General features: G+C 60.4%; 99 protein-coding genes and 2 tRNA genes (1 of these 101 running past the window's edge). 68 read left to right on the forward strand and 33 right to left on the reverse strand.

Annotated elements, in window-relative coordinates; all coding sequences use genetic code 11:
- The first annotated feature begins 29 nt into the window (after positions 1-29).
- A complete protein-coding gene (locus ACYQ01_RS18685) occupies positions 30-524 on the forward strand; it encodes a hypothetical protein (RefSeq protein WP_459935332.1) in 495 nt (164 codons plus the stop codon).
- Between the two features lie 84 nt (positions 525-608).
- Here the strand turns inward: ACYQ01_RS18685 and ACYQ01_RS18690 are convergent, their stop codons facing one another.
- Positions 609-2,018, reverse strand: a complete 1,410-nt coding sequence (locus tag ACYQ01_RS18690) for a bifunctional folylpolyglutamate synthase/dihydrofolate synthase (RefSeq protein ID WP_459935333.1) — start codon at positions 2,016-2,018, stop codon at positions 609-611.
- A 128-nt stretch (positions 2,019-2,146) separates the two neighbouring features.
- Here ACYQ01_RS18690 and ACYQ01_RS18695 point away from each other — a divergent pair, with 128 nt between their 5' ends.
- Complete coding sequence (locus tag ACYQ01_RS18695) at positions 2,147-2,809, forward strand: TetR/AcrR family transcriptional regulator (RefSeq protein WP_459935334.1); 663 nt, start codon at positions 2,147-2,149, stop codon at positions 2,807-2,809.
- Complete coding sequence (locus ACYQ01_RS18700) at positions 2,799-4,436, forward strand: phytoene desaturase family protein (RefSeq protein ID WP_459935335.1); 1,638 nt, start codon at positions 2,799-2,801, stop codon at positions 4,434-4,436. The genes ACYQ01_RS18695 and ACYQ01_RS18700 overlap by 11 nt, the downstream gene beginning before the upstream one ends.
- Positions 4,437-4,630: 194 nt before the next feature.
- Here the strand turns inward: ACYQ01_RS18700 and ACYQ01_RS18705 are convergent, their stop codons facing one another.
- The gene (locus ACYQ01_RS18705; RefSeq protein ID WP_459935336.1) at positions 4,631-6,835 is read right to left on the reverse strand and encodes a molybdopterin-dependent oxidoreductase; all 2,205 of its coding nucleotides are present in this window, start codon (positions 6,833-6,835) and stop codon (positions 4,631-4,633) included.
- Positions 6,836-7,259: 424 nt separating this feature from the next.
- On the opposite strand from ACYQ01_RS18705, the gene ACYQ01_RS18710 reads away from it, so the two are divergent.
- The 3 genes from ACYQ01_RS18710 (at position 7,260) to ACYQ01_RS18720 (ending at position 9,006) form a co-directional block, all read left to right on the forward strand.
- Positions 7,260-7,772, forward strand: coding sequence for a 4Fe-4S dicluster domain-containing protein (locus tag ACYQ01_RS18710; RefSeq protein WP_459935337.1), 513 nt, complete (start codon positions 7,260-7,262; stop codon positions 7,770-7,772).
- A 219-nt stretch (positions 7,773-7,991) separates the two neighbouring features.
- On the forward strand, positions 7,992-8,480 hold the full coding sequence (locus ACYQ01_RS18715; RefSeq protein WP_459935338.1) for a hypothetical protein: 489 nt from the start codon (positions 7,992-7,994) through the stop codon (positions 8,478-8,480).
- A 4-nt stretch (positions 8,481-8,484) separates the two neighbouring features.
- Positions 8,485-9,006: a hypothetical protein gene (locus ACYQ01_RS18720; protein ID WP_459935339.1), complete on the forward strand. Its 522-nt coding sequence runs from the start codon at positions 8,485-8,487 to the stop codon at positions 9,004-9,006.
- Positions 9,007-9,122: 116 nt separating this feature from the next.
- Here ACYQ01_RS18720 and htpG read toward each other — a convergent pair whose 3' ends face one another.
- Complete coding sequence (htpG, locus tag ACYQ01_RS18725; protein ID WP_459935340.1) at positions 9,123-11,042, reverse strand: molecular chaperone HtpG; 1,920 nt, start codon at positions 11,040-11,042, stop codon at positions 9,123-9,125.
- 227 nt (positions 11,043-11,269) lie between these two features.
- The gene (locus tag ACYQ01_RS18730; RefSeq protein ID WP_459935341.1) at positions 11,270-11,482 is read right to left on the reverse strand and encodes an FmdB family zinc ribbon protein; all 213 of its coding nucleotides are present in this window, start codon (positions 11,480-11,482) and stop codon (positions 11,270-11,272) included.
- Between the two features lie 160 nt (positions 11,483-11,642).
- Between ACYQ01_RS18730 and ACYQ01_RS18735 the strand changes: the two genes are divergently transcribed.
- The 5 genes from ACYQ01_RS18735 (at position 11,643) to cysC (ending at position 15,191) form a co-directional block, all read left to right on the forward strand.
- Positions 11,643-12,056, forward strand: a complete 414-nt coding sequence (locus ACYQ01_RS18735; RefSeq protein WP_459935342.1) for an Hsp20/alpha crystallin family protein — start codon at positions 11,643-11,645, stop codon at positions 12,054-12,056.
- A gap of 172 nt (positions 12,057-12,228) precedes the next feature.
- Positions 12,229-12,594 carry an Hsp20/alpha crystallin family protein gene (locus ACYQ01_RS18740; protein WP_459935343.1) on the forward strand — a complete coding sequence of 122 codons (366 nt, stop codon included), beginning with the start codon at positions 12,229-12,231 and terminating at the stop codon, positions 12,592-12,594.
- 372 nt (positions 12,595-12,966) lie between these two features.
- Complete coding sequence (folD, locus tag ACYQ01_RS18745; protein ID WP_459935344.1) at positions 12,967-13,833, forward strand: bifunctional methylenetetrahydrofolate dehydrogenase/methenyltetrahydrofolate cyclohydrolase FolD; 867 nt, start codon at positions 12,967-12,969, stop codon at positions 13,831-13,833.
- 174 nt (positions 13,834-14,007) lie between these two features.
- Positions 14,008-14,502 carry a YbhB/YbcL family Raf kinase inhibitor-like protein gene (locus ACYQ01_RS18750; protein WP_459935345.1) on the forward strand — a complete coding sequence of 165 codons (495 nt, stop codon included), beginning with the start codon at positions 14,008-14,010 and terminating at the stop codon, positions 14,500-14,502.
- Positions 14,503-14,630: 128 nt separating this feature from the next.
- Positions 14,631-15,191, forward strand: a complete 561-nt coding sequence (gene cysC / locus ACYQ01_RS18755) for an adenylyl-sulfate kinase (RefSeq protein WP_459935346.1) — start codon at positions 14,631-14,633, stop codon at positions 15,189-15,191.
- Positions 15,192-15,388: 197 nt separating this feature from the next.
- On the opposite strand, the gene ACYQ01_RS18760 is transcribed toward cysC, so the two are convergent.
- A complete protein-coding gene (locus ACYQ01_RS18760) occupies positions 15,389-16,198 on the reverse strand; it encodes a tetratricopeptide repeat protein (RefSeq protein WP_459935347.1) in 810 nt (269 codons plus the stop codon).
- Between the two features lie 152 nt (positions 16,199-16,350).
- Between ACYQ01_RS18760 and ACYQ01_RS18765 the strand changes: the two genes are divergently transcribed.
- From ACYQ01_RS18765 to smpB, 4 genes are read left to right on the forward strand one after another with little or no spacing between them, the layout of a single operon-like run.
- Positions 16,351-17,103, forward strand: a complete 753-nt coding sequence (locus ACYQ01_RS18765; RefSeq protein ID WP_459935348.1) for a PTS system mannose/fructose/sorbose family transporter subunit IID — start codon at positions 16,351-16,353, stop codon at positions 17,101-17,103.
- A 25-nt stretch (positions 17,104-17,128) separates the two neighbouring features.
- Entirely contained in the window at positions 17,129-17,434 is a 306-nt protein-coding gene (locus ACYQ01_RS18770; protein ID WP_459935349.1) for an HPr family phosphocarrier protein, read from the forward strand.
- Between the two features lie 7 nt (positions 17,435-17,441).
- The gene (ptsP, locus tag ACYQ01_RS18775; protein WP_459935350.1) at positions 17,442-19,229 is read left to right on the forward strand and encodes a phosphoenolpyruvate--protein phosphotransferase; all 1,788 of its coding nucleotides are present in this window, start codon (positions 17,442-17,444) and stop codon (positions 19,227-19,229) included.
- Positions 19,226-19,693, forward strand: coding sequence for an SsrA-binding protein SmpB (gene smpB, locus ACYQ01_RS18780; protein ID WP_459935351.1), 468 nt, complete (start codon positions 19,226-19,228; stop codon positions 19,691-19,693). Before ptsP ends, smpB begins: the two co-directional genes overlap by 4 nt.
- Positions 19,694-19,749: 56 nt before the next feature.
- On the opposite strand, the gene ACYQ01_RS18785 is transcribed toward smpB, so the two are convergent.
- From ACYQ01_RS18785 to ACYQ01_RS18795, 3 genes are all read right to left on the reverse strand, one after another.
- A complete protein-coding gene (locus tag ACYQ01_RS18785; protein ID WP_459935352.1) occupies positions 19,750-20,187 on the reverse strand; it encodes a YqhG/Tai3 family protein in 438 nt (145 codons plus the stop codon).
- A gap of 618 nt (positions 20,188-20,805) precedes the next feature.
- Complete coding sequence (locus tag ACYQ01_RS18790; RefSeq protein ID WP_459935353.1) at positions 20,806-21,546, reverse strand: hypothetical protein; 741 nt, start codon at positions 21,544-21,546, stop codon at positions 20,806-20,808.
- A gap of 24 nt (positions 21,547-21,570) precedes the next feature.
- The gene (locus tag ACYQ01_RS18795; RefSeq protein ID WP_459935354.1) at positions 21,571-22,239 is read right to left on the reverse strand and encodes a hypothetical protein; all 669 of its coding nucleotides are present in this window, start codon (positions 22,237-22,239) and stop codon (positions 21,571-21,573) included.
- 304 nt (positions 22,240-22,543) lie between these two features.
- Here ACYQ01_RS18795 and ACYQ01_RS18800 point away from each other — a divergent pair, with 304 nt between their 5' ends.
- From ACYQ01_RS18800 to ACYQ01_RS18815, 4 genes are all read left to right on the forward strand, one after another.
- Positions 22,544-23,932 (forward strand): FAD-binding oxidoreductase, encoded by a 1,389-nt coding sequence (locus tag ACYQ01_RS18800; protein ID WP_459935355.1) that lies wholly within the window; start codon positions 22,544-22,546, stop codon positions 23,930-23,932.
- Positions 23,932-25,128 (forward strand): (Fe-S)-binding protein, encoded by a 1,197-nt coding sequence (locus tag ACYQ01_RS18805; RefSeq protein ID WP_459935356.1) that lies wholly within the window; start codon positions 23,932-23,934, stop codon positions 25,126-25,128. The genes ACYQ01_RS18800 and ACYQ01_RS18805 overlap by 1 nt, the downstream gene beginning before the upstream one ends.
- A gap of 62 nt (positions 25,129-25,190) precedes the next feature.
- The gene (secA, locus tag ACYQ01_RS18810; protein WP_459935357.1) at positions 25,191-27,695 is read left to right on the forward strand and encodes a preprotein translocase subunit SecA; all 2,505 of its coding nucleotides are present in this window, start codon (positions 25,191-25,193) and stop codon (positions 27,693-27,695) included.
- 333 nt (positions 27,696-28,028) lie between these two features.
- Positions 28,029-28,379 (forward strand): hypothetical protein, encoded by a 351-nt coding sequence (locus ACYQ01_RS18815; protein WP_459935358.1) that lies wholly within the window; start codon positions 28,029-28,031, stop codon positions 28,377-28,379.
- A 283-nt stretch (positions 28,380-28,662) separates the two neighbouring features.
- Here ACYQ01_RS18815 and ACYQ01_RS18820 read toward each other — a convergent pair whose 3' ends face one another.
- The gene (locus ACYQ01_RS18820) at positions 28,663-29,559 is read right to left on the reverse strand and encodes an isocitrate lyase/PEP mutase family protein (protein ID WP_459935359.1); all 897 of its coding nucleotides are present in this window, start codon (positions 29,557-29,559) and stop codon (positions 28,663-28,665) included.
- A 450-nt stretch (positions 29,560-30,009) separates the two neighbouring features.
- Between ACYQ01_RS18820 and budA the strand changes: the two genes are divergently transcribed.
- Positions 30,010-30,798: an acetolactate decarboxylase gene (gene budA, locus ACYQ01_RS18825; RefSeq protein ID WP_459935360.1), complete on the forward strand. Its 789-nt coding sequence runs from the start codon at positions 30,010-30,012 to the stop codon at positions 30,796-30,798.
- Positions 30,799-30,944: 146 nt separating this feature from the next.
- Here budA and ACYQ01_RS18830 read toward each other — a convergent pair whose 3' ends face one another.
- Together ACYQ01_RS18830 and ACYQ01_RS18835 are read right to left on the reverse strand one after the other, a co-directional pair.
- The gene (locus ACYQ01_RS18830; RefSeq protein ID WP_459935361.1) at positions 30,945-31,421 is read right to left on the reverse strand and encodes a hypothetical protein; all 477 of its coding nucleotides are present in this window, start codon (positions 31,419-31,421) and stop codon (positions 30,945-30,947) included.
- Position 31,422: 1 nt separating this feature from the next.
- Positions 31,423-31,872 carry a hypothetical protein gene (locus ACYQ01_RS18835; RefSeq protein WP_459935362.1) on the reverse strand — a complete coding sequence of 150 codons (450 nt, stop codon included), beginning with the start codon at positions 31,870-31,872 and terminating at the stop codon, positions 31,423-31,425.
- Positions 31,873-32,137: 265 nt separating this feature from the next.
- On the opposite strand from ACYQ01_RS18835, the gene ACYQ01_RS18840 reads away from it, so the two are divergent.
- From ACYQ01_RS18840 to ACYQ01_RS18850, 3 genes are all read left to right on the forward strand, one after another.
- Positions 32,138-32,977: an MBL fold metallo-hydrolase gene (locus ACYQ01_RS18840; protein WP_459935363.1), complete on the forward strand. Its 840-nt coding sequence runs from the start codon at positions 32,138-32,140 to the stop codon at positions 32,975-32,977.
- Positions 32,978-33,155: 178 nt separating this feature from the next.
- On the forward strand, positions 33,156-34,148 hold the full coding sequence (locus ACYQ01_RS18845; RefSeq protein WP_459935364.1) for a methyltransferase: 993 nt from the start codon (positions 33,156-33,158) through the stop codon (positions 34,146-34,148).
- 281 nt (positions 34,149-34,429) lie between these two features.
- Positions 34,430-36,610, forward strand: a complete 2,181-nt coding sequence (locus tag ACYQ01_RS18850) for a glutamine synthetase III family protein (protein WP_459935365.1) — start codon at positions 34,430-34,432, stop codon at positions 36,608-36,610.
- A gap of 121 nt (positions 36,611-36,731) precedes the next feature.
- On the opposite strand, the gene ACYQ01_RS18855 is transcribed toward ACYQ01_RS18850, so the two are convergent.
- Positions 36,732-38,549 (reverse strand): methyl-accepting chemotaxis protein, encoded by a 1,818-nt coding sequence (locus tag ACYQ01_RS18855; RefSeq protein WP_459935366.1) that lies wholly within the window; start codon positions 38,547-38,549, stop codon positions 36,732-36,734.
- 287 nt (positions 38,550-38,836) lie between these two features.
- On the reverse strand, positions 38,837-39,862 hold the full coding sequence (locus ACYQ01_RS18860; RefSeq protein WP_459935367.1) for a DMT family transporter: 1,026 nt from the start codon (positions 39,860-39,862) through the stop codon (positions 38,837-38,839).
- Between the two features lie 278 nt (positions 39,863-40,140).
- On the opposite strand from ACYQ01_RS18860, the gene ACYQ01_RS18865 reads away from it, so the two are divergent.
- Positions 40,141-42,042: a potassium transporter Kup gene (locus tag ACYQ01_RS18865; RefSeq protein WP_459935368.1), complete on the forward strand. Its 1,902-nt coding sequence runs from the start codon at positions 40,141-40,143 to the stop codon at positions 42,040-42,042.
- A gap of 143 nt (positions 42,043-42,185) precedes the next feature.
- On the opposite strand, the gene ACYQ01_RS18870 is transcribed toward ACYQ01_RS18865, so the two are convergent.
- From ACYQ01_RS18870 to ACYQ01_RS18880, 3 genes are read right to left on the reverse strand one after another with little or no spacing between them, the layout of a single operon-like run.
- Complete coding sequence (locus ACYQ01_RS18870) at positions 42,186-45,311, reverse strand: multidrug efflux RND transporter permease subunit (protein ID WP_459935369.1); 3,126 nt, start codon at positions 45,309-45,311, stop codon at positions 42,186-42,188.
- A complete protein-coding gene (locus ACYQ01_RS18875; protein ID WP_459935370.1) occupies positions 45,308-48,394 on the reverse strand; it encodes a multidrug efflux RND transporter permease subunit in 3,087 nt (1,028 codons plus the stop codon). Before ACYQ01_RS18875 ends, ACYQ01_RS18870 begins: the two co-directional genes overlap by 4 nt.
- Entirely contained in the window at positions 48,391-49,635 is a 1,245-nt protein-coding gene (locus ACYQ01_RS18880) for an MdtA/MuxA family multidrug efflux RND transporter periplasmic adaptor subunit (RefSeq protein ID WP_459935371.1), read from the reverse strand. The genes ACYQ01_RS18875 and ACYQ01_RS18880 overlap by 4 nt, the downstream gene beginning before the upstream one ends.
- A 450-nt stretch (positions 49,636-50,085) precedes the next feature.
- Between ACYQ01_RS18880 and ACYQ01_RS18885 the strand changes: the two genes are divergently transcribed.
- The 3 genes from ACYQ01_RS18885 to ACYQ01_RS18895 all read left to right on the forward strand — a co-directional run bounded on the left by ACYQ01_RS18885 (position 50,086) and on the right by ACYQ01_RS18895 (position 52,422).
- Entirely contained in the window at positions 50,086-50,622 is a 537-nt protein-coding gene (locus ACYQ01_RS18885) for an acyl-CoA thioesterase (protein ID WP_459935372.1), read from the forward strand.
- Positions 50,619-51,215, forward strand: coding sequence for a peptidylprolyl isomerase (locus ACYQ01_RS18890; RefSeq protein WP_459935373.1), 597 nt, complete (start codon positions 50,619-50,621; stop codon positions 51,213-51,215). Before ACYQ01_RS18885 ends, ACYQ01_RS18890 begins: the two co-directional genes overlap by 4 nt.
- A 514-nt stretch (positions 51,216-51,729) precedes the next feature.
- Positions 51,730-52,422 carry a flagellar brake protein gene (locus ACYQ01_RS18895; RefSeq protein WP_459935374.1) on the forward strand — a complete coding sequence of 231 codons (693 nt, stop codon included), beginning with the start codon at positions 51,730-51,732 and terminating at the stop codon, positions 52,420-52,422.
- A 61-nt stretch (positions 52,423-52,483) separates the two neighbouring features.
- Here ACYQ01_RS18895 and ACYQ01_RS18900 read toward each other — a convergent pair whose 3' ends face one another.
- Positions 52,484-53,230: a tetratricopeptide repeat protein gene (locus ACYQ01_RS18900; protein ID WP_459935375.1), complete on the reverse strand. Its 747-nt coding sequence runs from the start codon at positions 53,228-53,230 to the stop codon at positions 52,484-52,486.
- Between the two features lie 447 nt (positions 53,231-53,677).
- On the opposite strand from ACYQ01_RS18900, the gene ACYQ01_RS18905 reads away from it, so the two are divergent.
- The 6 genes from ACYQ01_RS18905 to ACYQ01_RS18930 all read left to right on the forward strand — a co-directional run bounded on the left by ACYQ01_RS18905 (position 53,678) and on the right by ACYQ01_RS18930 (position 63,253).
- Complete coding sequence (locus tag ACYQ01_RS18905) at positions 53,678-55,120, forward strand: putative sulfate exporter family transporter (protein WP_459935376.1); 1,443 nt, start codon at positions 53,678-53,680, stop codon at positions 55,118-55,120.
- Between the two features lie 18 nt (positions 55,121-55,138).
- Positions 55,139-55,315: a hypothetical protein gene (locus tag ACYQ01_RS18910; RefSeq protein WP_459935377.1), complete on the forward strand. Its 177-nt coding sequence runs from the start codon at positions 55,139-55,141 to the stop codon at positions 55,313-55,315.
- Positions 55,316-55,417: 102 nt separating this feature from the next.
- Positions 55,418-55,648: a hypothetical protein gene (locus tag ACYQ01_RS18915; RefSeq protein WP_459935378.1), complete on the forward strand. Its 231-nt coding sequence runs from the start codon at positions 55,418-55,420 to the stop codon at positions 55,646-55,648.
- Between the two features lie 129 nt (positions 55,649-55,777).
- A complete protein-coding gene (locus tag ACYQ01_RS18920) occupies positions 55,778-58,180 on the forward strand; it encodes a c-type heme family protein (RefSeq protein WP_459935379.1) in 2,403 nt (800 codons plus the stop codon).
- On the forward strand, positions 58,173-59,585 hold the full coding sequence (locus ACYQ01_RS18925; RefSeq protein WP_459935380.1) for a sigma-54-dependent transcriptional regulator: 1,413 nt from the start codon (positions 58,173-58,175) through the stop codon (positions 59,583-59,585). Before ACYQ01_RS18920 ends, ACYQ01_RS18925 begins: the two co-directional genes overlap by 8 nt.
- A gap of 323 nt (positions 59,586-59,908) precedes the next feature.
- On the forward strand, positions 59,909-63,253 hold the full coding sequence (locus ACYQ01_RS18930) for an ATP-binding protein (RefSeq protein WP_459935381.1): 3,345 nt from the start codon (positions 59,909-59,911) through the stop codon (positions 63,251-63,253).
- Positions 63,254-63,463: 210 nt separating this feature from the next.
- Here the strand turns inward: ACYQ01_RS18930 and ACYQ01_RS18935 are convergent, their stop codons facing one another.
- Positions 63,464-64,798: a sigma-54 interaction domain-containing protein gene (locus ACYQ01_RS18935; protein WP_459935382.1), complete on the reverse strand. Its 1,335-nt coding sequence runs from the start codon at positions 64,796-64,798 to the stop codon at positions 63,464-63,466.
- 701 nt (positions 64,799-65,499) lie between these two features.
- On the opposite strand from ACYQ01_RS18935, the gene nuoE reads away from it, so the two are divergent.
- The 22 genes from nuoE to ACYQ01_RS19045 all read left to right on the forward strand — a co-directional run bounded on the left by nuoE (position 65,500) and on the right by ACYQ01_RS19045 (position 91,634).
- A complete protein-coding gene (nuoE, locus tag ACYQ01_RS18940; RefSeq protein ID WP_459935383.1) occupies positions 65,500-65,970 on the forward strand; it encodes an NADH-quinone oxidoreductase subunit NuoE in 471 nt (156 codons plus the stop codon).
- A gap of 22 nt (positions 65,971-65,992) precedes the next feature.
- Positions 65,993-67,903, forward strand: a complete 1,911-nt coding sequence (gene nuoF / locus ACYQ01_RS18945; protein ID WP_459935384.1) for an NADH-quinone oxidoreductase subunit NuoF — start codon at positions 65,993-65,995, stop codon at positions 67,901-67,903.
- Positions 67,904-67,925: 22 nt separating this feature from the next.
- Positions 67,926-69,920, forward strand: coding sequence for a molybdopterin-dependent oxidoreductase (locus tag ACYQ01_RS18950; RefSeq protein ID WP_459935385.1), 1,995 nt, complete (start codon positions 67,926-67,928; stop codon positions 69,918-69,920).
- 3 nt (positions 69,921-69,923) lie between these two features.
- On the forward strand, positions 69,924-70,463 hold the full coding sequence (locus ACYQ01_RS18955; RefSeq protein WP_459935386.1) for an NADH-quinone oxidoreductase subunit B family protein: 540 nt from the start codon (positions 69,924-69,926) through the stop codon (positions 70,461-70,463).
- 13 nt (positions 70,464-70,476) lie between these two features.
- Positions 70,477-71,913, forward strand: coding sequence for a Ni/Fe hydrogenase subunit alpha (locus tag ACYQ01_RS18960; RefSeq protein WP_459935387.1), 1,437 nt, complete (start codon positions 70,477-70,479; stop codon positions 71,911-71,913).
- 81 nt (positions 71,914-71,994) lie between these two features.
- Entirely contained in the window at positions 71,995-72,456 is a 462-nt protein-coding gene (locus ACYQ01_RS18965) for a hypothetical protein (protein ID WP_459935388.1), read from the forward strand.
- 641 nt (positions 72,457-73,097) lie between these two features.
- Positions 73,098-74,348 carry an L-lactate MFS transporter gene (locus ACYQ01_RS18970; RefSeq protein ID WP_459935389.1) on the forward strand — a complete coding sequence of 417 codons (1,251 nt, stop codon included), beginning with the start codon at positions 73,098-73,100 and terminating at the stop codon, positions 74,346-74,348.
- Between the two features lie 39 nt (positions 74,349-74,387).
- The gene (locus ACYQ01_RS18975) at positions 74,388-75,107 is read left to right on the forward strand and encodes a CoA transferase subunit A (protein WP_459935390.1); all 720 of its coding nucleotides are present in this window, start codon (positions 74,388-74,390) and stop codon (positions 75,105-75,107) included.
- Positions 75,108-75,147: 40 nt separating this feature from the next.
- A complete protein-coding gene (locus ACYQ01_RS18980; protein WP_459935391.1) occupies positions 75,148-75,810 on the forward strand; it encodes a 3-oxoacid CoA-transferase subunit B in 663 nt (220 codons plus the stop codon).
- 154 nt (positions 75,811-75,964) lie between these two features.
- Positions 75,965-77,104 (forward strand): acyl-CoA dehydrogenase, encoded by a 1,140-nt coding sequence (locus tag ACYQ01_RS18985; protein WP_459935392.1) that lies wholly within the window; start codon positions 75,965-75,967, stop codon positions 77,102-77,104.
- 17 nt (positions 77,105-77,121) lie between these two features.
- On the forward strand, positions 77,122-77,904 hold the full coding sequence (locus ACYQ01_RS18990; protein ID WP_459935393.1) for an electron transfer flavoprotein subunit beta/FixA family protein: 783 nt from the start codon (positions 77,122-77,124) through the stop codon (positions 77,902-77,904).
- A gap of 21 nt (positions 77,905-77,925) precedes the next feature.
- Positions 77,926-78,861: an electron transfer flavoprotein subunit alpha/FixB family protein gene (locus ACYQ01_RS18995; protein WP_459935394.1), complete on the forward strand. Its 936-nt coding sequence runs from the start codon at positions 77,926-77,928 to the stop codon at positions 78,859-78,861.
- Positions 78,862-78,893: 32 nt separating this feature from the next.
- A complete protein-coding gene (locus ACYQ01_RS19000; RefSeq protein ID WP_459935395.1) occupies positions 78,894-80,180 on the forward strand; it encodes an FAD-dependent oxidoreductase in 1,287 nt (428 codons plus the stop codon).
- Entirely contained in the window at positions 80,177-80,464 is a 288-nt protein-coding gene (locus ACYQ01_RS19005) for a ferredoxin family protein (protein WP_459935396.1), read from the forward strand. Before ACYQ01_RS19000 ends, ACYQ01_RS19005 begins: the two co-directional genes overlap by 4 nt.
- A 245-nt stretch (positions 80,465-80,709) precedes the next feature.
- Positions 80,710-81,567 (forward strand): 3-hydroxybutyryl-CoA dehydrogenase, encoded by an 858-nt coding sequence (locus ACYQ01_RS19010; RefSeq protein WP_459935397.1) that lies wholly within the window; start codon positions 80,710-80,712, stop codon positions 81,565-81,567.
- Positions 81,568-81,643: 76 nt separating this feature from the next.
- The gene (locus ACYQ01_RS19015) at positions 81,644-82,429 is read left to right on the forward strand and encodes a short-chain-enoyl-CoA hydratase (protein ID WP_459935398.1); all 786 of its coding nucleotides are present in this window, start codon (positions 81,644-81,646) and stop codon (positions 82,427-82,429) included.
- 423 nt (positions 82,430-82,852) lie between these two features.
- Entirely contained in the window at positions 82,853-83,422 is a 570-nt protein-coding gene (gene coaD, locus ACYQ01_RS19020) for a pantetheine-phosphate adenylyltransferase (RefSeq protein ID WP_459935399.1), read from the forward strand.
- A 519-nt stretch (positions 83,423-83,941) separates the two neighbouring features.
- Positions 83,942-86,941: a PhnD/SsuA/transferrin family substrate-binding protein gene (locus ACYQ01_RS19025; protein WP_459935448.1), complete on the forward strand. Its 3,000-nt coding sequence runs from the start codon at positions 83,942-83,944 to the stop codon at positions 86,939-86,941.
- Positions 86,928-87,344 (forward strand): response regulator, encoded by a 417-nt coding sequence (locus tag ACYQ01_RS19030; RefSeq protein WP_459935400.1) that lies wholly within the window; start codon positions 86,928-86,930, stop codon positions 87,342-87,344. Before ACYQ01_RS19025 ends, ACYQ01_RS19030 begins: the two co-directional genes overlap by 14 nt.
- 33 nt (positions 87,345-87,377) lie before the next feature.
- Positions 87,378-88,487, forward strand: a complete 1,110-nt coding sequence (locus ACYQ01_RS19035) for an HD domain-containing phosphohydrolase (RefSeq protein WP_459935401.1) — start codon at positions 87,378-87,380, stop codon at positions 88,485-88,487.
- A 758-nt stretch (positions 88,488-89,245) separates the two neighbouring features.
- Positions 89,246-90,367 (forward strand): cyclopropane fatty acyl phospholipid synthase, encoded by a 1,122-nt coding sequence (gene cfa, locus ACYQ01_RS19040; protein ID WP_459935402.1) that lies wholly within the window; start codon positions 89,246-89,248, stop codon positions 90,365-90,367.
- Between the two features lie 187 nt (positions 90,368-90,554).
- On the forward strand, positions 90,555-91,634 hold the full coding sequence (locus tag ACYQ01_RS19045; RefSeq protein WP_459935403.1) for a tartrate dehydrogenase: 1,080 nt from the start codon (positions 90,555-90,557) through the stop codon (positions 91,632-91,634).
- A 149-nt stretch (positions 91,635-91,783) separates the two neighbouring features.
- Here ACYQ01_RS19045 and ACYQ01_RS19050 read toward each other — a convergent pair whose 3' ends face one another.
- A complete protein-coding gene (locus tag ACYQ01_RS19050) occupies positions 91,784-92,395 on the reverse strand; it encodes a phage adaptor protein (RefSeq protein WP_459935404.1) in 612 nt (203 codons plus the stop codon).
- 154 nt (positions 92,396-92,549) lie between these two features.
- Here ACYQ01_RS19050 and ACYQ01_RS19055 point away from each other — a divergent pair, with 154 nt between their 5' ends.
- From ACYQ01_RS19055 to ACYQ01_RS19095, 9 genes are all read left to right on the forward strand, one after another.
- Positions 92,550-93,296 carry an NYN domain-containing protein gene (locus tag ACYQ01_RS19055; RefSeq protein ID WP_459935405.1) on the forward strand — a complete coding sequence of 249 codons (747 nt, stop codon included), beginning with the start codon at positions 92,550-92,552 and terminating at the stop codon, positions 93,294-93,296.
- 183 nt (positions 93,297-93,479) lie between these two features.
- Entirely contained in the window at positions 93,480-94,373 is an 894-nt protein-coding gene (locus tag ACYQ01_RS19060; RefSeq protein ID WP_459935406.1) for a hypothetical protein, read from the forward strand.
- Between the two features lie 149 nt (positions 94,374-94,522).
- Positions 94,523-95,629: a radical SAM protein gene (locus ACYQ01_RS19065; protein WP_459935407.1), complete on the forward strand. Its 1,107-nt coding sequence runs from the start codon at positions 94,523-94,525 to the stop codon at positions 95,627-95,629.
- Positions 95,626-96,351 carry a nucleotidyltransferase family protein gene (locus tag ACYQ01_RS19070; RefSeq protein WP_459935408.1) on the forward strand — a complete coding sequence of 242 codons (726 nt, stop codon included), beginning with the start codon at positions 95,626-95,628 and terminating at the stop codon, positions 96,349-96,351. The genes ACYQ01_RS19065 and ACYQ01_RS19070 overlap by 4 nt, the downstream gene beginning before the upstream one ends.
- Positions 96,351-97,043 (forward strand): GNAT family N-acetyltransferase, encoded by a 693-nt coding sequence (locus tag ACYQ01_RS19075; RefSeq protein ID WP_459935409.1) that lies wholly within the window; start codon positions 96,351-96,353, stop codon positions 97,041-97,043. Before ACYQ01_RS19070 ends, ACYQ01_RS19075 begins: the two co-directional genes overlap by 1 nt.
- Positions 97,040-98,626, forward strand: coding sequence for a GHMP family kinase ATP-binding protein (locus tag ACYQ01_RS19080; RefSeq protein ID WP_459935410.1), 1,587 nt, complete (start codon positions 97,040-97,042; stop codon positions 98,624-98,626). Before ACYQ01_RS19075 ends, ACYQ01_RS19080 begins: the two co-directional genes overlap by 4 nt.
- Positions 98,627-98,887: 261 nt before the next feature.
- Positions 98,888-98,963: transfer RNA gene (locus tag ACYQ01_RS19085), tRNA-Lys, on the forward strand.
- A gap of 10 nt (positions 98,964-98,973) precedes the next feature.
- Positions 98,974-99,049: transfer RNA gene (locus tag ACYQ01_RS19090), tRNA-Glu, on the forward strand.
- A 320-nt stretch (positions 99,050-99,369) separates the two neighbouring features.
- A complete protein-coding gene (locus tag ACYQ01_RS19095) occupies positions 99,370-100,353 on the forward strand; it encodes a DUF4268 domain-containing protein (protein ID WP_459935411.1) in 984 nt (327 codons plus the stop codon).
- Positions 100,354-100,468: 115 nt separating this feature from the next.
- Here the strand turns inward: ACYQ01_RS19095 and ACYQ01_RS19100 are convergent, their stop codons facing one another.
- The 3 genes from ACYQ01_RS19100 to ACYQ01_RS19110 all read right to left on the reverse strand — a co-directional run bounded on the left by ACYQ01_RS19100 (position 100,469) and on the right by ACYQ01_RS19110 (position 103,210).
- Positions 100,469-101,563 carry a tyrosine-type recombinase/integrase gene (locus tag ACYQ01_RS19100; protein WP_459935412.1) on the reverse strand — a complete coding sequence of 365 codons (1,095 nt, stop codon included), beginning with the start codon at positions 101,561-101,563 and terminating at the stop codon, positions 100,469-100,471.
- Between the two features lie 487 nt (positions 101,564-102,050).
- Complete coding sequence (locus tag ACYQ01_RS19105; RefSeq protein WP_459935413.1) at positions 102,051-102,608, reverse strand: tyrosine-type recombinase/integrase; 558 nt, start codon at positions 102,606-102,608, stop codon at positions 102,051-102,053.
- 236 nt (positions 102,609-102,844) lie between these two features.
- Entirely contained in the window at positions 102,845-103,210 is a 366-nt protein-coding gene (locus tag ACYQ01_RS19110) for a hypothetical protein (protein ID WP_459935414.1), read from the reverse strand.
- Positions 103,211-103,287: 77 nt separating this feature from the next.
- On the opposite strand from ACYQ01_RS19110, the gene ACYQ01_RS19115 reads away from it, so the two are divergent.
- Complete coding sequence (locus tag ACYQ01_RS19115; RefSeq protein WP_459931911.1) at positions 103,288-103,608, forward strand: transposase; 321 nt, start codon at positions 103,288-103,290, stop codon at positions 103,606-103,608.
- Complete coding sequence (locus ACYQ01_RS19120; RefSeq protein WP_459931910.1) at positions 103,605-104,495, forward strand: transposase; 891 nt, start codon at positions 103,605-103,607, stop codon at positions 104,493-104,495. Before ACYQ01_RS19115 ends, ACYQ01_RS19120 begins: the two co-directional genes overlap by 4 nt.
- 499 nt (positions 104,496-104,994) lie before the next feature.
- On the opposite strand, the gene ACYQ01_RS19125 is transcribed toward ACYQ01_RS19120, so the two are convergent.
- Positions 104,995-105,393 carry a hypothetical protein gene (locus ACYQ01_RS19125; RefSeq protein ID WP_459935415.1) on the reverse strand — a complete coding sequence of 133 codons (399 nt, stop codon included), beginning with the start codon at positions 105,391-105,393 and terminating at the stop codon, positions 104,995-104,997.
- A gap of 242 nt (positions 105,394-105,635) precedes the next feature.
- Complete coding sequence (locus ACYQ01_RS19130; RefSeq protein WP_459935416.1) at positions 105,636-105,863, reverse strand: hypothetical protein; 228 nt, start codon at positions 105,861-105,863, stop codon at positions 105,636-105,638.
- 359 nt (positions 105,864-106,222) lie between these two features.
- Between ACYQ01_RS19130 and ACYQ01_RS19135 the strand changes: the two genes are divergently transcribed.
- Positions 106,223-106,621: a very short patch repair endonuclease gene (locus ACYQ01_RS19135; protein WP_459935417.1), complete on the forward strand. Its 399-nt coding sequence runs from the start codon at positions 106,223-106,225 to the stop codon at positions 106,619-106,621.
- Positions 106,618-107,823, forward strand: a complete 1,206-nt coding sequence (locus tag ACYQ01_RS19140) for a DNA cytosine methyltransferase (RefSeq protein WP_459935418.1) — start codon at positions 106,618-106,620, stop codon at positions 107,821-107,823. The genes ACYQ01_RS19135 and ACYQ01_RS19140 overlap by 4 nt, the downstream gene beginning before the upstream one ends.
- Here the strand turns inward: ACYQ01_RS19140 and ACYQ01_RS19145 are convergent.
- The 9 genes from ACYQ01_RS19145 to ACYQ01_RS19185 form a co-directional block, all read right to left on the reverse strand.
- On the reverse strand, positions 107,816-108,583 hold the full coding sequence (locus tag ACYQ01_RS19145) for a hypothetical protein (RefSeq protein ID WP_459935419.1): 768 nt from the start codon (positions 108,581-108,583) through the stop codon (positions 107,816-107,818). The genes ACYQ01_RS19140 and ACYQ01_RS19145 overlap by 8 nt on opposite strands.
- Positions 108,584-109,010: 427 nt before the next feature.
- A complete protein-coding gene (locus ACYQ01_RS19150; RefSeq protein ID WP_459935420.1) occupies positions 109,011-109,973 on the reverse strand; it encodes a tyrosine-type recombinase/integrase in 963 nt (320 codons plus the stop codon).
- On the reverse strand, positions 109,927-110,301 hold the full coding sequence (locus ACYQ01_RS19155; protein WP_459935421.1) for a hypothetical protein: 375 nt from the start codon (positions 110,299-110,301) through the stop codon (positions 109,927-109,929). The genes ACYQ01_RS19150 and ACYQ01_RS19155 overlap by 47 nt, the downstream gene beginning before the upstream one ends.
- A 175-nt stretch (positions 110,302-110,476) precedes the next feature.
- Entirely contained in the window at positions 110,477-111,037 is a 561-nt protein-coding gene (locus ACYQ01_RS19160; RefSeq protein ID WP_459935422.1) for a tyrosine-type recombinase/integrase, read from the reverse strand.
- A gap of 873 nt (positions 111,038-111,910) precedes the next feature.
- Positions 111,911-113,011 (reverse strand): replication initiation protein, encoded by a 1,101-nt coding sequence (locus ACYQ01_RS19165; protein WP_459935423.1) that lies wholly within the window; start codon positions 113,009-113,011, stop codon positions 111,911-111,913.
- 273 nt (positions 113,012-113,284) lie between these two features.
- Positions 113,285-113,692 carry a hypothetical protein gene (locus ACYQ01_RS19170; protein ID WP_243311679.1) on the reverse strand — a complete coding sequence of 136 codons (408 nt, stop codon included), beginning with the start codon at positions 113,690-113,692 and terminating at the stop codon, positions 113,285-113,287.
- Positions 113,693-113,865: 173 nt separating this feature from the next.
- Complete coding sequence (locus ACYQ01_RS19175; protein ID WP_459935424.1) at positions 113,866-114,789, reverse strand: hypothetical protein; 924 nt, start codon at positions 114,787-114,789, stop codon at positions 113,866-113,868.
- Between the two features lie 68 nt (positions 114,790-114,857).
- Positions 114,858-115,217, reverse strand: a complete 360-nt coding sequence (locus tag ACYQ01_RS19180; protein ID WP_459935425.1) for a hypothetical protein — start codon at positions 115,215-115,217, stop codon at positions 114,858-114,860.
- A 59-nt stretch (positions 115,218-115,276) separates the two neighbouring features.
- On the reverse strand, positions 115,277-115,343 hold the final stretch of the coding sequence (locus tag ACYQ01_RS19185; protein WP_459935426.1) for a hypothetical protein. 1,148 nt of this gene lie beyond the right edge of the window; 67 of the gene's 1,215 nt are visible here — the last part of the coding sequence; its start codon lies off the right edge, out of view; it ends in the stop codon at positions 115,277-115,279.

Below are 115,343 nucleotides of genomic sequence, written 5' to 3' on the forward strand. Positions count from 1 at the left end.
GCCCGTCCGTCAAGCGAAGGAGCTTTCTGATGTCCATTTCCCGCGTGTTCCGGCTGGTCGCCCTGGCGCTGGCCCTTCTGCTCGTGGTTCCCGCCGGTCTTCTGGCCAACGAAGTCCAGAGCCAGGGGCCCACCGGAAAACCCATTCCGCCCAAGCCGTCGGGCAAGGTCACCATGTCTTTCGCCGAGGCGGCTTTCGTGCTGGGAGCCAGCGGCGGCAAGGGACAACTCCAGTTCCGGGGCAAGAAATACGCCTTTCGGGTGGGCGGATTCTCGGCCGGAAGCCTGGGTGTGAGCCTGGTCGATGCCGAAGGCCAGGTGTTCTATCTGAAACGGCCCCAGGACCTCGCCGGGGCCTACGCCGCCGCCGAGGCCAGCTATTCGGCGGGACGCGGCGACGGCGTGCTGTGGCTGAAAAACACCAAGGGCGTGGTGCTCAAGCTCAAGTCCACCACCAAGGGCGTGGCGCTCACCCTGGGCGGCAACGGCCTGGTGATCGAGATGGGAGCCGAAAAGAAGAAGTAAGGGGGCGTCGGCGCAATGCGTGCGCGCGTCTTTCCTGGAGGACAGCGCGCTTCCGCCAACTCCGTGCACCCCAGAGGCGGGATTTCAGGCCGGTGAGGCCAGCCCGAAAAGGCGCCCGCCCGCCCCGTCGCCCGGGTCGAGTCCGGGACGCAACCACTCGGGCCGCAGGGCGTAGACTTCCGCCAACAGGTACAACGAGCCGCACACCAGCACGGGGCCGGGCTCGTCCCGCACCATCTCCAGGGCCTGGGCGACGCTCGCGGCGGGCTCGGCGCGCGGTCCCATCTCCTGGGCCAACCGGGCCGCCTCGGCCGCTCGGCCCGGCGCGTCGAGTTGGGGCACCACCACGCGCCCCTGGCAAAGCGCCCTGGCCAGGGGCAGGATGGCCGGAACGTCCTTGTCGCCCAGGCAGGCGAACACCATGACTCGGGGACGGATCGCGGCCTGGTCCAAAGCACTGGCCAAGGCGCGCAGTCCCGGCTGGTTGTGCGCGCCGTCGAGCAGACAGTCGAGCGTCTGGCCCTTACGCGACACCCACTGCATGCGTCCGGGGAGAAAGGCTTCCCGGGCCGCCTGTCGCATGGCCGCCTCCGAAAGGGCCAGGCCGCGCCTCTGGGCCAGCAGCCAGGCCCCGGCCAGGGCCAGGCGCAGGTTGGCCCGCTGATGCGGCCCGGGCAGAGCGGGAACTTCCGGCCAGTCGGCCCCGTGGACGCGAGCGACCACATCGGCCCGGAGCAGTTCGACACCCAATTCCCCGGCGCGTCGGGTCAGGACGGCTTCCACCTCGGGCTCCTCTTGGGCCGTGGTGACGACCGGCGTTCCGGCTCGCATGGCCCCGGCCTTGTCCCGGGCGATATCGGCCGGCGTGGGACCGAGCAGGGCCATGTGGTCAAGCCCCACCGAGGCGACCAAGGTCACGTGGTGAACCAGCGCGGTGGTGGCGTCATGCGCTCCTCCCAGTCCCGCCTCGAACACCGTGGCCCGGCAGCCGTGACGACGAAACATCCAGGCCGCCATCACGGTCACCAACTCGAAATAGGTCAGGGCGAAGTCGGCCCCGATGCCCCGGCAGGCCTGAAGGACGGCCCTGGCCGCTTCCAGCCAGTCGTCGCGGTCCAGCATGGCCCCGTTCACCAGAACGCGCTCGCGCACGTCCACAAAATGCGGCGAGGTGAAAAGTCCGGTCCTCACCCCCGAGGCCGCGAGCGTGGCGGCCAAGAACGTGGACGTGGAGCCCTTGCCGTTGGTGCCCACCACCTGGGCCGAAGTCCACGCCGGGCGGTCGAGTCCCAGGGCCGCCAGCGCCGCGACCATGCGATCCAGCCGCATGTCCATGTGGAACAGGCCCAGGCTCTCCAGATAGGCGGAAAAATCGGCGTAGGAGTCGAGACGAGGAAGGTTCAGGGGGGCCTCCTGCCTGGTTTTGGGCGCGCGCCGGGATGCCCACGGGATTGCGGTTGTCCTGCGCCCGTTTCCGATGACAACGCCCGACACTAGGGCCTCCCACGGTCGGGCGCAAGGGCGGCTCGCGGGTCGAAACGCCGACGCCGCTTTCCGCTTGACCGAAGCGTCCGGCGCGAATACTTAACAGTGTTAAGAAAACGAAACACCCAGGGACGCCCATGCCCACGTTGCGCGAACGCCGCAAAACCGAGCTGCGTGAAAAGATCCTCCAGGCCGCCGAACTGCTGTTCGGACAACGGGGCTACGCAGGGTTTTCCATGCGCGACCTCGCGGAGACCATCGGCTACTCGCCCACCACCCTGTACCTCCATTTCAAGGACAAGGACGCCCTGCTCGCCGAGGTGTGCCGACGCAGCTTCGCCGAACTGAAAGCCGCCGCCGGGCGTCACCGCGCATCCGGCCAGGACCCCACGGCGGCCCTGCGCTCGGCCATGATCGGCTACGTGCGCTTCGGACGCCGGTTTCCCGGACAGTACACGGCGGCCTTTCACCCGCGCCAAGGCCCGCAGGCCCCGCGCCGGCCCGACGACGACCGACCGGAGCCCCCCGGGGAGGCCCCCGGCATGCGGGCCTTCGCCGGTTTTCGCTCTCTGGTGGCCGCCCACCTCGAAGCCCGCCACATCGCCCGCGACCCCGAGGAGGCGACCCAATGCGTGTGGGCCGCCCTGCACGGCATGACCACCCTGTTCATCACCCACCCCCATTTTCCCTGGCAAGACCAGGACAAACTGGCCGAGTCCCTGGCCGACATGCTCTTGGCGGGCCTGGAATCCCCGACCCGATCCACACCAACCGATCCCGGAGGAAAGCATGAACCGTAGAACGTTTCTTTCCCTTTCGGCGCTGGCCGCCGCGGCAGGCCTGGTGAACTGGCGATTCGCCCAGGCGGCCCCGCCCGCGCTCAAACCGGGCCAGTACCACGCCGTGGTGATCGGAGCGGGACTCGGGGGGCTAAGCTGCGCCGCGCTTCTGGCCCGTCACGGCTTCAAGACCCTGGTGCTCGAACAGCACGACATTCCCGGCGGGTACGCCACCTCGTTCACTCGAGCCGTGGGGAGCGACATCTACCCCTGCGAGGTGTCGCTGCACTCCTCCTGCCTGACCACGCCAAGCTCCAAGGCCCTGTTGGAACAGCTTGGCGTGTGGGGCAAGTTCACCCCGGTGGCGCACGCCCACTCCTGGGTGTCGCACTTTCCCGACTTCACCCTGGAATTGCCGGCCAAGATCGGCCTCTCCGGCTTCAAGGACATGCTTCTCAAGCGCTTTCCCGCCCAGGCCAAGGGCCTGGAACGCTACTTCGCCCTGTGGAGCGCGGTCATGGAGGAATCGACCGGGCTCGACAGCCCGAGCATGGGCGACAAGGCCCTCTTTCCCGTCAAATTCAAGGCCCTGTGGTCCATCCGGAACAAGACCCTGGCCCAGGTCATGGACCCCCTGATAACCGATCCGCAGCTCAAGGCCGTGCTCGCCCAAAGCTGGGCCTACTACGGGCTGCCGCCCTCCAAACTGTCCGCCTACTACTATCTCATGCCCACGGGCGAATACATCGAATACGGCGGCGACTACATCAAAGGCACCTCCCAGGCCCTGAGCGACGCCCTGGCCGACAGCATCACCGCCGCCGGAGGGGAAGTGCTCACCCAAACCCCGGTCAGCGCCATCCTGATGGAAAACGGTCGCGCCGTGGGCGTCAAGACCGTGGATGGCACGATCTACCGGGCGGACGCCGTGGTCTGCAACGCGGCCGCTCCCCAACTCTTCGCCTCGCTCATGCCCCAGGGGTCGATGCCGAAACAGGAGCTCGACCGGGTGGCCGGATACCAAAACAGCCTTTCCAGCTTCGTGGTCTGGCTGGGCCTCACCCAAGACATCTCCAAGACCTTTCCCTACGGCCACGCCTCCTACTCCGTCGGCACGGACTGCGAAGCCGCCTACGACGCCATGCTGGCCTGCGACTACGCCGCCTGCGGCTTCGGCCTCATGGCCTACGACAACATCGTTCCCGGTTTCTCGCCCAAGGGACGCTTCTCGCTCTCCATCATCTCCATGAGCGGCTACGAACCCTGGCGGCGCTTCGAAGCCGACTACCTGGCCGGAAACAAGGCCGCATACCACAAGGAAAAGCAACGCCAGACCGACCTGCTCATCCGAATGGCCGAAAAACGCGCCATCCCCGGACTGACGAACATGATCGCAATGCGCGACTCGGCCACGCCCCTGACCAATCTGCGCTTCACCCGCAACCCCGGCGGGGCCATCTACGGCTACGACCAGACCGTGAACAACTCGTTCATGAACCGCATGCCCAATGACACCGGCGTGCCGGGACTCACCCTGGCCAGCGCCTGGGGCAACCCCGGCGGCGGCTACGGCGGCGTGCTCCTCGGCGGCAAGCAGGCCTTCAAGGATGTGGCCGAATCCCTGACCAGGGGCGGCGGGAAGAGTTGAAGAGTGAAAAGCGGGGGCTGCTCGCCCCCGCCCCCCCCCCAGGGGGAATAATTCCCCCTGGACCCCCCGATGGCCTGCGGGAAAGGAATCGACCGCGCGCAACGTTGTACTGGCGTGAAAAGAGGCAGGGCCTGTTTCCGAAAGGAAACAGGCCCTGCGCTTGCCCTGAAACTTCTTGTCGACCAGGCCGAACTTCAGCCCTGCCGCTCCCCGCGCGCGGGGGTTCGGGGGCGGGCTCCGCCCCCGGCCGCCGGAGGCATCTTTTCTCTTTTCTTCCCCTTCTTCCCCGGTTTCACATCCTCTTCCACCACCTCGACCTTGCGCACCACCACGAAGTGCTCTTGCAGGTTGAGCCCGCCCCCGGCTTTGCACCAGGTGTCCAGGCCGCCGGGCATGCACTCGCCGTCGGCCAGGCCCCGGCCGCGGGCGCGGGTTTCCGGGGGCAGATCGTGGCCGAATCCATGGAGAAGAAACACGGCCTCGGGGTGAATGAAGGGAGTCACCTTTACCTTGAGGCGTCCGACGGGTTTGTCCGGCGCGGACTGGGGGGCGACTTCCGCGTGGTCGCCGTCGAGAAGGCCGAGCGCTTCGGCTCGCGAGTCGTGAATCCAGAGCACGTTTTCGGGCATCTGCTCGAAGAGGTAGGGATTGTTGACCGTATGACCCTGGGTGTGAAGCACCGAGCGTCCGAAGGCCACGCGGAAGCAGCCTTCGGGCGGCGCGACCGGGGCCTTGTAGGGCGGCAAGGGAGGTTGTCCGCCTTTTTCCCAGAGAGGATTGACCAGTTCGATCCTGCCCGAAGGAGTCTTGAACACGGGATCGCGGTACAGGGGGCCCGGTCCCAGGGAGACGAACCCCTTGGCGTCGAAGTCTTCGAGGCGCACGCCGGTTCCGTCGAGCTGTCGGTTCCAGAGGTCCTCGGCGCAGGGAAAGACCAGTTGGTCGACTCCCAGACGTTGAGCCAGACCGGAGACGATCTCCCATTCGGCTTTCGTGTCGAAGCGCGGGGCCACGGCCCGGCGGCGCATGACGAACTGGGGATTGAGTCCGCCCTTGGCGCCCAGGGGACTCTCGCGCTCCAGATAGGTGGAAAGGGGCAGCACCACGTCGGAGTACCAGGCCGTATCCGACCAGGAAAAAGTGACGCTGACCAACAGATCCAAGGCGTCGAGCCGGGCCTTGACGGCCCGCTGATCGGGAAAGCCCATGAGCGGATCGTGACGCCAGGCCACATAGGCCTTGATGGGATAGGGCCGACCGGTGAGCGCGGCGTCCAGGGCCTTGTGCAGCAGGCCGGAGCCTTCCGCGATATGGGGATAGAGATCGCCCACGCCGTCCACCCGAGGGTCCTTGGGTTTGTCGAACAGCCCGGCGAAACTCTTCAGGGTCTTGCGGCCCATGTGGGAAGGATCGTTGGACAGGGGCAGCCCGCCCTTGGCCCCCACGGCCCCGAGCAGGGCGTTGATGAGGTAGGCGGTGCGGCTGACATAGAACGAATCGTCGAAGCGCGAGGTCATCCAGCCCGGATGCCAGATCACGGCCGGCGCGGCTTCGGCCAGTTCGCGCACCAGGGCGCGCAGGGAGCGGGCCGGGATGCCGGTCTGGGCCTCGGCCCACTCGGGGGTGTAGGGCGCCGTCAGGTCGAAGAGGGACTCGTAGCCGTTGATGAGGCGCTTGGCGCTCTCCTGGTCGTGCTGCCCGGTGACGAGCATCTCGCGGATGACAGCCAAGTTGAAGGCGTAGTCCGTGCCCGGTCGGATGAGCAGAAAGGTGTCGGCCTTGCAGGCGGTGATCTGGGCGCGGATGTCGATGACCGTGAGTTTGCCTCCCCGGTCCAGGCAGTCGAGCAGGTCGTTGGCCTCCTTGACGCCAAGGGCTTCGAGGACGTTTCGGGTCTGAAGCACCACATGCCGGGCGTTCGCGTAGTCGTAGACCAGGGATTTGCGGCCAAACCCGAAAAGCGACAGGGCGGCGTGCTGCACGTTGGATGCGCAAGAGGGGTCGTGGCTCATGAAATTGGGAGAACCCAGACCGCGCAGCAGGGCGCGATGAATGTCCGAAAAGGGTCCGCCCCGGTCCGAAAGCATGACGGCCTTGGCTCCGTGGGCGTCCATGACGGCGCGCAGCTTTCCGGCCACGTGGTCGAAGGCCTCGTCCCAGGAGGCGCGTCGCCATTGCCCCTGCCCGCGCTGCCCCGTGCGGATGAGGGGATGCTGAGGCCGTTCGTCGTCTTCGTACAGGGCCACTCCGGCGGCTCCGCGCGGACAAAGGGCCCCTTTCACGCCCGCGGCGTGGGGATTGCCGCGAAGGCGCACGAGGCGGCCGTCCTCGACCTCGACCTCGGTCGGACACCTGACGGAACACATGCCGCAAATGCTGAAAACCCTTTCTCTGGCCACGTACGCTCCTTGGCTTGCCGCCGGGGCTCTTCCGGCGGGTGTCCCTCGATATCCTCAAGGATATAGCCGCAGGCCGTCATGCTGGCAAGCGTGTTCCGTTGGAGTTGTTTTGCCCGCGACTCTTGCCCGCTGGAAAGAAGAGTCGCGTTGCAGTCGCCCTGTATTGGGCCCAACGCGCGCAAGCGGGGAAAAGCCGGGACGCCGCTCCAGGCGTTTGTCCGGCCGGCGCCTGGCCGAAGCATTCCGCGGCTGGGGCACGGGGGCAAGCCCGGGCTTGAAAAGAGCGGAATCGACTGTTAGACCTTTTTGCGTCCGGTTCGAACCGGATTTTCGGTTCCGGTCTTTTTCGCCCTCCATGGTCGCGGTCCGGATCCAGGCGGAAGCCCGCCCGCCGACACTTCGCCTCGCCCCCCTGGAGGTCCGCATGAGCAAGTACGTCATCACCCTCGACGCCAAACGCTGCATCGCCTGCCATTCCTGCGAGGTGCACTGCAAGGCCAAGAACCGCACCCCGGCCGGAGTCAAACTCGGCAGGCTGGTGAGCGTGGGCCCCGTGACCCTGGGCGGCAAGCCGGTGATGCTCACGCTGTACCGACCGTGCTTTCATTGCGAAACGCCCCGTTGCGTGGACGCCTGCCCCACCAAGGCCATGATCCGGCGCGAAGAGGACGGCATCGTCTACGTGGACCAGGACCTGTGCGTGGGCTGCAAACTCTGCATCAAGGCCTGCCCGTGGCAGGTTCCCCAATGGGACCCCGCCATACGCAAGGTTCTCAAATGCGATTTCTGCCGCGACCTGGTGGACCAGGGCGAAGTTCCGGCCTGCGTGGCCGGCTGCACCACCCACGCCCTGTCTTTCGGGCCGCCCGACCAGGTTTGCGACACCCGCCACGATCCCTACGGCCTGGCCCTGCCCCACGGACCGGGCCCGCTGTAGCGGCCGGCCCAAACGGTCCGCAGGGGGGAAACGCCTCCCCCCGCGGGGAGCGCCTCCGCCACGCACCGCGCGCGCACCGCCCAGCGCGACGGCCCCACCCGATTTTCGCACGGTCCGCGGCTCGTCGCGCCACATGAAGGCTTGCTTTTTTTCGCCAGGCGGCTACACCGCTTGAGCGTCCCGCCTGGACGTCACACCACTTGCCCCAAGGAGTTTTCCATGGCCAAGAAAATTCTGCTCGCCGCCCTTCTGGTCGCTGTAGCGTTCGCCTCTCCCGCCTGGTCGAAAAAGGAGAAAACCCCCACCCCGCTCAGTTCGTCTTCGGAATCGAGCGCGCCCCAAAGCATATCCAACTTCGGCACCCGCTGGCTGGACATGAGCGCGAAGGAACGCATGGCCTTCATCGAAGGCATGGCGTCGGCCTTCCGGGTCATTTGCCAAAACGTCATCTTCCAGGGCGACAACAAGCCCAAGAACGCCCAGGAAGCCCAGCAGCGCTTCCGCGACTGCATGCTCCCCATGATGCCCTACCGCCCGACGGAAATCGTGGACGCCATGACGGCCCTCTACCAGGACAAGGCCAACAACATTCTTTCCTGGGACCTTGTGTACGGCATCGCGCTGGTCAAGATCAAAGGCGATCCCTATGAGGACAACCTGGCCAAGCTTCGCCAAGACGTGAACAAAGTACTCAAGAGCTCCAAATAGTCTCGTGAACGATGCGAGCGGCCTGCAGGTCGGCCAAACCCTCTGGGTCAAGCCCGAAGGGGAAGGGCCGGCTCCGGTGCTGGTGGGCGCTTCGTTCGACGTGTTCTGCTTTTACGGGGGCCTAAGCGCCGCCGAGGTCGAAGGGTTCGCCCGGGGCGGGGTTCTCTGCGGGGTCTACGTGGAGAACGCCATCCCGGTGTTGGCCCTGGATATTGAAGAGTTCGGCCTTTTGGTGGTGGCTTTCAACATCTTTGCCGAGCCCGAAGACAAACGCCGCGCCTTTTTCGAGTCCGACCCCCTGGCGGGATCGTGCGGGCTCATTCTCTGCGACCATCCCCAATCCGTGGTACGGGCCATCCGCACCATCCGCCCCGGCCCTGCCGCCATCTCGGAAATCAAACGCGCCTGCTTCGACCAACTCACCCTCTATCCCAATATTACGCAGTGCTTCGCCGCCATGACGAAGCTCTTCGATTCGCTCAGCCCGGACGAGATTCGCAATCGGGTGGTGATGGCGAGGGGGTGAGGGGGCGCCCCCCTCAGAAGAAACCGCCCGCCCGCAACACTCTCGTTGCGGGCGGGCGGTTGTTTTTCGTTTTCTCGTCGTCTTGACTTTAGCAAGTCAGGCGATCCATCCCTCCCCTACTCGTGCTTCCCCTTCAGTCCGGCGTACCAGCCGCTGGCTTGCTCCAGAATGGAGTTCAGGCGGTTCACCATCTTGTGGGGGTCGGAGAGGTAGCCTTCCAGCAAGAGCGCCGACTCGTACAGCTGCTCCGCCACCTGCGCGATGAACGGATCCTTGGGGTCGGCGGCGCGGATGGCCAGGAGGTTGCGGACCAGCGGATGGTCGGGGTTGATCTCCATGGCCTTGGGCGGGGGCGAGGCGTCCTTCTGCATCAGGCGGATGATCTTCTGCATCTGCGAGCTCATCTCGCCGTCGGCAGACACCAGGCACGACGGACTCTGGCGCAGTCGTTTCGAACGCCGCACCTCGGTCACCTTGTCGCCCAGGGCCGCCTTGATGTCCTTGAGCAGGCCTTCCAGCTCGCCTTCCTGCTCGGTGTTCAAGGGCGGCTCGTCCACGCGCTTCTCGTCGGGCTTGTCCTCGAAGGCGTCAAGCTCGTCGGCCTTGGCCTGCTCGGCCGAGGTGAACTCCATGTCCTTGTACTTGCCCAGATTCTCCAGGGCGAACTCGTCGATGGGCTCGTAGAGGTAGAGCACCTCCAGCCCCTTGCGCTTGAAGATTTCCGTGTGGGCGCTCATCTCCAGGGCGTCGCGGCTGGGGCCGGAGAGGTAGTAGATACGCTTTTGTCCCTCGCGGGCGCGGCTTACGTAGTCTTCCAGACTGGTCAGCTTGCCCTCGCCCTCAAGCGACGAGGAGTCGAAGCGCAAGAGGTCGGCCACGGCCTCGCGGTTGGCGTAGTCGGAGTAGCCCAGCTTGAAGATCTTGCCGTGTTCGTTCCACACCTTGGCGTAGCCGTCCGGGTCGGTCTTGGCCATCTTGCCCAGGCGGGAGAGAATCTCCTTGACCACGGCGTGGCCGATGCGACGCAGCACCGCGTTCTGTTGCAGGGTCTCGCGCGAGAGGTTGAGGGGCAGGTCCTCGGTGTCCACCACGCCCCGGCAGAAGCGCAGGTATTCGGGCAGCAACTCCTCGCAGTCGCGGGAGATGAGCACCCGGCGCACGTAGAGGTCCAGGTTTTTCTCCAGCTTCTGCACCCCGAACATGATGTCGTGGGACTTGGACGGCACGAAAACCAGGGCCGAAAACTGCACGGGCGCGTCCACGTTCATATGCACGGTGAGCGCCGGGGCCTCGGGATCGTGGGTGAGAAAGGTGAAGAATTCCTTGTACTGCTCCGGCGTGACCGAGGTCTTGGGCTCGCGCCAGATCGCCCCCACGGTGTTGACCTGTTCGCCGTCCACCAGGATGGGGAAGGACACGAAGTGCGAATGGCGGTTGATCACGTCGCGCACCATGCCCGCGTCGGCGAACTCGGCGTCGTCGTCCTTGAGGTGCACGACGATGGACGTGCCCCGGGGGGCGTCTTCCTCGCACAGGCGCATCTCGAAACCGCCCAGGCCGTCGGAGGTCCAGGTCCAGGCCGGCTCTTCGGGCTGGGCCGACTTGGTGGTGATGACCACCTGCTTGGCCACCATGAACACGGAATAGAAGCCCACGCCGAACCGGCCGATGATGGAGCTGGCCTGGGACGCGTCCTCGCCCAGGGCTTTGAGAAAGTCCTCGGACCCGGAGTGGGCGATGGAGCCGATGTTCTCCACCAGTTCGGCCTCGGTCATGCCGATGCCGGTATCGGTGAGGGTGAGGAGCTTTTTGTCCTTGTCCAGGGTGATGCGAATCTCAAGGGGAAGGTCGGGATTGGACACGGCCTGGCCCCGGTTCTGCTCGAAGCGCAATTTCTCCAACGCGTCCGAGGCGTTGGAGATGAGTTCGCGCAAGAATATCTCGCGGTTGGTGTAGACCGAATGGGTGATGATATCGAGCAGCTTGACGATGTCGGCCTTGAATTGGCCTTTCTTCACGCTTGCGCTTTCCGACATGGATGATCCTCTTTTTCCTCTGATGTCGTTTCGGCCGGCGGCCCGTGGTTCCGGCCGGACCGGCCGCGTCTTGCGCCTCGTGGCGAGGCGAAACCGTTGCATCCCTCGCGAAAGGGAGTATATTTCCGTCCACCTCCGTCCCGGATTTCCCGGCGTTCCAAACGACGGAGAAAGACGACTTCACAAACGGGAAATCGGGCGTGCGCCCCGCGGACTTAAAAAGCCCGCTACCGCCCGGACCCGCACTTGCAGCCGCCGGTCATGGGCGGCGACTCGCTTGAGCGGGCGAACCCCCCGGGCACGCACGTGCTCGAGGCGGAAACAAGGCGTGTCACGTCCTTTCCGGCGCAGGACGGACACGGAGGCGGCGGGTCGTTTCGACCGGCCAATTCCTCGAAAACGGCGCCACATTCCGTACAGCGATATTCGAAGATAGGCATGTTCTCCCCCGGTCATGCTGGATCGGTCTTAGACCATAAACACGCCCCCTTGCTTGTCAAGGCGTCGCAATTTTCACACTTTGTTCGCGCGTGAGCCCGTTGACGAACCGGAGCGGCTGATTATTGTAAACTTCGAACACACCCGCAGGAGGTTAGCGTCATGGTTATAGACTTCAGTCCCTTGTTCGGGCAATCGTCCCCGTTCGACAGGTTTCTGGAGGCCTACTGGCCCCCCATGTCGATATCCCAGCGGCCCTACGCCTATCCGCCGCTCAACATCGCCGAGGACGACACCCACATTCGCGTCCGCCTGGAAATTCCCGGCATGGACATCTCTGAAGTGGAGTTGACCCTGACCGACTCGTCGCTTTCCATACGAGGCGAGCGCAAGGGGGCCAAGGGCAAATACTACCGGCAGGAGCGCCCCACCGGGGTCTTCCAGAGGGTGGTGAACATCCAGGCCCCCATCGAGCGCGACCAGGTAACGGCCAAGATGAAGGACGGATTTCTGGAAATCGACATTCCCAAGTCCGAGGCGTCAAGGCCCAAGAAAATCGACATCAGTATCGCCTAGCAGCCTGGTGGAAAATGCTCGCTGGCCGCGTTGCTCCCAACAAACGCAACCCCTCAGCGGATGCGAACCACGCTTTGGGATTGACTTTTTTTCGCGCCTTGCCAGCAAGCGTTTTGAACGGGCTGCAAGAATCGACTTTTCAACGGCCAGCTAGACGTGAGGAGCGCACACAATGACCGACATCACCAAGACTCAGGAAAAAGCCCTGCCCCGCTTCAAGCCCGCCACGGACATCGTGGAGGCCGAAGACGGCTTTTACATCTATATGGATATGCCCGGAGTTTCCAAGGAAAACCTGATCATCGATCTCAACGAGGACGAGATCAAGGTGTCCGGCAGGACCGATTTTCCGACCCGCGAGGGCGAAAAGCTTGTGCACGTGGAGTTCGGAGACGGCGAATACTACCGAGGGTTCACCGTATCGCACGTGGTGGACAAGGCGCGCATCAAGGCCACCCTGAAAAACGGGGTGCTGGAACTCCACCTGCCCAAGGCCGAAAAGGCCGTGCCCCGCAAGATCGACATTCAGGTGGGCTGACGAGTCCCCAGACGCCGACCGGACGTGACGGCCGGCGCGCACCGCCCGCCGGAGCAGGGGGGGAGGACTTGAATCCCTACGGGCTTGCGTGTACAGCCCGCTTGGCGCAAGTCGCCAAGCTCTCGAGGATTATTGATGAAAGGCCGAAGGAGCGTTCCTTCGGCCTTTCTCCTCTTTCCCGGGACCCGACGTTTCGAGCGACGCCCTCAGGCCCGGGCCGGCCGGTTCTTCGCGGGGAAAGCGGCGTGAAAGCCACCGCGAAACGGCAAGCGTTTGCCAACGCGCAACGAATGCCCTATGAAAAAAGCGTGGGACACTGAACGGAATCCGCCGGGCGTGCTCCCGACACCCTGTCCGCAAAAGGATTTCCTTATGACCATTCTCGACGGAAAGGCCACAGCAGCCGCTATACGCCAGTCCCTGCGGGAGGAAGCGGCCGGCCTCGCCGCCGCCCACGGACGCCCCCCCCATCTGGCCGTGGTCCTGGTGGGCGAGGATCCCGGCTCCCAGGTATACGTGCGCAACAAGGAAAAGGCCTGCGCCGAGGCGGGGTTTCTCTCCACGACCCACCGCCTGGCCGCGGACACGCCCCAGGCCGACCTGGAAGCCCTGGTCCGCTCGCTCAACGCCCGCCCCAGCCTGGATGGCATTCTTGTCCAGGCCCCCCTGCCCCGTCACCTGGACCTTCTGGCCGTGCAAAGCCTGGTGGACCCGGAAAAGGACGTGGACGGCTTCCACCCCCAGAACGTGGGACGCTTGGCCATCGGACTGCCGGGCCTTCGCCCCTGTACCCCGGCGGGGGTCATGGTGCTGCTCCAACGCCACGGCATTTCGTGCGAGGGCAAGAAGGCCGTGGTGCTGGGCCGGTCGAACATCGTGGGCAAGCCCATGGCGCTCATGCTGGCCGAAGCGACCCCCCAGGCCAACGCCACGGTGACCATCTGCCACTCGCGAACCCGCGACCTGGCCGCCGAGTGCCGGCAAGCCGACATCCTGGTGGCGGCCATCGGCAAGCCCCGCATGATCACGCGCGACATGGTCAAGCCCGGAGCGGTGGTGGTGGACGTGGGCATGAACCGCACCCCGGACGGCCTGTGCGGCGACGTGGACTTCGACAACGTCAAGGAAGTGGCCGAGGCCATCTCCCCCGCGCCGGGCGGTGTCGGCCCCATGACCATCGCCATGTTGCTCGGCAATACCCTCAAGGCCTACAAACGCCGCCTCGGCCTGCCCGGCTGAGACCCGACGGAAAAAACAGCCATGCGCTTCGTCGCCCTCCCCGGAATCCGGCCGTCCCTGGCGGCCCCTCGTCCGGCCGGAACAGGGAAGCGCCCTCCGGTCCGCCCCGGAGCGGCAGCGGGTGCGACCGGGAATCTCCTTTCAGGACCATGGCGTCTCCTCCTGACCGGCTTGGTGCTCGCCCTGCTGTGGACGCACACGGCCCGGGCCGGCGGGTTTTCCATGGCCAGTCCGGCCCTGCACGGCGACAAGCTGAATCATCAATACGCCTGCGAGGCCGAGGACCGCTCCCCTCCGCTCCAGTTCGCCGGCATTCCGGCCAAATCCAAATCCATGGCCGTGCTCATGACGGACCAGGGCTCGTCCAGAGGCGACGCCACCTTGTGGATCGTCTACAATCTGGCCCCCAAGACCACGCTCCTGGCCGAAAATCAGCCCCATGCCCGCGCCCTGAAAGGCGGAGGGACCCAACTCAAAAACGTCGACGGCAAGTTCGGCTACAAGGGACCGTGTCCCGTGACCGGAGCAACCAAACGTTTCGTAATCGAGGCGTTCGCGCTCGACACCCTGCTTGAGCTGCCAGACAACGCCACCCGGCGCGACTTTCTGTTGGCCGTCGAAGGACACATCCTGGCCCGAGCCAAAATCGGCGGCCGGTACAGAAAGTAGCGGTGGAGCCAAGACAAAATCACGCCGGGCGTGGTTGCGAGCCGTAGCGCGGCCGCCAAGCCTCACGCTCCGTATTGCACTCCGAAAACCAGCAACGTGGCCATGCCGCCATGCTCCTTGAGGCCCCCATGTCCACAAAAGAGACCCGCTCCCGCCTGATAGGCCAAAAACCCTGCTGCATCTGGTTCACCGGACTTTCCGGCGCGGGCAAATCGACCCTGGCCCAGGCCCTGGAAACCCACCTGCACGCCCGGGGCAAGCTCACCATGCTGCTGGACGGCGACGCCATCCGCCACACGGTCAGCTCGGACCTGGGGTTCAGCGAGGAAGATCGGTCGGAAAACATCAGACGCACCGCGCACATCGCCAGCCTGTTCGTGGAGGCGGGAGTGATCGTGCTGGTGGCGTTCATTTCGCCCATGGCCCAGGACCGGGCACAGGCGCGGGATTTGTTCGCCCCGGGCGAATTCTTCGAAATCTTCGTGGACGCGCCCCTGAGCGTCTGCCAGGAACGCGACGTGAAGGGGCTCTACGCCAAGGTCCGACAAGGCGCGCTCAAGCAGTTCACCGGCATCGACAGTCCCTACCAACCGCCCGCCACGCCCGAAGCCCATGTTCGCACCAACACCCTCACGGTCGACGAGTGCATAGCGGAAATCATGGCGGGACTTGGCCCGCGCATCGGCTAGCAGCCCGCCCAAAAAGTCGATTCTTGCAGCCTGTTCAAAGAACTTGCTGGCAAGGCGCAAGAAAAAGTCAAGCCCGAAGCGGAGTTGGCATCCGTTGAGGGGTTGAGCGTTTCGCAGCAACGCAGCCAGCAAGAATGTTTTAACAGGCTGCCAAAGCCCTCCCGCGAACGCGTCGGAAGGGGCTTCGCGCCCCGAACTCAGCCCATGACCTTCTTTTCGGTGAGGTCGAGAATCTCCTTGGCTTCGGCCAGGGAGGAGTCCCGGTCGTAGGCGGAGCGAGCCGCGTCGTAGGCCTTGTCCCACTGTCCCATCTGATAGAGCACCTTGGCCAGGGAAACGTAGGTCTTGGGGTGGGCTCCGAAACAGCGCAATGCCTCGCGCAGCACGGTTTCGGCCTTGCCGTATTCCCCGATGCGCTTGGCGGATTCCACGGCCAGCGAGTAGGCCAAGGCGTCCTTGGGATTTTTTTCCATGGCTTGTTCGGCGTAGGGAATCACGAACTGGTGCAAACCGGCCTGGGAAAGCACTTGCCCGGCCTTGGAAAAAATGCCCGGCTCGTCGGAATATTTTTCGCAGATCGTGTTGAGCAACCTCCTGGCCGTGGCCGGATTGTCCTCCTTCAAGGCCTGACGGGCCTTGCCGAAGGCGTCGTCGATTTCGCGCTGCTTGGCCTGGACCAGCTCCGCGCTGGCGGCCTTGTCCTGATTGATGAGCATCAGGGAGAGCTTGGCCAGGGCCTGGGCCAGACGTTTTTCGGTCCCGCGCTTGTAAATCAGATTGGCCTTGATCAGCTCCTTGATTTCGTTGACGAGCATGAGCTCGCGCAACATGTCCGCCAAGAGCACCTCCACCTCGAAGCGAACCCGGCCCACGATGACCGTACTCTCGGACAATCCCTCGAAAGCCTGACTGGCAAAGGACAAGGCCTTGGAGGCCTGTTGGCGTTTGGCGTTCGCTACCGCCCGGGCGATGTCTTCCTTGACTGTCTTGGCGCTTATATGGCTCATGTGACGCTCCCAATGCATTCCTTAATTTTGATAACATACGAAGGCGACGGCAGTTTTTCAAGGGATCGGGGACATTTGACAAGACCTTGTGTTTTGGCGTGCAATTTGTCAGAAGAAACAGTGCGGCTTGACCGCCAGACCCCGGCCCCATCATGAGTAATCCAGGAAGAATCACCGCGTCCATCCTGGCCGCCACCTTCATCCGCACCTATTTTGTGGGCGCCGCCTTCAACACCCGCGGGTTGCAAAACATCGGCCTGGCCCTGGCCATGGAGCCGGGGCTCGTGGCCCTGTATCCCGACGAAATCGAACGCCGCACGGCCTGGGCCCGCCACCTCAAGCTCTACAACACCCACCCCTTCTGGACCCCCTTTCTCGTGGGCGTGTTCCTTTCCCTGGAAACGCGCATCAGCCGGGGCGAAATGCCCGCCGCCGTGCTCGAACAAGTCAAGAGCACGGTGGGATTCACCCTCTCGGCCGTGGGGGATTCCTTTTTCGGCGGCAGTCTCTGGGTGTTCTGGGCCCTATCCACGGCCTGCCTGCTCACGGCCGGGCTGCCGATGGCCGCCTTTCTGCTGGGACTTACGCTGTTTCTGTCGCTCAATTTCTTCAAGGCGGCCACGTTCCTCATGGGATACCGTCACGGATTCGGCTTCCTGGGGACCATAAAACGCTGGGACATGATCAACTGGGGACGCCGGCTCAAGGTCTTGAACGCCGCCCTGCTCGTGGTGTTGTGGGCCCTGGTCTGGCCGCGCGGCCTCGACATCCTGGGCTGGACCGGCGGCGTGGCCGCCGTGGCCGCGATCTCCCTGGCTACAGGGCGCTTCCGATTCAACCGCGAAATCTTGCTGGCCGCAGCCCTGGCCGCCGGTTTGTTTTTTCTGTGGATTCATATATCCTAGGGTGGTTTGACTCTTGGTGAACGATATGATCGATACGACGCAACAGACCGCCGCCGACCATACGCAGGATTTTCAGGTCCGGCTGGTCTGCGTGCTCAACGAGCAAGGCCTCCACGCCCGCCCCGCCGCGCGTCTGGCCCAGGCCGCCCAGCAGTTCGCTTCCGAGGTGACCATCGTCATGGGCCAACAGCACGTGGACGCCAAGTCAATATTGGACATCCTCACCCTCGCCGCCGGCCAGGGAACCAATCTCGAGCTGAGGGCCTCCGGCGAGGACGCGGCCCTGGCCTTGGATCAACTGGCCGAAATGTTCAAAAACAGGTTCCAATAGGCCGCTCATGGCGCTCGCGACTCTCACAGGCATTCCGATTTCCGCTGGCATTTCCATCGGGAAGGCCTTCTTTTTCAACCGGTCCAGCCTGGGCCAGGTCCCCCGGCAAACCCTGGCCCCCGCCCTGGTGGAAAGCGAAGCCCAGCGCTTGAGCGACGCCTTCGAACAGGCCAGGAAGGAACTGGTCTCCATTCGGGAGCGCATGCCTTCCGAGCTCAAGGACCACGCGCTCATTCTCGATTCGCACATCATGATCATGAGCGATCCCAAGCTGATGGGAACCGCTCTCAAACACGTGCGCACCCTGCATATCAACGCCGAATGGGCTCTGGAAAAAGCCCTGGGCGAGTTGGCCGCCGTGTTCCAGGCCCTGGACGACCCCTATTTTCGCGAACGATTGCAGGACGTACGCCTGGTGGCCGAACGGGTGCAGTCGCGTCTTTTGGGCCAGAAGGTGGATTTCAAGGCCATTGAGAGCCGGGCCGTGCTCATGGCCTACGACCTGACCCCGGCCGACACCGTGGAGCTCAACACCGACAAGGTCATGAGCTTCGTCACGGTCATGGGCGGCAAGACCTCGCACGCGGGCATCCTGGCCAAGACGCTCAACATTCCCGCCGTCGTGGGGGTGGCCGGACTCGAAGAGAACGTGCAGGACGGCAATCTGGTCATCGTCGACGCGGTGAAGGGCAAGATCCTCGTGGAACCCGACGAGGAGGAGCTGTCCCGCTACGGAGACCTGAAGTACCAGTTCGAGTCCTACCGGGCCTCCATCAACACCAACTGCCACCTGCCCGCCGAGACCCTGGACGGATACCGTCTCAAGGTGAAGGCCAACATCGAACTCTACGAAGAAGTGGCCCAGGTCATGGAAAACGGGGGCGAAGGCATCGGGCTGTTCCGCACCGAATACGCCTACATGAACCGCCCCACCCTGCCCGACGAGGAGGAGCTGTTCGTCCACTACCGCGACTTGGCCGACATCCTCTCGCCCAGGCGGGTGATCCTGCGCACGCTGGACCTGGGAGCGGACAAATTCACCAGCCACTTCGGAAACTTCGAAGAGCCCAATCCGGCCATGGGGCTTCGGGCCATTCGATTCTGCCTCAAGCACCAGGAGTTGTTCCGCACCCAGTTGCGGGCCATTTTGCGGGCCTCGGTGGTGGGCAACATCTCGGTCATGTTCCCCATGATCTCCGGGCTCAAGGAGTTGCGCCAGGCTTCGGCGCTGTTGCGCGAGTGCCAGCAGGAACTGCGGCGCGACGGCCTGCCCTACAACCCCGAGACGCCGGTGGGCATCATGGTGGAGCTGCCCTCGGCGGTCATGATGGCCGAAGTGCTGGCCCGCGAGTCGGACTTCTTTTCCATCGGCACCAACGACCTCATTCAATATTCCCTGGGCATCGACCGCACCAACCGCCACGTGTCGTACCTGTACCAGCCGCTGCATCCCTCGGTGGTGCGCTCCATCAAGCACGTGGTGGACGCCGCCCACCAGGCCGGCATCGAGTGCAACCTGTGCGGGGAAATGGCGTCGGATCCGTTTTGCGTGCCCATCCTCATGGGCATGCAGATGGACGCCATCAGCATGAACCCCCAGAACATTCCCGGGGTGAAGCACATCATCCGACAGACCACCATGGACGAATGCAAGCGGCTTCTGCGCCATGTGCTGGACAGCCCGACCGTGGGGCGAACCAACCAGCTCGTGCGCGACACCATATTCCGCAAGTTCCCGGATCAGTTGAGCTTCTTTTTCTCCCTGCTCGACACCGAAGAGGGCGTAAGCTCGTGAGCGCCAAGTCTGGCGAGGGTGTCAAAATCATCGCCGTCAACCGCAAGGCCCGGCACTTCTACGAGCTGCTTGAGCTTCTGGAGGCCGGCATCTCGCTCACCGGGTCCGAGGTGAAGAGCCTGCGCGCCGGCAAAGTGAACTTCAAGGACGGTTACGTGCGCCTGCGCGGCGGACAGGCCACCCTGTGCGGCGTGCACATAAGCCCCTACGAGAACGCGGGCTACGCCCAACACGAGCCGGAACGTGAGCGTCCGCTGCTTCTGCACGCCCACCAGATCGACCAGTGGCAGGCCAAGGTGGACCAGAAGGGACTCACTGTGGTGCCGGTCAGGCTCTACCTGAAGCGCGGCAAGGTGAAGCTGGAGATCGCCCTGGCCAGGGGCAAGAACGTGCACGACCGCCGCGACGCCCTGAAGGAGCGCGACCTCAAGCGCGAGGCGGAACGGGCGCTCATGGAGCGGTAAGGCTGAGGTTGCTTGCCGCACTCTTTGAAAATTCTGCGCAGGCAAAGCGGCATACATTATTCAAAAAAATATTTTGTCCCAGAGACCTTTATTATACGCCAGCCGTCCTTTTCTTTTCTGACAAAGACAAGAAGATGGTGTTGCTGGTTCTCTGACCATTTAAACGAGATCGGAACAATGCTTGTTTCATCGTTGATTTTCATTTCTTTGTGAACAACCATCACGTCAAGCCATTCGTCCCAACAGTCCTGTGACTTTGTAAAATAATCTGCATGAAAATAATCCCTATTATACATGATACGTAGCACACTCACTACGCACTCATCGGCATAACTAGACAGATCGCTATCAATTGATATCTTTGCAAAGCCATGAATATACCACTGATAAAATTCCTTTACATGATCTTCAGCGAAGTTTGATTTGCACTGTGTGTTCCCAGGCATAATAACAATGACAAGCAAACAAAACAATATGAAACGTATTGTCGCCACTTCAGTTCTCCTTGAAATAACTCAGGCCTCAGGATAGGCATCGATGCATTTGAATATTCTGAGTTTGCCTTTAATTTTTTTCAAGACAACAACAATGACCCCGTCAGGGTAACGATGCCCAACTTTATCCACATGGACTATGGTTACTACGGTCGCTAAAGTGTCAGGGCCAAGAGTTTCTACCGGAGCAACCAATATGCTTACACCGTTCATGTCCACGGGGGTGTCACTGAGTTTGAGAAAATAATCCGTCCCGTCAAATCCAGGCCGTTCTGGAATTATCCGTATTCCTTCTAAAGTCTCTTGTGAAACATAACGGCATATATCCTTGCTTTTTTTTCGCGTTCATCCTGTTTTGCTGCGAAATATACCATGTATAAAATTCAGTAATAAATTGCACTGGGTCTTGCTCTGCACAATAGACAGGATGAGACGACAAGAATAGCAATATAAAGAGACAAAAGATTACTCTGCCAAACAATTTTTGCATTATTATCCCCTCGCCAGTTCGATCAATAACTTGACATTCCTTGCCCAAGCGAATTTAGAATTGTGCCGGAGTGTGAAAGGCACCCTTCCACGCTCCGGCAGCAAATATACATAAAACAAATTACATGTTCAAAGCTTACGATAAATTACATAGGGTGTCTCTTTGTCTCTAAATTCTTGGCTGCCGTAAAAATCTTTTTGCTCGAAATCAGATATCCATTTCTCCCCATTGAACATCGCAGTGTGCCCATCTTGATGCCTCGGAGATTGCTGAATAACAACCACATCCCCAGCTTGGTACGGCGTACCCGAAGGCACGGGCTTGAAGCCAGCGTCTTCTAACACAGGGCCAAAGCCATATGCGCTGCCTCCCGCAGAGTTTAAACCGCGATTCAGACGCATTCCACCACCCGCTTCGATGGCTTGTCTTACGTATGTTGCACATTTCCCTTTACTCGCAGGTTGAACACTCTTGTTCAAATGCTGTATTGCCGCCTCTCTGTCCCATTTTTGCCCAGGGACTCCTCCCGCATCTGTCGCGACCTTGGCCTTGCCCGCTCCCGCGCCCCCGGTTGCGGCTGCGGAGGGTTTCGCCTGCATCTGCGCCAGGTTGGCCCAGGCCACGCCGTCCAGCGGGTCGCCGTCAGCCAGGCTGGACGTGTAGTTGCTTTTCATGGTGCTTTTCCAGTCCCGCGTGAGCGCGTCGTCAGCAAGGGAAGGAGGTGTTGTTGTCTGGGCGGAGTCCCGAGAATTCGAGTCCTGTTGGCCAGACAAGACCTGAAGCCAGGATGTCGTTGAGGTGTTGAAAGGCTGCCCCTGAGCGCCGCTTGCATCAGCGCCCAGGAACTGTTTGTTTTGCGAATCGAACATGCAATATCTCCTCTACGGCCCCGGCTAGTCGTCCAGGGCCGCGTGGTTGGCGGTGAGCTCCACGAAGCGGAGCACGTCGGCGTCGTCGGACTCTCCGGCGCGCATGCGGTCCAGGACGGCGGCGAGCTCCTCGGCGGCGATGTCGTCCTCCGGGAATTCCGACGGGGCGTCGTGACGTTCTTGCGCCTTGGCGCGGCGCTTCTCGCGGTGGCGGTCCTTCTCGTGTTCCTCGGCGATCTCGCGCACTTCGCTATAGAGGGCCATGAAGGCGTGGGGGTTTTGTTTAAGCTCCCGCTCCACCAGGCGACGCATGGTGGGCGGCAGGCCGCGCAGAAAGTGGGCGATGATGTGCAGGGTCCGTTCCGCGAGGGGATCGTACTGGCGCAACAAGCCCAGCTTGCGGCCGCGAGCCTTTTGGCGTTTGCGGCCCTGCTCCCTGGCCAGGACGGGACGAAAGCGTTGTTGCAGGTACTGGCCCACCTCATGGGCGACCTGCCAGCGCAGGCGCAAGGCGGAGTCTTCGGGCATGGGGCCGAAGTTCAGCTCCAGCGGGTCGCCGTGATGCCGCCCATGAAAATGCTCCATGAGGAGCGGTTCTGAAAACAACGGCCGCGCCACATCCTCGAACGAAGGAAATTCCAAGAACTCTTCGGGGGCATGGTGCGGCGTGAAGCCAAGAGAATACAGCGGCATTGTTTTGCCTCCTTGTCTTTGATCCCGGCTCGCCGGGAAGAGAGGGAGGCATTGTATTCAGGCGCGAGGCGAGCGCCCCCCCTATAGGGCTTGGGAAGAATCTGAAAAATAGTTGCGTTACCCGCCAAACCCCGAACGCCCTGGTTTGCTCCTCGGAATCAATGAGATATCACGGCGCTCCACTAAATCTCCCTCCCCCCACCTTGCCTAACCCCGAACCAGGCCTTATAGCTCTCACGCCCAGCCTCACGGGGTCGGATCGGCCGTTTTCGGCTCCCGCCGCCGGCCGCGCAGGCCAACCACCATGACCCGAGATACCGCCCTCACCTCCGCGCAACTTCGCACGCTCAAGCGCCTTTTTCCGGGAGACGCGTTGTCCGTCGCCCCCGAGGAGCTGCTCGTGTTCGGAACGGACGCCAGCCGCCGACAAGGCCGGGCTTCGGCCGTGGTCCGGCCCGAATCCACCGAACAGGCGGCCGAACTGCTGGCCTTCGCCCACGCCGAGCGCATTCCTATCTATCCCCGGGGGCGCGGCACCAGCCGAGTGGGCGGGTGCGTGCCCGTGACCCCCGGCATCGTGGTCTCCATGGCCAGGATGCGCGCCATCGAGGACATTTCCGAAAGCGATTTCGTGGCCGTGGTTCAGCCCGGGGTGGCCACCGGCGACCTGCAACAGGCCTGCCGGAACAAGGGGCTTTTTTACCCGCCCGATCCGGCCAGCGCGGGGTTTTCGAGCATTGGCGGCAACTTGGCCACCAACGCAGGCGGCATGCTGGCGGTCAAGTACGGCGTGACCCGCGATTACGTCCTGGGCCTGGAAGTCGTTCTGCCCGGCGGAGAGATCGTGCGCCCGGGCTCGCGTTGTCACAAGGACGTGGCCGGGCTCGACTTCACCCGACTCTTCGTGGGCAGCGAGGGCACGCTCGGCCTCATCACCCGGGCCACGCTCAAGGTGCTGCCCCTGCCCGAGGCCCAAGCTTCGCTGCTGGTCCTGTTCGCCGACGAAAAATACGCCCTGGACGCCGTTGGCGCGGTGTTTCAAGCCCGGGTGTTGCCCGTGGCCCTGGAATTTCTGCCCGGAGAAGCCCTGAAGGCCCTGGCCGGACTGGGACCCGTCCCCTGGCCCCAGAACACCGGGGCCGCCCTGCTCCTGCGCCTGGACGGCGGCGCGCAGGGCGTGGCCGCCGACCTGGACCGTCTGGAAAAGGCCCTCGCCCCCCACCGCCCCACCGCCCTGGAAAAGGCCCGCACCCCGGAAAGCGAAGACGCCCTGTGGGAGTTGCGCCGCCAGGTGAGCCAGGCGGCCTTCACCCTCGCGCCCGACAAGTTTTCCGAAGACATCGCCGTTCCCCGGGGCCAGGTGGGACGGGCCGTGGCCGGGCTGCGCGATATCGGCCGGTCCCTCGGCGTGACGGTCATGGCCTTCGGCCACCTGGGCGACGGCAACCTGCACGTGAACGTGCTCCACGACGCGACCGTTCCCGGGCAGGCGGCCGCCGCCGGCAAGGCCAAACAGGCCGTGCTGGAATTGGCCCTCTCGCTTGGCGGAACCATTTCGGGCGAGCACGGCGTGGGCTTGACCAAGCTCGACTGGCTGCCCCGCCAGACCGGAGCGGCGTTGCAAAACCTCATGCGCGGGGTCAAGGCCGTGTTCGATCCCTGCGGCATCATGAATCCGGGCAAGGCCTACTGATGCGCGACCTTCGCCGGGCCGGCCCGTCCCCCGCCCACGCCCAAGGCGCCGAAAAACCCGCGTGCGTGCTCTGCGGACGCTGCCTGTCGGCGTGCCCGCTGTTCGCGGTCACCGGCCGCGAGGAGCTTTCCCCCAGGGCCAAGTTTCATCTGCTCCAGACGCTTGCCGCCAAACGCGATTCCCTGGACGAAAAATCCGCCCTGGACCTGGCCGGGTTGTGTCTTTCCTGCGGCAAGTGCGAACAGGCCTGCCCCTTCGGCCTGTGCGCGCCGGACAGGCTCTCGCAACTGCGGGCCGCCCATCCCGGTCTGGAGTCGCGGCTGTGGAAGCTCTGGGTGGAAGGCGCGGGGGCGCTCTGGCCCGTCATGACCTCCCTGGCCAGACTCTCGCCGCGTTTTTCCCTGCCGGGCCGACTGGGCGAGTACGCGGCCGGACTCCAGGCCATGGACAAGCGCGGCGCGCTCACGCCCTGGCTTACGCCCACGCGTTTCGCCCCTTGCGGACAGGGCCGCAAGGCCGTACTTTTCCCCGGCTGCGTGGGAACCCACGTCCGACCGGACTGGACCCGAACCGCCGCCGCCCTGCTCACGGGCCTGGGCTTCGCCCTGCTCCCCGCGCCCGCTTTCACGTGTTGCGGTTGCACGCTGGAACACGCGGGACTTCTCGACGCCCGGGACGAAATGCGCCGCGCCAATATCGCGGCCTGGCGCGCGGCGGGCCGCCCCCTGGTGGTGACGTTTTGCGCCACGTGCCGGTGCGGACTGCGGTCCTACGCCAAGGCCCCGCTGGACTGGGAGCCGGGCGAGGCCGACGCCTGGTTGACGGCCCTGACGCCGCTTTCCGGGCCGGCCCGGTTTGTCGAGTTCGCGTGGTCGGCCGACGCCCCGGACAGGGTCCTCTACCACACGCCCTGCCACGGCGCGCAGGGCGGCCACGACCGGGATTTCCTGGCTGCGGTTCTGGGAGAGCGTCTGTCGGCCAGGACAAAAAAAAGCCTGTGCTGCGGTTTCGGCGGGGCGCTCAAGCTTTCCGCCCCCGAGCTTTCGGCGCGGGTGGCGGCCGACTGTCTGAAATTTCATGACCCGAAACCGGGCGAGCCCCTGCTCACCGGCTGTTCGGGCTGCGTAATCCAGCTGCGCTCCCACGCCGCGCACGGCGTGTCGGTGGGGCACTGGCTGGAAGCCATAAACGCGTAATACAGCCATCGTCCGGTCTGGTTCCGGGCGACGCCGGGTCCAGCCCGGCCCAAGGAGCATCCATGTTGTCGAGCATCCTGAAAATGATCGTCGGGTCGCGCAACGAACGCTATCTGAAAAGCTTGCGCCCCCTGGTGGCCCAGGTCAATGCCCTGGAAGACCAAGTGGCCGCCCTGCCCGACGACGCCTTTCCCGTCCGCATCGCCGAGCTGAAGGCCGAAGTGGCCGAAGGCAGACCGCTGGACGAACTCTTGCCCGAGTCCTTCGCCCTGACGCGCGAGGCCGGCAAACGGGCGCTCGGCATGCGCCACTTCGACGTGCAGCTTCTGGGCGGCATCGTCTTGCACCAGGGCAAGATCGCCGAAATGAAGACCGGTGAAGGCAAAACCCTGGTGGCCACCCTGCCCGCCGTGCTCAACGCCCTGTCGGACAAGGGCGTCCACCTGGTGACGGTCAACGACTACCTGGCCAAGCGCGACGCGGCCTGGATGGGCGCCATCTACACCTTCCTGGGACTCACCGTGGGCGTGATCGTGCACGGCCTGACCGACGAGGAGCGCCAACAGGCCTACGCCTCCGACATCACCTACGGCACCAACAACGAGTTCGGCTTCGACTACCTGCGCGACAACATGAAGTTCTACAAGGAAGAACTCGTGCAGCGTCCCCTCAACTACGCCATCGTGGACGAAGTGGACTCCATTCTCATCGACGAGGCCCGCACTCCGCTTATCATCTCCGGCCCGGCCGAGGAATCCACGGACCTGTATTCCAAGATCGACACTCTCATCCCTCTGCTCAAGAAGGAAGACCACTTCACCATCGACGAAAAGGCCCGCACCGTGGTGCTCACCGACGACGGCGTGGTGCACTGCGAAAAGCTTCTGCGCATCGACAACCTCTACGATCCGGCCAACATCAACCTGCAGCACCACGTGTTGCAGGGCCTGCGCGCCCACGCCCTCTACGCCCGGGACGTGGACTACATCGTCAAGGACGACCAGGTGGTCATCGTGGACGAGTTCACCGGACGCCTCATGCCCGGCCGGCGCTACTCCGACGGCCTGCATCAGGCCCTGGAGGCCAAGGAACGGGTCAAGGTGGAGAGCGAAAACCAGACCCTGGCCTCCATCACCTTCCAGAACTACTTCCGCATGTACGACAAACTGGGCGGCATGACCGGCACGGCAGACACCGAAGCCGTAGAGTTCAAACAAATCTACGGCCTGGAAGTCTCGGTCATCCCCACGCACCGACCCATGGTTCGTACCGACCACCCGGATGTCATCTACAAAACCCAGAACGAAAAGTTCGCGGCCATCGTCAACGATGTCAAGGAGCTGCACAAGAAAGGCCAGCCCGTGCTGGTGGGCACCATCTCCATCGAAAAGTCGGAGCTTCTTTCCACCATGCTCAAGAAGGCCGGCGTGCCCCACGAAGTCCTGAACGCCAAGCAGCACGAACGGGAAGCCCAAATCGTGGCCGAGGCCGGTCAAAAGGGCAAGGTGACCATCGCCACCAACATGGCCGGGCGCGGCACGGACATCGTGCTGGGCGAAGGCGTCAAGGAACTGGGCGGGCTTTTCATTCTGGGCACGGAGCGCCACGAGTCGAGACGCATCGACAACCAGTTGCGCGGCCGATCCGGCCGACAGGGCGACCCGGGCGAATCGCGCTTCTATCTGGCCCTGGACGACGACCTCATGCGCCTGTTCGGCTCGGACCGGCTCAAGAACATCATGGACCGCCTGGGGCTGGAAGACGGCGAAGCCATCGAAAACCGCATGGTCTCCAAGGCCATCGAAAACGCCCAGCGGCGGGTGGAAGGCCACAACTTCGAAATACGCAAGCAGCTTCTGGACTTCGACAACGTCATGAACCAGCAGCGCGAGGTCATCTACTCCAACCGCCGCCACCTCATGGCCTCCGAAGAGCCCGAAACCCAGGTGCTCGACTACGTGGAAGCCATGCTCCAGGGCATCTACGCCTCGGTGGAGGGCAACAAGCAGACCGATGCGGACTCCGTGGCCTACGTGGCCGCCCAGTTGGAGGATGTGTTCGGAATCAAGCTCGACCTCTCCCAGGGGGTCCCCGGCATCGATGCCATGCGCCAGGCCATTCTCGACCGGTTCGAAGCCCTCAAGGTGTCCGCCGCGGACCACTATCCCGAGATCTTGCGCTTCTTTCTGCTTTCGGCCCTGGACAAGCACTGGAAAGAACACCTTCTGGCCATGGACCACCTGCGCGACGGCATCGGGCTGCGCGGCTACGGCCAAAAAGATCCCAAGCAGGAGTACAAGCGCGAAGGCTTCGAAATGTTCCAGGCCCTGCTGGACATCATCGCCGAATCCACGGTGCGCCAGCTTTCCCGGTTGCAGATACGCTCCGAGGTGCGCGAGGAGGAGTTCCAGCACAAACGCTCCGGCGAGGACCTGCGCTATTCCGGAACCGACGAAAGCGCTCCGGCCAAGAAGGAGCCCGTGCGGGTCAAACGCCAACCGGGACGCAACGAGCCCTGCCCCTGCGGCTCGGGCAAGAAATACAAGCGGTGCTGCGGGGCCAAATAGGCCCGGCGCGACGCGCGAGAAAAAAAACGGCCGGCCGCTCGGAAAAAGCGACCGGCCGTTTCGCATTGCAGGCCGGTCGCAACGCAGCGCGACGGCCCCGACAAAACGCCCGCGTGACGCACGTCCCGGCGCGAGCCTGGGGTTTGGCCTCTGGTAAGGACGAAAACTCTGGTATAAGACCTTGCCCGAAACACGTTCGTTTTTTTCCCAACGTGACACCGACCGACCGCGCCCCGGCGGCGGGTGCACAAAACCCCGTGGTCCTCTCGTGGCGGAAGGGACAGCAACGCTTCCGCCCGCGGAAGAAACCCTTACGAACGCTTAGGAGACAGCATGAAACGCATCCTCTTGGCCCTGTTCCTTGTCGTAGCCTTCTGCGGGCAGTCCCTGGCCGCGGAAAAATTCATCCTGTTCGTCAACAACACCGACGAACAGATCAAAGAGATTCATCTTTCCCCGACCGGAGCCAACAAATGGGGCCCCAACCTGCTGGACAAATGGAAGCTGCATCCCGACCGGAGCGTCAAGGTCAGCGTTCCCCATGACCGCGGAAACTGCATGTGGGATATGAAATACGTCGTGCGCGAAAAGATGATGTACATCATCAAGGACATCAACATCTGCAACGCCGTGGAGCTCGACATCTTCAACCAGGACGGCGCGACCTGGGTCAACATCAAGTAGCATCGCCGCTTCCCTCGGCACAAAGAACCCTAGCAGTCTGTTGAAAATTCCTTGTTGGCTGCGTTGCCGCGAAAAACAAGCAAACCCTCAACGAATGCCCAATACGCTTCGGGCTTGACTTTTTCTCGCGCCTTGCCAGCAAGTTTTTTGAACAGGCTGCAAGAATCGACTTTTTGGGCGGGCTGCTAGCGTCCGGCCGTTTCCGACACGAAGCGGCCGGACGTTCGCCTCACGGGCCCGCGACGCGTCCCCCGGACCTTTCCGCCGGCGCGACCGCGCCGCCTCATCCCCGGTTCGGCTTCGTCTCCTCCCGGTCGAAGAACAGCGCCTCCCGCCGCCGGATCTCCTCGGCCCCGATGAAGCGGAAGTACTCCTCGAAATCCATCATGGTCTCGGGTCCGGCAAAGCCCTGGGTGGTTCCGTGGTCCTTGAGCCAACCGGCCCAGCGTTGCAGGGCCCGGGCCGCAGTGAAGACCGAAGCGCACGGATAGGCCGCCACGGCGTACCCCACCTCCTGAAGCTCTCCGGCGGAAAGAAACGGCGATTTGCCCCCTTCAATCATGTTGGCCATGCTGGGCACGGGAACGCTGGCGTTGACCTTGCGCATGGCGTCCACGTCGGTCACGGCCTCCACGAACACCATGTCCGCGCCGGCTTCGGCGTACAGCCTGGCTCGGCGGATGGCCTCGTCCAGGCCGTAGACGCCGGCGGCGTCGGTACGGGCCATGATGACGAAGTCCGGGTCCTGCCTGGCCCACAGGGCCGCGCGCAGCTTGGGGAGGTATTCGTCCACGCTCACCACGGACTTTCCGGCCATGTGGCCGCAACGTTTGGGAAAGGTCTGGTCCTCAAGAAACAGGGCCACCGCGCCGCACCGCTCCACCTGGCGCACGGTGTGGATCACATTGTTGACGTCTCCGAACCCGGTGTCGATATCCACCATGACCGGCAGGTCCACCCGACTGATAATATTGGCATAGTGGGAAAGCATCTGGGTGGCGGTAAGAAGCCCGATGTCGGGCAGGCCGAGAAGGCTGCCGGACGTGCCGTACCCGGCCACGGCCAGGGCCTGGAATCCGGCCTTGGCGATGGCCAGGGCGGACAGTCCATCGTGGGCCACCGGCATCATGAGGATTTCGGGGGCGTTGACCAAGGCGCGGAACTGGGTGGTTTTTTTCACGGCTTCTCCTGGGTTGGACGCGCGCCAAGCCGGACCCGGGGCGGGTGCTTGCGGCTTCGCGCCAAGGCGGTGACGGACGAACGGCCGGGCTGGGGCAGGGCTCGGCGCGGGATGTTTTTCGTCTGCAAGGCGAGTGTTTGACCGGCGCGACAGTTTGTCCAACACTTGTTCAGATCCGTCAAGCTCGGTCCGAAACAGGGGGCGCCCGGGCGCGACCACGGCGGCATTGCGAACGAACACGCCTTCCCCCCTTCCTTCGATTCGTCAAAAAAGGGTGTTGTTGCGCCCCGATGGATTAGCGTATTGCCTTTTCAGGCGGAAGCACGTCGGAAAAGGCAAGCCGAACAAATGCCTTGAAGCTCGCGGACACGAGTTTCTTCCCGGCGCTTCGTTCTTTCCCAACTGGCGGCGGGGACCGGCCCGCCCGCCGAGCACTTTTGTGAGGGTATCATGACCATGCGTCGTCTTTGCTGCCTTTTTTGCATCCTCATGCTGTTGTCTTGCACGCGCCAGCCCGCTCCGTCCGATCCCGCGCTCCAGCAGTATTCCACGCTGGAAGCCCTGTCGGCCGGTGTCTTCGATGGACAAATGTCCCTGGCCGAGCTCTCCCGCAAGGGCGACATGGGCCTTGGCACCTACGACGGGTTGAACGGCGAAATGATCCTGCTCAACGGCGTGTTCTACCGGGCCAAAGCCGACTGCACTCTGGAACAACCCTCCCGGAACGAGGAAACCCCCTTCGCCGCCGTGGTGTTCTTCAAGCCCCAACAAACCGTGACGGTGGAACACCAAGCCTCCCTGGCCGACCTCTCCAAGACCCTGGAGGCGACCCTCCCCTCGCCCCGGGTATTCGCGGCCGTCCGTCTGCACGGCACGTTCGACTCCATCACCATCCGCAGCGTCGCGCCTTCATCCCCGCCGTTTCCCACCCTGGCCAAGGCCCTGGAAAAGCAGCAGGTCCGCAAGCTCGAAAACGTCACCGGCACCATGGTGGCCATCTACTGCCCGCCTCAATCCGGCACGCTGGCGGTTCCGGGCTGGCACATCCACTTCGTGCGCGACGGGGCCGACCTGGGCGGACACGTGCTGGCGGCCAAGCTGGCCACAGGACAGGCCAAGGTCATGGTCCTGCGCGACCTGATCCTTCAGTTGCCCGCCGGAGGAGACTTCGACACCCGGCCCTCCGACGCCCAGAGCCACAAGCAGGCCCTGGCCAAGGAATCCGCCGACGGAAAGTAAAAACGAAGCGCCTCCCGTCGATTCGTGCGACGGGAGGCGCTTGTTCTTTTCCGTAAAGGCCGCGCGCGGGCGTATCGCCGGGTGTCAGCGCCCCCGAAACGGGGGCTCATTCCCTTCCGGGCGACGCGGCCGCGCCACGGCCGGATTCACCGGGACAAAAATCCCTGCCAGTCGTCCCCCACAATCTTCTTGAGCGCCGCCTGGATCACCAGGTCATAACGCTTTTCCGCAAACCGCGGATCGCGGTAGATGTCGTCCATGGCCGCCAACACCGGATCGGGCGGCAGGGGCAAAAGCGGCTCGGCGCACGCCCTGGAGCCCGGATTGTCCCCTTTTCCCCGCACCATGCACCGAAACACCACCTGATCGCCGTACCCTTCCAGGAACAGGCGCTTTTCCGGCTCCGACGCGGCAAGCCAGCTCTGGGCGTAGGTGGGTTTGGGGCCGGTCTTGGGCTGGGGAACCAGGGAATCGAGGTTCACCGGCCACAGCCAGGGTTCGGTAAAGAGCAGGGTGTTGTCGAAATGCAGGTCGCGTCCCTCGTCCTGGGCCAGGACCAGGGAAGGAACGGAAAGGCACAGGCCGATCAACAACGCGCACAGGGCGGGATGATGCACCATCATGTCACCTCACCCCTTCGGCGGGCGACGCCTGGTCGTTGGTGCGCGCGGACGCGGCCGGCAGGTCGTCGCTGGTCAGTTCGCCGATCATGTCCCTGCCGACTTGCAGAGCGGGCTCGGGGTCCTGATCCTGAGCCACGGCCAGGGCCGCCGCGGCCACGGCCATCATGGGCAGGACGCATATCGCCTCGTCCGAGACCAGACGGTCCATGGCGTCCAGGGCCCGGTCGATGCGGGGCGCGGGACTGGCCGGACCGGCGGACCGGAGGTCCGCATGGGTGTCGCGAAAGGCCAACATGCCGCTGGTGGCCCCCACCATATAGGCCAGGCGGGCGTCCTTGGGCATTCGGGTCCAGTAGCCGGCCAGGGCTCTTTCGTCTTTCTGGGCGGGGGCCTGGGCGAATGCCGCCGAAGCGGCGAAAAGCACCAGGCACGCCAGCAGGACGTGTCGCATGGGAGTACCTCCGGGATTTGTCGAGACGCCTTTCGGGCGCGGTTGCGGGTGAGGGAACGCGGCCCGAGCGTGTGTCGGCCCATCCCGACGGGCCCCCGGGGACGACATCCCGAGGCGGCCTCGCCGATTGCCCGTTGATAGTACGCGCGTCCCGCGCAAGTAAAGCGCCAACCGCCCGGGGCCGCGCACGGGACTTGCGGACCGGGCCGTTTGGGGCCATCGTGGCGCAACTGATTTGCAAACGTTTCACCGACAGGAGGTCCATATGAAGGTGACGGTGCTCATGGACAACAACGTCCGGGCGGGACACTTCTATCTGGCCGAGCCGGCATTTTCCCTGCTTATCGAAACCGAGGGCAAACGCATCCTGTTCGACGCGGGCTATTCGGAAGCCTTTCTCGAAAACGCCCGTCGTCTGGATGTGGACCTGACCAACCTCGATTATCTGGTGATCTCCCACGGCCACCTGGACCACACCTGGGGCCTCGAACCCCTGATGCGCTTTTATTCCCATTGCACCTCGGCCGGACGGCCCCCCGCGCGTCCCGTGCTGCTGGCCCACCCGGACGCCTTTGTGCCCAAGCGGCGCAAGGGATGCCCGGTCTTCGGCTCGCTCGTGTCCCTGGAGACCCTGGGCAACTTTTTCGACATCCAGCTCAGCCGCGATCCCATCTGGATCACCGAAAACCTGGCTTTTCTGGGCGAAATCGAGCGCGTGTACGACTTCGAACGCGCCGCCCCCCTGGGCGAGGTGCAGGGCCCGGACGGCTACACGCCCGATCCCCTGACCGACGACACCGGCATGGCCTGGCGGGGCAAGGACGGACTGGTGCTGCTTTCGGGCTGCGCCCACAGCGGCGTGTGCTCCATGGCCAAAAAGGCCATGGACATCTTTGGCGAAAAGCGCTTCATCGACGTGCTGGGTGGGCTGCACCTGCAAAACGCCCCCCAAACCCGCATCGAAGGCACCGGCAACTTCCTGAAGTCCCTGGGTCTTGCCTCGGCTCACGCCTGCCACTGCACGGACCTCGCGGCCAAGATCGGCCTTTCCGCCTTTCTGGCCGTCCCGGAAGTGGCTGTGGGCATGCGTTTCAAGTACGAATAGCATTTCGGACAACCGACACGGTCAATCCACACAATCCGACGATCCCCCGGAAACGAAGGCGACGCATCCCTTGCGACCGCGTTCGCGTCCGACATCGGGCCGGGGCAGGCCGAGGTCCGGCCGGACCTCGACCCCGCCCGCCGGGGTCGTTCTTCCGCAAGCGCATCATGGAGGTCTCATGAACGAAATATCGAGCCCTGAAAGCCTGCTCAAACTTTCGGGAAACTATTGGGCCACCTGCGCCCTGCACGCCGGCGTGTCCCTGGGCCTGTTCACCGCCCTGGAAGACGGCCCCCTGGACGCCCAGGCCATGGGCTGCCGGGCCGCGATAGACGCCAGGGCCGGGGGGATGCTCCTGCGGGCCCTGGCGTCCATGGGGCTGCTGAACGCGCGCCAGGACCGCTACGCGCTGACCGACTTTTCCCGTCGCTATCTGGGACGCTCCAGCCCCGACTACCTGGGCCACATCATCATGCACCACCACAACATCATGGCCTCCTGGACCAAGCTGCCCCAGGCCGTGCGCACGGGCCAGCCGGTGCGCGAACGCGCCTCCCACGGCGGAGAGGACCGGGAGTCCTTCCTCATGGGCATGTTCAACCTGGCCATGGCCATCGCGCCCGGGCTGGCCCGCGAAATCGACCTCCGGGGCAAAACCAGGCTGCTCGACCTGGGCGGCGGACCGGGCACCTACGCCTGCCAATTCTGCCTGGCCAACCCGGCCATGACGGCCACCGTCTTCGACCTGCCCGGTTCCGAGCCCTTCGCCCGCAAGGTGGCCCAGCGCTTCGGACTGGCGGACCGGGTGGACTTCGCGGGCGGCGACTTTCTGGCCGACCCCCTGCCCGGGGAGTTCGACGTGGTCTGGATGTCGCAGATATTGCACGCCCACCCGCCGGAAGAATGCGCCCTGCTGGTGGAAAAGTCGGCCCGGGCGCTTGGTCCCGGGGGCCTGATCTTCATCCACGAATTCATTCTCGACGACACGGGGCAAGGTCCCACGCATGCCGCGCTGTTTTCCTTGAACATGCTGCTGGGAACCCAGGGCGGACAATCCTACTCCGAAGCCGAGCTGCGGGACATGCTCGAAGCGGCCGGAGCCCGGGATGTGACGCGTCTGTCATTTTGCGGTCCGAACGCCTCCGGAGTGGTCATGGGCCGCGTCGATTAGCTTCCGGAGCGCGTTTTCGCGGACGTTTGGCCCCGAGCGTCCGCTTTTTTTCACCTCGAAACCGATTTTGCCTGGCCAAGGGTGCGATAGGGCCTTTACAAATAATCCGGCTCAATTTACATTATTGAAAATTTCGCGAAGGCAAACGGGCGACGGCGACAACTCCGTCACAAAACGGGAAAAATCGCGCCAATCGTCGTCTCGGCCGCCCCACGGCGCCGGGGGAAACACCCCGACCGCAAGCACGTCGAAAAACCCTTTCGTTAATGGAGAGTCACCCTATGAGCGGAATCCAGGCACGTCTCAACGCCATCTCGGCGATCATCAATTACAAGCCGGCGCACGCGCCTCTGAATTTCCACGACACCAAACCCACCGACATTTTCGGGTCCAACGTCTTCAATGACAAGGTCATGCAGGAGCGCTTGCCCAAGGCTGTGTACAAGTCGCTCAAGAAGACCATCGCCTTCGGCGAGAAGCTCGATCCGTCGGTGGCCGACGTGGTGGCCAGCGCCATGAAGGACTGGGCCATCGAAAAAGGCGCCACCCACTTCACCCACGTGTTCTATCCGCTCACCGGCCTGACCGCCGAAAAGCACGACTCCTTCCTGGTTCCCGACGGCGAAGGCGGAGCCCTGGCCGAATTCTCGGGCAAGCTGCTCATCCAGGGCGAGCCCGACGCTTCGAGCTTCCCCTCCGGCGGCCTGCGCGCCACCTTCGAAGCCCGCGGCTACACCGCCTGGGACGTGACCAGCCCGGCCTACATTCTTGAAAACCCCAACGGCACCTTTCTGTGCATCCCCACGGCCTTCGTCTCCTGGACCGGCGAGGCCCTGGACAAAAAGACCCCGCTTCTGCGCTCGCTGCAGGCCCTGAACAAGCAAGCCAAGCGCGTGCTCAAACTCTTCGGCGTCAACACCAAGCTGCCCATCACCAACTTCGCCGGACCCGAGCAGGAATATTTCCTCATCGACCGCAACTTCGTCTTCTCCCGCCCCGACCTGCTCATCGCCGGCCGCTCCCTGTTCGGCGCTCCCTCGGCCAAGGGCCAGGAGTTCGAAGACCAGTACTTCGGCGTTATTCCCCGCCGCGTCCTGGCCTTCATGATGGAAGTCGAGCGCGAACTGTTCAAACTGGGCGTGCCGGTCAAGACCCGCCACAACGAAGTGGCTCCCAGCCAGTTCGAAATCGCCCCCATCTTCGAGCAGGGCAACCTGGCCACCGACCACAACCAGATGGTCATGACCACCCTGCGTAGCGTGGCCAAACGCTACGGCCTGATCTGCCTGCTGCACGAAAAGCCCTTCGCCGGCATCAACGGCTCGGGCAAGCACCTCAATTACTCCATCGGCAACGCCGAGCTGGGCAGCCTGTTCGATCCGGGCGACACCCCCCACGCCAACGCCCAGTTCCTGGTGTTCTGCGCCGCCGCCATCCGCGCCCTGCACAAGTACGGCGCCCTGTTGCGCGCCACCGTGGCCAGCGCCTCCAACGACCATCGCCTGGGCGCCAACGAAGCCCCGCCGGCCATCATGAGCGCCTACCTGGGCGAACAGCTCTCCGACGTGTTCGACCAGATCAAGAGCGGCGCCGCCAAGAGCTCGAAGCAGAAGGGCGTCATGCACATCGGCGTGGACACCCTGCCCCCGCTGCCCATGGATCCGGGCGACCGCAACCGCACCAGCCCCTTCGCCTTCACCGGCAACCGGTTCGAATTCCGCGCCGTGGGCTCCTCGCACTCCATCGCCGGCGCCCAGGTGGCCCTCAACGCCATGATGGCCGACTCCCTCGACTACATCGCCACCGAGCTGGAAAAGCTGGGCAAGGTCAACAAGACCCAGTTCAACGAAGGTGTGCAGAAGCTGCTGCAGAAAATCATGGTGGAACACGACTCCGTGATCTTCAACGGCGACGGCTATTCCGACGAGTGGCACGTGGAAGCGGCCAAGCGCGGCCTGCCCAACCTGAAGACCACTCCCGACGCCCTGCCCGTGCTCACCGCCCAGGAGACCGTGGACCTGTTCGTCAAGTACGACGTGCTCACCCAGGCGGAGTTGGCTTCCCGTCAGGAAATCTACCTGGAACAGTACGTGAAGACCATCACCACCGAAGCCAACCTGGCCATCCGCATAGCCCGCACCGTGATCTTCCCGGCCGCCATGCGCTACCAGGGCGAGCTGGCCGGAACCGCCGCCAATCTGGAGGCCGTGGGCCACGACTACAAGCTGGTGGCCCTGGAAGACGTCACCACCAAGCTGCGCGGCCTGCAGGAGTCCGTGGACAAGCTGGAAAAGCTGTTGGCCCACGAAGGCGGCGACACCCTGGCCCACGCCCGCTACATGTGCGACACCATGCTGCCCGCCATGCTCGAAGTGCGCAAGTGGGCCGACTCGCTGGAGATCGTGGTGGCCGACGACCTGTGGCCCCTGCCCAGCTACCAGGAAATGCTCTTCATCCGCTAGTTCGCGCCGACCGACAACCCCGCTTCAACGACAAGGCCGCCCGAAAGGGCGGCCTTTTTGCGTTCCTCGATCGCGCCTGGTTCCGACCGGCAAGGGTCGCCGGCGCGGGCGGGCGCGATGATCATCCGGCGCCGGGAAGGGCCCGCGCCCGCGACGCGCCGTCGCCTCCGGCCTGCATTTGCGCGATAAGGCCCCGGAGCACCTGGGCCTGCCGGGCCAGTTCGCCCACGGCCTCGTTGGCGCGGCCCATGGCCTGGGACGTCTCGCCCGAAATGGTGCTGATTTCCTCGATGGAGCGGTTGATCTCCTCGGATGCGGCGGACTGCTGTTCCGATGCCGCGGCCATGGAGCGCACCTGGTCGGTGGCGGACTCCACCAGACGCACGATCTCGCCCAGGGAACTCCCCGAACGCGTGGCCAGTTCCGTGGCCAGGCCGATGGTCTCCACCGTGCGGTCCACCCCGGCCATGTTCTTGGTCGCTCCCTGTTGAATTCCCTGTATCGCGTCTTCCACTTCCTTGGTGGCAGCCTGAGTTTTTTCCGCCAGCTTGCGCACTTCGTCGGCCACCACGGCGAAGCCGCGTCCGGCTTCTCCGGCCCGGGCCGCCTCGATGGCGGCGTTCAGGGCCAGCAGGTTGGTCTGGTCGGCGATGTCGGAAATGACGTTCAATATCTGACCGATCCCCGCCGCCTGACGGCCCAGGGCGTCCATGTCGCTCTTGAGCTGCTGGGCCTGGCTCTGTACGGCCTCGATCTCGCGCACGGCCCGCCCCACCACGTCCGCGCCCTCCTGGGCCATGGACCGGGCCTGCTCGGACGACTGGGCGGCCAGGCCGGCGTTTTTGGCCACTTCCAGCACGGTGGCGTTCATCTCCTCCATGGCCGTGGCGGTCTCTGCCACGCGCTGGGCCTGCTGCTCCGCGCCTCGGCTGGACTGCTCCACCTGGGCGGAAAGTTCATCCGACGCTCCTCCCACCACCGCCACCACGCCTTCAAGCTGGGACGCGGCCTGCAGCATGCCCTCGGTCCTGGCCCGCTCGGCCTGCCCCTTGGCTTCTTCGGCTTCGGCCATGGCGCGCTTGGCCTGCTCGGCTTCGTTTCTGGCCTGAACGCCAAGGGCTTCGGCCTCGGCGATCTTGGCCTTGAGATTCTCGGCCATCTGCTTGATGGCCCCGTACACGCCCAGGGCCTTTCGGTCGGCGTCGAAGCGATAGTCCAGTTCCCCCGATGCGATACGCCGGGCAATGTTGGCCAGGGAGGCCGGTTCGTCGCCAAGCTGTCCCATGAGCGACCGGGCGAAAAGAATGCCCAGGACAACGCCCAAAACCACGCTGACCGTGGTGGCGACCACGGAAACCAGGGTGATGGAATGGTACGTGCTGTTGATTGCCTCGTTTTCCTTTTTGGAAAGGGCACGCTTCGAGTCCATCATGACTTCGAATTGTCGCTCCAGAGCGTCGCTGGCTTCCTTGCCCACCGTCGCGGACATCTTTTGAGCTTTCATGCTCTGGTCCTGGTCCGTGGTGTTTCCAACACGTAAAATCTCATCATGAATCTTTGACCACTCGTTCGTCAGGCGCTGCAACTTTGCATATTCACGCTTGTCGCTTTCCGTCCAATAGTATCTTCGAAGCTCATCCACGCCGGAGAGAACCGCGTCCCGCTCTTTCTTGTATTGCGCGAAGAACCCATCCATTTCTTGTTGATCATTGGAGATGATGACATTCTTTTCCTGCCGGATAGCCCGGAGCATGGCGGCTATGCTGTCGCTGGTGTGGCTGATGCCAAGGACAGCCATGCTGTACATTCTTTCCGCCTGGCTCTGTATCTCCTGAAGGCCGAGAAACGAATAGACGGACAAGGAGACGGTGAACAGCGACAGCAGACAGGCGAAGAGCACCAGTTTTGTTGCGGTCTTCACATTGGAGAGGAAATTCATCGTTTGCTCCGTTTATAAGTGTTCCAGGCGACTGTTTCCCCAAATTGCCCGAAGAAATCCGCGATTTTCTTCAAAACGCCATGCACTTTTCTGGAAGAAGAGAGCCTTGCAGTGTATTGTGTCCATAGCATGCCCCGCTTTTTTCGCAAGAATTATTCCGAAAGACTTACAAAGAGGATCGAAAGGAAGCCGAGCCGGCACGACCCGAGGCTCTCGGCAGGGGAGCGAAGGATCGGCCTCCAAGGGGGACGCACCCAGGCGACGCGAAAAGAACCGGAATGAGTCCGTCAGGAGGAGGAGCGCCCGTCCCCCGAAGCCGCGACCCGAACGCCCCACCACACACCGGCGAACACGGCCGTCATGCCAGCCGCTTCGACCGGCGAAGGCAGGCTGCGTTCCACCAGGCAGGCCAAAATGACGCCCGAAACCGGCCAGAACACGATGCACTGCCCGGCCAGGGAGGCGGGAAGCATCCTGTTGGCCTTGTTCCAAAGCAATCCGCCCACCCAGGACGCTCCCACGCCCAGGGTCGCGACGGCCGCGAAGTACGTCCAGCACGGGGTCGGGGTGCCCTCCCAGGGCCATCCGCTTTGCAGAAGCAGGCGCAGCCCCAGAGCGCCCAGGGACATCCAGAGCAGGATAAATCCCACGGCGTTGGCCCAGGCCATGGGGGAAATGCGGGGGTGGCGCTTGAGAAACAGCAGGTTGGCGACCAAATAATAGGTCAGCATGGCCAGGGCGGCCACGCTGCATGCCAGGCCCGCGCCCAGATTGACGCCGGAAAGCCCCTGGCCGTGGCGGGCCAGGTTCACGGCCAGAAGCCCCAGCCCCACGCTGGCCAACGGGCCGACCAGACGGGACAACCCGCCCTCGCGGCCACGCAGCGCGCCGGTCACGGCCACGGTGATGGGCGTCAGTCCCATGACCAGGGTGGGCAGGGCCGGACCGCACAGGTTTACGGCGTAGACCATGAGGGTGTAGCAACCGTAATACCCGGTGACGGACAGCAGCACGGCCATGATCCAGTCTTCGCGGGTCAGGCGCTCGCCGGAGGCCGCCAGCCCCCGCATGCCGATCAGGCCGATGACGCCGAAGATCAGGTAGCGCCCAAGCGAGACGTCCCAGGGAGAGACGCCCGGCAAAAACACCGGGACCACAAAGGAAAGCCCCCACAGCCCGGTCCCGCCAGCGGCGCAGGCCAGCCCCACGGCCACCCCGGACCGGGCCGAACGCGGTGGGCGCTCGCCTTGCCCGCCCGATGCACCGGAGGGACAGGATTCGTGATTCTCATGACAAACCGGGCTGTTGTCCATGTTCGCTTTGCGCCGCGCGCGGATGGGATGGTTCAAAACGGCGCGACGGGAGGGCCGTGCGCCTGCGACGCACTGACATTTGGCAAGGCCGAAGCCTCGCGTCAAGAGGACGGGAAGCGAGCAATATCGCGGGCCGCCTTGTGTTTTCATGCTAAAACCTATAGGGAGGCGTCCATTATGTTCCGTCGCTCCCAGACATCCCAAGCCCGCGCCACGCTCCCGACAGGGGGCGCGACGTTCGTCCATCGGTCCCCGGTCATTGACAAGGCGCTTCTCTCATGAGCGCCCCCGCACAAGCACAGGCAGGGGTCCACGCCTCCCGAGCCCCGGTCGCGGGACTGGCCCTGGGCGCCCTCGGCGTGGTCTACGGCGACATCGGGACCAGCCCGCTCTACGCCATCAAGGAATGCTTCACCGGCCCCCACGCGCTGCCCGTCAGCCCGGTCAACGTCATGGGCGTGCTGTCGCTCATTTTCTGGTCCCTGAGTTTCGTCATCACCATTAAATATGTCACCTTCGTGCTGCGGGCCGACAACAAAGGCGAAGGCGGCATGTTCTCCCTGCTGGAACTCTTGCCCCGGCTGCGCGCCGACTCGCCCAAGGCCTACGCCAAGGTCGCCTTTCTCGGCCTGTGCGGCGCGTCGCTGCTCTATGGCGACGGGGTCATCACTCCGGCCATCTCCGTGCTCTCGGCCCTCGAAGGGCTGGAAGTGGCCACCACGGCCGCCTCGCCCATCATCGTGCCGGCCACCTGCGTCATCTTGCTGGGACTCTTTCTCATTCAACGACGAGGAACCCACGGCATCGGACGCGTTTTCGGACCGGTCACCCTGGTCTGGTTCTCCGCCATCGGCCTGTGCGGCATTTTGGCCATCATCGACAACCCCACGGTGCTGCGGGCGCTCAATCCAGCCTATGCGGCGGCCTTTTTCGCCGCCAACTCGCTGCACGGCTTCGTGGTGCTGGGCGCGGTGGTGCTGTGCATCACCGGCGGAGAGGCCCTCTACGCCGACATGGGCCATTTCGGAAAGACGCCCATCCGCATTTCCTGGCTGATCGTGGTCTTTCCCATGCTGCTGTGCAACTACTTCGGCCAGGGGGCCAGACTGCTCACCAACCCCGCCTCGGCCTCGAACCCCTTCTACGGCGCGGTGCCGGCCGCCTTTCTCTACCCCATGGTCATCCTGGCCACCATGGCCACGGTCATCGCCTCCCAGGCCATGATCTCGGGCGTGTTCTCGCTGACCCGCCAGGCCGTGCAACTGGGCTACTTCCCCCGCATGCGCATCGTGCACACCTCCAGCGCCTTCGAGGGACAAATCTATCTGCCCGGCGTCAACTGGGCCCTCATGGTGGCCTGCATCACCCTGGTGCTGGTTTTTCGCCAGTCCTCGGGCCTGGCCGGGGCCTACGGCATCGCGGTGACGGCCTCCATGACCTGCACCTCCGTGCTCATGGGCTTTGTGGCCCGCACCACCTGGGGCTGGCCCCTGTGGCGGGCCATGGCCATGTCCAGCATGTTTTTGTGCTTCGACCTCACGTACCTGGGCTCCAACCTGGCCAAGGTGCTCGACGGCGGCTGGATTGCCCTGTCCATCGCCGTGATGCTGGTGCTGGCCATGACCACCTGGAAGCGCGGACGCCTGTTGCTCACCAGACACCTGGCCGACCAGATCGTGCCCCTGGACGTGTTCCACCGCGACGTGGAGTCCATCCACGCCCTGCGCCTGCCCGGCGCCGCGGTGTTCATGTCCGTTTCGCCCACGGGCACGCCCGTGACCCTGGCCCAGTTCTTCCGCCACACCGGGGCCATCTACGAAAAGAATTTCGTGCTCTCCATCACCGTGGCCGACACGCCCGTGGTGCCGGACGACCAGAAGGTCACCGTGCAGGACATGGGCGACCGCTTCTACCGGATCATCGCCCGCTACGGGTTCATGGAAAGCCCCAACGCGCCCTGGATCCTCACCCAGGTCAACGCCCAGGGCGTGGACGTGGAACCCACCGAAACCACGTACTTCCTCGGACGCGAAAGCCTGCTCACCACCAGCGCCAAGGGCATGAGCGCCTGGCGCAAGGCCTTGTTCTCGCTCATGAGCCGCAACTCGCGGCCGGCGTCGTCGTTCTTCGGCCTGCCGCCGGACCGCGTGGTGGAGCTGGGATTGCAGATCGAACTCTAGCGGCCTGGCGAACCCCGCTGGCCGCGCCCGGTTCACGAAGGGCAACCCGCTGCGGGTTCGCCCCGCTCGGGCTCGCCCCTCCTTCGCCCCCTGCCAGCGCGTTGTTGAACAGGCTGCACGAATCGTGCGTTTTGGGCGGGCTGCTAGCGTCCCGTCCCTCCGGACCGTCCTTGCTTTCGGGCCTTCGCGGCCCGCCGTCTGGCCGCCAGGCGCAGGCGCAGCCTGTCCAGGGCCAGATAGACCGCCGGCGTGGTGTAGAGGGTGAGCATCTGGCTGACCGCCAGGCCGCCGATGATGGTGATGCCGAGCGGCCTTCTGAGCTCGGACCCCGCCCCCGTGCCCAGGGCCAGGGGCAGCGCGCCCAGCAGCGCGGCCATGGTGGTCATCATGATGGGGCGAAAACGCAGCAGGCAGGCCCGGTAAATGGCTTCGCGCGGGGTCAGGTCGTGACGACGCTCGGCTTCCAGGGCGAAGTCCACCATCATGATGCCGTTCTTCTTCACGATGCCGATGAGCAAGATGATCCCGATGATGGCGATGATGTTCAGGTCGTTTTTCGTGGCCATGAGCGCGAGCACCGCCCCGGCCCCGGCCGAGGGCAGGGTGGAGAGAATGGTCACCGGATGGACCAGACTCTCGTAGAGCACGCCCAGCACGATGTACACCGCCACCAGCGCGGCCAGAAGCAGAAACGGCTGATTGGAAAGCGAGGCCTGAAAGGCCTGGGCCGTGCCCTGGAAACTGCCCCGCACGCTCACGGGCATGGCCATGGCGTGGGCCGCGTTCTCGATGGCGGCCACGGCCTGGCCCAGGGCCACGCCTGGAGCCAGGTTGAAGGAGATGGTCACGGCCGGAAACTGTCCCTGGTGGGGCACGGCCAGGGTGGTGGCCTTTTCCGAGAGGGTGGTGAAGGCCGACAGCGGGGTCATGGTCCCGTCCTTGGTGGGGACGTAAAGGGTCTTCAGGCCCTCGGGGCTCTGCCAGAAGGGCGGAGCCACTTCCATGACCACATGGTACTGGTTGCGGTCGGTGTAGCGCACCGACACCTGCCGCTGGCCGAAGGCGTCGTACAGGGCGTTGTCCAGGGCCTGCATGGAGATGCCCATGCGCGCAGCCGTGTCGCGGTCCACGTTCAGGGTGGTTTCGAGCCCCCGGTCCTGCTGGTCGCTGGAGACGTCCACGATCTGAGGCAGGGAGCGCATGGCCGTGAGCATGCGCGCTCCCCAGACCGAAAGCTCGGGCAGGCTCTCGCCTTGCAAGGTATACTGATACAGGGCGTTGCTGCCGCGCCCGCCCACGCGCAGGTCCTGCACGAGCTGCAAAAAGGCCGGAGCGCCCGGAACGGCCATGAGCTTGCGCCGCAGCCTGCCCAGGGTCTTTTGCACGTCGTCCTTGCGTTCGGAGTGGGGCTTGAGCGCGATGAACATGCGCGCGGTGTTGACGGTGGAGCCCCCTCCCCCGCCGCCGCCGGTGAAACCGGCCACCTTGTCCACGTCCGGGTCGGTGCGCACGATGTCCACAATGGCCTTGAGCTTTTCGCGCATGGCCTGGAACGAAATGTCCTGCGCGGCCTGGATGGCCCCCATGATGCGGCCGGTGTCCTGCAAGGGGAAGAATCCCTTGGGAATGGTGACGTAGAGCCCCACGGTGAGGGCCATGGCCGCGAAGGTGAGGCTGAGCATGAGTCCCTGGCGTCCGAGCGACCAGCTCAGGCTGCGCCGGTACAGGGCCTGCATGCCAGTGAAGAAGCGTTCGGCCCTTCCGCGGCGACGTCCCTGGGCGCGGGCCTTGCCCGGACGCAGCAGGGCCGCGCACATCATGGGCGTGGTGGTGAGGGAAAGGGCCATGGAGACCAGAATGGCCGCCGACAGGGTCATGGAAAATTCCCGGAACAGCCGCCCCACCATGCCGCCCATGAGCAGAATGGGAATGAACACCGCGATGAGCGACACGCTCATGGACACCACGGTGAAGGCGATTTCGCGCGAGCCGTCGAAGGCCGCCTGCAGGGGCGTCTTGCCCTTTTCCATATGCCGGGTGATGTTTTCCACCACCACGATGGCGTCGTCCACCACGAAGCCCGTGGCGATGGTGAGCGCCATCAGGGAGAGGTTGTCCAGCGAATAGCCCAGCAGGTACATGACCGCGAAGGTGCCGATCAGCGAAACCACCACGGCCGTGGCCGGAATGAGCGTGGCCCGCGCGTTTCGCAGGAACACGAACACCACCAGCACCACCAGCAGGCACGAGATGCCCATGGACCGCTGCACTTCGCGCAACGAGGCCCGAATCGGCGGGGAGCGGTCCACCACGGGTTGCAGGGTCACGTCCTGGGGCAGACTTTCCTGCAGGGTGGGGATGAGGGCGCGCACCCTGTCCACGGTTTCGATGATGTTGGCCCCGGGCTGGCGAAAGACGATGATGGAAACCGAGGGCACGCCGTTCAACATGCCGGTGGCGCGCAGATCCTCCACCGAGTCCACCACGTCGGCCACGTCTTGCAGGCGCACGGCCCTGCCGTCGGAAAAGCGCAGCAACAGGTCCCTGTACTGCCACGCCTGGTCGAGCTGGCCGTTGGTTTCGATCTCGTAGAGGGAATCCCCCTCGATCACGCTGCCCTTGGGCCGGTTGACGTTGGTCTTGGCCAGCACGTTGCGCACGTCCTCAAGCGACAGGCCGTAGGCGGAAAGCGCCGTGGGATTGAGCTGCACCCGCACCGCCGGCAACGACCCGCCCCCCACGAACACCTGCCCCACGCCTTTGACCTGGGAAAGCTTCTGCTGCAACACCGTGGTGGCCACGTCGTACATGCGCGGCCGGGTCACCGTCTGGCTGGTGAGCGCCAAGATAAGCACCGGGGCGTCGGCCGGATTGATCTTTCTGTAGGTGGGATTGCTGGGCATGCCGACGGGCATGAACCCCCTGGCCGCGTTGATGGCCGCCTGCACGTCGCGGGCCGCGCCGTCGATGTTGCGGTCCAGGTCGAATTGCAGGGTGATGCTGGTGGAGCCCCGGTAGCTTGCCGAAGTCATCTCGGACACCCCGGCGATGCGCGAGAACTGACGCTCCAACGGCGCGGCCACCGAGGTGGCCATGGTCTCGGGGTCGGCGCCGGGCAGGCTGGCCTGCACCGAGATGGTGGGAAAGTCCACCTGGGGCAGGGGCGACACCGGCAACAGGCAGTAGCCGAGTATCCCGGCCAGCACCAGGCCCAAGGTGACGAGCGTGGTGCCCACCGGGCGGGTGATGCTTGCGGACGAGAGGCTCACGGTCTGCCGGCTCCGCCGGCGTCGGTCCTCCTGGCCAGCCTGTCGAAGGCCAGATAGATGACCGGAGTGGTGTACAAGGTGAGAACCTGGCTGAGGATCAGCCCTCCCACGATGGTCACGCCCAACGGACGCCTGAGCTCCGAGCCCACGCCCGAGCCCAGGGCCATGGGCAAAGCGCCCAGGAGCGCGGCCAGGGTGGTCATCATGATGGGACGAAAGCGCAGCAGACAGGCCTGATAGATGGCTTCCTCCGGTCCCTTGCCCTCGTGGCGTTCGGCGTCCAGGGCGAAGTCCACCATCATGATGCCGTTTTTCTTCACGATGCCGATGAGCAGGATGATGCCGATGACCGCGATGACGTCGAGTTCCAGGCGAAACAGCAGGAGCGACAGCACCGCGCCCACGCCGGCCGACGGCAGCGTGGACAAGATGGTCACCGGATGCACGTAGCTTTCGTACATCACCCCGAGCACGATGTAGACCGTGATGAGCGCGGCCAAAATGAGCAGCGGCTGGTTGGAAAGCGAGGCCAAAAAGGCCTGGGCCGTGCCCTGGAAGCGTCCTTCCACTCCCGGAGGCGGGGGCAGGTCCTTGAGGGACTGGCGCACCGCGTCCACGGCCTGGCCCAAGGCCCAGCCCGGAGCCACGTTGAAGGAGGCGGTCACGGCCGGAAACTGTCCCTGGCGGTTGATGACCAGGGGACCGGAGACGACCTGGACGCTGGCGATGGCCGCGAGCGGGACCTGGCCGCCGTCCTGGCCGCGCAAATAGAGGTTGTCCAGGGCCTTTTGGCCGGTCTGCATGTCGGGCTTGGCCGCGAGAACCACCCGGTACTGGTTGAGCTCGGTATACATGGTGGACACCAGCCGCTGGCCGAAGGCGTCGTAGAGGGTGTCGTCCACCTGCTGGGGGGTGATGCCCAGGCGGGCGGCGCTCACCCGGTCGACGGTGATGAAGAGGCGCTTGGCTCCTTCCATCTGGTCGCCGCCCACGCCGGAAAGCTCGGGCCGGGTGCGCAGGACGTCGATGAACCGGGGAGCGTATCCGGCCAACTCCGAGGCGCTGGGGCATTCGAAGGTGTACTGGTACTGGGCCGGACTGACCTTGGTGTCCACGGTGAGGTCCTGTACGGGTTGCAGGAAGAGGGAGATCCCGGGCTCGTCGGCCAGGGCCGCTTGCAGGCGATGGGCGATTTCCGCCGCGCTTTCGTCGCGTTCGGAAAGGGGCTTCAGGGTCACGGAGAGGCGACCGCTGTTCAAACTGGCGTTGACGCCGTCCACCCCGATGAACGACGTGAGCCCGGCCACGGCCGGATCTTCCAGGATGCGCCTGGCCACGGCCTGCTGCCGCCGCGCCATCGAGTTAAACGACACCGACACCGGAGCCTGGGTGACGCCGAGCAGCATTCCGGTGTCCTGCACGGGAAAAAAGCCCTTGGGCGCATGCATGTAGAGCCCCACCGTCAGGACCAGAGTGGCCACGGCCACGGCCAGGGTGGCCCCCTGGTGACGCAACACCACGGTGAGGCTGCGTCCGTAGGCGGCGATAACGCTGTCGAAGAATTTCTGGGTGCGGGCGAAAAAGACGCTTTCGCGCTCCCGATCCGGGCGTTTGAGCACCCGGGCGCACATCATGGGCGTAAGCGTGAGCGACACGGCCGCCGAAATGAGAATGGTCACGCCCAGGGTGACCGCGAACTCGCGAAACAACCGCCCCACCACATCGCCCATGAACAGCAGCGGAATGAGCACCGCCACCAACGAAACCGTGAGCGACACGATGGTGAAGCCGATCTGCTTGGACCCCTTGAGCGCGGCCTGCATGGGCGTTTCGCCCTGTTCGACGAAGCGGGCCACGTTTTCGATCATGACGATGGCGTCGTCCACCACGAACCCGGTGGAGATGGTCAGGGCCATGAGGGTGAGGTTGTTCAGGCTAAATCCCAGGAGATACATGGCCCCGAAGGCCCCCACCAGGGACAGGGGCACGGCCACGCTCGGAATGGTGGTGGCCGCCGCGTTGCGCAGGAAAAAAAAGATCACCGCCACCACCAGCCCCACGGCCAACAGGAGCTCGATCTGCACGTCGTGCACCGAGGCCCGTATGGTGGTGGTGCGGTCGGCCACCACGCGCACCTTCACGGCCGGAGGCAGCGAGGCCGTGAGCTGGGGCAGCAGGCGCTTGATGCGGTCCACCACCTCGATGACGTTGGCTCCCGGCTGGCGCTGGATGTTCACGATGACCGCCGGGGTCTCGTCCACCCAGGCGGCCTGGCGCACGTCCTCGGCTCCGTCCACCACGTCGGCCACGTCGGTGAGCATGACCGGAGCGCCGTTTTTGTAGGTCACCACCAGCTTGCGGTATTCCTCGCTGGAAAGCAGTTGGTCGTTGGCCCCGATCACGGCGGACTGGTGCGGGCCGTCGAAGCTGCCCTTGGCCTGGTTGACGTTGGCCGCGGCCAGAAACGCGCGCAGGTCCTCCAGGGTGAGTCCCACCGAGGCCAGGGCCGCGGGATTGGCCAGCACGCGCACGGCGGGGCGCTGCCCCCCGGCCAGGCTCACCAGGCCCACGCCCGGCTGCTGGGAGATCTTCTGGGCGAAGCGGGTGTCGGCCAGGTCCTCCACCCGGTACAGGGGCAGGGAATCCGAGGACAGGGCCAGGGTGAGCACGGGCGCGTCGGCCGGGTTGACCTTGCTGTAGACCGGCGGATTGGGCAGATCCTTGGGCAAATAGTTGAACGAGGCGTTGATGGCGGCCTGCACTTCCTGCTCGGCCACGTCCAGGCCCAGCTCCAGGGCGAATTGCAAGGTCACCACCGAGGCCCCGCTGGAGCTGGCCGAATTCATCTGGGTCAGCCCCGGCATTTGGCCGAACTGGCGCTCCAGCGGCGCGGTCACGGACGAAGCCATGACGTCGGGACTGGCTCCGGGATAGAAGGTGCGCACCTGTATGGTGGGATAGTCCACCTGGGGCAGCGCGGCCACGGGCAACTGACGGTAGGCCACGGCCCCGGCCAGAAGCACCGCGATCATGATCAGGCTCGTGGCCACGGGCCGTTCGATGAAGGGCCGGCAAATGTTCACGGCTTGACGTCCCTCGCGGGTTGGGGCTTGGCGTTGGACGCGGGGGCGCGGTCGCTTGTCCGGCCCGCGGGTCGGCCCTGGCCTTCGCTTTGGCTCTGCCCGGACTGGCGCACCTCCACCGGGGCCTTGTCGCGCAGCCTGTCCGCTCCGTCCACCACCACGGTTTCGCCGGCTTCCAGCCCCTTGTTGACGATGGTCTGTCCTTCCGAGGTCTCACCCGGCGCCACCGTGCGAAAGCTCACGGTGTCGTCTGGCTCGACCACGTAGACAAAGGCCCCGCGCGGGCCGCGCTGCACCGCCTGGGCCGGCACCACCACCGCATCCTTGCGCACCTCGGCCAGGAGCCTGGCGTTGACGAACTGATTGGGAAAAAGCGCGTGGTCCGCGTTGGCAAACGCCGCCTTGAGCTTGACCGTTCCGGTGGAGAGGTCCACCTGGTTGTCCATGCTGGCGAGCTGGCCCTGGGCGAGCTTGACCTTCTGCTCCCGGTCGAAGGCCTCCACGGACGGGGCGTGCCCGGCGGCCAGGGCCTGACGCACGCGCGGCAGGTTGTCCTCCGCGATGGAAAACACCACGCCGATGGGTTCGAGCTGGGTGATGACCACAAGCCCGCCCGTGTCCGTGGCCCGCACCATGTTGCCGGGATCCACCAGACGAAGGCCGACCCTGCCGGAAACCGGAGCGGCAATCCGGCTGTAGACCAGTTGCAGTTTGGCGTTTTCCAGAACGCCCTGGTCGTTCTTCACCTGCCCTTCGTACTGGCGCACCAGGGCGAGTTGGGTATCGTACTGTTGCTTGGCGATGAATTCGTTTGCGGCCAACCCCTTGTAGCGGGCCAGATCGAGACGGGCGTTGGCCAAAAGGGCCTGGTCGCGGGCCAACTGCCCGGCCGCCTGGGTGATCTGAGCCTCGAAGGGCCTGGGGTCGATGCGGGCCAGCGGGTCGCCCTGCTTGACCACCTGACCTTCGGTAAAAAACACCTTCTGCAATTCCCCATCCACCCGGCTGCGCACCGTGACCGTTCGTTCGGGGGTGACCGTGCCAAGCCCCACCAGATACAGGGGCACGTCCTTGCGCTGCGCCTGGGCCGCCAGCACCGGCGCGCGACGCGCCCCACCGGGCGGCTGGGCCGTGACCGGAGAAGAGCCGGCGAAAAACCGCCAGAGGACAGCGCCGCCGAGACACAACAAGGCGAAAAAGACGATGCGGACGCTCCGTGAGGAGCCAAGGCGTAGGGACATGGCGTAATCCTGTACGAGTCTTTGCGGAGGGCGCGTGGAGGGGATCGCCTCACCTTTTCATGGTGGTGGCGTACGAAAGGGACGAGCGGTTACAGGATTGGGCGAAAGCGTGCGAAATACTTCCTTCCGAGCGGGATGCGCGTCGTCGAACAACGCGCTCCGCACGGCCAGGGACGGACCGAACCAGCCGGGGAGGTCCCTGCGCCAGGGGGAAGCGCTCGCGGACGGCGCGCCCGCGGGGTCTCCGTCGACCGAGGAAGGCCATCCCTGGTTTCGCCTTCGCCATGCGTCATCCTTATGTGCGGTTGCGGTCCGTATTTTTCTCTCGGTGTCACGCTCGGCTTTCACGGTCAACAACAAACGCCCCGCCCGGCCAAAATGGGGGATTGATCGCGAACCGGTCTCGTGACAGACTCCGCCCACCTCCAGAACCGCCGCACCGGAGACCGCATGCCCCAAGCCAAAACCGTCCCCCAAACCAGCGTGGTGATGCCCGTGCGCATGTTGCCCCAGGACGCCAACCCGGCCGGCACGGTGCATGGCGGAGTGATCCTGCGCCAGATCGATCTGGCCGGGGGCATCGTGGCCACGCGCCACGCCCAGTCCCAGGTGGTGACCAGTTCGCTGGACCGCATGGACTTTCTGGCCCCGGTGTACGTGGGCGAAGTGCTCCTGCTCAAGGCCTGCGTGAACTTCGTGGGCCGCACCTCCATGGAAGTTGGCGTGCGCGTGGAGGCCGAAAACATGTTCACCGCCACCGTGCGCCACGTGGCCTCGGCCTACATGACGTTCGTCCGCCTGGACGAAAACCGCAAACCCGCTCCCCTGCCCCCCCTGGCCCCGCATACCGACGAGGAGCGCCGCAGGTTCGAGGAGGCCAGACAACGCCGGCAGGCCCGCAAGGCCCTGCGGCCCGGAAAATCCTCGCCCCAAACGGACAAACCGTCCGTTTTTCCGCAACCCCATCCACAGGATATTCCCGAATGAACGCGCTTTTTTCTCTCAAGGCCGTCGTGGCCTCCGCCTGCCTTCTGGCCCTGACCGCCCTGTGCGCCGGCCCGGCGTCGGCCCAGTCCCCGACGTTGGTCAAACTGACCACCACCAAGGGCGACATCGTGCTCGAACTCTTCCCGGACAAGGCCCCGGTCACGGTGGCCAACTTCCTCAAGTACGTGAAACAGGGCTATTACGACGGACTGATCTTCCACCGGGTGATCAACGGCTTCATGATCCAGGGCGGCGGCATGGACAAGGACTTGACCCCCCGCAAGGCCGGAGCGCCCATCAAGAACGAGGCCGACAACGGCCTGAAGAACCAGGCCTACACCGTGGCCATGGCCCGCACGTCCGACCCGGACTCGGCCACGGGCCAATTTTTCATCAACGTCAAGGACAACCCCGGCCTCAACCACACGGAAAAGACCCAGCGCGGCTGGGGCTACGCGGTGTTCGGCAAGGTGGTGGAAGGCCAGGCCGTGGTGGACGCCATCAAGACGGTCCCCACCGGCAACAAGTCCGGCTACGCCGACGTGCCGCTCGAACCGGTCACCATCCTCAAGGCCCAGGTGGTCACGCGCTAGCCGCCTGGCGCACAATCCTCGCTGTCCGCGTTGCCGCGAAAAAAGGCAAACCCTCGCGTGCGCCACAGACGCTTCGGGCTTGATTTCATGGATCGCCCGCCTCCTCCCGAACGGCCCGGTCCCGGCTTTTCGGGAGGAGGACCGCGACACCCGCGCGCGCAGGACGTTTTGCAGTCTGGCGGACCGGCGTGCGGAATCGCCTTTTGCGCGGGGCCTCCCCTCAAGTCCGGCATTCACTCCAGCACCCCGGACGCGCCCTTTTGCGCGCGTGAAATGCCGGGCGGCCCCGTCGCGTCCGCTTTCGTCGGGCCGATCCTGCGCCGCGCCGATCCCCCGGCCCACCCCACGCGGCACCCTCAGCGCGAATCGAATCGGAGGGGTATCTTCCTGGGATTCCTTATTCTTATATAGACGGCAACCCTCTTGTCACACGGTCGACTTGCGAAGCCTTATTTATTGGTGGTATAGGGTCGCCAGGAAAACATGCCTTTCGGTACATGCATAAGGAGCGCTGATGTCCACGAGCGCGGGGAAACCCACACAACAGGCCCAACAACTCAAAAAACTCGATGGAGACACCCTCGATATCGAAGCCGGAGCCCGGGTCATGCTCGAACCCAACGGCGTCGGGCGCAGGATCTGGGCGGAATTCATCGGTATGAAGCGGGGGCGGTTCCTCATCTTGCAACCGCCCCTCAGTCTGGAGATGCGCGATCTCCTGCGTCCCGACGAAGAAGTGACCGTGCGTTTCGCCCACCGGGCCTATCAGGTGTGCGGTTTCAAGGCCTGGATCACCCGCTTCATCACCCAGCCGGCCCACTTGTTGTTCATCACCTACCCCCCCAGCTACGAAGCCCTGAGCATGCGTCGCTACACCCGTTGCGCCAGCGTGCTGCCGGTCGCCATACGCTACGGCTCCCACGAGGCCCAAGGGGTCATCGTCAACCTGTCGCGCGGCGGATGCCGGGTGGCCCTCAAGATTGGCGAGGGAGGTCCGACCAACATCCCTCAACAAGACGACGAGGTGTTCCTGTCCTTTTCCATTACCGGGGAATTGCAGGACATACACACCAAGGCCCTGGTGCGTAGCCAGACGATCGACAAAGAGAAGGTTTCGGTGGGCGTGCAGTTCGCCGACCTGCCCGAACCCGTGAGCCGGGCCATCGGCGAATTCATCGAAGACTTTGGCGAAGACCAGGGCGTTTGACCCGGTTCGCCGGACGCCTCAGGCGACTTGAACCTGCCGCGAAGCTCCCGACGCCACTGCGCTAGTGCTGCCGCCCGACGGCGTGTTGCGACTGGCGCTCGCAATGGGCGATGAACTTGCGGGCTTCCAGGAACTCGCCGTTGAGTTGCACGGCATGGCGCAACGAATCCAGGCATCGATCCATCTCGCCCTTTTCGTACAACACCCGAGCCAGATTGAAATACAGGTGCTCATCGTCGCCCTGCACTTCCAGGGCCTTGCAGAAAAACTTCTGCGATTCGTCGAGAAATCCCTGCTTGCGCAAGGAAATGCCGAACGAATTGAGCTTCTGGCGGTAGTGCAGGGTGAAGGCCTCGTTCATGCCGAGCAGGACCGAAAGCACCCCCTTGAGCCGGGCGTAGTCGTTTTTCTCCGTATAGACTTCGCCCAGGCCGTAATTGGCCGGGATGTTGGATTCGTCGATCATGAGGGCCTTGATGAAGGCCTTTTCCGCCTCGTCGAGCAGCCCCATGGAAAAATACTTTTCCCCCTGGCTGATCTTGGCCGCCAGGGACTTGAGCGCCGGGGCGGTGTGGGTCTGGTAATAGCGCGGCTCGGGGCTGTAGGCGCACAGAAAATCCCCGGTGCGCAGGGTGCTGCGCATCCCCGAGGGCACATGGTAGACGTTCAGGGGCTGCACTTCCACCATGTCCGGGCTCATCTGCCGGGCGTACCAGTAGGTGACCTGATCGTGCCTGGAGGCCGTGGCCCCCACGCCGACATCCTCGGCCTTGCGGAGGCTGTAGACCCCCAAGATAGACGGATACATGAACTTTTCCATTTGGTGTCGTCCGGGAACCGTTGCCATGTGGCTGGATAAAAGGAGTTCGATTGTGGATGGAGAACTCTTACCATACCGGGATCGTTTCGGGCTACGGGCAAATTCCACTCGGGTGTCGTGAAATTTCCCCAACCCTCTCTAGGCATTTTCCCTAGACGAAATTGTCGGTCATGCCCCTCGGCGAGCCCCGAACGCGCGCTCCTTTCTCCCGCCCGCCAAGACGCCACCACAAGTTGGCGCTTGTTCACAGCGCGTTTACACCCAGGACGCGACTCCGTTCTTTTTCCGCTTGTATTTCCATAGGTTGATCGCCAACCGGTTTGGCATGGGGCCTGCAAAACACAGGCGGCCCGGACGCGAACAACCGGGCCGGGTCATGGTCGCGCCAGGACCGCCAGGCCCAGGCGACGCTTCAACGACACAGCCGGAGGGGGTATGACGGAAAACACCAAATTTACTGAAGACAAAGTGGCATTGTTGATCGGGTCATTGATCTTTCTCCTCTCACTCTGCAACGTCTTTGGGCTCGACCTCCTGGGATGGGTGGTCAAATGCAACGTCTGGACCTCGGTGAGCCAAGTCCTCACCGCCTCCACCGCAATGTACAAGCAGACCCTGTCGGGCGTCGCGGCATTTCTCATCACCTACGTGGTCCTGACGGCCATACTGGCCTTCGGCGTCAAGCTGCTGGGCGCTGACGTGGGCAAATTCGTCAAATCGTTCACCATTGTTTTCTTCATCTGCTACGCCTGCTTCGCCCTGGGCAACCAGGCCCACATCGCGGCCACGCCCAACGCCCTCAAGAAGTTCAACATCACCTGGTCGCTCGGCCTCACCGGCGAAGCCGGCTTCATCGTGGCCCTGGTGGCCGGCATCATCGTGGGCAACTTCCTGCCCGGGCTGGCCGAACAGATCAAGGACGCCTGCCGTCCCGAGATGTTCGTCAAGATCGCCATCGTTATCATGGGCTCGGAACTTGGCGTCAAGGCCGCCGACGCCATGGGCCTGGCCTCCTCCATCATCTTCCGGGGCCTGTGCGCCATTGTCGAGGCCTATCTCATCTACTGGGCCGTGGTGTATTACGTGTCGCGCAAGTACTTCAAGTTCAGCCGCGAGTGGGCCGCCCCCCTGGCCAGCGGCATCTCCATCTGCGGCGTGTCCGCGGCCATCGCCACGGGCGGAGCCATCCGGGCCAGACCCATCGTGCCCATCATGGTGTCGTCGCTGGTGGTGGTCTTCACCTGTGTGGAAATGCTGGTCCTGCCCTTCGTGGCCCAGTGGTGGCTGCACGGCGAGCCCATGGTGGCCGGCGGCTGGATGGGGTTGGCCGTCAAGAGCGACGGCGGAGCCATCGCCAGCGGCGCCATCACCGACGCCCTCATCCGGGCCAAGGCCCTGGCCGTGGACGGAGTCAACTACAAGGAAGGCTGGGTGGTCATGGTCACCACCACGGTCAAGATATTCATCGACGTGTTCATCGGCGTGTGGGCCTTCATTCTGGCCTACATCTGGTGTTCCAAGTTCGAATGCACCCCCGGTCAGCGCATGCGCTTTTCCGAGGTGCTCAACCGCTTCCCCCGCTTCGTGCTGGGCTACATTCTGACCTTTCTTTTGCTGCTTATCATCTGCACCAACTCCGAAGCGGGCATGAAGCTCGGCAAGACCATGGTGGGCGCGCTCAACTCGTTCCGCCTGATATTCTTCATGCTCACCTTCTTCACGATCGGCGTGGTTTCGAACTTCCGCAAGCTGTGGGAAGAAGGTATCGGTAGGCTGGCCGCCGTGTACGTGGTCTGTCTGTTCGGCTTCATCATCTGGGTGGGGCTGTTCATCTCCTGGCTGTTCTTCCACGGCGTCAAGCCCCCCCTGGCCGGTTAACCACAAGGAGTCACACGCATGTCCGACAATATAAACGACCTGAATTTCAAGGAAGAAATCTCCAAAATGGAATACGAGCCGCTCGACGACACCGAAAAGCGACTCGTGGCCTGGAGCCTGGGCCTGGGCGTGTTTCTGCTCGTGGTCCTGTTCCTCATAAGCGATTTCATGTTCCCTGGCGCGCACGGCGCGTAACGCTTTGCGACGGGCCGGAGCGGGACGCGTTTCCCGCCCCGGCCCGCGACGCAGCCGAGCCCGACGCCCGACGCAAAAACCGCCAACCCGAGGAGTGGTCCCATGAATCTCTACCGCGTCCGCTACATCCACGGCTCCCAGGATGCCTTGAAGGCCGGTCCCGAGGAGTTGGTCCGCGCCACCGACGTGGACCAGGCCCTGCGCACCAAAAGCGCCTGGCCCATAGAACGCAGCATGGACCGCAACACCGCCTGGGCCAAAAACCCCGGCACCAGCCTCTACCACGTGGAGGCGTGGGAGGCCTCCCTGGCCGAGCCGGCCCCGCGCGCCTGAAACGACGCCCCGGCCAGCCGCAAAACGCAACGGCCTCACGGTCGCGCCTTGGCCCGGCGGGAAGGGCTTGCCAATCGGGACGGGCGATGCCACCTTGCCGGCTGCCCGCCGGGAGGGCGGGTTTCCCCCATGAAACACACCACTCTCCAGACCAAGCTGCTGGCCAGACTTTTCCTGGTGCTGTTGTGCATCGGCCTGTTGTTCGGATTCTCGCTCAACTTCTACCTGCGCAACCTCTTGGAAACCGAAGTGGCCGACAAGGCCAACCTGGTGTTTTCCAACGTGCGGGCCATGCAGACCTACGTACGCGAGATCCTGCGCCCGGCCATGTTCGACCGGTTGCCCCACGACGCCTTCGTGCTGGAGGCCATGTCCACCTCCTACGTCACGCGCAAGGTCATGAGCGACCTCAACATGGCTGGCGAGCAGTTCTCGTTTCGCCGGGTGGCCCTATCCCCGCGCAATCCCAAGTACGAGGCCAACGCCCTGGAGCGTCAGTTCATCGCCCATTTCCGCGAGCATCCCGAGTCCTCCCAGATCACGCGCTACATCACCTCCGGCGGGGAGGAATATCTGGTCATGGCCCGTCCGGCCGTGTTCGACCAGTCCTGCCTGGCCTGTCACGGCAACCCGGACGACGCCCCCAAGGTCATGCTCGAACGCTACGGGCGCGAGCGCGGTTTCGGGCGCACCGAAGGAGAAATCGCCGGGCTCGACAGCGTGATCATCCCCGTTGAGCGCGAAGCCGCGGCCATACATCGCATCAGCATGGGGTTCATCCTGGTCTTCGCCGGGGGCACGCTCATCATCTTCATGGTGAATCACTTCTTTTTCGACCGCATCCTGGCGGCCAACATCGGCCGGCTGGCCTCGCTCATGCGCAGCCGCTTTCCCGACGAGGCCGGCCAGACCCTGGACAAGTCCGACACCGACAGCGGCGACGAAATAGAGGATATGCAGCGCGGGCTGGAACGCTTCGCCGACCACTTGCAGGCCACCCGGGCCCAGCTTTCCGACTACGCGGCCAACCTGGAATCCAAGGTGCGCGAACGCACGGCCCTGGCCCGACAGGAAGCCGAAGCCAGGCAAAGCGACGTGCGCCTGTTTCTCTACGTGCTCGAATTTTTCGTCAGCGGGGCCGACCGGTCCAGCCTGCTCACGGGAGTGTTGGACGCCGTGCGCATGCGTTTCGGCGCGCAATGGGCCTCGTTTCGCTGTTTTTATTCCATGAACATCCACACCTGTCCGGCCAACGCCCCCGAATGGGAGATGACCCCCGAAGTGCGCGACCGGCTGCTGGGCGGCGAAGGGCTCTTCGCCCCCGGCGACGCCCTGGCTCCGGTGCAGTCGCCCAACACCGTGCGCGGCGGGCTGCGCCTGCGCCTGCCCCCGGCCATCACCCTGCCCCCCAAGGAACAGGACGTTTTTCTGGCCATTGGCCGCCAGCTCGGCATCGCCCTGGAGAACCTGGAGGCCATGGAAAGCCTCCTGCGCCAGAAGGACATGCTCGAATCCATTTTCGAAGGCATCGCCGACCCGGTGTATCTCATCGACTCGACCGGCACGGTGATCCACGCCAACGACTCGGGCCGCCAGCTTCTGGCCGAACAGCCCCGCCCCGCGCCAGGGCGCGGCCTGGCCCTGGACGAACTGGGCCTGGAAGCCGCCTCCTGCACGGGCGAAACCATCCAGCGCGAAATCGTGCTGCAAAGCGGACGCTGCTACATGGTGCGGGCCTACCCCCTGTGCGGCCTGGCCGGTCCCAGCCGGGCCATCGTGTACGCCCGCGACATCACCACCGAACGGACCATGATGGCCTCGCTGCAACAGGGCGAAAAGGCCATGGCCGTGGGACTTCTTTCCGCCGGCCTGGCCCACGAGATCAACAACCCCCTGGGCGTGATCCTCTGCTACGCCCGCCTTCTCTGGGATAACGGCCAAAGCCCCCACGCCGAGGACCTGGACATCATCATTCGCTATACCCTCCAGGCCCAAAAGGTGCTTTCGGACCTCATGCGCTTCGCCAGCCCCAAACCCGAAACCGGCGGACTCATCGCCCTGCCCGAGCTGGTGGAGTTCCTGGCCCGGGTCTTTCGGGCCAAGGCCGCCCGGGCCGAGGTGGAAATCGTCACGGACATTCCCCCCGACCTGCCCCTGGTGCCGGCCAATCCCTCGGCCCTGGAACAGATCCTCACCAATCTGCTCCTGAACGCCGTGGACGCCCTGGAAGAAAAAACCGCGGCCGAGCCGGGCTTCCGGGGACGCATCGAAATCGGTGCCCGCCACGACGTCCGGGCCGGCGCGGTAGTGCTTCGGGTGCGCGACAACGGCCCCGGGGTGGCCTCGGAAAACCTCACGCGCCTTTTCGACCCCTTCTTCACCACCAAGGACGTAAACAAGGGCACCGGGCTGGGCCTTTCCGTGGTCTACGGCCTGGTGCGCGGCCTGGGCGGGCGCATCGAAGCCGAAAGCCGGGACGGGGCGATCTTCACCGTGACCTTGCGTACCGAAAGCGAGGCAGACCATGATTGACCTGAAAACCAGCGATGCCATCCTGGTGGTGGACGACGAAACCCCCTTTGCCAAAGGGCTGGCCCGGCTCATCCAGAAGGGATTCCCGGAAAACCAGGTGCTCATCCGCGACAGCGCCGAATCGGCCCTGGAGGCCCTCGCCGAACGCCCCGTGGCCCTGCTCATCACGGACCTGCGCATGCCCGGCATGGACGGCATCGCCCTCATCGACCGGGCCCTCGCCCTGGAGCCGGCGCTCACCGTGCTCATGCTCTCGGGCTTTGGCAGCGCGGAAAACGCCGTGGCCGCGCTCAAGCACGGAGCCTACGACTTCCTCACCAAGCCCGTGGACCAGGACGCCCTCTACCGGGGCGTGGCCCGCGGCCTGGAGCGGGCCGTGCTCATGCGCGAAAACGCCCGCCTGCACAGCGCCGCCGGCCACCGCGACCTCCTGCCGCTCATCGGCGAAAGTCCGGCCATGCGCCGCTTGCGCGACGAAATAGAAGCCGTGGCCGAAAACGACTACACCGTGCTCATCCTGGGCGAGTCCGGCTCGGGCAAGGAGCTGGTGGCCAAAAACATCCACCGCCTGAGCAAGCGCGGTCGCCGCGCCCTGGTAAGCCTCAACTGCACGGCGGTGAGCGACAACATCCTTGAAAGCGAACTCTTCGGACACGTGAGGGGAGCCTTCACCGGCGCCCAGAAGGCCAGCCAGGGCCTGTTTCTCGCCGCCGGCGGGTCGAGCCTGCATCTCGACGAGATCGGCGACATGCCCCTGCATCTGCAACCCAAGCTGTTGCGCGCCCTGCAGGAACGCGAAATACGCCCCGTGGGCGGCAGCGAGTCCATCCGCACCGACGTGCGCATCCTGGCCTCCACCAACCAACCCCTGGAGACGCGAGTGGCCTCGGGCGCCTTTCGCGACGACCTCTTCTACCGCCTTTCGGTGCTCACCATCCGGGTGCCCCCCCTGCGCGAGCGCACCCGGGACATCCCCCTGCTGGCCCAACACTTTCTGACCAAAACCTGCGCTGAACTGGGCAAGCCGGAAATGGCCTTCACCCCCAGCGCCCTGGACTACCTCGGCGCCCGGGCATGGCCGGGAAACGTGCGCGAACTGCTCAACCACGTGCGCCGCTCGGCCGTGTTCTCTTCGGGGGCGCACATCACCGAAACCCAGGTGCGCCTCATCGACCAGCCGGGACTGCCCACGCCCTCCGGCTCCGGCATGGGCGAAACCTACAAGGAAGCCCGGGCCAGGGTGGTGGACGACTTTACCCGGTCCTATATCCACGTGCTCCTGGAAAAGACGGGAGGCAACATCAGCCAGGCGGCGCGCCTGTCCGGACTGGAACGGTTCTCCCTGCAAAAGATTCTCAAGCGCCTGGGAATGGACGCCGGAGCCTTCCGGGGGCGTGACGACTGACGACCTGTCGGACCATCCCCGTCGGCCGCGGGAATCGGCTTTCGCAATTCCCGCCCCCCCGGGGGGGCACTTCACCCCGTCGGCCTGGGAAAATTTCCGCATTTCGAACGGGTTGTGTCTAGGTTCCGGTCCCACCTGAGCGGATGCGCAATATTGTTAGCTTCGCAACACCTTAGTTTCCGGGGGGAAATTGCCCATCCCCCCCCTTTTGACTGCTTCCAAAGCGCCCGCCTGTTGTGCTATCAAGAGAACTGGGATGACGCCCGCACCGGCGCTCTCGTCTTTTCAGAAACGTGAACGCGCTGAAACGATTCAAAAAGCATATGAACTGGGCGAAAAATTCCACACCGTCGCATCGACGCTTCTCCCTTCCCTTTCCCGGTTGCCTGTGGGTGGGCGTGGCTTTCATCAATCTGCTCGTCTTGGCCATGGGGGCCTTCTTTTTATACAATAGCCGCGATCAGCACATACGACGCGCCGAGACCACCACCGAAAACCTTTCGCGCGTTTTGGAACGCAGCCTGGCCAGCATGTTCGCGGGGTTGGACATGGCCCTCATCGAAACCGCCGACGACCTGCGGCTGAAAGGCCTGGCCCCTTCCTCCGGGAACGAAGACATCCTGCGCGCCCACCTGGCGCGCTGTCAGAGCCGCTGGCCCGAACTCGACAACCTGCGCGTGGCCGACGACAAGGGAAACGTGCTGGCCAGCGCCGTCAAGCAGCCCGAAGCCTACCCGAACATCGCCGACCGGGACTATTTCAAGCAGTTGAAGGACTCACCCGCCGCGGGACTGGTGGTTTCCTCCCTCCTGTCCAGCCGCGTCACCGGCAGGCACGCCGTGGTCCTGGCCAGACGCCTCTCCCGCGAGGACGGATCCTTCGCCGGTCTGGTGCTGGCCCCCGTGCTGTCGCAAAAGCTGGACCAGACCCTGGCCATGGCCGACGTCGGCCCGGACGGCACCATTACCTTGTGGACCCCCGATTGCCGCGTCTTCGCCCGCTATCCCGACATGGGCAAGGAAGACAACCTGCTGGGCGGATCGGCCAAGTCCCCAAAGCTGCACGACTATGCGGCGTCCGACAAGCAAGAAGCCATCAGCTACTTCTGCACGGGGCTCGACAACGTCCGACGCCTCTACACGGCCCGAAAGATCTCCGGCACGCCCTTTCTGCTCACCGTGGGCATGAGCCTGAAAACAACCTATGCGGAGTGGCGGCGGGAAATCATGGGATTCGCGGCGCTGTACCTGCTCTTTCTCCTGTCCACCACGACGAGCGCGGCCCTGCTGCAGCAAAGTTGGCGACGGCAACGGAAAGCCTTCTCCGATCTCAGCCATCAACAGGAATTCACGACGAAACTTCTGGACAACATGGCCGACGGGGTCATCGCCTGCAACACCCGGGGAGAACTCGTCATCTGCAACCGAACCGCCACCGGCTGGCACGGCGTGGACGCCACCACCGTATCCTACGGCCAGTGGTGCGCCCGCAGAAACCTGTTCCACGAGGACGGACAAACCCCGGTCCAACAGGGGGAAGGCCCCCTGGACCGCGCCATAGCCGGCAACTTTCTCGCCAACGAGCCCCTGGTCATCGCCATGCCGGGACAGCCGCCCCGCCACGTTCTGCTGAGCGGCGGCCCCTTTTGCGACGCCTCCGGCCACTTTCTCGGAGCGGTGGTGGTCATGCGCGACGTCACCGACATGCGCCTGGCGGAACAGGCCCTGCGCCGGCTGGCCAACCGCCTGATGGAAGCCCAGAGCATCGCCCTGGTGGGCGACTGGGACCTGGACGTGGACACCGGAATGGCCACCTGCTCCCGTCAGGCCCTGCGCATTCTGGGCCAGGACATCTCCCAGACCGTGGTCAGCTTCGCGCGCATGGGCACCCTCTACACTCCCCAGGACCAGGAGCGGCTGCGCCAGGCCCGGGAGCACGCCCTGCGACAGGGCATCCCCTACGAACTCGAACTGTGTCGCCCCGACGCCAACGGCGTGGAAACCTACATCCTGGCCAAGGGGCACCCCGAACGCGACGACACGGGCCGAGTGACGCGCCTTCACGGGTCGCTTCAAGACATCACCGAGCGCAAGCGCACCGAACAGCAACTCAACGCCAGCGCCTTTTTCCTGAAACAGACGCAACAGATCGCCCGCCTGGGCGGTTGGCGGGTGAACACCCGCACCAACCAGGCCTGCGTGACCGAGGAGTTGCTCGCCCTGCTGGAATTGCCCGGGGACACAAATCTCAGCTTCTCGGAATTTTTGAGCTTCGCCCGGCCCGACTGCCGGGAATGCGTGGAAGCCGTCATCGAGGCGGCCAAGCTCTACGACCGGCCGGAGTCCATCGAATTCGAAGTGGTCACCGCCAAGGGCAAGAGCTTTTGGGGTGAACTGCGCGTGATAGGCCTTTTCCCCGACGACCGGGGCGGGCCCATTGTGACCGGCGCGCTGCAGGACATCTCGCAACGCAAGGCCTTCGAACAGGAACTCATGGAGTCCAAACGGGAGGCCGAGGCCGCCAGCAACGCCAAGTCGGAATTCCTGGCCAATCTGAGCCATGAAATCCGCACTCCGCTCAACGGCGTCATGGGCATGCTCCAACTGCTGGCCGAAACCCCGCTGGATGGCGAGCAGAACGAATTTCTGGAAACCGCCCTCCAGTCCAGCCGGGACCTGTTGAGCATCTTGAACGATATTCTCGACCTCTCCAAAATCGAGGCCGGGAAGATGTATCTGTGCGCCGAGCCGTTTCGCCCGGCCGGGCTGGCGGAATCGGTCTGTCAGATCTTTCGCACCGAAACGGCCCGAAAAGGCCTGCGCCTGGACTGTTTCATCAGCCCGGAGTTGCCGGACAAGGTGCTCGGAGACCGGACCCGGTTGCGCCAAGTGCTTTTCAATCTGGTGGGCAACGCGGTGAAATTCACCGGCCAAGGCGCCGTCACGGTCTCGGCCGGGGTGAGCGCGGGCGGCGACATGCTGGAATACACCGTGGAAGACACCGGCGTGGGCATTTCCAAGGACATGCGGACCCAGGTGTTCGAACCCTTTGTTCAGTCCGACGGGTCCAACACGCGCAACTATTCCGGGTTGGGACTGGGGTTGGCCATCGTCAAGCGCCTGGCCGGACTCATGGCCGGCGAGGTCCATCTGGAAAGCGAACTCGGCAAGGGGACCAAGGTGACCTTCCGCCTGCCGCTGGTGCGCCCCACGGCGCAAACCTCTGCCGAATCCTCCAGGGACAAAACCGCCGCCGCGCTTCCCCCCGGCCTGGTCATCCTGCTGGCGGAGGATGACCGGGTGAACCAGATTTCCACACGGCGCCTGCTGGAAAACCGGGGCATTCGCGTGCTGTGCGCCGACAACGGCCGCATCGCCCTGGACATTCTCGCCCGGGAGCCCGTGGACATGGTGCTCATGGACGTGCAAATGCCCGAAATGAACGGCATCGAGGCCACGCGCGCCCTGCGCGACGAGGCCCGGTTCGGGGCCAAGAGCCGCCTGCCGGTTCTGGCGCTCACGGGGCACGCCATGAAGGGGGACGAGGAACGCTGCCTCCAGGCCGGGATGAACGCTTTCGTCTCCAAGCCCATTGAAATCAGCGCCCTGCTGGTCGCCATCGCGGCCAACCTGCCCCGCAAGGCTCCCGACGAAACGGATGCGGCGTAACCGGGGCGTCGCTTTTTCTCTTTCCTGACCCGCGAGCCGCAAGTACCACCGCGCCGCGGGAACCCGCCTCGCCTTGCCCGCTTCCGCATTGAACGCCCACCGATCGCCGCGCCAAGCGGTTTGCGGGGATTTGACGACCAAATCGACAGAAAAATAGGACTTCGTCACGAAAAGGACGAATTCTGCGTCCTCCCCGCCAGAACGGACGAATTATGCGTCCACGCCCTGGCGGGAGAGGATGCGACGCAACGTATCCTTTGAAATGCCCAGCTCCCGGCAGGCCGCATTGCGATTGCCCCGGTTGCGCTCCACGGCTTCGCGCGCCGCCCGGTAGCGGACGGCCTCCATGGTCAAGGGGGAAGCCGCGGGTCTGGCCCGGACGGCGGCCTGAATGTGCAGCGGCAGGTGCGCGGGCTCGATGGGACCGCCCGGACAGAGGATACAGGCGTATTCGATGATGTTCTCCAATTCGCGGATATTGCCCGGAAAGTCGTAACACAGCAGGATGTCGAGCACTTCCCGGCCAAAACCCGAGATGTCCTTCCGGGTGGCCAAGCGGCAGCGACGCAGGGCGTGTTCGGCCAGCAACGGAATGTCCCCGCGCCGCTCGCGCAGGGGCATGAGTTTGATCTGCACCACGTTGAGCCGGTAAAACAGGTCATGGCGAAAGGTCCCGTCCTCCACCATGCGGGCCAGGTCGCGGTTGGTGGCCGCCACCACGCGCACGTCGGCGGAAACGCTTTCCACACTGCCCAGGGGCTCGAAAATGCGGTCCTGCAACACCCGCAGGATCTTGGCCTGAAGGGGCAAAGGCAGGTCGCCGATCTCGTCGAGGAAAATGGTCCCCTTCTCGGCCAGGTGAAAACGGCCGGGCTTGTCTTTGCGGGCATCGGTAAAAGCTCCGGCCTTGTAGCCGAACAGCTCGGATTCAATGAGGTTTTCCGGTAACGCCCCGCAGTTGACATCCACGAACGGTCCGTCCGACCGGTCCGACAGACGATGAATGGCCTTGGCGAAATGCCCCTTGCCCGTGCCCGACTCTCCCAGCAGCAACACCGTGGAGTCGCTCTGGGCGATGAGCGGCAGGGTCTTGAGCAACTCGCCCATGTAGGGATTCGACGTGGTGAAACTGTCCTGGCAGGGCATGTCCTTGAGACGGCCCGAGGCCTCCACCCCCAGGTCCCGGAACGTCTCCACCCCGCCGATCACCCGTCCCTGGTCGTCCCGGAGTGGGGCCGCGCTCACCGAAACGCAGACGCGTTTGCCGCCCTCCCCCTCCAGGGTCAAGGTCCGGTTGGTGAAGCTACGCTCCTGGGCGATGCTGGTTGCGAGCAGACAGATTTCCTGACAATTCGTATAGTTGAAGACCTCGTGGCACGTGCGGCCCACGGCGTCTTCGACCCGGACCCCCACGATATCCGCCGCCGCCTGGTTGAAGAAGATAATGGTCATCTCCTTGTCCACGCAAAACACGCCGTCCGCCACGCTGTTTACAATGAAGGCGTTGAGGGATTCGCAGGGGAAGGGGGTGGGGGCGTTTGCCATGCCAGTCTCCGGGGATGCTCTTAAAAGCATTGTGCTTGACGGATAGCCGACGGTCAACACGCCCGGACGGAAACGGACGAAAAATTCGTCCATTGCCTGGCGTTCCAGCAAGTCCTGATCGCTGACTCACTGAAATCGCGGGGCAATTCCTTATGGCATGAAACGTGCTTTTCTCCCGGAAGCCATGCGGCCGACAACGATTCGCCGTATGAAAAGGCTTTCCGGCCGAAAACGAGCCACGCGCGAAGGCATGACGCGCGCGTTTTCTCCCGAAAGCCGTAAGCCTTTTCACGCGGTAGAGATTGTCCCGCGCCCAGGGAGACAACGCCCATGAACCACGCCCCCCGTCCAGTCAGCACCGTGCGTCGCCTCGGACGCGGGGATGCGTCCGCGTGTGCGTCGCGAAAAAATGTCATCGAATGTTTTCCATCTCCCGACGGTTTTGGTATGTGTGCGCATCGGTCCGCTCCACGGCGGTACCGAGCGTCGCGCTTGGCCCGCGCCCCGGTCGCGGACGCTTCGGGCGGGCGCAAACCGTACCGAAACGGCGTCGGTCCGTCCGCTGTCCGGGCCGGCTGCCGCCTCGGGAAACACCCCCTGCGGGGCAAAACGCGTTGCATCTGGCGTCATGCGGGTTCGCCCCCCTTCACGATCGACAAACCACGCCGATAGAAGTCCGCTATCGCGTACGGAGGTATGATATGGCGCTTTCCGTCCAGACCATCGTGGACACGACCAAAGAAATCACATCCCACTGGAAAACCGAGAGGGGAGGGCTCATTCCCATTCTGCAGCAGGTGCAGGACGCTCTCGGCTACCTTCCGCCGGAAGCCATGGAGACCATCTACACCGAGCTCAAGATCCCCAAGGCCGAGGTCTACGGCGTGGCCACCTTTTACGCCCAGTTTCACCTCAAACCGCGCGGACGCAACATCATTCGCGTCTGCCGGGGCACGGCCTGCCACGTTCGGGGAAGCGCGCGCATCATGACCACCGTCAAGGACCTGCTGGGCATCCAGGAGAACTGCACCACGGACGATCTGCGCTTCACCCTGGAGCCCGTGGCCTGTCTCGGCGCATGCGGCCTGGCTCCCGTCATCATGGTCAACAAACAGACCTTCGGCGGAATGGAGCCTGGCAAGCTGGTGAAGATCCTCGACATGTTTCAATAGCGCCAAGCAGGAGCCAAGCACTATGCACATCATTCACACGCTCGAGGAACTGGCCGAAATTCGCGACCGGGTCAGCGCGCGGATGCTCGTCAGAACCCGCAAGGGCCCCCAGGAGCAAAAACCCGGCGAGCCCATGATAGGCGAAGGCAAACACGCCAACGTGCTGGTCTGCGGCGGAACGGGTTGCTCGTCGGGCGACAGCGCCCAGATCATCGCGGCCCTGAACGAACAAGTTCCCAAGCTGGGCGAGAACTCCGGGGTCGAAGTCATCCCCACGGGATGCCACGGCCTGTGCGAGTTGGGACCCATTGTGGTGATCTATCCGGGCGGCACTTTCTACTGCAAGGTCAAGGCCTCCGACGTTCCCGACATCATCGAACAGCATCTGGTGGGCGGAACGCCCGTGGAGCGCCTGCTCTACTCGGCCAAGGGCGAAGCGCGCGTGGAGCGTTACGGCGACATCCCCTTCTACAGCCGTCAGCTGCGCATAGCGCTCAAGAACTGCGGCTCCATCAATCCCGACGACATCGAGGAATACATCGCCCGCGACGGGTACCAGGCCCTGGGGCAGGTGCTGAACGCCATGACTCCAAAGGAAGTCATCGCCGAGGTCACCACCGCCGGTCTGCGGGGCCGCGGCGGGGCCGGGTTCCCCACCGGCTTCAAATGGGAGATGTGCGCCAAGCAGCCCGGTCCCAAGCGGTTCATCATCTGCAATGCCGACGAGGGCGACCCCGGCGCGTTCATGGACCGCTCCATTCTCGAAGGCGATCCGCACAGCGTGGTCGAAGGCATGCTCATCGGGGCCTACGCCATGGGCTCGGACGAGGGCTACATCTATTGCCGGGCCGAGTACCCCCTGGCGCTCAAACGGTTGCAGAGCGCCATCGCCCAGGCCGAGGACCGCGGTCTGCTGGGCGACAACATCTTCGGGTCGGACTTCAGTTTCCGACTGCACATCAAGGAAGGCGCGGGCGCTTTCGTCTGCGGCGAGGAAACGGCCCTCATGTCCTCCATCGAGGGCAAGCGGGGCATGCCCAAGCCGCGTCCCCCCTTTCCGGCGGTGAGCGGCCTGTGGAAGGAGCCCACCAACATCAACAACGTGGAAACCTGGTCCAACGTGCCCCAGATCATGCGCAAGGGCGGGGCCTGGTACGCCTCCATGGGCACCGACCAGTCCAAGGGCACCAAGGTCTTCGCCCTGACCGGCAAGATCAAGCACACCGGCCTGGTGGAAGTGCCCATGGGCGTGCCGCTGCGCGAAATCATCATGGAAATCGGCGGCGGCATCCTGGGCGGCAAGGAGTTCAAGGCCGTGCAGATCGGCGGCCCCAGCGGCGGCTGCCTCACCAAGGAGCACCTGGACCTGCCCGTGAGCTACGAATCGCTCTCGAAAGTGGGAGCCATCATGGGCTCGGGCGGCATGGTGGTCATGGATGAAGACACTTGCATGGTGGACGTGGCCCGGTTCTTTCTCGAATTCACCCAGCGCGAGTCCTGCGGCAAATGCATCCCCTGCCGGGAAGGCACCAAGCAGATGCTTCTGCTGCTGGAAAAAATCTGTCGGGGCGAGGGCGTGATCGAGGACATCCACACCCTCGAAGAACTGTGCATGATGATCAAGGAGATGAGCCTGTGCGGCCTGGGACAGACCGCGCCCAACCCCGTGCTCACCACCTTGCGCTACTTCCGGCACGAGTACGAAGCCCACATCCTGGAGAAAAAGTGCCCGGCCAAGGAGTGCCCGGCCCTTATCAGCTATTTCATCGTCGCGGAAAAGTGCAAGAAGTGCGGTTTGTGCGCCAAGCACTGCCCCGCCAAGTGCATAACCGGCGTAAAGAAGCAGACACCATTCGTCATTGACAGTTCGTCGTGCCTGAAGTGCGGAAACTGTCTGTCGTTCTGTCCCGCGCACGCCGTGATCAAGGTCTAACGCACCTCGTGGAGGCACATGCATGAACAACACCATCGCCTTGACGATAGACGGACACCTCTGCGAGGGTGATCCCAACGATACGATCCTGGATGTTGCGCGCAAACACGACATCTACATTCCCACCCTGTGCCACCTGGAAGGCCTGCCCTCCATCGGCGCGTGCCGGCTGTGCGTGGTGCAACTGGAAGGCAGCCCCAAGCTGCTGCCCTCCTGCACGACGCAGATCACAGCGGGCATGGTGGTGCACACCAAAACCGAGAAGCTCGTCAAGTACCGCCGGCAGATTCTGGAACTTCTGTTCGCCGGACGAAACCACTTCTGCATGTTCTGCTCGCAAAGCGGCGACTGCGTCCTGCAGAAGCTGGCCATTGAATACGGCATGGACAGCGTGCGGTATCCCTTTCTTTATACGGACTTCAAAAACGACGCCAGCTCGCCGCATATGCAGCTCGACCATAACCGCTGCATCCTGTGTCTGCGTTGCATCCGGGTCTGCGCCGAAAAGGTCGGAGCCCATACCCTGGACCTGTGCCACCGCGGCTGGGAAGCCCGGGTGGCCGTGGACCTGGGCGTGAACCTGGGCGAAAGCGACACCTGCGTGCAGTGCGGGGCCTGCGCCCAGGTCTGCCCCACCGGCACCATCACCCTGCGGCAGTTCGCCTACCGGGGCCGCACCACCGACTGCGACGCCGTGGTCAAAAGCATCTGCCCCATGTGCTCGGTGGGCTGCCAGATCAACGCCTATGTGCGCACAGGCAGCGTGGTGCTGGTTCGCGGCGTGCTGGGCGACAGCCCGGACGGCGGTCAGCTCTGCCATCGGGGCCGCTGGTGGCTTCCCGAATCCACGGAACGCGAACGCGTCACCGAGCCCATGATCCGCAACGGCGCCAGCTTCCGCAAAGCCTCCTGGGACGAAGCCCTCTGGCTGGTGGCCCGCAAACTGCGCGAGTCCCTGGCCGGAAAGCGAGCCGGAGCCATCCTCAGCGAATACGCCACCAACCAGGAGCTGACCCTTTACGGCGGTTTCTTCCGCCAGGCCCTGGGCATGGAATACGTGGACTGCTTCCGGGGCGACTCGCTGCGCGGCTTCAAGAACGGTTTCAAGCACTTCGCCGACCAGGGGTGCAGGCCCTTCACCACGGCCAGCAACATCCTGGACAGCGACGCGGTCATCGTGCTCAACGCCAATCCCCAGGACGAAGCCCCGGTGGTGGCCAGCTACATCCGCGTGGCCGCCATCAACCGCAAGGCCCCCCTGGTGTGCGTCTCAAGCGGCGTGGCGCCCTTCAAGGGCATCTGCGACGTGGAGCACCGCCTGGCCCCCGAGGAATTCCCCGACTTCGTGCTGGCCATCATCCGGGCCATGGACGGACAAGCCCCAACGGGCCCCCACGCCCAGACCGTGGCGGCCATTCGCGACATCCTGGCCAAGGCCAAAAAGCCCATCTTCGTGCTGGGGTCGCTGCTGGCCCACCAGTGGCCGGCCGTGACCTACGCGGTCAACCTGGCCATCAAGCTCAAGGCCTTCCGCGGCAAGGACATCGCCGTAGTGCCCATGATCCGCATGGGCAACGGCCTGGGCACCATGGGCACGGTGCTTTCCGACACGCCGTGGCTGCGCCAGGTGGACCTCGACTTCCTGTTCGTGCAACTCATGGGTCTGGTGCCGGTGAATTCCGCCTCGCTCGAACCCATGTCCAAGGTGAAGTTCGTGGTGCTCCAGACGCCCTACAAGCTCCATCCCTACATCAACCTGGCCGACGTGCTGCTGCCCGCCCAGGCGTGGAACGAACGCGACGGACACTTCTTCACCCTGGAAGGCGACCGCCAGGCCGTGAACATGATCGTGCCTCCCCCGCCGGGCCTTCTGGAGCACGACACCCTGCTGCGGGACCTGGCCGCCAAGCTCGGCGTGAACTTCGAACCCGCCGAGTCCTCGGCCACCACGGACCTGTACAAGGCCCAGCTCGCCCCGGACATGGTTGAGCCAGCCCCTTACCCCAGTGAGGTGTAGATCATGAAGAAAACAACCATCGCCTCGGTCTGGCTCGAATCCTGCGCCGGCTGCCACATGTCGTTTCTCGATGTGGACGAACGCATCACCACGCTGCTCGAAAGCGTGGAGCTGACCTACACGCCCATCACCGACATCAAGACCATTCCCCAGGTGGACATCGGCATCATCGAAGGGGGGCTGGGCAACGAGGAGGAGGTGCACCTGGCCAAGGAACTGCGCTCCAAGTGCAAAATCCTCATCGCCTGGGGCGACTGCGCGGTGTTCGGCGGCATCAACTGCATGCGCAACTTCATTCCGGTCCAGGACGTGCTGCGCGGCGGCTACGTGGACACCGTGACCACGGTGAACCCCGAAGCCATCCTGCCCGGACAGGACCTGCCCAAACTCCTGCCCAAGGCGCTGGGCATCGATACCGAAGTGGCCATCGACGTGCACGTTCCGGGGTGTCCCCCCGATGCGGACACCATTTTATACGTCTTCACCGAACTGCTGCGGGGCAATCTTCCCAAGCTGCCCCCCAGCATGATGCGTTTCGACTAAAGAGGGTCGCCGTATGGAAAAAAACACCGAGCGGACCATTGTCATAAATCCCGTCACCCGCATCGAGGGCCACGGCAAGATCACCGTGACCCTGCGCGAAGACGGCTCCGTGAAAAACGCCAGGTTCCACGTGACCCAGTTCCGCGGATTCGAAGTGTTCACCAAGGGGCGGGACTTTCACGAAATGCCCGTGATCACCCCGCGCATCTGCGGCATCTGTCCCGTGAGCCACCACTTGGCGTCGGCCAAGGCCTGCGACGACATCATCGGCGTCACCCCGACGCCGGAAGCCAGAAAGTTGCGCGAACTCATGCACATGGCCCAGTTCGTTCAGTCGCACGCACTGTCGTTTTTCCACCTGTCCAGCCCGGACCTGCTTTTCGGGTTCGACGCGCCCCCGGAAAAGCGCAACATCGCGGGAGTGGCCCAGGAGTTTCCGTCCCTGGCGCTCATGGGCATCGGCATGCGCAAGTTCGGCCAGGAAATCATCAAGACGCTGGGAGGAAAGAAGATCCATCCCTGGCACAGCATTCCCGGCGGCGTGACCCGGGCCCTCAAGATGGAGGAGCGCGACCAGATCCTCCACACCCTGCCCGGCATCAAGAACAGTTTGCGCTCGGCCATGGATATCATCACCAAATACCTGGATGACCACGGCGACGAAGCCAAGCGCTTCGCCACCATGGAAACGCCCTACATGGGGCTAGTCAAGAACGGACAGCTCGAACTCTACGACGGCATCATTCGGCTGCGCGCCCCGCGAGGACGCATTCTTGATGAGATCCAAACCGCGGACTACTTCAAGTTCATCGGGGAGCACGTGGAGCCGTGGAGCTATCTGAAGTTCCCCTTCTACTTGCCCCTGGGCTACCCGTACGGCGCCTACCGCGTGGGACCGCTGGCCAGACTCAACGCCTGCGACAACATCGCCACGCCCGAAGCGGCCAGCGCCTTGTCGCAGTTCCGCAAGAGCAGCGAGGACGGCATCGTCCATTCCACCATGTACTACCACTACGCGCGCCTCATCGAAGCCCTCTATGCCATGGAGCGCATCGAAGAGCTGGCCGTGGACAAGGACATTCTGGGCTCGGACCTGCGCGTCACCTCCAATGAAATCAGGCCGCAGGGCATCGGCATCGTCGAAGCCCCGCGCGGCACCCTTATTCACCACTATGAAGTGGACGAACAAGGGGTGGTGACCAAGGTGAACCTCATCGTGGCCACCGGACACAACAACTACGCCATGAACAAGGGTGTGGAGGCCGTGGCCAGGGAATACATAACCGGAGGCGAAGTCCGCGAGGGCGTTCTGAATCGCATGGAACACGTCATACGGTGCTACGACCCCTGCCTGTCCTGCTCCACCCACGCCGTGGGACAAATGCCTTTGCTCGTGAATATCGAAACCGAGGCCGGTGATCTCCTACAGCAACTGCGCTCAAGCCACTAAATACATGCGACGCGCCCGGAACAGCCATGCTCCGGGCGCGTCCGACCATGCGCACGGTCGAAACACATATGCGGGTGTGTGATGCGAATGTATATCGCGGGATACGGTAACTGCTACCGTCAAGACGACAGGGTGGGGCATGTTTTGGCCCCAATGATCCATCAATGGCTGGAAAATAGAGGCATCGCGGCGGAACTGTCGCTCGAACTGCAGCTTTTGCCCGAAACGGTTTACGATCTGGCCGGAATGGATTTCGTCCTCTTCGTCGACGCCCATGCCCAACCTCTGGAAAATGGCTATCGTTTTACGGAAGTACGCCCCGATTCAAGCCCACCCGGCGCCAACCTTCATATCATGAGCCCCGGTCGCCTTCTGGCCCTCATGGACGAGCTGGGGTTGCCGAAACCGGCCAAAGCCTTTCTGCTCACCGTGACGGGGCATTCCTTCGACTTCACGGAAGAGCTCACGCCTCAATGTCTTTCCAGTGTGTATGACGCCTTCACCGCTTTTACGACTTGGTGGAAAGAGCAGCTATTGACATGATAACAGGAAGAAGCGCTTCTTGTTCACGATGTTTCCCGCACGACTAAAGACTACTCAAACGAACTTTCATATTACTACAAAACAAGACAAAAAACACACAACATACTTCACCCAATAAACATTTACACCATATACATGCAATCAAATAGAATGAAGGAAGAGAAGCCTCATCACAACACTACAATCCCCCAAGCCATCCAGAAGAAACGATTCCCCAGTCAAACCTACGAATTGCTCTTTATAAGTACACATCGCCGACATGAAAAGCCGCATGAAGCGGTATGACACGGCACACAATGTCTCAAATTAGTAATTAAATTTCAATGTGTTATGATAAATTGCCATCCGACAAACACCACACCTAACAGGGAGGGTTTAAAGAACTCGCCAGGGGATAATTTAAGTTTGCAAGTTTGGTGCCTAAAAAAAGTTTTGCCACAAAGGCCATTATTATGTAGTGTTCAGTGAATCAGCAAGAACCAGCTAAATTTTGTTTGAAGGCTCATGAAGAGACGTATTTCTTCATGCGCAAAACAAGGGAAAAGGAGGTGCCGAGCCCCAGGGGATCACGTTTGGCATGCGGCTTGCTTTAAGGCTGTCCCTGGCCCAAAAACCGGAATGTAGAGCATAGAGGAGGCACAATGCCCGGAACCAAGGTGAACCGTTGGCTGATTCTTTTTGCCAGCCTGATTTGCAATTTAATTATCGGTTCGGCATATGCTTGGAGCATATTTCGAAATCCTCTAATGAAAGCCATTGGTTGCACAAACGCTGAAATTTCTATTGCATATTCGCTCAATCTCGGTTTGGTTCCGCTCGCAATGATTGTCGCAGGACAACTTCAAGACAAACAAGGCCCTAAGAAAATCATATTTTTCGGCGGTATCGTTTTTGCCCTTGGAATTGTCGGTGCAGGTTTCTCCCATAGCCTTTCGATGATTTACGCCACCTATGGCGTCCTTGGGGGCCTCGGCATCGGCATCGTTTACGGCTGCACGGTCCCCAACACGGTCAAGTTCTTCCCCGACAAGCGCGGCTTGGCGGCAGGCTTGGTGGTTGGCGGATTCGGCTCCGGCGCCGTCCTTCTCGGTCCGCTGTCCCAGCAACTCATCACGTACTTTTCCGGAACCGTTCCCGGTTCGGGAGTTTTCGACACCCTGAAGCTGCTGGGCGTTATCTTCCTCGTTATCATCTGTGCATGCTCCCTTCTTATTACCGCTCCCCCCGCCGGGTACGTTCCGGCAGGATGGACTCCGCCCGCTCCCGCCGCTGGGGCATCTCACGCGACCAGTATCGACAAGAACTGGAAAGAGATGCTGGGCGATCCCATTTTCTACGTGCTCTGGTTGATGTACGTCGTGGGTTGTATCTCCGGCCTCATGTTCATCGCCCACGCCTCGCCCATCGCCCAGAAGGCGACCGGCATCACCCCTGGTGAAGCCGCGGCAATCGTCATCACCGCCTTGGGAGCGTCCAACACCCTGGGTCGTATTTTCTGGGGTTGGATTTCCGACAAAATCGGCCGTTACATGTCCGTGTTGCTTATGTACGTGATTTCAGGCGTGGCCATGCTCGCCCTCGCCAAGGTGTCTACCTTGCCGGTGTTCTTGATCATCACGGTCGCCATCGCGTTGTGCTACGGCGGCGTCATGGGTATTTTCCCCTCCATCACGGCTGACAATTTCGGCGCCAAGTTCCTCGGCATGAACTACGGCGTGTTGTTCACCGCGTTTGGTGTCTCCGCTCTCACTGGCCCCACGTTTGCGGCCAAGATAAGCGACATGAACCATGGTGACTACGGTCAGGCTTTTCTCATCGCCGCCGGTCTGTGCGGACTTGGCATAGTGCTGGTTCTTATCGCCATGGCGAAGCATAAGAAGCAAAAGGTCTAGCAGATCCAAGTTTAATCAAAGCATATATAAGGATTCATCATGAATAAGGTCACTACGATTGAGCAATTCGTCGACAAGATCGAAGACGGCGCCACCATTATGATTGGCGGCTTCCTCGGCGTTGGCTCCCCCTTGAAAAGTATCGAAGCTTTGGTAAAAAAGGGCGTCAAAGACCTCATCCTTATGTCGGATGTGTCTACATACCCTGGTGGCAACTTCGACTTGGCTCCTCTTTTCGCCAACAAGCAAGTCAAGCGGTTCATCACCTCGCATACCGGGACCTGCCCCGAACTGCAGGCGGTGTTCAAAGCGGGAGACGTCGAGGTGGATTATTATCCCATGGGCACCTGGGCTGAAAAGGTTCGTTGCGCCGGCGCCGGTCTTGGCGGCGTGTTGACGCCCATCGGACTTGGCACCTTCGCTCAAGAAGGTCGGCAAATTATCAACGTCGAGGGGCAGGATTATATCCTTGAGCCTCCCTTGAGCGCCGACTTCGGAATCATCAAGGGATGGCGCGCAGACAAGCTGGGCAATATCGAATACCGTGGAATTTCCATGAACTGTAACCCCGTCATCGCAACTGCCACCAAAAATACTCTCGCCGAAGTCAACGAGATTGTTGAAATCGGCGATATCGACCCCCGGATGGTGGGCACTCCGAGCATCTACGTCCAGTCAATCGCTCTGGGCATGACCTTGGAAGAGCAGCAGAAAACGTATACGGACCTGTGGGTTCGCACAAAGCAATTCAAGTCCTAAGTATCGACCCGAACCCTACAGAATCAAAAAGGAAATGACCATGTCGAAAAATATAATCGCCCAGAGGGCCGCCTTGGAACTTTGTGACGGCCAAGCAGTGAATTTGGGTTTTGGTATTCCGACTTTCGTCGCCAACTACATTCCCAAAGGCATCAATATATTCCTGCAGACGGAAAACGGCGCCTTGAACTTCGGCGGGACCCCCGAACTTGGCAAGCAAGATTGCGATGTGGCGAATGCCGCATCGCAGCCCGTAACACTGCTTCCCGGCGCTTCCATCTTCGAATTGTGCGCTTCTTTTGGGATGATTCGTGGCCGTCATATTGACGTTACCATTCTTGGCGCTCTTGAAGTCGACCAGGAAGGCAGCATCGCCAATTGGGCGCGCCCACTGGCTCCTGGTAAATTCACTCCTGGCCCTGGCGGCGCCATGGACCTTTGCGGTGGCGTGAAAAAAGTCATTGCAACCTTGTTGCATGTTGACAAAAAGGGTCAGTCCAAGGTTCTCAAGAAATGCTCGTTGCCTCTGACCGGCTATGGCTTGGTGAACGTCATCGTCACGGACAAGGCTGTTTTCTACGTCAATAAAGAAGGTCTCGTGCTGAAAGAAATCATTCCCGGCATGACCGTCGACGACATCAGGGCCATTACGGATGCGGATTTCACCGTGTCCCCTGACCTTTGCGAGTATCGCACGAGCTAGGTATCTCTACTCGGAGGGTGGTTATTTCGAATAAGAAATAACCACCCTTACGATTGAATTTATTGCAAAGAACTTTCATTCGTAATAAAGCGTCTGAATCGCACCCCATAGGCATGCGGTCAGACTCGAACTTCTAACCATCCAGGAGGATGCCGTGAATTTCAATCTTACCGAAGAACAGGTCCTGATTCAGAAAATGGTTCGTGAATTCGCCGAGAACGAAGTTCAGCCCATCGCCGCTGAAATCGACAAAACCCACAAGTTCCCCGAAGCGACCGTGAAACGTATGGCTGAGCTGGGTATCCTCGGTCTGTCGATTCCTGAAGAGTTCGGTGGCTCCGGCGGCGACACCCTGTCCTACGTCCTGGCCGTCGAGGAACTCTCCCGCGTGTGCGCCACGCATGGCGTTATCCTGTCCGCCCACATGTCCCTTGGCGTGCATCCCATCATGAAGTTCGGCACCGACGCCCAGAAGAAAAAATACGTGCCCGACCTGGCTTCCGGCAAAAAGCTGGCCGCTTTCTGCCTGACCGAGCCCGGCGCTGGTACCGACGCCGCTTCGCAGCTGACCGTGGCCGAGAAGAAGGGTGACAAGTACATCATCAACGGCTCCAAGGTGTTCATCACCAACGGCGCCTACGCCGAGTCCTTCATCGTGTTCGCCATGACCGACAAAGCCGCCGGCCTGAAGGGCATCACCGCCTTCATCGTCGAGAAGAGCTTCCCCGGCTTCAAGGTTGGCCAGGTCGAAGACAAGCTGGGCATCTGCGCTTCTTCCACCACTGAGATCATCCTGAAGGACTGCGAAGTGCCCGTCGAGAACATGCTGGGCGCCGAAGGCAAGGGTTTCGCCATCGCCATGCAGACCCTGGACGGCGGCCGCATCGGCATCGGCGCCCAGGCTCTGGGTATCGCTCAGGGTGCTCTTGAAGCCGCCATCACCTACTCCAAGGAGCGCAAGCAGTTCAAGAAGCCCATCAGCGCCAACCAGGGCATCCAGTGGTACATGGCTGAGATGGCGACCAACGTCGACGCCGCCCGCCTGCTGGTCTACCGCGCCGCTTGCATGAAGGAAGAAGGCGCCCGCTTCAGCAAGGAAGCCGCGATGGCCAAGCTGTTCGCTTCCGAGACCGCCATGGCCGTGACCACCAAGTCCGTGCAGATCCACGGCGGCATCGGCTACACCAAGAGCTACCCGGTCGAGCGGATGATGCGCGACGCCAAGATCACCGAAATCTACGAAGGCACCAGCGAAGTCCAGAAGATGGTCATCGCCGGCAACATTCTTGCTTAATTCTTTGGTGAGTATCCATGAAGAAAGTCATTGTGTGCTATAAATGGCTGTTGGACGGCGCGGACATTCGCGTCAACGAAAGCACTCGCAAGCTCGACCTTGAGAAAGCGAAGTGGACGTTGAACGAGTTCGACCGCAACGCCATTGAGGCTGGAGTTCAAATCAAGGCCGCCACTGGTTGCGAACTCGTCGGCATCACCGCTGGCGTGAACACTGAACCTTCGTGCAAGGACGCCTTGTCGCGCGGTCTGGATTCCGTCACCTACCTGAGTGACGCCGCCATGGCTGATGTCGACAGCGGCGCTACCGCCAAGGTTCTTGCCGCCATGATCAAGACGCTCGGCGATGCCGACGTGGTGATCTGCAGCGAAGGTTCCAACGATGAGTACGCCCAGCAGACCAGCGCCCGCGTGGCCGCCCTGCTCGGTGCTTCTTCCGTGACCTACGTGAGCGCTTTGGAAGTCTCCGGCACCGCTCTTAAGCTCAGCCGTAAACTGGATGATGGTCTGGAAACCATTGAAGTCAGCGGACCGGTTGTCATTTCCGTGTCGCCCGACGTCAACGATCCCCCCATCCCCAGCGTGAAGCAGATCCTGGGCGCGAAGAAAAAACCCAGCGCCGCCATGACGCTTGATGCCGCCGGCCTGAACGCCGACGCCATCAAGCCCCAGCTGGCCACCGTCAGCGTGCTGGCCCCCGAGGTGAAGCGCAAGAAGATCCACATGAACCCCGATGGGGTTTCTATCGCGGACGCGGCGAAGAAACTGGTCAGCCAGCTCACCGCCGACGGCGTCCTCTAAAGGCAGAGAAGGAGAGCATACATGAGCGCAATATATGTTATTGCCGAAAATGCGCAGCTGGCTTGCGAGCTGGTTGGTGGCGCGAAAGAGATCAGCAAATCTTCGGCCCAGGTGATCGCTTTTGTGGCCGGGGACGAAGCCGCCGCCAAGGAAGCTATCGCCGCTGGCGCTGAAGCCGCCTTCGCCCTGCCTTTGGCCGCCGACGCCATGTGGGAAGAATACACCCCGGTGATCGCTGAGAAAGCCAAGGCCGAAGGGCCTCAGGTCATCCTCATCAGCGCCACCAAGCGTGGTCGTACCATGGCTGGCCAGTTGGCTGGTCTGCTCGACGCCCCTTGCGTGTCCGACTGCAAGAGCATCACCATCGACGGCGGCACCATTACCGCTAGCCGTATGGTGTTCGGCGGTCTGGCCCTCAAGACCATGACCACTTCCGCTCCCATTGTTGTCGCCACCGTTGGCGCCAAAACCTTTGAGCTGCCCGCCGCCGACGCTTCGCGTTCCGGCGCCGTGTCCACCCTGGCTCCTGCCGCCGGCAAGGCCAAGGTTGTCGCGCGTCAGCCCAAGGAAAAGGGCGAAGTGAACCTCGGCGAAGCCACCCGCGTGGTCGGCGTTGGCCGCGGTTACGTCGAACAGAGCGAACTGTCTTTGGCGAAAGACCTGGCCGCCGCCATGGGCGCTGAAGTTGCTTGCACCCGTCCCATCGCCGAGTTCTTCAAGTGGATGCCTGAAGAATGCTACCTCGGCATCTCCGGCCAGGTGATCAAGCCCCTGGTGTACTTTGCCACCGGCGTCTCCGGCCAGGCTCAGCACATCTACGGCGTGCGCGATTCCAAGGTTATCGTCAGCGTGAACAAAGACGAAAACGCGCCCATCAACGGTGAAGCGGACTACTACTTCCTCGGCGACATCAAGGAAGTCCTGCCCGTGATCACCAAGGCCTTCAAAGATCGCTAGGCTCGGCCTAGTGTGGAGTAACGAGGCATACCATGCCTGATTATGATGTTATAGTCGTGGGCGCTGGACTGGCCGGTAGTACTGCCGCGTACTGCATGGCCAAAGAGGGTCTGAGCGTCCTCATGCTCGAGCGGGGTGACACGCCCGGGTCCAAGAACGTTACCGGTGGCCGCCTCTATGGGCATAGCCTGGAAAAAGTCATTCCCGGCTTTGCCGATAAGGCCCCCGTGCAGCGTATGGTCACCAGGGAAACCATTTCCTTGATGACCGCTGACAGCTCGTTCAATCTGGACTTCCAGTCCCGGTTGTTCGGTTCCTCGCCGTCCGCCGCGTCGTACACCGTGCTGCGCTCGGAGTTCGATGCCTGGTTGGCTGGCGAAGCCGAAAATGCCGGTTGCGACGTTGTCTGCCCGGCTCGGGTTGACTCTCTGCTCAAGGAAAACGGCAAAATCACTGGTGTCGTGGCTGGGGATGATACCCTGACCTGCGACATGGTGATCCTTGCTGACGGCGTCAATAGCCTGCTGGCCCAGAAGGAAGGCTTGAAAAAAGAGCTCTCTCCTCACGAGGTGGGTGTTGGCGCGAAGGAAATCATCCAACTGTCTGAACAGGTCATCAACGATCGCTTCGGTGTGACCGGCAATGAAGGCGTCGCTCGCCTTTTTGCCGGCGATCCTTCCGAAGGCCAAGTCGGTGGCGGCTTTATTTACACGAATAAAGACACCCTCTGCCTTGGCGTGGTCGTGACTGTTGACCAGATCAGCACTTCGAAGACTCGCCTTCCCGATCTGGTGGAGCGCTTCAAGAGTCATCCCGCCGTTGCCCCTCTCGTCGAGGGTGGCAAGGTTGTGGAATACTCCGCCCACTTGGTGCCCGAAGGCGGGTTGAAGATGGTCCCCGAGCTCGTGGCTGACAACCTGTTGGTCGTGGGCGACGCCGCCGCCTTGTGCGTGAACCTTGGTTTTACCGTCCGCGGCATGGACTACGCCATTGCCTCTGGACAAATGGCTGCCGAGACCGTCATCGAAGCCAAAGCCAAGGGCGACTACAGCAAGGCTGGTTTGGCTGGTTACAAGCAGCGTTTGGAGCAGAGCTTCGTGCTCAAGGACTTGAACACCTATCGGCACGCTCCCGAGTTCATCGAGGGGCCGCGCACGTACACGGTGTATCCCGATCTGGTGGAAAAGATCTTTGTTGATCTGTTCCGCGTGACCGGTGAACCGGCGGTGCTGGCGCGCAAGAAATTGCTCCCGCATGTTCTCAAGGCCGGCGTCTTTGGCTTTATCAAGGACGCCTGGAAGGGAGGCAATGCCGTATGAGCATGAGCGTCGAACAAAAGCTGTCTGCGAACAAGTTCGTTGTTGACGAAGGCAATCCGCACATCATTGTGGATCAGTCCAAGTTGGACGAAAAAGCCTTGTACGCTCTGACCGTGGTTTGCCCGGCCGGATTGTACACCATCAACGAAAAGGGTGTCCTGCAGTTTGAAGTTGCCGGTTGCCTCGAATGCGGTACCTGCCGTGTCGTGTGCGCTCGGCTGCCCGAAGCCATGCAGTGGGATCATCCCCGCCCCTCTTTTGGGGTTATGTATCGGTATGGTTAAAACTCCAGGCGGTTTCCTCTCGAGGAAGTCGCATGCGATGAGCATCTGATTCGCACCAATGTAGCACTTAGGCAGCGGTCCGCGCCGGCGGACCGCTGCCGATGTGCGGCTTTACGACTTGAACGATGTACATACGAAAGCGAGTCGTAAAGAGAACAGCTTCTCCCGGCGATCCGTCCGAAGTGTTAAGTCCTGGTGAGAGAACAACTGTAGACTACTGAAGTCTTACTTTCCGGAGGTGTCTCATGGAAATCAAAAAAGTCTTGGTTATCGGCGCTGGTCAGATGGGTAGCGGTATCGCCCAGGTTATGGCTCAAGCCGGCCTCGAAGTGAATCTGCGCGATATCGACCAGAAGTTCGTGGACAAGGGCCTTGCCGGTATCGAGAAGAACCTGTCCAAGATGGTTGAAAAGGGCAAGATGAGCGCCGACGACAAGGCCGCCATCGCTGGCCGCATCAAGGGCGTCGTCGACCTCGACTCCTCCAGCTGCGCCGTCGACCTGGTGGTCGAAGCCGCCGTTGAGAACATGGAGATCAAGAAGTCGATCTTCCAGACCCTCGACGGTCTGTGCCCCGCCAGCACCATTTTCGCCAGCAACACCTCCTCGCTGCCTGTGACCGCCATGGGCTCCTTCACCAAGCGCGCTGACAAGTTCATCGGCATGCACTTTTTCAACCCCGCCACCGTGATGAAGCTCATCGAGATCATCAATGGCCTGGCCACCAGCGAAGAGACCTACAAGTCCGTTTACGACCTGTCCGTTAAGCTCGGCAAGAGCCCCGTCAAGGTCAACGACGCCCCCGGTTTCGTGGGCAACCGCGTCATGATCCCCATGATCAACGAAGCCGTCTTCACCCTGGCTGAAGGCGTTGCCAGCGCCGAGGACATCGACGCCGTGGCCAAGCTGGGCTTCAACCACCCCATGGGCCCCCTGGCTCTGTCCGACCTCATCGGCAACGACACCATCCTCTACATCATGAACGTGCTGTACGACGGTTTTGGTGATCCCAAGTATCGTCCTTGCCCCCTGCTCAAGAAGATGGTGCAGGCCGGCTACCTGGGCCGCAAGACCGGCAAGGGTTTCTACGACTATTCCAAATAAGGAACGGTCCCCCGAGTCCCTTTGCGCAGTGTGAAGCTGTCTTTTCCTCAGCTCTAACACCTGGAGGATTGCTATCATGAGTGAATACGCCACCTTGCTTGTTGAAAAAGAAAACGGCCTGTGCGTTGTCACCATCAATCGCCCCAAAGCCCTGAACGCCCTGAACTCCGATGTTCTCAACGACCTGAACGCCCTGTGCGAAGAGCTGATCGTTGATTCTTCGGTGAAGGCCGTCATCCTGACCGGTTCCGGCGACAAGTCGTTCGTGGCCGGCGCCGACATCACCGAGATGCGCACCATGACCGTTACCGAAGGCCGCGCTTTCGGCAAAAAGGGCCAGGCGATCTTCAACAAGATCGAAAACCTGCCCATGCCCGTGATCGCCGCGGTCAACGGCTTTGCCCTGGGTGGTGGTTGCGAACTGTGCATGTCTTGCGACATCCGCCTGGCTTCCCAGAAGGCCAAATTCGGTCAGCCCGAAGTCGGCCTGGGCATTCCTCCCGGATTCGGCGGCACCCAGCGCCTGCCCCGCCTGGTCGGCAAAGGCCGCGCCAAAGAGCTGCTTTTCACCGCCGACATCATTGGCGCTGACGAAGCGTACCGCATCGGCCTGGTGAACAAGGTCCTGGCTCCCGAAGAGCTGATGAACGCCGCCAAGGCTCTTGCCGGCAAGATCATGAGCAAGGCTCCCGTGGCTGTCACCGTGACCAAGGCTTGCGTGAACGAAGGCCTGGATACCGATCTCGAGACCGGTTGCGCCTACGAAGGCGAAGCTTTCGGCTTGACCTTCGGCACCGAGGACCAGAAGGAAGGCATGGGCGCTTTCGTTGAGAAGCGCGCCGCCACCTTCAAGGGCAAATAGCATTTGATCGGCTGCCCTCGTCTTTCCGGCGGGGGCAGCCGTTTTTTGGCAGTACCTTGCAAGTTTGATGCGGAAAGTCTGCGTAAGAGGTGAAAGACATGCCGCCCTGTAAAGTGGAGTCCACCGAGAAGCACACTCCCTGCCGTATATGCGCCTCGGACCTGCCACTGCGGGTGGAAATGTTTGAGTCTTCGTTTTGCAAAAACGAGACGAGCAACCGGGAGAGTTTTTTCGACTGCCGATTGCCCGTCTTTTTTTTTCGAATACGCTTTCACTCCGTGGCCTTCGCTTAACTGACACAAAGTTGCGGATATGGTCTTTTGCTTTTAGAAAGACCTTCTCACGACCTTAATTGTAGTCCGTAGCGGAAACTTTTTACTTTTCGTTCTTTCCGGACGGGCTTGATCTATTAGGGAATCGCCTATGTCCACCACACATTCCGGTATCGCGGTTTATCCGGGCACCTTCGACCCCTTGACCATGGGTCATGTGAGCCTTGTTCGTAGGGCGCTCATGATCTTTGACAAAGTGATCGTATCCATTGCCCGAGACACTCCGAAACAGACGCTTTTCACATTGGATGAACGTGTGGAAATGACGCAGGAGGTATTTGCCGATGAACCCCGTGTTGTCGCTGTGGGGTTCAGCGGTCTTTTGCTCGACTATGTACGTTCCTGCAACGCCGATGCGATTTTACGAGGGATGCGTGCTGTTTCGGACTTTGACTATGAATTTCAAATGGCGCTCATGAATAGACGTCTCGACGAGAATGTCGAAACAGTTTTCTTGCTTACGGATTTCAAATGGCTCTACATAAGCTCTACTATCATCAAGGAACTCAACCGGACAGGCGGCGATGTAAAAGGCCTCGTGCCTGACCCTGTTTCCAGGCGGCTCCGCGAAAAATTCGGGCCTCCCCGGGGAAAACATATCATCCATTCCCCAATTCCCCAGGCATATCCGGCGTCAGTACCCTCGCACCCATTGCCGTAACTTCAATCCTGGGTTGTGACCGGTTGTACTCTTTGACGTCTTTTGTTGCATAGCCAACTTCTTGCGAAAATCCTTCGCAACAGCCTGACGGGTTCGTGCAAATCCTTGCCATCCGTCTGAACTGGTTGTCCCCCCATTCGTCGCGCCACACCTTTCCGGCGAATGGCTTAGCCGGAAATATGCCTGCTTTCCGGCCCAAAGCAAAAGGCGGTGTCACCTTACGCCGCCTTTTTCTCTTTTTTCTTATCTCGTATTCATCACAAGCCGCAATTGCATTCCGTATTGCGTCATCCAGCTTAATAGCCACCTTTCCAGAAGTTCTCCTGTCGAATGCTTGCTACCAGACATGATATGCTCTACGTTCCAATGAAATATTCTTGGAACAGAGACATGATACCGCCCTACCTGGCGATTCCTGTTGTTTGAGAACAAGAATAGAGTCGTTTCCCGTGTGATTTTGTTGCGTTTCCACTGCCGCCTTACAAAGTGAGCATGACCATGCGCTATCGTACAGCCTGGATGTTCAGAATCTTTCTTTTTGTCTTCCTTTGTGTCTTGCTTCCTCAGAGTGCTGTTTTAGCGCATGCCTTTAAAATCGGTGTTCTCGCCAATCGCGGTGTAGATTTTTGCCAGGAGCAGTGGAAACCTACCGCCACTTCACTGGAAAAGCTTCTTCATATTGCTCCGATTGAAATCGTTCCTCTTCGATTTGATGAAGTATCCAATGCGGTTACGCAAAAGCGCATTGATTTTTTAATTTCCAATTCCTCCATTTACATTGACATGGAGCACCGGTTCGGGGTCAACCGCATCGCCACGGTGCGTAACATCTTTCAGGGCCATGAAACCACGCACTTCGGCGGCGTGATCTTTACCCGGTCGACACGGGAAGATATTCGATCATACGAGGACTTGAGGGGATCACGATTCGCCGCGGTCGAACCCATGTCCATGGGGGGGTGGCTGAGCGAATGGGGTGTTTTCAAGCAAGCTGGGATCAACCCGCAAAGCGATTTCGATTTCATCAGTTTTCTCGGCACGCATGACGCCGTGGTCCGGGCGGTCGTTTCGGGACAGGTCGACGCCGGTTGCGTGCGGACCGACACGCTTGAACACATGGTCGCCGAAGGCAAGCTCGATCTCTCCGAAGTCAAGGTGTTGCCCTACACCGGCCCGGTCAAAATACCGGCCGATTTTCCGTATCTGGTCAGCACGCCATTGTATCCCGAGTGGGCTTTCGCCAGATTGGCGCATGTCCCGGATGAATTATCCAGAAAAGTTGCCGCCGCTCTTTTCACCATGACGCCTCATGCCGTGCATGACGAGAACATCGTCCTGGGATGGACCATTCCCCTGAGCTATGAACCGGTGCGGGAATTGCTCAAGACCCTGGAAGTCACCCCGTACGAACGCTACAACCGCATAGATCCGGTCGAGGTGCTCAAGCAGTACTGGGGCGCCGTGGCTTTGGCGTTTTGCCTTTTGCTTGGCGCCGGACTGGGCCTGGCCTATATGTCTCGTGTCAGCATGCGCCTGCGGGCCTCCCAAGAGCAGTTGTGTCGGGAACTCGCCGCCAGGAAGGAAACACAACGCCTTCTCACGGAGAAAGAAACGCGCATCCGTTCGCTTTTCAACTCCACATCGGATTCCGTGATCCTCATCGATCCGCAGGGCATCATTCTCGATATCAACAATATTGCGGCCAGCCGGCGGGGGCGCACCCCCGCCGAGCTCATCGGCCAGTGCCTGTACGACACGCTTCCCGAACAGTCTGCCGTGCAGAGGCGGGAGCGCGTCGCCAGGGTGTTGACCACGGGCCGGGCCGAGTTTTTCGAAGAGGAACGCGTCGGGCGCTATTTTCGCATTCGCATCTGGCCTGTGCTGAACGAAACGGGCGCTATCATTCACCTGGCCAGCTTCTCTCTGGAAATCACGGACTTTCGACTTTCTGAAAAAGCCCTGCGCGAAAGCGAGGAAAAATACCGCACCGTGGCGGAATTCACCACGGACTGGGAATACTGGATGGGCACGGACGGGCGCTATCTCTACGTTTCTCCGGCATGCCGCCAGATGACCGGATGCGACCCCGAAGAGTTCTGCGCCGACCCGGGTCTGTTCCTCCGTCTGGTCCACCCCGACGACCGTTCCATGATCAGCGAGCACCTCCAGTGGGTGTACTCCAACGAACAGAGCTCGTGCGACTTGAACTTTCGCCTGCTCGACCCCTCCGGCGAAGTGCGTTGGGTGAACCACCGGTGCTCGATCATTCGCCGCCCGGACGGGACCCTGCTCGGACGCCGGGGATGCAATCGCGACATCACCGACCGCCATCTCATTCGCATGGAACTCGAACGGGTGAAGAACCTGTTGCAAAACCTCATCGACTCCATGCCGTCAGTGCTGGTGTGCGTCGACCGCCAAGGCTGCGTGAGTCTGTGGAACGACCTGGCGTCACGCCGGGCCAGGATACCGTTCGACCAGGCGCGGGGGCGCCCCCTCATCGAGGCTTTCGACGGCATGGACCAGCTGTCCGAGGAATTGCTCCTGGCGCAAAGCAACAGCCAGTTGCGCTCCCTGCCGCGACTCGAACGCCAGCTCGACGGGGAACAGGTTTGGGAAGACGTCACCATCTATCCGCTCAAAGACACGGAAAAAGGGGGAGCGGTCATCCGCATTGACGACGTCACGCGCCGGGTGCGCATGGAAGAACTGATGATCCAGAACGAAAAAATGCTCTCGGTGGGCGGATTGGCCGCCGGCATGGCCCACGAGATCAACAATCCTCTGGGTATCATCGTGCAGGCCGTGCAAAACGCCATGCGTCGCACCTCGACCGGTCTCCCCGCCAACCGGGACACCGCCGAACGCCTGGGAATCGATCTGGAACTCCTGCATGCTTATCTCACCGAACGAAACGTGCTCAAGTATTTCGACGACATCAACCAGGCCAGCCTTCGGGCCTCGAAAATTGTCGAGAGCATGCTCAACTTCAGTCGCCGAAGTGAGTCGCGCCGCATGGTCTACTCCCTGGCCGCGGTTCTGGACAAAACCCTGGAACTGGTGCAAAGCGATTACGATCTGAAAAAAAATTACGATATCAAACGCGTGCACTTCATCAAGGAGTACTGTCCCGAGAACCCGCACTGCTGCTTTGTGGAGACGGAACTGGAACAGGTGTTTCTGAACATCATCAAGAATGCGGCCCAGGCCATGTCCGAAAAAGAGTACGAACCGTCCCAGACGCCCACGCTGGTGTTGCGCACCAGAGTGGAGGGGGACCGGGCCATTGTGGAGCTGGAAGACAATGGCCCCGGCATGGACGAAACCACCCGCAAACGCATCATGGAACCCTTTTTCACCACCAAACGCGTGGGCAAGGGCACGGGACTTGGACTTTCGGTGAGCTATTTCATACTGACCAACAACTACTCCGGCGACCTGTACGTGGATTCGCAGCCAGGCCAGGGCACACGGTTCACCGTGCGCTTGGCCCTGTGGAGGCCAAGTGACGCCCAGTGAACCTTTTGTGGTCCTTGTCGTGGACGACGAACAGCATATCCGGGAAAATCTCGTCGACGCCCTGGAGGACTACGGCTTCAAGGCCTTGTGCGTGCCCAGCGCCGAGGAGGGACTGGAAGTCCTGGACAAGACCCATGTGGACGCCTGCACCGTGGACATGCGCCTGCCCGGTATGAACGGCAACGCGTTCATCCTGGCGGCCAACGCCAAACGGCCGGCTCTCAAATTCGTCATCTACACCGGGACGCCAAAGTACGACATTCCTCCCGAAGTGGCCTCCCTGGGCGTCACCCTAGATCAGGTGATCAAAAAACCCGCCCCCAGTTGCACCGTGCTGGTGGATGCCTTGCGCGGGCTGCTTGACGCGCGGGGCGCTTCCTTCGTACAGGGACGGACCGAGTAGGTCCATTGTCGCTGACAAGGAGCACACCGGCCGATGAAGCCATCCCAGACCATCCTCGTGGTGGACGACGAACCCCAATACCGCGCCAATCTGGGCGACACCCTGGAAGACATGGGCTTCGAGGTGTTGCTGGCAAGAGACGGTGGTGAAGGCCTGGAGCTTTTCCATCGCTCCCGGCCCGACCTGGTGCTGGCCGACCTCAACATGCCGGGCGTGGACGGGTTTTCCCTGCTTGAAACCATCACCCTGGAAAGCCCGGAGACCCCGGTGATCATCGTCTCCGGTGTGGGTGTCATCGAGGAGGTCATCAGAGCCACCCGCATGGGCGCCTGGGACTTTCTCACCAAACCCATCTCCGACGTGGAACTGCTCACGAAAACCCTGGACAAGGCCTTGAAACGCCGTGTCCTTTTGCGTGAGCGCCGCCTCTATACCCAGGGCCTGGAAAAAGCCGTGGACCAGCGCAACCGGGAACTGCAAAACGAAGTGGAAGTGCGCCGCCAAGCCGAACGGGAATTGCAGCGCTTGAACACCAACCTGCGCTCCCTCAACCAGGAAATCATCTTCACGCAAAAGGAAATCCTCTACACCCTGGCCGGCGTGGTGGAAAGCCGCTCTTCGGAAACGGCCTACCATGTGCAACGGGTGGGCCGGGTGTCCCACTATCTGGCCGGACAACTGGGACTGGGCCACGAGGAATGCCAATTGCTGCAATTGGCCTCCCCCATGCACGACGTGGGCAAGATCGGCATCCCCGACGCCATCCTGAACAAGCCCGACCGCCTGACCGCCGAAGAATTCGAGGTCATCAAGACCCACACCACCATCGGCTACGACGTGCTCAAGCACTCCACCCGTCCCATCATGAAAGCCGCCGCCGTGGTGGCCCTGCAACATCACGAAAACTTCGACGGCACAGGCTACCCCCAGAAGCTGGCCGGCGAAGATATCCACATCTATGGGCGCATCACCGCCCTGGCCGACGTGTTCGACGCCCTGGCCCACCCCCGCATTTACCGCGAGGCTTGGGACATCGGCAAGGTGATGGACTACATTGCTTCCGAGTCGGGAAAAAAGTTCGATCCAGAACTTGTGCGCATCATGCAGGCCGACCTGCCCATCATTTTGACCATCCAGTTGTAACAACCGCCAGCGTACGAAACTTTCGAACGTGGCGCCGGACGAACGCGCCACGTCGCGCCGGCGGCGAACCCCGCCCCACGCAGGGGACGCCGCGGACGACGTATCGCCCACACGGTTTCCCTTCAACGCCGTCCCCGCGGCGCCGAAGACAAAGCGACTTCCCACCGGGTTCTGCCTGCAAAAATCCGAATGCCGTTCATACGTCGTGGCGTTGCGTCACAACCGACTTCGCCTCCTGCGACGTCTCTCCCACTCCTTCGCCAGGGGCTGTCCAGCGGAACAAATACCGGCCGCCGCCATCCCCGAGAACAGGGCGTTCGATTGCGTTTCAGACTCGTAAGTCGCCTGGTGCGTGGGCCGACTGCCCGCGATGCGAATCCGGCAATCCCCACGACGAATGGGGCGACCTTTGCGCCGCGAAAACACTTCTCCACAGATCCAATCATCCTGAAAGCTCCTCGGACACGTTCTCCAAAAGTCTCCCCGTAAAACAGGAGAAAGCACTCTCTACAATTGGACTGTACCAGGAAAACCCCAATGTCGCTCGACACTCAACAGCAGCATCCTACAGGACTTGCAAAAATTATTCTTGGATTTCTCCTCCACTTTGGAATACGACAAAAGGCAAGGCCGATGGCGTCCACATCGCCGTCGGCAATTCTTGGTACGAAACCGTCTTCGAACTATCCCTCGCGCGAGAGGACCTGTCTGACCAGCATCCGGTGTGCATTCTTCCCGCACGAGGGGAGGAGGTCGCCATGCGAAGGGCGAAACGCATCGTAACCCACATGTTGGCCCAGGCCGACGTCAATGTTGGCGGCTCGCGCCCCTGGGACATCCAGGTGTCGAGCGACGACTTTTATGCTCGGGTCCTTCGGGACAAAAGCCTGGGGCTGGGCGAATCGTACATGGAAGGCTGGTGGGAATGCTCCCGCCTGGACCAACTCTTCCAACACATTCTGGGAGCCGGGCTCGATTCCTGGGCCAACCTCAAGCTCTCGGTCCTTGTCGACGCCGCCCTCGAACGGGTGCTCAACCGACAGACGCGCCGCAAATCCCAGACCGTGGCCAAACAGCACTACGATCTGGGCAACGACATGTTTCTGACCTGGCTGGACCGCTATAACCAGTACAGCTGCGGCTACTTCGCCAACACCGACGACCTGGAGCAGGCCCAGCGCAACAAGCTGGAACTCACCTGCCGCAAGCTCGACCTGCATCAGGGCGACACGGTGCTGGACATCGGCTGCGGCTGGGGCGGATTCTCCCGCTACGCGGCCGAACGTTACGGCTGCCGGGTGACCGGCGTGAGCATCTCGCAGAGCCAGGTGGAGCACGCCCGAAAGGCCTGCTCCCGGGAAGGCCTGCCGGTGGACGTGCTTTGCTGCGACTACCGGGACCTGCACCAGACGTTCGACAAGATCGTGTCGATCGGCATGTTCGAGCACGTGGGCCACAAGAACCACCGCGCCTACATGCGCAAGGCCCACGATTGTCTGTGCGATTCCGGCATCTTCCTGTTGCATACCATCGGCTCCAACACCTCGGACCTGGGCTGCGACCCCTGGATTCGCCGCTACATCTTTCCCGGCGGCGAACTGCCCTCCCTGGCCCAGATATCCAAGGCCGCCGAAGGGCTCTTCGTCATCGAGGACGTGCACAACCTGGGCCCCCACTACGATAGGACCCTCATGGCCTGGAACGACCGCTTCCAGGACGCCTGGCCACGGCTCAGCCAACACTATTCCGAAACGTTCAAACGCATGTGGGAGTACTACCTGCTCTGCTGCGCCGGGGCCTTCCGGGCCAGGGCCATTCAACTCTGGCAGATCGTCCTGACCAAGCCCGGCCGCAACCAACCCGCCTGCCGAGTGGCGTAGCGTCGCGGCCTTGAAATCCATTTGGAAAACGGGATAACGTGGGTGTCGGCATGCGGTGTGCCAGCCTGTCGCAAAACCTCCGCTGGCCACGTCGCATCGCGTTGTGCGACGGGTTGTTGCGTCGTGGGCCGCACCCGCGAAAAACGCCCGGCCAATCCGAACCGCCTGATCCGCCAGAGGAATCCATATGGAAAAATATTCTATCGCCGTCATCCCCGGCGACGGCATCGGAAAGGAAGTCACCCCCGAAGGGGTGGACGTGCTCGAAGCCGCAGCCCGCCTCCACGGCGGCTTCGAACTGGCCTACGCCTATTTTCCCTGGGGCTGCGAATACTGCCTGGAACACGGACGCATGATGCCCTCCGACGGGCTCGATACCCTGCGGGACTTCGACGCCATCTATTTCGGCGCCGTGGGCCGGCCCGATCTCATGCCCGATTCCGTGTCCCTGCGCGAACTGCTGCTCAAGATCCGACTGGGCTTCGACCAGTACGCCTGCGTGCGTCCGAGCCTGCTGCTGCCCGGAGTGCTCAGTCCGCTGGAAGGCAAAAAGCCCGGCGACATCGACCTTGTGGCCGTGCGCGAAAACACCGAAGGCGAATACGTCGGGGCCGGCGGCCGGGCGCATCCGGGCATGGCCTTCGAGTCGGCCGTGGAAACCGCTGTTTTCACCCGCCCGGGCACGGAACGCGTCATCCGCTACGCCTTCGAACTGGCCCGGTCCCGCCCGCGCAAGCTTTTGGCCAGCGTCACCAAATCCAATGCCCTGAACCACAGCATGGCCTTCTGGGATCAGATCTTCGACGAAGTGTCCAAAGACTATCCGGACGTGGGCACCGAACGCGTCCTGGTGGACGCCATGGCCGCCCGCATGGTGCTTCACCCCGAAGGCGTGGACGTGTTTGTGGCCTCGAACCTCTTCGGCGACATCCTGACCGACCTGAGCGGAGCCATCACCGGCAGCATGGGGTTGGCGCCCAGCGCCAACCTGAACCCCGAACGCAACTTCCCTTCCATGTTCGAGCCCGTGCACGGGTCCGCGCCGGAACTCTGCGGCAAGGACGTGGCCAATCCCATCGCCATGTGCTGGAGCGGGGCCATGATGCTCGAACATCTGGGACAGAAGGCGGCCGGGGACATCATTGTCGAAGCCATCAAGGCCGTGACCGCCGACGCCCTGGCGCTCACCCCGGACCTGGGCGGCAAGGCCAAGACCAAGGAGATGACCGCCGCCATCCTGGCCAAAATGGAAGCCCTGGCCAAGTAGCGTCGATTTTTTCGACCTTGCCGAAAGAAACGCCGTCTCCCTGTCGGATGTTCAAAAGGCCGGGCCCAGTCAAGCGGCCCGGCCTTGACGTTTGTCCGAAGACTCCCTAACTGGCCGTTGAAAATTACGCTTCCCGCAGCCTGAGGCGGCTAGGCCAGCCAACCGCGTCGGGTGACGGTCGTGGGCGCGATGGAGGCGTAGGTGTTCAGCAGGTTGTTTTCCATGTCGGTAAGCAATTGCAGATCGGCCGACGTGTCCATTTCGTCGATGTTCTTGAAGCGCAGGGCCGCGTATTCGACCACCATGTCGTCGAATTTCCCGCCAAAGGGCGTGGCGCTTTCCAGGCTGAGCGAATCGGTGTCCACCCGGGGCCAGTAGACCAGGAGCATCGGATACGTCCCGGCGGGCGCAGCGGCTATGCGCAAAAAATCCCCGCGGACGAGCCAGGCCGTGGAATCGGCGGGGCTGACCAGACGCTCCCAGGAATCGTCGCTTTGTTTTTCCAATCGAATATGTGTGTCCTGACGGTAGAGACCGCTTTCGGCCATGAAATCGGCCGGCAAGGGATACTCTTCGCATCCGGGGTCGGTGTCGAAGCGGTACAGGCTTCGTCCGGCCTCCACGTCGTTGCGAAAGAGCGCGTGGCCCATACGGCGATAGGCCTTGCCCAGCACGCGCAACATCTGGTCGTCAGTCCAACGGGTCTTCTGTTCGTCGGTGAGTTCGAGTCGGATGTCTCCTACGAGATCGGCTATGGTCACGATGTTTCTCCCGCCAGGGGTCTCTCCTCGTAGCGCGTCCCGGCGGGTGACGCACCCCATATACGGGTATTTAGGCAGTGGCAAAAAACCTCTTTGACGTGGCATTTGTCAGAGCTTATGTTTCATAATACGATGATGATTTGGAGAATGAGAAATGAACGTATCTATCCTGATAGACGGATCTTTTTTCTGGATGAAACACCTGGAGGCACGCCTTGGGCAGGCCCCGACGGCGGAATCGGTCCGCCTGGCCTGCCACTTGATCATGGATGACCCTGAATTCGAACTCGACCGCCTTTTCCGGACATATTATTACGACTCTCGTCCTTACGGCGGGAAAGCCACCCACCCCATCTCCGGCAGAGAAATCGAATTTTCCACAACCGAGCAGTTCCGCGTAAAAAACGAATACCTCGACCATCTGAAACGCATGCCGCGCACTGCGTTACGTTTGGGCTCGCTGGCCATGCAGGGCTGGAAACTCAACAAGAAACACATTCGCGCCATCATGGAAAACCTGTGGCAGCACAAACCGCTGCAACCCCAAGACGTGTCCATCAACCTCGTTCAGAAGGAAGTGGATATGCTCATGGGGCTCGACATCGCCTGGATGGCCGCCAAAGGCATGGTGGACAAGATCGTGCTGCTCACCGGCGACGCGGACATGATCCCGGCCATGGACTTCGCCCGCGAGCACGGGCTGTTGGTTTTCGTGGCCAAATTCGGCTACTATCTGTCGGACAAGTTGCGCGAACACGCCGACGGCGTGGTGGAATTCACCCTGCCGGCGCCGGAACGGATGCTCCATCCGCCGGCGCGCATCGTGTCCATGCCCCAACATTCGCACGGCGAACAGACTGAAACCGAGAACTTCGAAAACGAACCCGCCCCCAGCCATTGAGACATCGCCCGCGCGGCCTGTTCGACAACAGGTCGCGCGGGCTCCGTTTGGCCCCCGCTCATCGTGTCACTCCCGTCCACTGTGCCCTGAGGCTCAATACAAAACCTTGACGAAACGTCGTTGCGGACTGCATGTTCGTGGGCGTAAAGTCGGCGGAGACGCGACAAGGAGAAGCCTTTCAGCATGAAACGGAAAACAGCCACCCAAATATCCATGAAAGCTGTGGTCATTGTATTCTGTATCGCCAATCTGCTTTTTGCAATACATCTCAAAACCCAGAGAGACCATGTGTTGCGCAAGAAAGCGCATGGCGTTGTGCACAGGACGAGCAGCGACGCGGAAAAGGCCATAAAGCTGACTGAATTTGTTTACAATTTGAGGGCGGACAGCATAGGCAACAATAGTCTGGCGTACAATATTGACCACTTTGGTCTGAGTGCCGCGCTCTACGGGATCTTGCCGCTCAACCTGATTCCCGCCGATATAATGCTCACGCAAGGAATAGTTTACACCGGGCCGTGTGGCGCGAAATCCAGGCTCTTGCATTCGCTTTTTTCCCTTTCCGGCCTGGAATCCCGCATGATTTCCCTTCACGACGCCAATGGCGTGCCCACCCACACTCTTGTCGAGGTACTGCTCGATGGAGTCTACACGCCTGTCGATCCAACATACAACCTGTATATCGTCAACGACAGGGGAAATTTTGTTGACACGAGCGATATATATTCAGCAAAAGATATAAAAATCATATCATCGATACGCGTTGCAACAAAAGAATACACCGACGAGTTTCGCTACGTGACGCACTTTTCCGTCAAAGATGCAGTCATATCAATCCTTCGCATAGCCGACATCATCGAGGACGACTATTCCAACATCAAGGCCATTCAGAAACATATCGACAACATCCTGCCCAAAGCACTCCTAGGCGCCGACTTCGACGAATTCGCCTTGTACAACGACACGAGAATGCTGTACCTTGCGCTATCGACGGGCATTCTCGCCCTCGCGGTTCTGTATTTCTTCAGGCGAAACATCGCGTCTTTCCTTTCCCGACACAAACGAAAGCCCCAATGAAACGCAACGCGCGCCAAACAGGCGGGATGATGGCGCGCCCCCCAAGCCCTCCGGTTTGAACGCTTTCCCCCAAGCGATCGCCCCCCGCACCCCCTTGCCTTGCCGGGCAAAAGATGCTTCTATCCCCCTCCCTCCAGGAGGAACCTCGCATGCCAAGCCAAGCCGCATCCGACAATAAAGCCGTAAACGACCGGGAACTCGCAGAACAGCGCACCATACTGGCCTCCAAGCCCCAGCGCATGGTGTTCGAAACCACCAACCGCTGCAACCTGCGCTGCAAAATGTGCGGACAGTCCCACCGCGACTTCATAGGCCACGACCTTTCCCTTGATGTCTTCAACCGGACCGAACCCTACTGGAGCACTCTGTACGACGCCTCGCTCTTCGGTTGGGGCGAGCCCCTGCTCAACAAGAACCTGGGCCGCTTTTTCGAGTTGCTCAGCCAGGCGGGGCCGAAAATTTTCGTGCTGACCAACGCCATGCTGCTCAAGCAGGACCTCATCGACCGGTTTGTCGCCGGCGGGCTGGCCTACCTGAACTTTTCCGTGGATGGGGCCACCGCCGCCACCTACAACCGGATACGCCGAGGGTCGGATTTCGACACGGTGATCGGCAACATCGAAAAGGTGGTGGCCACGCGCCGGCGCATGGGAGCCGTCGATCCCTATCTGCGCATGGTGTTCGTGGGCATGCGCTCGAACATCGAGGAGTTTCCCGACTACGTGGACTTGGCCGCCAAGCTGGGCATGGACGAAGCCAAGATGGTGCACATGATCGCCTACGGGCAGGAGATGGTCCCGGAAATTCTCTTTGATCACAAGGAACTCACCAACTCCGTACTGGACGAAGCCGAACGCCGGGCCAAAGCCCACGGCATCCGCCTGACCATTCCCGACCGCTTCGACCTCTCGGGCAAGCCGGCTTCGGTTGAAGGCAAAGCCCTGCACAAAAGCTGCCCCCGCCCCTGGGAGGAAATCTTCGTGCAAAGCGACGGCCGGGTGCGCCTGTGCATGCTTTCCAAGGACATCATGGGGGACCTGAACACCACCGACGTGGTCGACATCTGGAACAACGAGGCCTTTCAACGGGTGCGCGCCACCATCAACACCAAGGACGCCACCTCCACCTGCGCCAATTGCCCCCAGTACAAGGAAATGAACGTCAACGACCGGGCGGCGTTTTTGCAGGTCTCCACCGAACTACCTGGGTCCAAGCCCGCGGACGGACAGGAATCCGCCGGCGGAAGCAACGGGTGAAAACCGCCGTCGTCCTGAGCGCCGGCCTGGGCACCAGGCTTCGCCCCCTGACCGACACCGTGCCCAAACCCATGGTCTTGGTGGCCGGCGTCCCCCTGCTCGAACGCACGGTGCGCCATCTGGCGGCCCATGGCGTCACCGACGTGTGCGTCAACCTCTACCACCTGCCCCAGGTGGTGTTCGACCATTTTGGGGACGGATCGCGCTTCGGGACGCGCCTGCACTTCACCGTCGAAACCGAGCTGCTCGGCACGGCCGGGGCCTTGAACGCCTTTCGCGAGCTTCTGGGCGCACCGTTTTTCGTCTGGTACGGCGACGTGTTTTCCACCCTTGATCTGACGGCCATGGCCCGGTTTCACGCCGAAAAGCACGGCGCGGCCACGGTGGGCCTCTACCGGGTGGACAACCCCACCCAGTGCGGCCTGGTGGACATGGCCCCTGACCTGCGCATCACCCGTTTCGTGGAAAAGCCCCCGGTGGCCTTTACCGACCTGGCCAACGCGGGGGTGTACGCGCTCTCCCCCGAAGTGCTGGATTTCATCCCGCCAGCGGGTTTCAGCGACTTCGGCCACGACATCTTTCCAGCCCTGCTCCAGGCGGGAAGCCCGCTGTACGGCTACCCCATCGACGAATACCTCATCGACGTGGGCTCGCCCGAGAAGCTGGCCAAGGCCGATCGGGACGTGGCCGCCCTGGAGGCCAAGGCCGGAGTGCGCGCGTAATGCGTCCCTGCCTGGTCCCCCAGTCCTTCGACGCCGAGGTGCTGGGACGCCCCTACTTTCGCGTGCTGCGCCTGGACCCGGAGGCCCTGGGCCGGGAACTGGCCGCCCTCCCCTGCCCTTGCATGGCCGACGCCAAAATTCCGGCCGAGGACGTGGACGGAGCTAAGACGCTGCAACAACTGGGCTTTTTCAAGGTTTGCGTGCTGTTTCATCTGGCTAGAAACCTGACCGAGACCCACCGCTCGACCACGGAAGACGCCACGCCATCGGGCTCCATGCAACCCGACGCTCCCTGTCTGGACGCCCTTACGGCCAACTTTCGCTACAATCGCATGAATCTCGATCCCTTTGTGCCGCCGGACCTGGCCTTCGCGCATCAGCGCCGTTGGCTGGCCAACACCTTCGCCTCGTCCGAGGTGCTCAAGTTCACCGGCCCCCGGGCCGTGGTGAGCTTTCGCCGCGACGATCACCTGGCCCGCATCGACCTGGTGAGCGTGGTCGGACATCGTCGAGGTCTGGGCACGCGTCTTTTCGCCGAACTGTTCGCCTGGTGCGCCCGCGAGGGCCTGTCCCGCGTGGAAGTGACCACCGAGGCCGAAAATCTGCCGGCCTGGCGTTTCTATATGAAAAACGGTTTTGAACCCGTGGGCGCGTCCTGCGTGTTCCATCTGCATCGAGGAGACTGGCCATGATCATCGCCAAATCGCCGGTGCGCCTGAGCCTGGGCGGCGGCGGCACGGACCTGCCCGCCTATTACGAAGCCCACGGCGGGGCCGTGCTCTCGGTGACCATCGACAAGTATTTCTACACAGTCCTGCAGGAGATTCCCGGCCGCAACATCGAGATCGCCTCGTCGGACTACCAGCTCCACCAGCGCATCCGCGACCTGGACCAGGCCAACCTCCAGGACGCTTTGCGCATCCCCAAGGCGGTGCTCCGGCATTTCGGGGTCAAGGACGGGGTGATGCTCTCGCTCAAGTCCGACATCCCGCCGGGGTCGGGGCTGGGACTTTCCGGCGCCGTGGCATCGAGCCTAGTGCGCTGTCTGGGGGCCTACGTGGGCAAGGACCTGGACAAGGCGGAAATCGCCCGTCTAGCCACCCACATCGAACTCAACGTGCTGGGGCGCCCCATTGGCATGCAAGACCAGTACGCCTCGGCCTTCGGAGGACTGAACTTCCTCACCTTCACCGCCGAGGGAACCCATGTGGAGCCCGTACGCGTGCCGGCCGAACGCATGGCCGAACTCAAGAGCCACCTCATGCTCTTTCACACCGGTTCTTCGCGCGACTCGGCCGGCATCCTGGACAAGCAGCGCCAGGCCACGGCCAAACGCGACCAGTCGGTGCTGGACGCCTTGCACCAGGTCAAGGGCATGGCCTTTCGCATGCGCGACATTCTCGAAGGAAGCGGCGACATCAGGGAGATCGGCCGCCTGCTGGACGAATCCTGGCAAAACAAGAAACGCTTCGCCACGAACGTCTCCAATCCCGATATCGACGCCTACTACGACAAGGCCCGGGCCTGCGGGGCCCTCGGAGGCAAGATCACCGGGGCCGGAGGCGGCGGCTTTCTGCTCGTATTCGCCGAGCCTGACCGCCAGGAGGCCATCAGCCACGACCTGACCGCCATGGGGCTTCAGGAACTGGTGTTCGAGTTCGAACGCGGCGGCTCCCAGCTCACCCTGGACAACGCCGGCCGGTTCAAGTCCACCATCACCCCGGAAGGCTACCTGCTGGGCATGCGGGCCGTGGTGGGACGCCTGGACAACGTGCGCATCGCGCGCATCGCCGACATGTTGCTTGCCGCCTACCGGGACGACAAACAGGTCTTCATCATGGGCAATGGCGGCTCGGCGGCCACGGCCTCGCACTTCTGCTCCGACTTGGCCAAGACCGTGGCCGTGAACGGCAAGCGGGGCTTTCGGGCCATCCCGCTCACGGACAACATCCCGCTCATGACCGCCTGGGGCAACGATGTGGGCTTCGAGGACATCTTTTCCGGGCAGCTGCGCAATCTGCTCAACCCCGGGGATGTGGTCATCGGCATCTCGGGCGGCGGCCAGAGCCCCAATGTGCTCAAGGCCATGCGGCTGGCCCGCGAGCGTGGGGCGCGCACGGTGGGATTCACCGGATTCACCGGCGGACGCCTCAAGGACTTGGTGGACGAGTGTTTCATCGTCCCCTCGGGCAATTACCAATTCATCGAGGACGTCCACATGATGCTTGTGCATCTGCTCACCAGCGTGGTGCGCGAGCGTCTGACCGAAGACTGACCACGGGACCGAATCCGGCGTTTTCTAGCGGGAAAAGCCTGAAGACGGTCACCGTCGCAGCGTGCGAGAAAAAATATTTTCTCTTTCCCTCGGGCCGCGACAACGGGGAGACGACCGCAAAGCCCCGTGGAGCCTTGTCGCACAGCCTTTGCCCGGGGTGCGAGCCTTTACAAATCGACAGGCCCGACCGCCACGAGGAGCAACCAAGGCCTTGACAGTGAACGGACATACGGGTAAACGAATCCTCCGCCTACGCGGGTTGGGCCGTTAACTCAGTCGGTAGAGTACCTGCCTTTTAAGCAGAGAGCCGCAGGTTCGAATCCTGCACGGCCCACCACAAACGCCACGTCCCCATCGTCTAGTGGCCTAGGACGACGGCCTCTCACGCCGTTAACACCGGTTCAAATCCGGTTGGGGACGCCAAGAAAATTAAGGACTTAGGGAAAACCCTAAGTCCTTTTTTTGTTCCGGACACATCCCGGACACATTTTCCAAAATCACGCCGGTGTCCTAGGAAACCGATTTGACTCGTTTCATTATCTCTCGCGCTTACCTTGCCATGGAACATGGCTTCACTTTTTAACCCAATTAGCTTAGGAAATATCGTAAGAAGCTAAAGGTTCAATGGTCATCGTCCTCCTAAAAAAAGAGCCTGCAAACATAACAAGGAGCACGTTTTCCAATGAACAACGTACAAGCATCGGCTATTGATGGAATCAGCTTTCAACAGAATCTCTCTGTCGATGGAGATACAAATGCCGAGTTTTGGGAAGCTAGAAAAGGTAGATTTGCGTTCGGGATGGACCAATGAAGCAGGTGACTTCACACCATGGATGGCGCAAGAAGAAAATTTGGCACTGTTGGGTGACGCCATAGGATTACAGCTTGAATTGGAAGCTGAAGAAAAAAACGTTGGACCATTCCGAGCTGATATTTTATGCAAGGACATTGCCACAAATGAATGGGTTCTAATTGAAAATCAGCTAGAAAGAACTGACCATACTCATCTCGGACAACTCATTACATATGCCGCAGGACTTGAAGCTGCAACGATCATTTGGGTTTCAGCCAACTTCACAGATGAACATCGAGCCGCACTTGACTGGCTTAATCAGATAACAGACTCAGGGTTCAAATTTTTTGGGTTGGAAATAGAACTATGGAGAATCAACGACTCATTGCCGGCTCCCAAGTTCAATATAGTTTCCATGCCGAATGACTGGCTAAAATCTGTCAACAAAGGGAAGGCAGGAGCAGTCTCGGACTTCACACCAACTCAATATTTCTACGTTAGCTTTTGGTCTGGACTATATGACTATATGAAAGAACAGCACACTTCGCTACGACCAACAAAACCTTTACCTCAAAACTGGATGAACATATCAATCGGACGTAGCTATGCCAAGCTTAATGCATCAGTTAGCATAAAGGATGGATGGATTGGAGTCACCTTATGTTTAACAGGCGACAAATCGAAACAGGTCTATTCATTTCTGGAAAACCAAAAGGATGCAATCGAAGAAGAATATGGTCACGCACTGTCATGGCTTGGAACACCAAGAAAGATAGAAAGCTATATCTCTTACAAAACAAATGAGTTTAATCTTCAAGACAAAGAAAAACAAACCCTATGCTTTAAATGGTATGTCGAAAATCTTGAACGCTTTTACAACACTTTAGGGAAACGAGTATTAAGCACCGAGTTCAAAACGGCTGCTTCAGACTAGCATTGACCACAAACCTTTTGCTAACGGTCCATTGAGTTCATGAGCTAAAATCGACAAAAAATTAACGGGTTAGGGTTTCCCCCTAACCCGTCTCAATTCAAATCACGCCGGTGTCCTAGGAAGCCAAAGCGACCTTCTTTCCTCCTCTCCCATCCATGACGGAACTCAAGGCCTCACGGGTCTGGTTGAGTCCCAGGCCGTGCAGGTACCTCGTGGTGGTCGTAGGGCTCTTGTGCCTCAGGATGGCCTGTATGACGCTCACAGGCTGCCCCTCATGGTAGAGGATCGATGCGGAGAGGTGACGGATCGCATGGTACGAGAAAGTCTTCACCCCGGCCTTTTCACACAACTTCTCCAGGAAGTGCTGACGGTTCACAAAGGGTTGTCCGAAAAACTTCTTGCAAAACTGCTCCTCGCCAAGGTTCACGAAGACATATTCGGATTGCACGGGTCGCTCGGCCAACCAAAGTTTCAAGACTTTGGAAAGAGTATCAGTCATTGGTACCTTGTCACATTCGGTATTGCCACCTTCCCTTTTCCGAGTCCAAATGGTGATCGCTTGATTGCCGAAGTCCACATCATCGACCTTCAAACGAAAGACTTCACTTTTCCTGGCTGCAAGATGAAGGAACGTCAAAAGCATTACCTTGTCTTGTCCAGAGGTTAAGTTGAAAACTTTCCAAAAGTCGTCCTCTGACGGAACATACCGAGGAGACCTTTTTTCTGGAAACCGTTCAACTTCCATGAACACGTTGTCAGTCTTTGGAAATCCTTTGAGATATTTCCGGCCCCAATTCCAACCGGCAGCAAGGTTCTTTCGGTCTCGATTGGCTGCATATCCAGAACGCTTTTTGTTCTGAATACGAAGAAATTCCATTACAGTTGGAAGATCAAAGTCTTCAACAAGAGTCTGTCCGCCAACGTGTTTAATGAATCGTTTAGCCGTTGACAACTTTTCTGCAAAGGTCTTTGAAGATTGAACATCCTTGGAGTGGTCGAGATAGTTGTTCATCCAATCAAGACAGGTCGGCGAGACCGAAACGGTTGTCGTCCGGTTCTTCTCTGACACCTTCCGTTGCTGGTTTTCCCAATCCACCGCATCCCTGTAGCTCTTTTTGGAATCGTCTTTGAACCGTTTTTCCTTTCGTTGACCATTTATCGTTACAACACCCTTCCAACGAGGGGTCGAACGTTTGTCGAGTGTCGGCATGAATCTTCTCCTTGACGATGTTCTCAAAAAATCGAAATGTACCCGGAGCAACTTCAACTCCTCCCCACTGCTTGTGGTACTTCCTCACAGTGTTGGGTGCTATCCTCAACACTTTTGCGAGTTCGCAAACAGTAAGAGTTGCGCCAAGTTCTTCCAGGGCCATTTCTCGGTTCCTAGTAAAAAGGTTGAGACCCTCCTTAGCCCAGGGGAAGGACTTTGCCAATTATTCTAGATTGTTTTGCAAGTTCTCATACATCAGCATCAAGGTCATACATTCCATTCATCATGCTTCATCAGTTCATTAAACGCCTGAGTATTCATCATGATTCATAGAAATTCTCTATTATACCTATCAGAAAAAATCATGGGCAGGCACAACCCCACCCATGATGTGTGTTCGAAAAAGTCAACATGGCGAATACAAAGTCGATCAGTGTAATTTTCGTCTAACCATTTGTTACACAAACGAACCTTACCCATGTCGACGCTAGATATTATTCATCAAAGCCTTTTCCACTTCCTCCTTTGAAACACCGAGGTATCGTCTAGTGATAGACGGTGTCGAGTGATTCATTCTCAAAGACAAGACTTCCCAGCTAGTACCATGTACTGTTCTCTGGATATAGCAAAAAGTCTTCCTCAGTGTATGCGCACCCAAGTTAGATTTTATATTTAACAACTTGCCCCAAGACTTAACCAACATCGTTACTCGATGCACAGTCAATGGGTAGTTTTTCCCCTTTCGACTTTTAAAGATGTAATCATCATCTTTTGGCATGACAACATTAAAATAGTTGTCAAGAGCATATTTGATTTCTGAGTTGATTACTATAATGTTCATTTTATTGGTCTTGCTCTCCTTTATGGAGATTCTGTCTCCAATACTCTTACCTCTCAAGTCAGCAGCCTTAAACCTAAGAACATCGCCCACACGGATTCCACTGTTAATCGAAAGAACGAAGAGCAGTAAATCACGGGGTTGATCCGCAAGAATCTTTTTTAGACTCTTGATTTGCTTAACATCAGTAATTGGTTCAACTTTCAAGGAGCACCTCCAATGTCAGTTTCTATAAGAATATTGTAAAATATGACTTTAAAAACTGCACGGACCATCTGGACAACAACACCAACAACATAACACATTGCAATATTTGATTTTTACAATAACTATCGACCAATGTCCGATTTTATGTAAAAACGGACTTTCACAAACGTCATGTTGTCACACGCTTAATCAAAATGCCATGCCCAATATAAACATGGCATTTTGATGTCAGACACTTACACTTTCTTAAGGATTATGCAGCCGCCATCAAAAGAGACAGAAAACTCATCACCCTCTGAAACGTTGAAGTCACTCGGAATGAATGACATCAAAGGAATTCTCAAAACCCCCTTACTGTTCACAATTAGATGTGAGTTGTTCCTTTTAAACAACCCCTTAATCTCAAAGAATGTTTTCTCGTCACTCATCAATTTTGCAGCATACTGCTTAAGAGTTTGCTTGTGACGTATGTTCATACGATCCATTATTTCATGTGCATGAAGACCGGCCTGAATACAATCCATCAAAACTGTAGGATTGTACTTCGATTCTATCTTCAAATGAGTTTCAGCAGCACCAACGCTTTCATTCTTCTTACCCATTTTACCGACCTGGATTGCCCTAGGGTTTTCTTGGACACCAACTTGGACGTATGGATCGATCGTCCTGGAGGTGTCGGATGGGCAACGAATCGACGGGTCGGAAGCGGTATTGGGCCAAGCACAAGGCGCAGGTCGTTCTCAGGCTTCTTCGCGGTGAGGACCTGGAACACGTCAGCCGCGAGCTTGGCGTCACGGCGGCGGAACTCAGCGAGTGGCGCGATATGTTCCTTGAAGGCGGAGAATCCGGGTTGAAACCCCGTCCGGTCAGGGAGAGCGTCGAGGTGGACCGGCTCCAGTCCAAGATCGGCGAGCAGGCCATGGAGATCGAGCTGTTGCGGGAAAAGATTGTCCGCATGGAGCAAAACCGCCCTTTGGCCCACAGGCGGTCGAGGAAGTGAGCCGCACCTCTTCCGCCTTCACAGGCAGGCCTTTCGGCGTGACCAGGGTCTGCCGCATCTGGGACGTGGCCCGTTCAACGGTGTACTGGCGACGCCAGCCCTCAGACACGGAGCCCAGGCGTCGCGGTCCTCGTGGTTTTCACACCGACGTCGAGCTGGTGGGCGAGATCAAGGGCGTCCTCGCGGAAAGTCCGTTTACCGGCGAGGGGTACCGCAAGGTCTGGGCCATGCTGCGCGACAAAGGCGTGCGGACCTCCAAGGAGCGCACACTCCGTCTGATGCGCGAGAACGACCTTCTTGCGCCCAAACGTCCTGGCAGGCCGCACGGTCCCAAGGCGCACACCGGCACGATTAGAACCGGGCGAGTGGACGAGATGTGGGGCACGGACATGACCACAACCATGACCCTTGCGGAAGGCAACGCCTCGATATTCTTTGCCATCGATCACTGCTCGCTGGAGTTGGTCGGCATCCATGCCGCCAAGCGCGGGACCCGGCTGGAAGCCCTGGAGCCGATCCGGCAGGGCGTGCGCCGCAGCTTTGGGGTGTTCGACAAGGACGCAGCGGCCGGACTGACGCTACGCCACGACCACGGCAGTCAATTCATCTCGGAGGATTTTCAGCGGGAGATCGCCTTCCTTGGGATCAAGGACTCGCCGTCCTATGTGCGCGAGCCCCAAGGCAACGGCATCGCCGAGCGTTTCGTGCGCATCCTCAAGGAAAACCTGCTCTGGGTGCGAGGCTTTCAGACCGTCGAGGACCTGCGTCAAGGACTGCTGGCATTCAAGGAAACATACAACACTCGCTGGCGGGTCGGGCGGCATGGCTACAGGACGCCCGAGCAGTACCGGCAGAAGCTCCTTGCGGCCATGGGCAAGGCGGCATGAATTAGACGAGAAACTGTCCAAGAAACCCTGGACCGGTACAAAACCAGCAGGAGTCGAAGCAACAGGCAAGGCCTGGCATTTTTTCTAAAAATAGACCCGAGAATCACTTTTGTCCATGAGAATGGAAAATTTAATTTGTCTTTTTTTGAAAAAATCTATGTGAACAATTCCTAATCAAGCATGTATGAGCGAAAAAACGAAGAGCATCATACAAAACACTCTCAACGGGTAAAAATAGGGCTGCACCCTCCTAACTGCATACTTTTCTCAATCAAGATACGCATCAGCTTCATTCAAGATGCATACGGCAATGTGTTTGGATCCGATTCTTCCCATCCGGGATGGTTGATTTTTCCACATTCTTTGGGCGTTTTTTCTTATCATCGGCACAAAAATCAAGGATTATACAAAACTTTGTTTGCGTGAACTCAAAGACAGACAAGCAGCCCCCTCTTCCCGATCTACTTCGACGTGAACCAAGAAAAGAGGGCTTGCAACCTTACTCGACGATTCTTGTGAGTACGATCTTCTCACCGTCGAGGGATACGCTGAACTTATCTCCAGATTTGAACCTTTGGTTATCAACGAGTTCCTGATTCAACTCATATATAGTCGATTTTCCAATTATTAAACTTTCACGACCATTGATATACGGATCACCTGTTTTCAACTTTATCTTAGTCGGCCTCGAAAGATCCAGCCTGGGTGCCCCCTGGAGAATAGCCTTTATATAAACCTTGTCGACGAGTGGCAACGATATATTGTACTTTCTTGACAACAGGACAGGATCAACTACATCATTATCATTTTTATCTTTATGATCTTGGATAAACATTTGGACGACGTTATCCATTTCATCTTCACTAAGAGTTCTTCTTCTTTTTTCTTTTTCAGCCATTCTCTTCTCTCCTATCAGATTCAATACAGGTTATCCTTGCAAACTAGAATGACACTCAACATTGGAATGACCATGGTTTCCCACATTTGCACCCATTCGCAGCATGGGGTGCTAAATATCCTGGGGTGAGACTTTTTGTTTTCCCACTCTGACACAAAAATCTGGGCGATTTTGACAATACCTTCCCACTTTGTGGAAAACCACCTAAGTGAAGGCCAGACATCATTCTGACGAAATTGTCGTCAATCTACCTCGATCCTTTCCCGCTCTGACCTTTCACTGAAGATTTCTTCAATGTTTGCACGGTGTTTTACTATTAGCGCAACACCGATCTCTGCGACATCTTGAACACTTTGACCATGTTCCGTTGGATCGATAGCTCCAATGAGATGGAACAGCTTTTCAAGCGGTCTCAAGGTCGAAATAATCTTATCAAAGTCATCCAGCCTTTGCATAGGGTCGCAAGCCATCTTTTCTTCCTCCCTTGGAACTTTTGAAAAAGTTCCCCAGGATAGCCTGGTCCCAGTAGCCGGTCACGGGTTGGACGAGGATCCAGGGTTCGACCTATACAGGACAGGGGTTGAAACCGATTTTCGACCAAGGATGGCCCTTCTCTGACCCAACTGAAGGGCAAACCATCTGGAAGGGGCGATTTTATGCGATTCCGGGTGGGGTATGAAACAGGAGGAGAGTTCAGGGGCCTTCCTGCCACGGGGGAGTCGCTATTCTTCCCGTTGCCGGATTCCGGATCCTGGGGTAAAACTCTACCGGAGGGCAGTCCCGGAACCAGCCCGGAAAGGGAAAGGGTCAAGACTTCTGCCGTTCAACTATGGATATCTTTACCAAGGAAAAACGTAGCGAGATAATGCGGAAGGTTAAAAGCAAGGACACCGGACCTGAAAAGAAAGTTCGATCCATGCTTCACTCCCTTGGTTATCGATTCAGACTTCATCGAAAGGACCTTCCTGGGACTCCGGACATTGTCCTTCCTAAGTATAAGACTATCATATTTGTTCATGGTTGTTTCTGGCATGGGCATCCGGGGTGTACGAAAAGCAAAACACCAAAAACAAATGCTGAGTTTTGGAATAAAAAGATATCAAATAATATTGAGAATGACAGAAAAAATCTGTCAACTTTGTCCGCGTTGGGATGGAACGTCGTGATCATTTGGGAGTGTCAGGTCAATAAAGATCTAAAGAAAATGTTATTGGATGTTATTAAATGAACTACACTGTGATTGATCTTTTTTCTGGCGCTGGCGGGATGAGCTATGGCTTTAAAGCTCATGGTGATTTTGTGATCATTGGGGCCGTTGACGCTCAGCTCGGTAAGCCTAGCAACGGAAGCGGAAACCTTGATTGCAACGACACATACGAATCAAATATCGGTACCCGTCCAATAAATAAGAATCTTCACCTGTATGATCCTGAAGGGTTGCAGCAAGACATCGGCGTCAAGCGTGGTGATATTGACGTATTGATTTCTTGCGCACCATGCACAGGTTTTTCACGGGCAAACCCCCTGAACCACATAGTTGATGACCAAAGAAATTCTTTGGTCATTAAAAGCTTTAGGTTTGTCAGTCATTTTAGCCCAAATATTTTTTTGATGGAAAATGCAAGAGAACTGTTGACTGGAAAGTTTTCCTATCATTTCAAAAAGCTTAAGACATTGCTTGAAGAAGCAGGATATGATGTATATTCTAAGGTCCATTTTTTGAACAAATTCGGGCTACCGCAGACAAGAGAACGAGCTTTGATCGTTGCAGCAAAGAAAGGTTTCAAGTTGAGATCATTGGAAGACGTATGGTCAGGATTCAAGATTGATGCGAAATCAACCACAGTCAGGTCTGCTATTGGAGAATACCCTAGCCTTGCAGCAGGAGAACCGTGCCCAAACGATCCAATGCATATAAGCCCAAAGGTCAATGGTTGTACTCTTGAAAGGTTAAAAGCAGTTCCACATGACGGAGGATCTTGGAAGGATCTAGTGAACCATAAGTACAGGGATAGAATATTGACGCCAGCAATGAAACGATATGTTGAACAAGGACGCTTTGGGTCACATCCAGACGTATACGGTAGACTCTGGTGGGAAAAGCCATCCGTTACTATCAAACGGGAATGTGGACATGTTGGGAACGGGAGGTACTCACACCCAGAGCAGGACAGACTATGCACGGTCAGAGAGCTGGCGACATTGCAAGGGTTTCCATCAAACTACATCTTCAAGTCCAACTCTTTAACAAACATGTATAGACACATCGGAGACGCTGTACCTCCTTTGATCTCTTATCAACTAGCCTGGGTCTGTCATTGGATCCTCTCAGGCAATAAGCCTTGTGTTGACAATCTCATACTGAATGGAACACATCTATCCCAGGATGATATACTAAAAAGTACAGAGCAGCTCAAACTCGCTATCTAGACACCTTGAATTCCCATTCAGCGTGGACTTGACAAAGATCTTTCCTGAGCCCTTTTATTTGTAGCTTGCGTTCGCTTCCTCCGTCAAAGTACAATGCAAACTTCAACCTACCTTTCTCGTCGAACACCCTGCAGTACCCAGGCTTTGGCATCTGAGCACTTTTAAACATCATTTCAAGCTGTCCGCCTTCAGCCTCTTGGAGAAGCTTTTTTGGTATCTCAACCAACTCATATCTCCATGGATCACTCTTATTTAGCGTCCTTAATGTCAATATCCGTTCATATGAAGTCATATGATCAAGAAACCTCTGCCGTAATCCGACAAGCTCATCTTGCTTATCAGACCATTGCCCCTTCCCCATCTCCATAAATTTTGAGACATGTATGACCTCTTTGTTAATATGACTATCTGCTTGTGTTTTTAATGACATATTAACACCATTAACAGTAATATCCCTCCCAGGATTACCCTTTGGGGCTCTCTGCGCATCCATCCCATTTTCAAGGAAAGTTTGCTCGAAGACATATTCAAACTTATCCTTAGAGAATGACTCTGCCGAAAAACAGTGATGAAGTAGGAGCGCGTTGCCAAAATAGTCAGCAATAGCTTCTGTTATCAAATCAGATTCAGGATCATATGATGTCCTTATGTCACTGAGAAATGCTTTGGATATTTTATCCACCCAAATCAGCTGACCTACACTAAACGACTTTAAGTCTTCTGCTATTGAATTAAAAAGCCTTTCTCTTTTGGAAACCATTCGAGTGCTCCAAGTGCAAATTTTTGCGCACTTTAGCACCCACTGGTTGCCAAGTCAAAGATCATTAGATATCAGGCGGCAACGCGAACAAGCGAACAGAGACATCTTGACAAAGTGCTAACCATCAAAATTCTGTGGGTAACCTTAATGAAGCATATTTGCATGCAACATCCTGGACACACCGCCGGACACATCCCCAGGTGAGTCTGGTGAGCGACGTGAACGTGGTGAACGGGATTTTTCAAAGTATTTGAAGGTGTTTGAGAAAGTGTTAAAGGCAGCTCAGGCCCTCTCACGCCGCTAACAGGGGTTCAAATCCCCTTGGGGACGCCAAGAAATTCAGCGGGTTAGGACAATCTCCTAACCCGCTTTTTCTTTTGTCCACACGAAGTCCACATTTACGACTTCCCTGGTCGTGTATTGCGGTTCACTCGGTGGCTGCTTTCTGCATGCTGATCACCTTCCCCGGACCTCGCTGCCCCATCACCGCTTCCATTGCCTCGTGAGTCTGCTTGAACCCGAGAGTTTGCAGGTACCTCGTGGTAGTTTGCGGTGACTTATGCCTAAGAACAGCCTGGACTACGGCAACTGGCTGTCCTTCTTGATAAAGTATGCTTGCTGTGAGGTGGCGAATGGAGTGAAACCCGAACTCCCTCACCCCTGCTTTCTTGCACAGGCGCTCCATCAGGTGCTGCCTGTTGGTGAAGGGCTGGCCGAGGTATCCCTTGCAGAACGCGTGTTCCTCCACGTTCACGAACACGTACTCGGAGACGATGGGCCTGTGCTCCCACCACGCCATGAGGACTTTCTTCAGCCGCTGCACCATGGGCACCGGATCGGCCTCTAAATCGCCTCCTGCGCGCTTCCGCGTCCAAAGGGTGACGGTGTTCCCGGAAAAATCGATATCCTTCCAGGAGAGGCGGAAAACCTCCCCTCTCCGTGCGGCTAGAAAGAGGAATACCAGTAGCATGACCCGGTCCTGCCCCGTGGCCACTTCATACACTTTCCAGAAGTCCTCCTCCGAGGGCACATATCTGGGTTGGCGCTTCTCGGGGAAGCGGTCGATGATTTGAAAAGGACACTGCCCTTCAGGGAAGTTCGACAGATACCTCCTCCCCCAATTCCAGGCACTTATCAGAACCTTACGCTCCTTGTTCGCCGCGTATCCCGAGCGCTTCCTGTACTGGTCGGTCAGGAACTTCAGGGCTTCAGGGACGGTGATGTCGTCCAATTCGGTGGCACTCCCGAAGCGGCCGAGAGCCCGTTTCAACACCCCCTGCTTTTCAACGTAGGTCTTCCTGCTCTGGCGGGTTTTTACGAAGTCCAGATAGGAGTTTGCCAGGTCAATCAGCTTCGGCGAGCCCGTGGCGGTCGGGGTCGGTTTCTTCATAATGCGGCGCTGCCTGTCCTCCCACTTTTCGGCTGCCCGTTTGCTTTTCTCGGACCCGTCCGGGAACAACTTTTCTTTTCGCTTCCCGTTGAACGTGACGACACCCCGCCATCGCGGCGGATTGAACTTGGTTATCAATGCTGGCATTGAGAGCCTCCCGCACCTTTCGTTCAAAAAACCTTAATTTTCCTGGGGCTACTTCCACACCGCCCCACCGCTCGCGGTATTTGCGAACGGTGTTGACGCTTAACCCGAACATTTTCGCGAGTTCTTGAGGGGTTATTGCTCGGCCGAGCTCGCTGTCCAACGCATCAATGGCATCAAACACGACTCCTCCTTTTTACTTTTCGAGTTCGTGCACAAATTAAAAGTCAATTTCCTTTGTAGCACACCTAAATGAGTTTTTCAACATGCAATGTAAAATTTATGTGTTGTAGTTTTGCATGATCAATCTACAAAAACTAAATGGTTTTCAATTGGGCCTCTTTCGAGGCCCAATTGGTTTAGATTGTGTGATGCAGAATCTCTTCCACGCACTCATCAGTTATGCCCAGATAACAACGGGTGATACTGGGCGAGCTGTGATTGAGGCGTCGGCTGAGGACTTCCCAGCTGGTTCCGTATTTCATGCGCTGGAACCAGCAGAAGGTCTTCCTGAGAGTATGTGCTCCGAGGTTTTGCTTCAGCCCGATCATCGCTCCCCATTCCTTCACGAGCCGGGTGACTCGGAAAGTCGTCAGGGGATAGTTCTTTCCCTTCCGGCTGCGGAAGAGAAAGTGGTTCTCGTCGGGGCTGGCGTCTTTGTAGTATTCATCGAACGCCTTTTTAATCTCCTTGTTGACAACGAAGACGTTGGTCTTCCCTGTCTTTCTTTCCTTGACGGTGATGCTGTCGCCAAGCTTTGCATAAAGTAGGTGCTTTACACGAATCTCAGTGAGGATCGTTTGAACTCTTAATCCTGAGTTGATTCCAAGGATGAAAAGCAACTTGTCCCTTGGGTTGTCGTTGAGCAACTTCTTGATTGCCTTCACGTGCTGTTCCTCTCGAATAGGTTCAACTCGCATGGTCCCTCCTTGAATGTCCGTTTTCAGTTCCAGGATGGTAGAATCATCCTTTTGAAATGGCACGACGGGGGATGCCCAAGGGGCAATCCCATGTAACTAGACAAAATACTTCGACGTTTTCAGGGGGTGGGCTCGAATGTCCGTTTTACGGGAGAAACGGACATTGGGCAGGATACGATTTAATATCTCTGTAAAGGAGACAAAAATCTCGGAAGGAGAGGAAGGACTTTGCCGTTATCTATAGCAGTTAAAAACAAGAAGAAGGTCCCCATAAAGAGCACCTTCTTCACGCGAAATACTCCTCACAGCTTCTTTCGTATTACTACGATGATCGCTGCTTTTAGCACCTCTCTGAAAATCTCGTTTCGTATGATTTGAACAATTATTATTCCTACCGGAACAGGTAAAACTGGAACCATACTCTTCTCCTTTGTTAAGGTTGATCTTCATTGATGGGTAATATCTTTATGAAGGAAACCAAAACATCAGAGAGAAGTGCAGGAAAATAACACAACGCCTGGATTAATCTTGAACGTATATTGCTCAATACAAGAACTAGGCGGCAACCTAAATAGACGGAGAGCCCCCATATGGAGCCCTCCGCCATTGTCTTCTTTGTCTATCCTGTGTCGCCAGTCGCCACTCATAACGCCATTCACTCGCCATCAATTATGAATCAATAATCAAAAGATATAAAATCCATAGCGACAACATTGAGCTTGCAGAAGCAAACAAGAATGATCCATTAGGCTCGTACGGATCAAGGACCCACAAAAAATGCTCGTATGCTATATTAGAAATTATGAGTATTGGCTTCTCGTAGTTTCCAGGGGACAAAGAGATTATTTCTCTATTAATATTATTATATACGGATTATTGCTTATATTCTTTGATAATATCCTTGTATTTCGACATTGTAGAAACTCCAAGTCCTGTCTTCAAAGCAATATTCTTTCGAGTCACCTTCGTATTCGCTGACTTCAGTTCTTCACAGGCGATTCTGATACGCTCTTCAGTCTTCTCAGTCCTGACACTATGCGTATGCTTTGCTCCAGCCGACTGGCGACGAGCGATTTCCTGCTTGATGTCGTCGGCAGGAACGTCGCCCCTGTCGATGGGATAGTACTGCAACACTCCGATATTCCATTTGAATCTTTTCAACCATTCATCATTTCGGCGAAGCCAAACATACTTGGTGACGGAGTTGGCGACGTTTACCGCTTCGCGTTCTTCCAGGGGATGATCCTTCGCTATCTGACGAAGGACCTGCCAGTGGTCCATGGCGATGGACAGGACCTTTTCGGCAAACTGCTCCTGAGTCACACAGCCATGAACGGCGCGGTAGGCATCGGTGCGGGTCAGGTGAAACATGGTCATCGCCCTGCCAGTGTCATCAAAGAGCCCATCATGCTTGAAGTCCCTGGGGACAGGCTTGGCAAACTCGGCGAGGTAGTCCAGGTCGTAGGTCCTGTCTGCCCAATGGACTTTCCATTTCCGCTCGACGATGCCGTCCTCAGTGACGAGGATTTCCTTCCGAGGATTTTTGTAGAACGGATTGTTCATGGTCCCGCCGGAGTATCCAGGGTCGCCTCCCATCGCCAACGTCAACCCCGCCTTGACGGACTTAAAGTATTGGTAGGGTTTCAGATTGGCTCTGCCAGCGAAGTTCCCGAACGGCAGCGTCACCGGCGTCGCCAACTCGTAAAAAAGCTTCGAGTGTGAGGTCTCGGGCGAGATGATGGTGATGGTTGGTTCAGGGAAGCCTTCATCGATCCAGACGTTTGCCGAACCTTCCCAATCCAAGTCAATGCCAATGTATCGCAGTTCATTCTTGGGTAGATGTATGAATTGAGCTTCACTCCATGTATCGACATCATTGATGGCATATGCGTACTTCTCATGCTTGTTCTTCGAGTTCATAATCCATTTGCCAAAATGACTGATGAATCGCCTCGCAGGCTCTCTATTGGTCATAAAGCCCTCCTTTGCTCAAAGTATATCTGTATTGTATTGGGTGTTTCAGGACAGGGAGCCAGCAAGAGGTCCATTCCATCCCAGGTGATGAGGTGATCGAGCTAGGGCCAAGGACAGCGACGATGGCGCATGGCGTTTGCTCATGAGTGATGGGTTCAACAGGGGCCAGGGTAAATTCCCCGCATCCCACAAAATAAAAGAGAAGCTGGAGGACGCCGATGTCGCAAGAAGAGTGGTCACACCTACCTGTGAAGACAGGTGTGACCGGGCTCCTCACATCTTTTCGATGGGCTCGGGTGAGTCCAGGGGCTGATCCGCCTGCTCGACGATCCTGGTGAGAACGATCTTCTCGTTGTCGATCTCGATCTCGAACTGGTCGTTGGGCTCGTAAGTCGATCCAGGGAAGTCCAGCATGTTCCTTGTGAGGCGGACTTCGCCCTTGAAATTGACCATGGGCCTTTTCAGGTTTCGGACATAGAGTCCCGGCACCTCGTAGACCTTGCGGTCCCGTGTGATGAGCTTCAGGACGTGCTGCCTGAGGCTCTGCTTGCTGACCACGCCGAGGGCTTGCTGAATTTCGTCAGCGGTCCTCCCGGCGTTGATCATCTCCCGGAGGGTCTTTTCGTCAAACTTTGATTCGAAATGCTTCCTCTTGGTGGGATCGGCAGTTTTCTTAGACATTGAGATAACCTCCTGTGGTTTAAGAGGTAATATCTCTATGAAGGGGTCAAAAATCTCGGAAGCCGATTCCGCCGGAACCCTATGCGCAGGATCCTGCGCACGCGGTTTTCGTTGGGCAAAAGAAAAGGACCGGCTCGTCACCGGTCCATCGAAGGTGGGATTATCCGTCCCTTCTACGGGTGTGTAATGCCCAGCAACCTGTTTTCCTCCGTAATCCGCTCCTCCAACTCCATGAAGTAGAGAACGTTGACCAAGCTCAGGGACATGGCCTGGGTCTGTGCTGCGATGAGGTCTTCGAGCTTCAGGTCCAGCTTGGATTTGATATGTGCCAGAAAGGCTTCCATGTGTCTGTATTCCTTGTAATAGACAGCATTCCCAGGGTCACCGAAGTTCTGCTTGTTGGGAAAGTAAATCAGCTCTTCCTTGTCGAGGAAACCGATTTCAGGGTTATGGTATAGCGCCCGTCCCCTGGTCGCGTAATCCACCCACGTCTTCGAGTCACACGAGTAAGCGGGGACGAGGCTGATCAGGTTGGGGGTCGTCATACCGAAAAGGTGAACCTTGATCTTCGCACGGTAGAGCTTGTCAACCGCCTTGAAGAGTACCTTAGGATTATCCCGGTCATCCTCCTGACACTGGCCAATTGCAACAAGCGGGTACTTTGGTCTGGAATCGATGAAGAAGTCGATCTCATGGTTATGCAAGTTGTGGATTACAGGAACTGCTCTAATGCCAACAGCTTCCAGGTCCATCAACCGTTGAAGATTGTGGCCGAATCCGCTTGGAGTGAAGTCGTCGTCGAAACTGAACAAAAAGTCGTATCTGCCTTGCGCAAGCTTCGTATAGTCTCGATATTTGAAGAATAGCTTGTCGCTTTCGATCAAGCGAGACTGAACGCCGAGCTTCTTGTTGTTATTGATACTGAAAGCGCCACAGTCAAGGATTAACTCATTGATCATGCTCCTGTAAGTAATGGTGTAGTCCCTAGGACGTTGGAGTCCGTAGAAGGTGACGAGAACGTTGGGCTTCAAGTTCGGGTTGATCTTGTGCAGCCGCTTAATTACGGGGATACTTAAAGAAGAAAGGAATATCTTCATGGGGTGTTCTCCTGGGGGATGGCTCCTCCTGGTAATCCAGGAGGAACCTTGGCTTGTTGTTAATGACACTATTTCGAGGAATATGGCTCGCCTTCTTCTAAGACGCCACGCATACATTCCCTTGTGATTTCCCCTGAGATGACACGCTGGAGCAGTTTGGCTGGCGCATCCGGGGCCGCGAGAGAAAGACTATCCAGGTAGCGCATTTCCTCGTCCGTAAGATTCCCTTCAACCTGCAGGAATGCGCGGACTATTTCGAATGGCACATGAATGCCGACCTTCTTCAAGTTGTGAAACTGCATCGCCTCATTGACACGCCTGTTGTACTCATGACGAAGGGGCATCAATTTCGCCTCGTCTAAAAACGAGAACAGACTTGGCTCTTCACGGTCATCTTCTCTGAAGCGGAGGTGCGGAACAAGTTTCATTGAGCGCTCCTTATGGCCCCTCCGGCAGATTCCAGAGGGGCCTTGTCAGTCCTTGGGGGCTAGGCAGCAACTTCCTGGACGCTCTGAACATCCTGGACATCATGGCCCACCGTCAGCAGGCGGTCG

The sequence above is a fragment of the Fundidesulfovibrio butyratiphilus genome (assembly GCF_054657235.1).

Bases quoted from the DNA above. Each gene is read 5' to 3' on its own strand.
- ACYQ01_RS18685 (WP_459935332.1), top strand. From the start codon at position 30: ATGTCCATTTCCCGCGTGTTCCGGCTGGTCGCCCTGGCGCTGGCCCTT.
- ACYQ01_RS18695 (WP_459935334.1), top strand. From the start codon at position 2,147: ATGCCCACGTTGCGCGAACGCCGCAAAACCGAGCTGCGTGAAAAGATC.
- ACYQ01_RS18700 (WP_459935335.1), top strand. From the start codon at position 2,799: ATGAACCGTAGAACGTTTCTTTCCCTTTCGGCGCTGGCCGCCGCGGCA.
- ACYQ01_RS18710 (WP_459935337.1), top strand. From the start codon at position 7,260: ATGAGCAAGTACGTCATCACCCTCGACGCCAAACGCTGCATCGCCTGC.
- ACYQ01_RS18715 (WP_459935338.1), top strand. From the start codon at position 7,992: ATGGCCAAGAAAATTCTGCTCGCCGCCCTTCTGGTCGCTGTAGCGTTC.
- htpG (WP_459935340.1), bottom strand. From the start codon at position 11,042: ATGTCGGAAAGCGCAAGCGTGAAGAAAGGCCAATTCAAGGCCGACATC.
- ACYQ01_RS18730 (WP_459935341.1), bottom strand. From the start codon at position 11,482: ATGCCTATCTTCGAATATCGCTGTACGGAATGTGGCGCCGTTTTCGAG.
- ACYQ01_RS18735 (WP_459935342.1), top strand. From the start codon at position 11,643: ATGGTTATAGACTTCAGTCCCTTGTTCGGGCAATCGTCCCCGTTCGAC.
- ACYQ01_RS18740 (WP_459935343.1), top strand. From the start codon at position 12,229: ATGACCGACATCACCAAGACTCAGGAAAAAGCCCTGCCCCGCTTCAAG.
- folD (WP_459935344.1), top strand. From the start codon at position 12,967: ATGACCATTCTCGACGGAAAGGCCACAGCAGCCGCTATACGCCAGTCC.
- cysC (WP_459935346.1), top strand. From the start codon at position 14,631: ATGTCCACAAAAGAGACCCGCTCCCGCCTGATAGGCCAAAAACCCTGC.
- ACYQ01_RS18760 (WP_459935347.1), bottom strand. From the start codon at position 16,198: ATGAGCCATATAAGCGCCAAGACAGTCAAGGAAGACATCGCCCGGGCG.
- ACYQ01_RS18765 (WP_459935348.1), top strand. From the start codon at position 16,351: ATGAGTAATCCAGGAAGAATCACCGCGTCCATCCTGGCCGCCACCTTC.
- ACYQ01_RS18770 (WP_459935349.1), top strand. From the start codon at position 17,129: ATGATCGATACGACGCAACAGACCGCCGCCGACCATACGCAGGATTTT.
- ptsP (WP_459935350.1), top strand. From the start codon at position 17,442: ATGGCGCTCGCGACTCTCACAGGCATTCCGATTTCCGCTGGCATTTCC.
- ACYQ01_RS18790 (WP_459935353.1), bottom strand. From the start codon at position 21,546: ATGTTCGATTCGCAAAACAAACAGTTCCTGGGCGCTGATGCAAGCGGC.
- ACYQ01_RS18795 (WP_459935354.1), bottom strand. From the start codon at position 22,239: ATGCCGCTGTATTCTCTTGGCTTCACGCCGCACCATGCCCCCGAAGAG.
- ACYQ01_RS18800 (WP_459935355.1), top strand. From the start codon at position 22,544: ATGACCCGAGATACCGCCCTCACCTCCGCGCAACTTCGCACGCTCAAG.
- ACYQ01_RS18805 (WP_459935356.1), top strand. From the start codon at position 23,932: ATGCGCGACCTTCGCCGGGCCGGCCCGTCCCCCGCCCACGCCCAAGGC.
- secA (WP_459935357.1), top strand. From the start codon at position 25,191: ATGTTGTCGAGCATCCTGAAAATGATCGTCGGGTCGCGCAACGAACGC.
- ACYQ01_RS18815 (WP_459935358.1), top strand. From the start codon at position 28,029: ATGAAACGCATCCTCTTGGCCCTGTTCCTTGTCGTAGCCTTCTGCGGG.
- budA (WP_459935360.1), top strand. From the start codon at position 30,010: ATGACCATGCGTCGTCTTTGCTGCCTTTTTTGCATCCTCATGCTGTTG.
- ACYQ01_RS18830 (WP_459935361.1), bottom strand. From the start codon at position 31,421: ATGATGGTGCATCATCCCGCCCTGTGCGCGTTGTTGATCGGCCTGTGC.
- ACYQ01_RS18835 (WP_459935362.1), bottom strand. From the start codon at position 31,872: ATGCGACACGTCCTGCTGGCGTGCCTGGTGCTTTTCGCCGCTTCGGCG.
- ACYQ01_RS18840 (WP_459935363.1), top strand. From the start codon at position 32,138: ATGAAGGTGACGGTGCTCATGGACAACAACGTCCGGGCGGGACACTTC.
- ACYQ01_RS18845 (WP_459935364.1), top strand. From the start codon at position 33,156: ATGAACGAAATATCGAGCCCTGAAAGCCTGCTCAAACTTTCGGGAAAC.
- ACYQ01_RS18850 (WP_459935365.1), top strand. From the start codon at position 34,430: ATGAGCGGAATCCAGGCACGTCTCAACGCCATCTCGGCGATCATCAAT.
- ACYQ01_RS18855 (WP_459935366.1), bottom strand. From the start codon at position 38,549: ATGAATTTCCTCTCCAATGTGAAGACCGCAACAAAACTGGTGCTCTTC.
- ACYQ01_RS18860 (WP_459935367.1), bottom strand. From the start codon at position 39,862: ATGGACAACAGCCCGGTTTGTCATGAGAATCACGAATCCTGTCCCTCC.
- ACYQ01_RS18865 (WP_459935368.1), top strand. From the start codon at position 40,141: ATGAGCGCCCCCGCACAAGCACAGGCAGGGGTCCACGCCTCCCGAGCC.
- ACYQ01_RS18880 (WP_459935371.1), bottom strand. From the start codon at position 49,635: ATGTCCCTACGCCTTGGCTCCTCACGGAGCGTCCGCATCGTCTTTTTC.
- ACYQ01_RS18885 (WP_459935372.1), top strand. From the start codon at position 50,086: ATGCCCCAAGCCAAAACCGTCCCCCAAACCAGCGTGGTGATGCCCGTG.
- ACYQ01_RS18890 (WP_459935373.1), top strand. From the start codon at position 50,619: ATGAACGCGCTTTTTTCTCTCAAGGCCGTCGTGGCCTCCGCCTGCCTT.
- ACYQ01_RS18895 (WP_459935374.1), top strand. From the start codon at position 51,730: ATGTCCACGAGCGCGGGGAAACCCACACAACAGGCCCAACAACTCAAA.
- ACYQ01_RS18900 (WP_459935375.1), bottom strand. From the start codon at position 53,230: ATGTATCCGTCTATCTTGGGGGTCTACAGCCTCCGCAAGGCCGAGGAT.
- ACYQ01_RS18905 (WP_459935376.1), top strand. From the start codon at position 53,678: ATGACGGAAAACACCAAATTTACTGAAGACAAAGTGGCATTGTTGATC.
- ACYQ01_RS18910 (WP_459935377.1), top strand. From the start codon at position 55,139: ATGTCCGACAATATAAACGACCTGAATTTCAAGGAAGAAATCTCCAAA.
- ACYQ01_RS18915 (WP_459935378.1), top strand. From the start codon at position 55,418: ATGAATCTCTACCGCGTCCGCTACATCCACGGCTCCCAGGATGCCTTG.
- ACYQ01_RS18920 (WP_459935379.1), top strand. From the start codon at position 55,778: ATGAAACACACCACTCTCCAGACCAAGCTGCTGGCCAGACTTTTCCTG.
- ACYQ01_RS18925 (WP_459935380.1), top strand. From the start codon at position 58,173: ATGATTGACCTGAAAACCAGCGATGCCATCCTGGTGGTGGACGACGAA.
- ACYQ01_RS18930 (WP_459935381.1), top strand. From the start codon at position 59,909: ATGAACTGGGCGAAAAATTCCACACCGTCGCATCGACGCTTCTCCCTT.
- ACYQ01_RS18935 (WP_459935382.1), bottom strand. From the start codon at position 64,798: ATGGCAAACGCCCCCACCCCCTTCCCCTGCGAATCCCTCAACGCCTTC.
- nuoE (WP_459935383.1), top strand. From the start codon at position 65,500: ATGGCGCTTTCCGTCCAGACCATCGTGGACACGACCAAAGAAATCACA.
- nuoF (WP_459935384.1), top strand. From the start codon at position 65,993: ATGCACATCATTCACACGCTCGAGGAACTGGCCGAAATTCGCGACCGG.
- ACYQ01_RS18950 (WP_459935385.1), top strand. From the start codon at position 67,926: ATGAACAACACCATCGCCTTGACGATAGACGGACACCTCTGCGAGGGT.
- ACYQ01_RS18955 (WP_459935386.1), top strand. From the start codon at position 69,924: ATGAAGAAAACAACCATCGCCTCGGTCTGGCTCGAATCCTGCGCCGGC.
- ACYQ01_RS18960 (WP_459935387.1), top strand. From the start codon at position 70,477: ATGGAAAAAAACACCGAGCGGACCATTGTCATAAATCCCGTCACCCGC.
- ACYQ01_RS18965 (WP_459935388.1), top strand. From the start codon at position 71,995: ATGCGAATGTATATCGCGGGATACGGTAACTGCTACCGTCAAGACGAC.
- ACYQ01_RS18970 (WP_459935389.1), top strand. From the start codon at position 73,098: ATGCCCGGAACCAAGGTGAACCGTTGGCTGATTCTTTTTGCCAGCCTG.
- ACYQ01_RS18975 (WP_459935390.1), top strand. From the start codon at position 74,388: ATGAATAAGGTCACTACGATTGAGCAATTCGTCGACAAGATCGAAGAC.
- ACYQ01_RS18980 (WP_459935391.1), top strand. From the start codon at position 75,148: ATGTCGAAAAATATAATCGCCCAGAGGGCCGCCTTGGAACTTTGTGAC.
- ACYQ01_RS18990 (WP_459935393.1), top strand. From the start codon at position 77,122: ATGAAGAAAGTCATTGTGTGCTATAAATGGCTGTTGGACGGCGCGGAC.
- ACYQ01_RS18995 (WP_459935394.1), top strand. From the start codon at position 77,926: ATGAGCGCAATATATGTTATTGCCGAAAATGCGCAGCTGGCTTGCGAG.
- ACYQ01_RS19000 (WP_459935395.1), top strand. From the start codon at position 78,894: ATGCCTGATTATGATGTTATAGTCGTGGGCGCTGGACTGGCCGGTAGT.
- ACYQ01_RS19005 (WP_459935396.1), top strand. From the start codon at position 80,177: ATGAGCATGAGCGTCGAACAAAAGCTGTCTGCGAACAAGTTCGTTGTT.
- ACYQ01_RS19010 (WP_459935397.1), top strand. From the start codon at position 80,710: ATGGAAATCAAAAAAGTCTTGGTTATCGGCGCTGGTCAGATGGGTAGC.
- ACYQ01_RS19015 (WP_459935398.1), top strand. From the start codon at position 81,644: ATGAGTGAATACGCCACCTTGCTTGTTGAAAAAGAAAACGGCCTGTGC.
- coaD (WP_459935399.1), top strand. From the start codon at position 82,853: ATGTCCACCACACATTCCGGTATCGCGGTTTATCCGGGCACCTTCGAC.
- ACYQ01_RS19025 (WP_459935448.1), top strand. From the start codon at position 83,942: ATGTTCAGAATCTTTCTTTTTGTCTTCCTTTGTGTCTTGCTTCCTCAG.
- ACYQ01_RS19035 (WP_459935401.1), top strand. From the start codon at position 87,378: ATGAAGCCATCCCAGACCATCCTCGTGGTGGACGACGAACCCCAATAC.
- cfa (WP_459935402.1), top strand. From the start codon at position 89,246: ATGCGAAGGGCGAAACGCATCGTAACCCACATGTTGGCCCAGGCCGAC.
- ACYQ01_RS19045 (WP_459935403.1), top strand. From the start codon at position 90,555: ATGGAAAAATATTCTATCGCCGTCATCCCCGGCGACGGCATCGGAAAG.
- ACYQ01_RS19055 (WP_459935405.1), top strand. From the start codon at position 92,550: ATGAACGTATCTATCCTGATAGACGGATCTTTTTTCTGGATGAAACAC.
- ACYQ01_RS19060 (WP_459935406.1), top strand. From the start codon at position 93,480: ATGAAACGGAAAACAGCCACCCAAATATCCATGAAAGCTGTGGTCATT.
- ACYQ01_RS19065 (WP_459935407.1), top strand. From the start codon at position 94,523: ATGCCAAGCCAAGCCGCATCCGACAATAAAGCCGTAAACGACCGGGAA.
- ACYQ01_RS19075 (WP_459935409.1), top strand. From the start codon at position 96,351: ATGCGTCCCTGCCTGGTCCCCCAGTCCTTCGACGCCGAGGTGCTGGGA.
- ACYQ01_RS19080 (WP_459935410.1), top strand. From the start codon at position 97,040: ATGATCATCGCCAAATCGCCGGTGCGCCTGAGCCTGGGCGGCGGCGGC.
- ACYQ01_RS19095 (WP_459935411.1), top strand. From the start codon at position 99,370: ATGGAGATACAAATGCCGAGTTTTGGGAAGCTAGAAAAGGTAGATTTG.
- ACYQ01_RS19100 (WP_459935412.1), bottom strand. From the start codon at position 101,563: ATGCCGACACTCGACAAACGTTCGACCCCTCGTTGGAAGGGTGTTGTA.
- ACYQ01_RS19110 (WP_459935414.1), bottom strand. From the start codon at position 103,210: ATGGGTAAGAAGAATGAAAGCGTTGGTGCTGCTGAAACTCATTTGAAG.
- ACYQ01_RS19115 (WP_459931911.1), top strand. From the start codon at position 103,288: ATGGGCAACGAATCGACGGGTCGGAAGCGGTATTGGGCCAAGCACAAG.
- ACYQ01_RS19125 (WP_459935415.1), bottom strand. From the start codon at position 105,393: ATGGCTGAAAAAGAAAAAAGAAGAAGAACTCTTAGTGAAGATGAAATG.
- ACYQ01_RS19130 (WP_459935416.1), bottom strand. From the start codon at position 105,863: ATGGCTTGCGACCCTATGCAAAGGCTGGATGACTTTGATAAGATTATT.
- ACYQ01_RS19135 (WP_459935417.1), top strand. From the start codon at position 106,223: ATGGATATCTTTACCAAGGAAAAACGTAGCGAGATAATGCGGAAGGTT.
- ACYQ01_RS19140 (WP_459935418.1), top strand. From the start codon at position 106,618: ATGAACTACACTGTGATTGATCTTTTTTCTGGCGCTGGCGGGATGAGC.
- ACYQ01_RS19145 (WP_459935419.1), bottom strand. From the start codon at position 108,583: ATGGTTTCCAAAAGAGAAAGGCTTTTTAATTCAATAGCAGAAGACTTA.
- ACYQ01_RS19150 (WP_459935420.1), bottom strand. From the start codon at position 109,973: ATGAAGAAACCGACCCCGACCGCCACGGGCTCGCCGAAGCTGATTGAC.
- ACYQ01_RS19160 (WP_459935422.1), bottom strand. From the start codon at position 111,037: ATGCGAGTTGAACCTATTCGAGAGGAACAGCACGTGAAGGCAATCAAG.
- ACYQ01_RS19165 (WP_459935423.1), bottom strand. From the start codon at position 113,011: ATGACCAATAGAGAGCCTGCGAGGCGATTCATCAGTCATTTTGGCAAA.
- ACYQ01_RS19170 (WP_243311679.1), bottom strand. From the start codon at position 113,692: ATGTCTAAGAAAACTGCCGATCCCACCAAGAGGAAGCATTTCGAATCA.
- ACYQ01_RS19175 (WP_459935424.1), bottom strand. From the start codon at position 114,789: ATGAAGATATTCCTTTCTTCTTTAAGTATCCCCGTAATTAAGCGGCTG.
- ACYQ01_RS19180 (WP_459935425.1), bottom strand. From the start codon at position 115,217: ATGAAACTTGTTCCGCACCTCCGCTTCAGAGAAGATGACCGTGAAGAG.